119 protein-coding genes and 1 other annotated feature (2 of these 120 cut by a window edge) are annotated in these 115,343 nt (G+C 35.9%); of the genes, 2 read left to right on the forward strand and 117 right to left on the reverse strand.

Annotated features, from left to right (window positions below; genetic code table 11):
• The 69 genes from BLQ56_RS04080 to BLQ56_RS04420 all read right to left on the reverse strand — a co-directional run.
• Positions 1–220, reverse strand: the 5' end (the start) of a protein-coding gene (locus BLQ56_RS04080; protein ID WP_090850230.1) for a hypothetical protein. 371 nt of this gene lie to the left of the window's left edge; the window shows 220 of its 591 coding nt (coding positions 1–220); it begins with the start codon at positions 218–220; the stop codon falls past the left edge of the window.
• Positions 221–239: 19 nt separating this feature from the next.
• Entirely contained in the window at positions 240–512 is a 273-nt protein-coding gene (locus BLQ56_RS04085) for a hypothetical protein (protein ID WP_090850232.1), read from the reverse strand.
• Positions 513–609: 97 nt separating this feature from the next.
• Positions 610–1,374: a FliA/WhiG family RNA polymerase sigma factor gene (locus BLQ56_RS04090; RefSeq protein ID WP_090850234.1), complete on the reverse strand. Its 765-nt coding sequence runs from the start codon at positions 1,372–1,374 to the stop codon at positions 610–612.
• A gap of 75 nt (positions 1,375–1,449) precedes the next feature.
• Positions 1,450–1,947: a chemotaxis protein CheD gene (locus BLQ56_RS04095; RefSeq protein WP_090850236.1), complete on the reverse strand. Its 498-nt coding sequence runs from the start codon at positions 1,945–1,947 to the stop codon at positions 1,450–1,452.
• Complete coding sequence (locus tag BLQ56_RS04100; protein WP_090850238.1) at positions 1,934–2,575, reverse strand: chemotaxis protein CheC; 642 nt, start codon at positions 2,573–2,575, stop codon at positions 1,934–1,936. Before BLQ56_RS04100 ends, BLQ56_RS04095 begins: the two co-directional genes overlap by 14 nt.
• A 4-nt stretch (positions 2,576–2,579) precedes the next feature.
• Positions 2,580–3,044, reverse strand: coding sequence for a chemotaxis protein CheW (locus BLQ56_RS04105; RefSeq protein WP_090850240.1), 465 nt, complete (start codon positions 3,042–3,044; stop codon positions 2,580–2,582).
• Positions 3,045–3,093: 49 nt separating this feature from the next.
• Positions 3,094–5,139, reverse strand: coding sequence for a chemotaxis protein CheA (locus BLQ56_RS04110; protein ID WP_090850242.1), 2,046 nt, complete (start codon positions 5,137–5,139; stop codon positions 3,094–3,096).
• A 14-nt stretch (positions 5,140–5,153) separates the two neighbouring features.
• Positions 5,154–6,233 carry a protein-glutamate methylesterase/protein-glutamine glutaminase gene (locus BLQ56_RS04115; protein WP_090850244.1) on the reverse strand — a complete coding sequence of 360 codons (1,080 nt, stop codon included), beginning with the start codon at positions 6,231–6,233 and terminating at the stop codon, positions 5,154–5,156.
• Positions 6,234–6,249: 16 nt separating this feature from the next.
• Positions 6,250–7,113, reverse strand: coding sequence for a MinD/ParA family protein (locus tag BLQ56_RS04120; RefSeq protein ID WP_090850246.1), 864 nt, complete (start codon positions 7,111–7,113; stop codon positions 6,250–6,252).
• Positions 7,106–8,302, reverse strand: a complete 1,197-nt coding sequence (gene flhF, locus BLQ56_RS04125) for a flagellar biosynthesis GTPase FlhF (RefSeq protein ID WP_090850248.1) — start codon at positions 8,300–8,302, stop codon at positions 7,106–7,108. Before flhF ends, BLQ56_RS04120 begins: the two co-directional genes overlap by 8 nt.
• Entirely contained in the window at positions 8,299–10,335 is a 2,037-nt protein-coding gene (gene flhA, locus BLQ56_RS04130) for a flagellar biosynthesis protein FlhA (protein WP_090850250.1), read from the reverse strand. The genes flhF and flhA overlap by 4 nt, the downstream gene beginning before the upstream one ends.
• Positions 10,336–10,368: 33 nt before the next feature.
• On the reverse strand, positions 10,369–11,451 hold the full coding sequence (gene flhB / locus BLQ56_RS04135) for a flagellar biosynthesis protein FlhB (RefSeq protein WP_090850254.1): 1,083 nt from the start codon (positions 11,449–11,451) through the stop codon (positions 10,369–10,371).
• A 2-nt stretch (positions 11,452–11,453) separates the two neighbouring features.
• Positions 11,454–12,230, reverse strand: a complete 777-nt coding sequence (gene fliR, locus BLQ56_RS04140) for a flagellar biosynthetic protein FliR (RefSeq protein ID WP_090851270.1) — start codon at positions 12,228–12,230, stop codon at positions 11,454–11,456.
• A 3-nt stretch (positions 12,231–12,233) separates the two neighbouring features.
• Complete coding sequence (gene fliQ, locus BLQ56_RS04145; RefSeq protein WP_090850256.1) at positions 12,234–12,503, reverse strand: flagellar biosynthesis protein FliQ; 270 nt, start codon at positions 12,501–12,503, stop codon at positions 12,234–12,236.
• An 18-nt stretch (positions 12,504–12,521) separates the two neighbouring features.
• Positions 12,522–13,187, reverse strand: a complete 666-nt coding sequence (gene fliP / locus BLQ56_RS04150; RefSeq protein ID WP_090850258.1) for a flagellar type III secretion system pore protein FliP — start codon at positions 13,185–13,187, stop codon at positions 12,522–12,524.
• The gene (locus tag BLQ56_RS04155) at positions 13,184–13,855 is read right to left on the reverse strand and encodes a flagellar biosynthetic protein FliO (protein ID WP_090850261.1); all 672 of its coding nucleotides are present in this window, start codon (positions 13,853–13,855) and stop codon (positions 13,184–13,186) included. The genes fliP and BLQ56_RS04155 overlap by 4 nt, the downstream gene beginning before the upstream one ends.
• Before the next feature lie 49 nt (positions 13,856–13,904).
• Positions 13,905–14,267, reverse strand: coding sequence for a response regulator (locus BLQ56_RS04160; protein WP_090850263.1), 363 nt, complete (start codon positions 14,265–14,267; stop codon positions 13,905–13,907).
• Between the two features lie 19 nt (positions 14,268–14,286).
• On the reverse strand, positions 14,287–15,495 hold the full coding sequence (gene fliY / locus BLQ56_RS04165; RefSeq protein WP_175490186.1) for a flagellar motor switch phosphatase FliY: 1,209 nt from the start codon (positions 15,493–15,495) through the stop codon (positions 14,287–14,289).
• The gene (gene fliM / locus BLQ56_RS04170; protein ID WP_090850265.1) at positions 15,479–16,477 is read right to left on the reverse strand and encodes a flagellar motor switch protein FliM; all 999 of its coding nucleotides are present in this window, start codon (positions 16,475–16,477) and stop codon (positions 15,479–15,481) included. The genes fliY and fliM overlap by 17 nt, the downstream gene beginning before the upstream one ends.
• Before the next feature lie 46 nt (positions 16,478–16,523).
• Positions 16,524–16,949, reverse strand: a complete 426-nt coding sequence (fliL, locus tag BLQ56_RS04175; protein ID WP_090850267.1) for a flagellar basal body-associated protein FliL — start codon at positions 16,947–16,949, stop codon at positions 16,524–16,526.
• Positions 16,939–17,163: a flagellar FlbD family protein gene (locus BLQ56_RS04180; RefSeq protein WP_090850269.1), complete on the reverse strand. Its 225-nt coding sequence runs from the start codon at positions 17,161–17,163 to the stop codon at positions 16,939–16,941. The genes fliL and BLQ56_RS04180 overlap by 11 nt, the downstream gene beginning before the upstream one ends.
• A gap of 68 nt (positions 17,164–17,231) precedes the next feature.
• The gene (gene flgG, locus BLQ56_RS04185) at positions 17,232–18,194 is read right to left on the reverse strand and encodes a flagellar basal body rod protein FlgG (RefSeq protein WP_090850271.1); all 963 of its coding nucleotides are present in this window, start codon (positions 18,192–18,194) and stop codon (positions 17,232–17,234) included.
• 84 nt (positions 18,195–18,278) lie between these two features.
• A complete protein-coding gene (locus BLQ56_RS04190) occupies positions 18,279–18,665 on the reverse strand; it encodes a TIGR02530 family flagellar biosynthesis protein (protein WP_090850273.1) in 387 nt (128 codons plus the stop codon).
• 8 nt (positions 18,666–18,673) lie between these two features.
• Positions 18,674–19,105: a flagellar hook assembly protein FlgD gene (gene flgD, locus BLQ56_RS04195; protein WP_090850275.1), complete on the reverse strand. Its 432-nt coding sequence runs from the start codon at positions 19,103–19,105 to the stop codon at positions 18,674–18,676.
• A gap of 11 nt (positions 19,106–19,116) precedes the next feature.
• Positions 19,117–20,640, reverse strand: coding sequence for a flagellar hook-length control protein FliK (locus BLQ56_RS04200; protein ID WP_090850277.1), 1,524 nt, complete (start codon positions 20,638–20,640; stop codon positions 19,117–19,119).
• 38 nt (positions 20,641–20,678) lie between these two features.
• The gene (locus BLQ56_RS04205; RefSeq protein WP_090850279.1) at positions 20,679–21,260 is read right to left on the reverse strand and encodes a MotE family protein; all 582 of its coding nucleotides are present in this window, start codon (positions 21,258–21,260) and stop codon (positions 20,679–20,681) included.
• Between the two features lie 9 nt (positions 21,261–21,269).
• Positions 21,270–21,713, reverse strand: a complete 444-nt coding sequence (gene fliJ / locus BLQ56_RS04210) for a flagellar export protein FliJ (protein WP_090851276.1) — start codon at positions 21,711–21,713, stop codon at positions 21,270–21,272.
• 5 nt (positions 21,714–21,718) lie between these two features.
• The gene (gene fliI / locus BLQ56_RS04215; RefSeq protein ID WP_090850282.1) at positions 21,719–23,035 is read right to left on the reverse strand and encodes a flagellar protein export ATPase FliI; all 1,317 of its coding nucleotides are present in this window, start codon (positions 23,033–23,035) and stop codon (positions 21,719–21,721) included.
• A 3-nt stretch (positions 23,036–23,038) separates the two neighbouring features.
• Positions 23,039–23,806: a flagellar assembly protein FliH gene (fliH, locus tag BLQ56_RS04220; RefSeq protein WP_175490187.1), complete on the reverse strand. Its 768-nt coding sequence runs from the start codon at positions 23,804–23,806 to the stop codon at positions 23,039–23,041.
• On the reverse strand, positions 23,799–24,815 hold the full coding sequence (gene fliG / locus BLQ56_RS04225) for a flagellar motor switch protein FliG (RefSeq protein WP_090850286.1): 1,017 nt from the start codon (positions 24,813–24,815) through the stop codon (positions 23,799–23,801). Before fliG ends, fliH begins: the two co-directional genes overlap by 8 nt.
• A gap of 11 nt (positions 24,816–24,826) precedes the next feature.
• On the reverse strand, positions 24,827–26,431 hold the full coding sequence (gene fliF / locus BLQ56_RS04230; protein WP_090850288.1) for a flagellar basal-body MS-ring/collar protein FliF: 1,605 nt from the start codon (positions 26,429–26,431) through the stop codon (positions 24,827–24,829).
• 63 nt (positions 26,432–26,494) lie between these two features.
• Positions 26,495–26,800 (reverse strand): flagellar hook-basal body complex protein FliE, encoded by a 306-nt coding sequence (gene fliE, locus BLQ56_RS04235; RefSeq protein ID WP_090850290.1) that lies wholly within the window; start codon positions 26,798–26,800, stop codon positions 26,495–26,497.
• Positions 26,801–26,810: 10 nt separating this feature from the next.
• Positions 26,811–27,257 (reverse strand): flagellar basal body rod protein FlgC, encoded by a 447-nt coding sequence (gene flgC / locus BLQ56_RS04240; RefSeq protein ID WP_090850291.1) that lies wholly within the window; start codon positions 27,255–27,257, stop codon positions 26,811–26,813.
• 2 nt (positions 27,258–27,259) lie between these two features.
• On the reverse strand, positions 27,260–27,643 hold the full coding sequence (gene flgB, locus BLQ56_RS04245) for a flagellar basal body rod protein FlgB (RefSeq protein WP_090850293.1): 384 nt from the start codon (positions 27,641–27,643) through the stop codon (positions 27,260–27,262).
• 263 nt (positions 27,644–27,906) lie between these two features.
• Complete coding sequence (gene codY, locus BLQ56_RS04250) at positions 27,907–28,686, reverse strand: GTP-sensing pleiotropic transcriptional regulator CodY (RefSeq protein ID WP_090850295.1); 780 nt, start codon at positions 28,684–28,686, stop codon at positions 27,907–27,909.
• Positions 28,687–28,719: 33 nt separating this feature from the next.
• On the reverse strand, positions 28,720–30,117 hold the full coding sequence (hslU, locus tag BLQ56_RS04255) for an HslU--HslV peptidase ATPase subunit (RefSeq protein WP_090850297.1): 1,398 nt from the start codon (positions 30,115–30,117) through the stop codon (positions 28,720–28,722).
• Positions 30,118–30,137: 20 nt separating this feature from the next.
• Entirely contained in the window at positions 30,138–30,680 is a 543-nt protein-coding gene (gene hslV / locus BLQ56_RS04260; RefSeq protein WP_090850299.1) for an ATP-dependent protease subunit HslV, read from the reverse strand.
• A 30-nt stretch (positions 30,681–30,710) separates the two neighbouring features.
• Entirely contained in the window at positions 30,711–31,613 is a 903-nt protein-coding gene (gene xerC, locus BLQ56_RS04265) for a tyrosine recombinase XerC (RefSeq protein ID WP_090850301.1), read from the reverse strand.
• A 61-nt stretch (positions 31,614–31,674) separates the two neighbouring features.
• Positions 31,675–32,982, reverse strand: coding sequence for an FADH(2)-oxidizing methylenetetrahydrofolate--tRNA-(uracil(54)-C(5))-methyltransferase TrmFO (gene trmFO / locus BLQ56_RS04270; RefSeq protein ID WP_090850305.1), 1,308 nt, complete (start codon positions 32,980–32,982; stop codon positions 31,675–31,677).
• Between the two features lie 109 nt (positions 32,983–33,091).
• Complete coding sequence (gene topA / locus BLQ56_RS04275; RefSeq protein WP_090850306.1) at positions 33,092–35,167, reverse strand: type I DNA topoisomerase; 2,076 nt, start codon at positions 35,165–35,167, stop codon at positions 33,092–33,094.
• Positions 35,168–35,277: 110 nt separating this feature from the next.
• Positions 35,278–36,156 (reverse strand): DNA-processing protein DprA, encoded by an 879-nt coding sequence (dprA, locus tag BLQ56_RS04280; protein WP_090850308.1) that lies wholly within the window; start codon positions 36,154–36,156, stop codon positions 35,278–35,280.
• A 115-nt stretch (positions 36,157–36,271) separates the two neighbouring features.
• On the reverse strand, positions 36,272–37,174 hold the full coding sequence (gene sucD, locus BLQ56_RS04285) for a succinate--CoA ligase subunit alpha (RefSeq protein ID WP_090850310.1): 903 nt from the start codon (positions 37,172–37,174) through the stop codon (positions 36,272–36,274).
• A gap of 17 nt (positions 37,175–37,191) precedes the next feature.
• Entirely contained in the window at positions 37,192–38,352 is a 1,161-nt protein-coding gene (gene sucC, locus BLQ56_RS04290) for an ADP-forming succinate--CoA ligase subunit beta (protein WP_090850312.1), read from the reverse strand.
• A gap of 342 nt (positions 38,353–38,694) precedes the next feature.
• Complete coding sequence (locus BLQ56_RS04295) at positions 38,695–38,973, reverse strand: EscU/YscU/HrcU family type III secretion system export apparatus switch protein (RefSeq protein WP_090850314.1); 279 nt, start codon at positions 38,971–38,973, stop codon at positions 38,695–38,697.
• Positions 38,970–40,256, reverse strand: coding sequence for a hypothetical protein (locus BLQ56_RS04300; protein ID WP_090850316.1), 1,287 nt, complete (start codon positions 40,254–40,256; stop codon positions 38,970–38,972). The genes BLQ56_RS04295 and BLQ56_RS04300 overlap by 4 nt, the downstream gene beginning before the upstream one ends.
• The gene (locus BLQ56_RS04305) at positions 40,243–41,034 is read right to left on the reverse strand and encodes a ribonuclease HII (protein WP_090850318.1); all 792 of its coding nucleotides are present in this window, start codon (positions 41,032–41,034) and stop codon (positions 40,243–40,245) included. The genes BLQ56_RS04300 and BLQ56_RS04305 overlap by 14 nt, the downstream gene beginning before the upstream one ends.
• A gap of 121 nt (positions 41,035–41,155) precedes the next feature.
• Entirely contained in the window at positions 41,156–42,037 is an 882-nt protein-coding gene (gene ylqF, locus BLQ56_RS04310) for a ribosome biogenesis GTPase YlqF (RefSeq protein ID WP_090850320.1), read from the reverse strand.
• Positions 42,038–42,074: 37 nt separating this feature from the next.
• On the reverse strand, positions 42,075–42,605 hold the full coding sequence (gene lepB, locus BLQ56_RS04315; RefSeq protein WP_090850322.1) for a signal peptidase I: 531 nt from the start codon (positions 42,603–42,605) through the stop codon (positions 42,075–42,077).
• A 290-nt stretch (positions 42,606–42,895) separates the two neighbouring features.
• Positions 42,896–43,240: a 50S ribosomal protein L19 gene (gene rplS, locus BLQ56_RS04320; protein ID WP_090850324.1), complete on the reverse strand. Its 345-nt coding sequence runs from the start codon at positions 43,238–43,240 to the stop codon at positions 42,896–42,898.
• 139 nt (positions 43,241–43,379) lie between these two features.
• Positions 43,380–44,114 carry a tRNA (guanosine(37)-N1)-methyltransferase TrmD gene (gene trmD, locus BLQ56_RS04325; protein ID WP_090850326.1) on the reverse strand — a complete coding sequence of 245 codons (735 nt, stop codon included), beginning with the start codon at positions 44,112–44,114 and terminating at the stop codon, positions 43,380–43,382.
• Positions 44,111–44,626, reverse strand: a complete 516-nt coding sequence (gene rimM / locus BLQ56_RS04330; RefSeq protein WP_090850328.1) for a ribosome maturation factor RimM — start codon at positions 44,624–44,626, stop codon at positions 44,111–44,113. Before rimM ends, trmD begins: the two co-directional genes overlap by 4 nt.
• 10 nt (positions 44,627–44,636) lie before the next feature.
• Complete coding sequence (locus BLQ56_RS04335) at positions 44,637–45,023, reverse strand: YlqD family protein (protein WP_090851279.1); 387 nt, start codon at positions 45,021–45,023, stop codon at positions 44,637–44,639.
• Between the two features lie 75 nt (positions 45,024–45,098).
• Entirely contained in the window at positions 45,099–45,329 is a 231-nt protein-coding gene (locus BLQ56_RS04340; protein ID WP_090850329.1) for a KH domain-containing protein, read from the reverse strand.
• Between the two features lie 14 nt (positions 45,330–45,343).
• A complete protein-coding gene (gene rpsP / locus BLQ56_RS04345; protein ID WP_090850331.1) occupies positions 45,344–45,616 on the reverse strand; it encodes a 30S ribosomal protein S16 in 273 nt (90 codons plus the stop codon).
• A gap of 97 nt (positions 45,617–45,713) precedes the next feature.
• Positions 45,714–47,054 (reverse strand): signal recognition particle protein, encoded by a 1,341-nt coding sequence (gene ffh / locus BLQ56_RS04350; RefSeq protein ID WP_090850333.1) that lies wholly within the window; start codon positions 47,052–47,054, stop codon positions 45,714–45,716.
• 13 nt (positions 47,055–47,067) lie between these two features.
• Positions 47,068–47,397 (reverse strand): putative DNA-binding protein, encoded by a 330-nt coding sequence (locus tag BLQ56_RS04355; protein ID WP_090850335.1) that lies wholly within the window; start codon positions 47,395–47,397, stop codon positions 47,068–47,070.
• Between the two features lie 89 nt (positions 47,398–47,486).
• A complete protein-coding gene (gene ftsY / locus BLQ56_RS04360; protein WP_090850337.1) occupies positions 47,487–48,488 on the reverse strand; it encodes a signal recognition particle-docking protein FtsY in 1,002 nt (333 codons plus the stop codon).
• 17 nt (positions 48,489–48,505) lie between these two features.
• Positions 48,506–52,066 carry a chromosome segregation protein SMC gene (gene smc, locus BLQ56_RS04365; RefSeq protein ID WP_090850339.1) on the reverse strand — a complete coding sequence of 1,187 codons (3,561 nt, stop codon included), beginning with the start codon at positions 52,064–52,066 and terminating at the stop codon, positions 48,506–48,508.
• Between the two features lie 409 nt (positions 52,067–52,475).
• Positions 52,476–53,207, reverse strand: coding sequence for a ribonuclease III (gene rnc / locus BLQ56_RS04370; RefSeq protein WP_090850342.1), 732 nt, complete (start codon positions 53,205–53,207; stop codon positions 52,476–52,478).
• Between the two features lie 95 nt (positions 53,208–53,302).
• On the reverse strand, positions 53,303–53,539 hold the full coding sequence (acpP, locus tag BLQ56_RS04375) for an acyl carrier protein (RefSeq protein WP_090850344.1): 237 nt from the start codon (positions 53,537–53,539) through the stop codon (positions 53,303–53,305).
• Between the two features lie 95 nt (positions 53,540–53,634).
• The gene (fabG, locus tag BLQ56_RS04380) at positions 53,635–54,375 is read right to left on the reverse strand and encodes a 3-oxoacyl-[acyl-carrier-protein] reductase (protein WP_090850346.1); all 741 of its coding nucleotides are present in this window, start codon (positions 54,373–54,375) and stop codon (positions 53,635–53,637) included.
• The gene (fabD, locus tag BLQ56_RS04385; RefSeq protein WP_090850348.1) at positions 54,376–55,320 is read right to left on the reverse strand and encodes an ACP S-malonyltransferase; all 945 of its coding nucleotides are present in this window, start codon (positions 55,318–55,320) and stop codon (positions 54,376–54,378) included.
• 23 nt (positions 55,321–55,343) lie between these two features.
• The gene (plsX, locus tag BLQ56_RS04390; protein WP_090850350.1) at positions 55,344–56,333 is read right to left on the reverse strand and encodes a phosphate acyltransferase PlsX; all 990 of its coding nucleotides are present in this window, start codon (positions 56,331–56,333) and stop codon (positions 55,344–55,346) included.
• Between the two features lie 4 nt (positions 56,334–56,337).
• Positions 56,338–56,916, reverse strand: a complete 579-nt coding sequence (gene fapR, locus BLQ56_RS04395) for a transcription factor FapR (RefSeq protein ID WP_090850352.1) — start codon at positions 56,914–56,916, stop codon at positions 56,338–56,340.
• Between the two features lie 109 nt (positions 56,917–57,025).
• A complete protein-coding gene (gene recG, locus BLQ56_RS04400) occupies positions 57,026–59,074 on the reverse strand; it encodes an ATP-dependent DNA helicase RecG (protein ID WP_090850354.1) in 2,049 nt (682 codons plus the stop codon).
• Position 59,075: 1 nt separating this feature from the next.
• Positions 59,076–59,957 (reverse strand): L-serine ammonia-lyase, iron-sulfur-dependent, subunit alpha, encoded by an 882-nt coding sequence (sdaAA, locus tag BLQ56_RS04405; RefSeq protein WP_090850356.1) that lies wholly within the window; start codon positions 59,955–59,957, stop codon positions 59,076–59,078.
• Positions 59,958–59,989: 32 nt separating this feature from the next.
• Entirely contained in the window at positions 59,990–60,652 is a 663-nt protein-coding gene (sdaAB, locus tag BLQ56_RS04410) for an L-serine ammonia-lyase, iron-sulfur-dependent subunit beta (protein WP_090850358.1), read from the reverse strand.
• A gap of 79 nt (positions 60,653–60,731) precedes the next feature.
• Complete coding sequence (locus BLQ56_RS04415) at positions 60,732–62,414, reverse strand: DAK2 domain-containing protein (protein ID WP_090850360.1); 1,683 nt, start codon at positions 62,412–62,414, stop codon at positions 60,732–60,734.
• A 17-nt stretch (positions 62,415–62,431) separates the two neighbouring features.
• Positions 62,432–62,794, reverse strand: a complete 363-nt coding sequence (locus tag BLQ56_RS04420) for an Asp23/Gls24 family envelope stress response protein (protein ID WP_090850362.1) — start codon at positions 62,792–62,794, stop codon at positions 62,432–62,434.
• 336 nt (positions 62,795–63,130) lie between these two features.
• On the opposite strand from BLQ56_RS04420, the gene rpmB reads away from it, so the two are divergent.
• Positions 63,131–63,319, forward strand: coding sequence for a 50S ribosomal protein L28 (gene rpmB / locus BLQ56_RS04425; protein WP_078547210.1), 189 nt, complete (start codon positions 63,131–63,133; stop codon positions 63,317–63,319).
• 116 nt (positions 63,320–63,435) lie between these two features.
• On the opposite strand, the gene spoVM is transcribed toward rpmB, so the two are convergent.
• The 16 genes from spoVM to BLQ56_RS04505 form a co-directional block, all read right to left on the reverse strand.
• Positions 63,436–63,516, reverse strand: a complete 81-nt coding sequence (gene spoVM / locus BLQ56_RS04430) for a stage V sporulation protein SpoVM (protein ID WP_057996873.1) — start codon at positions 63,514–63,516, stop codon at positions 63,436–63,438.
• Between the two features lie 283 nt (positions 63,517–63,799).
• Positions 63,800–64,447 carry a ribulose-phosphate 3-epimerase gene (rpe, locus tag BLQ56_RS04435; protein ID WP_090850364.1) on the reverse strand — a complete coding sequence of 216 codons (648 nt, stop codon included), beginning with the start codon at positions 64,445–64,447 and terminating at the stop codon, positions 63,800–63,802.
• 6 nt (positions 64,448–64,453) lie between these two features.
• Positions 64,454–65,338: a ribosome small subunit-dependent GTPase A gene (gene rsgA, locus BLQ56_RS04440; protein ID WP_090850365.1), complete on the reverse strand. Its 885-nt coding sequence runs from the start codon at positions 65,336–65,338 to the stop codon at positions 64,454–64,456.
• A 17-nt stretch (positions 65,339–65,355) separates the two neighbouring features.
• The gene (gene pknB, locus BLQ56_RS04445; protein ID WP_090851282.1) at positions 65,356–67,305 is read right to left on the reverse strand and encodes a Stk1 family PASTA domain-containing Ser/Thr kinase; all 1,950 of its coding nucleotides are present in this window, start codon (positions 67,303–67,305) and stop codon (positions 65,356–65,358) included.
• A gap of 5 nt (positions 67,306–67,310) precedes the next feature.
• A complete protein-coding gene (locus tag BLQ56_RS04450; RefSeq protein ID WP_090850367.1) occupies positions 67,311–68,060 on the reverse strand; it encodes a Stp1/IreP family PP2C-type Ser/Thr phosphatase in 750 nt (249 codons plus the stop codon).
• 4 nt (positions 68,061–68,064) lie between these two features.
• The gene (rlmN, locus tag BLQ56_RS04455; RefSeq protein ID WP_090850369.1) at positions 68,065–69,156 is read right to left on the reverse strand and encodes a dual-specificity RNA methyltransferase RlmN; all 1,092 of its coding nucleotides are present in this window, start codon (positions 69,154–69,156) and stop codon (positions 68,065–68,067) included.
• A gap of 5 nt (positions 69,157–69,161) precedes the next feature.
• Complete coding sequence (rsmB, locus tag BLQ56_RS04460) at positions 69,162–70,505, reverse strand: 16S rRNA (cytosine(967)-C(5))-methyltransferase RsmB (RefSeq protein ID WP_090850371.1); 1,344 nt, start codon at positions 70,503–70,505, stop codon at positions 69,162–69,164.
• A gap of 4 nt (positions 70,506–70,509) precedes the next feature.
• Positions 70,510–71,451: a methionyl-tRNA formyltransferase gene (fmt, locus tag BLQ56_RS04465; RefSeq protein ID WP_090850373.1), complete on the reverse strand. Its 942-nt coding sequence runs from the start codon at positions 71,449–71,451 to the stop codon at positions 70,510–70,512.
• Between the two features lie 8 nt (positions 71,452–71,459).
• Positions 71,460–71,933 (reverse strand): peptide deformylase, encoded by a 474-nt coding sequence (gene def / locus BLQ56_RS04470; RefSeq protein ID WP_090850375.1) that lies wholly within the window; start codon positions 71,931–71,933, stop codon positions 71,460–71,462.
• 80 nt (positions 71,934–72,013) lie between these two features.
• Complete coding sequence (gene priA, locus BLQ56_RS04475; RefSeq protein WP_090850376.1) at positions 72,014–74,428, reverse strand: primosomal protein N'; 2,415 nt, start codon at positions 74,426–74,428, stop codon at positions 72,014–72,016.
• The gene (gene coaBC / locus BLQ56_RS04480) at positions 74,425–75,633 is read right to left on the reverse strand and encodes a bifunctional phosphopantothenoylcysteine decarboxylase/phosphopantothenate--cysteine ligase CoaBC (protein ID WP_090850378.1); all 1,209 of its coding nucleotides are present in this window, start codon (positions 75,631–75,633) and stop codon (positions 74,425–74,427) included. Before coaBC ends, priA begins: the two co-directional genes overlap by 4 nt.
• 121 nt (positions 75,634–75,754) lie before the next feature.
• Positions 75,755–75,994 (reverse strand): DNA-directed RNA polymerase subunit omega, encoded by a 240-nt coding sequence (rpoZ, locus tag BLQ56_RS04485; protein WP_090850380.1) that lies wholly within the window; start codon positions 75,992–75,994, stop codon positions 75,755–75,757.
• Between the two features lies 1 nt (position 75,995).
• A complete protein-coding gene (gene gmk / locus BLQ56_RS04490) occupies positions 75,996–76,613 on the reverse strand; it encodes a guanylate kinase (RefSeq protein WP_090850382.1) in 618 nt (205 codons plus the stop codon).
• A 15-nt stretch (positions 76,614–76,628) separates the two neighbouring features.
• Entirely contained in the window at positions 76,629–76,892 is a 264-nt protein-coding gene (gene remA, locus BLQ56_RS04495) for an extracellular matrix/biofilm regulator RemA (RefSeq protein WP_090850384.1), read from the reverse strand.
• A 74-nt stretch (positions 76,893–76,966) separates the two neighbouring features.
• Positions 76,967–77,842 carry a YicC/YloC family endoribonuclease gene (locus BLQ56_RS04500; RefSeq protein ID WP_090850386.1) on the reverse strand — a complete coding sequence of 292 codons (876 nt, stop codon included), beginning with the start codon at positions 77,840–77,842 and terminating at the stop codon, positions 76,967–76,969.
• A gap of 126 nt (positions 77,843–77,968) precedes the next feature.
• On the reverse strand, positions 77,969–80,644 hold the full coding sequence (locus BLQ56_RS04505; protein ID WP_090850388.1) for a calcium-translocating P-type ATPase, SERCA-type: 2,676 nt from the start codon (positions 80,642–80,644) through the stop codon (positions 77,969–77,971).
• A gap of 400 nt (positions 80,645–81,044) precedes the next feature.
• Between BLQ56_RS04505 and BLQ56_RS04510 the strand changes: the two genes are divergently transcribed.
• Positions 81,045–82,754: an Rqc2 family fibronectin-binding protein gene (locus tag BLQ56_RS04510; protein ID WP_090850390.1), complete on the forward strand. Its 1,710-nt coding sequence runs from the start codon at positions 81,045–81,047 to the stop codon at positions 82,752–82,754.
• Between the two features lie 46 nt (positions 82,755–82,800).
• Here BLQ56_RS04510 and pyrE read toward each other — a convergent pair whose 3' ends face one another.
• The 32 genes from pyrE to spoVE all read right to left on the reverse strand — a co-directional run.
• Entirely contained in the window at positions 82,801–83,430 is a 630-nt protein-coding gene (gene pyrE / locus BLQ56_RS04515; protein ID WP_090850391.1) for an orotate phosphoribosyltransferase, read from the reverse strand.
• Complete coding sequence (gene pyrF, locus BLQ56_RS04520; RefSeq protein ID WP_090850393.1) at positions 83,427–84,143, reverse strand: orotidine-5'-phosphate decarboxylase; 717 nt, start codon at positions 84,141–84,143, stop codon at positions 83,427–83,429. The genes pyrE and pyrF overlap by 4 nt, the downstream gene beginning before the upstream one ends.
• On the reverse strand, positions 84,115–85,056 hold the full coding sequence (locus BLQ56_RS04525) for a dihydroorotate dehydrogenase (protein ID WP_090850395.1): 942 nt from the start codon (positions 85,054–85,056) through the stop codon (positions 84,115–84,117). Before BLQ56_RS04525 ends, pyrF begins: the two co-directional genes overlap by 29 nt.
• Complete coding sequence (locus BLQ56_RS04530) at positions 85,053–85,832, reverse strand: dihydroorotate dehydrogenase electron transfer subunit (protein WP_090850397.1); 780 nt, start codon at positions 85,830–85,832, stop codon at positions 85,053–85,055. The genes BLQ56_RS04525 and BLQ56_RS04530 overlap by 4 nt, the downstream gene beginning before the upstream one ends.
• A complete protein-coding gene (gene carB, locus BLQ56_RS04535; RefSeq protein ID WP_090850399.1) occupies positions 85,829–89,041 on the reverse strand; it encodes a carbamoyl-phosphate synthase large subunit in 3,213 nt (1,070 codons plus the stop codon). Before carB ends, BLQ56_RS04530 begins: the two co-directional genes overlap by 4 nt.
• Positions 89,026–90,129: a carbamoyl phosphate synthase small subunit gene (locus tag BLQ56_RS04540; protein ID WP_090850401.1), complete on the reverse strand. Its 1,104-nt coding sequence runs from the start codon at positions 90,127–90,129 to the stop codon at positions 89,026–89,028. Before BLQ56_RS04540 ends, carB begins: the two co-directional genes overlap by 16 nt.
• Positions 90,126–91,412, reverse strand: coding sequence for a dihydroorotase (locus tag BLQ56_RS04545; protein WP_090850403.1), 1,287 nt, complete (start codon positions 91,410–91,412; stop codon positions 90,126–90,128). The genes BLQ56_RS04540 and BLQ56_RS04545 overlap by 4 nt, the downstream gene beginning before the upstream one ends.
• Complete coding sequence (locus tag BLQ56_RS04550) at positions 91,406–92,311, reverse strand: aspartate carbamoyltransferase catalytic subunit (RefSeq protein WP_090850405.1); 906 nt, start codon at positions 92,309–92,311, stop codon at positions 91,406–91,408. Before BLQ56_RS04550 ends, BLQ56_RS04545 begins: the two co-directional genes overlap by 7 nt.
• A gap of 258 nt (positions 92,312–92,569) precedes the next feature.
• Entirely contained in the window at positions 92,570–93,112 is a 543-nt protein-coding gene (pyrR, locus tag BLQ56_RS04555) for a bifunctional pyr operon transcriptional regulator/uracil phosphoribosyltransferase PyrR (protein ID WP_090850407.1), read from the reverse strand.
• 201 nt (positions 93,113–93,313) lie between these two features.
• Positions 93,314–94,225, reverse strand: a complete 912-nt coding sequence (locus BLQ56_RS04560) for an RluA family pseudouridine synthase (RefSeq protein WP_090850409.1) — start codon at positions 94,223–94,225, stop codon at positions 93,314–93,316.
• Entirely contained in the window at positions 94,222–94,689 is a 468-nt protein-coding gene (lspA, locus tag BLQ56_RS04565; RefSeq protein WP_090850411.1) for a signal peptidase II, read from the reverse strand. Before lspA ends, BLQ56_RS04560 begins: the two co-directional genes overlap by 4 nt.
• 124 nt (positions 94,690–94,813) lie before the next feature.
• Entirely contained in the window at positions 94,814–95,188 is a 375-nt protein-coding gene (locus BLQ56_RS04570; RefSeq protein WP_090850413.1) for a TraR/DksA C4-type zinc finger protein, read from the reverse strand.
• 228 nt (positions 95,189–95,416) lie between these two features.
• Positions 95,417–98,185 carry an isoleucine--tRNA ligase gene (gene ileS, locus BLQ56_RS04575; RefSeq protein ID WP_090850415.1) on the reverse strand — a complete coding sequence of 923 codons (2,769 nt, stop codon included), beginning with the start codon at positions 98,183–98,185 and terminating at the stop codon, positions 95,417–95,419.
• 311 nt (positions 98,186–98,496) lie between these two features.
• Positions 98,497–98,719 (reverse strand) — a binding site (T-box leader).
• A 270-nt stretch (positions 98,720–98,989) separates the two neighbouring features.
• The gene (locus tag BLQ56_RS04585; RefSeq protein ID WP_090850419.1) at positions 98,990–99,490 is read right to left on the reverse strand and encodes a DivIVA domain-containing protein; all 501 of its coding nucleotides are present in this window, start codon (positions 99,488–99,490) and stop codon (positions 98,990–98,992) included.
• Between the two features lie 127 nt (positions 99,491–99,617).
• Entirely contained in the window at positions 99,618–100,394 is a 777-nt protein-coding gene (locus BLQ56_RS04590; protein WP_090850422.1) for a YlmH family RNA-binding protein, read from the reverse strand.
• Between the two features lie 67 nt (positions 100,395–100,461).
• Positions 100,462–100,725, reverse strand: coding sequence for a YggT family protein (locus BLQ56_RS04595; protein ID WP_090850424.1), 264 nt, complete (start codon positions 100,723–100,725; stop codon positions 100,462–100,464).
• 5 nt (positions 100,726–100,730) lie between these two features.
• Positions 100,731–101,174 carry a cell division protein SepF gene (locus tag BLQ56_RS04600; RefSeq protein ID WP_090850426.1) on the reverse strand — a complete coding sequence of 148 codons (444 nt, stop codon included), beginning with the start codon at positions 101,172–101,174 and terminating at the stop codon, positions 100,731–100,733.
• Positions 101,175–101,190: 16 nt separating this feature from the next.
• Complete coding sequence (locus BLQ56_RS04605) at positions 101,191–101,865, reverse strand: YggS family pyridoxal phosphate-dependent enzyme (protein ID WP_090850428.1); 675 nt, start codon at positions 101,863–101,865, stop codon at positions 101,191–101,193.
• Between the two features lie 7 nt (positions 101,866–101,872).
• A complete protein-coding gene (pgeF, locus tag BLQ56_RS04610) occupies positions 101,873–102,706 on the reverse strand; it encodes a peptidoglycan editing factor PgeF (RefSeq protein WP_090850430.1) in 834 nt (277 codons plus the stop codon).
• A gap of 158 nt (positions 102,707–102,864) precedes the next feature.
• Positions 102,865–103,113 carry a YlmC/YmxH family sporulation protein gene (locus BLQ56_RS04615; RefSeq protein WP_090850432.1) on the reverse strand — a complete coding sequence of 83 codons (249 nt, stop codon included), beginning with the start codon at positions 103,111–103,113 and terminating at the stop codon, positions 102,865–102,867.
• A gap of 143 nt (positions 103,114–103,256) precedes the next feature.
• Positions 103,257–104,078 (reverse strand): RNA polymerase sporulation sigma factor SigG, encoded by an 822-nt coding sequence (gene sigG / locus BLQ56_RS04620; RefSeq protein WP_204381070.1) that lies wholly within the window; start codon positions 104,076–104,078, stop codon positions 103,257–103,259.
• A 118-nt stretch (positions 104,079–104,196) separates the two neighbouring features.
• The gene (gene sigE, locus BLQ56_RS04625) at positions 104,197–104,916 is read right to left on the reverse strand and encodes an RNA polymerase sporulation sigma factor SigE (RefSeq protein ID WP_090850434.1); all 720 of its coding nucleotides are present in this window, start codon (positions 104,914–104,916) and stop codon (positions 104,197–104,199) included.
• 359 nt (positions 104,917–105,275) lie between these two features.
• The gene (spoIIGA, locus tag BLQ56_RS04630) at positions 105,276–106,202 is read right to left on the reverse strand and encodes a sigma-E processing peptidase SpoIIGA (RefSeq protein WP_090850436.1); all 927 of its coding nucleotides are present in this window, start codon (positions 106,200–106,202) and stop codon (positions 105,276–105,278) included.
• A 434-nt stretch (positions 106,203–106,636) separates the two neighbouring features.
• A complete protein-coding gene (ftsZ, locus tag BLQ56_RS04635) occupies positions 106,637–107,791 on the reverse strand; it encodes a cell division protein FtsZ (RefSeq protein ID WP_090850438.1) in 1,155 nt (384 codons plus the stop codon).
• 45 nt (positions 107,792–107,836) lie between these two features.
• Positions 107,837–109,129: a cell division protein FtsA gene (ftsA, locus tag BLQ56_RS04640; RefSeq protein ID WP_090850440.1), complete on the reverse strand. Its 1,293-nt coding sequence runs from the start codon at positions 109,127–109,129 to the stop codon at positions 107,837–107,839.
• 125 nt (positions 109,130–109,254) lie between these two features.
• Positions 109,255–109,617 carry a small basic family protein gene (locus tag BLQ56_RS04645; RefSeq protein WP_090850442.1) on the reverse strand — a complete coding sequence of 121 codons (363 nt, stop codon included), beginning with the start codon at positions 109,615–109,617 and terminating at the stop codon, positions 109,255–109,257.
• A gap of 1 nt (position 109,618) precedes the next feature.
• Positions 109,619–110,356: a DUF881 domain-containing protein gene (locus BLQ56_RS04650; RefSeq protein WP_090850444.1), complete on the reverse strand. Its 738-nt coding sequence runs from the start codon at positions 110,354–110,356 to the stop codon at positions 109,619–109,621.
• Positions 110,357–110,381: 25 nt separating this feature from the next.
• Positions 110,382–111,089 carry a DUF881 domain-containing protein gene (locus BLQ56_RS04655; protein WP_090850446.1) on the reverse strand — a complete coding sequence of 236 codons (708 nt, stop codon included), beginning with the start codon at positions 111,087–111,089 and terminating at the stop codon, positions 110,382–110,384.
• Complete coding sequence (locus BLQ56_RS04660) at positions 111,086–111,853, reverse strand: cell division protein FtsQ/DivIB (protein ID WP_090850448.1); 768 nt, start codon at positions 111,851–111,853, stop codon at positions 111,086–111,088. Before BLQ56_RS04660 ends, BLQ56_RS04655 begins: the two co-directional genes overlap by 4 nt.
• A gap of 233 nt (positions 111,854–112,086) precedes the next feature.
• Entirely contained in the window at positions 112,087–112,995 is a 909-nt protein-coding gene (gene murB, locus BLQ56_RS04665) for a UDP-N-acetylmuramate dehydrogenase (RefSeq protein WP_090850450.1), read from the reverse strand.
• A 103-nt stretch (positions 112,996–113,098) separates the two neighbouring features.
• Positions 113,099–114,187, reverse strand: coding sequence for an undecaprenyldiphospho-muramoylpentapeptide beta-N-acetylglucosaminyltransferase (murG, locus tag BLQ56_RS04670; RefSeq protein ID WP_090850454.1), 1,089 nt, complete (start codon positions 114,185–114,187; stop codon positions 113,099–113,101).
• Between the two features lie 161 nt (positions 114,188–114,348).
• Positions 114,349–115,343, reverse strand: the 3' portion of a protein-coding gene (gene spoVE, locus BLQ56_RS04675) for a stage V sporulation protein E (RefSeq protein WP_090850456.1). Its footprint extends 106 nt past the window's final position; 995 of the gene's 1,101 nt are visible here — the last part of the coding sequence; the start codon falls outside the window, past its right edge; its stop codon occupies positions 114,349–114,351.

The following is a 115,343-nucleotide window of genomic DNA, read 5'->3' on the forward strand; positions in this document are numbered from 1 at the left end:
GCTCTTCTACCATTGAAGAATTAGCATGTTTAAAAAAATGTTCATTTTCTTCTTTAATTTGCATGATATAACCGGAGAATGTTTCTTCAATCTGATGCAAGATATCTTTTTGGGTGTGTTCTAACTCTTTTAATTGATTTAATTTCTGTGACATGATTATAAGGCAAAAAAAGAGAACACCTATTAAAGAAAAACTTAATAAAAATAGAAAGGTTATCATAGTATACCTCTTTTATAATTTAACCGATAATATCAATTATCTTCCCTTTTGTTGGATGTATTGAATAATCATCTGATTGATGATGCTCTTGATGCTCATTTTTTTGCAAACTGACATGTGAGCTATTTGACTTCTTAGTGACTTGCTTGAGATTTTTAACATCTTGTTTTTTTTGTGATTGAGCAACTTGATGTTGAAATATTTGCCCCCTCTGATTAAGCTGTTCAGTCATTTTTCCAAATTCCTGAGTCCTAGGAAGAGCTATTTGCAACTCGATAAGCTTCAAACTCACGGGAATCTCTCCTTCCCAATCATACTGTTATGTGTAATACAACAATAGGGAGAAAGATCTGAACGCCACTATTGGTGTTTTGTCTTCTCCCACAATTTTAATAAGCATTTTCGAGAAACTGTTTTAATTTGAATAGGGCCTTTGAATGAATTTGAGAGATTCTTGATGTAGACAGATTCATTACTTGACCAATCTCAGTCAAAGTTAACTCTTCTTGATAAAACAAACTTACAACCATTTGCTCGTTTTCATTTAATTGCTTGATTACATTGACAAGCTGAGAAAACTGCTCTTTTTTCAATAAATCATCTTCAGGAGTTAAGGTAGCTGTGTCCTTAATGGTAAATTCAAGCCCTTCTTTTCCTTCACCATCTGAATGCTGCTCATCCATTGATAACACATTAGCAAAGAATCCTTCATTTATAGTGTTCAGAACATCCTCTTCACTTAGTCCTAATTCATTTGCAATTTCTTTTGTCGTTATATTTCTCATCAATTTTTGCTCTAGTTGTTGTGAAGCTAATTCAATCTTTTTGGCCTTATCGCGTAAACTTCTAGGTAACCAGTCTTCTTTTCTTAAACCATCAAGAATAGCACCACGTACTCTAAAAGAAGCATAAGTATCAAATTTCAAATCTCTTGAGGGATCAAATTTTTCTAGGGCATCATATAAACCCATCATTCCAAAGCTCTTTAAATCATCTGATCTTACACTTTTAGGTAAACCTGCTGCTATACGTTGAACGTGGTAGGCTACAAGTGGCATGTACCTTCTTATAAGTACATCACCTGCATGAGAGTCACGTGAGTCAATCCACTGCTGCCAATATACTTGATCATCACTTGCTACCATTTGTGACATTATACTCCTCCTCATCATACCCTTTAACACTAGATCTATATCATCTGTTGTAAATTTAATTAGACAAATCCTTGGCTAAATCGATTTAATTCCTTGATTCACAGTGCGAATCATTAAGGAAGAAGTTAAGGGATCAAACTCAATTGTTCTCCCTTGATTTCCACCAACATCTGAGGAAAGGACAGATATCTTGAATTTCCTTAACTCATTCATCACTGCCTCAACGTTACGGGGGCCAATCCTCATCATGTCATTGCCTGATAAATTAGGAAACATTTGAGCCCCACCGGCCATTTTCGCCTTTAACGCATGACTTCTGCCGCCAGATTTTACAATCATTTTAATTAATTCTTGTATTGCTGTATCAGCATATTTAGCCAAATTTAGTGTACCAGTCTTGGCGAGAGTTGAGTCAGGTAACATCACATGTGCTAAACCTGCCACTTCTTGTCCGGGATCGTAGATAACAACACCAACACATGAACCTAAACCAGAGGTTCTAATGGTTTGCGGTGCCTTGATTACACTCATATCTGCTATACCCACTTTAATAATTTGTTCAACTTGTCCCATCATTATTTACCCCTAATGATTTAAAGAGCTTTTCAAACGAATCTGGATCAGGTAAAAGGAAAAAGTGGCCTTTTACACAATCTTCATCATCCAAATCATTTATTGCAGCATCTATAATAATGGCATAATCACTTACTTGTGATAACTCAAGTAGTCCATACCCAAGGATTGCACCAACCATATCAATCGATAGTGAAGGGACCGTTGGGTATAGATTTAAATTTGTAAAATCCGAAAGCGAAGATAGATAAGATCCGGATAGTATATTCCCTAATTCTTGTAAGGCTGAAAGTCCAAGTTCCGAAGAAATTAGTTCTTCATACGTATAATGGTTCTCACCTGTTAGGTATTGAATAAAGCGTGAAGCTTGATTTAATGTTAGAACAAAAAACATACTTCCTGGAGCGTCTCCTTCTATCCGAAGAAACACGCTCGCTACAATATGATCAGGCCCTCCTACTAAATCCATCATTTCATCAAATGAGACAATACGTACAACCGGGACTTTCATATCAATCTTCTTATTTAATAAGGTAGAAAGTGCTGTTGCAGAGTGCCCTGCACCTATATTGCCGATTTCCTTTAAAATATCTAGGTGGGTGTCTTTTATTTTATTAACAAATGACATAGGACTATCCAATCACCATTTCACGCATATGTTGAATTTGCAATACTTGCTCCAAATTTAACAGGATTAGTAAACGCTCTTCAACCATTGAAACGCCATCGATATAATCGACTTTTAATGATCCGACAACATCTGGTTGTGGTTCAATTGAGAATAGTGGTATATCCATTACATCATTTGCAGCATCCACAATTAATCCCACCTCATAATCTTCGTGAGCAATGATAATAATTCTAGTATGTTCAGAATACGGTCGCTCATCCATTTCAAAGAGTTTTCTTAAGTCAATGATTGGTGTTATTACCCCACGTAAATTGATTACACCTTGAACGAAATTTTTTGTGCGGGGGACACGTGTAATTTTCTGGTGCTTCTCAATCGAACGAACTTTTTCAACCGGTATAACATATTCCTCATTATCTAATTCAAAAACAATTACTTTAGAAGTAGCTTGCTCTTTATCAGTCATTATTATCTTCTCCTTTATTCACTTCTATCGTTCACACTTTTTGTAACACTTATTTTATCAATGCATTACAATCAACAATTAAAGCAACTTGTCCATCTCCTAAAATGGTTGCTCCTGAAATTGCAAAAACAGAAGATAGATAATTCCCTAATGATTTAAGAACAACCTCTTGCTGACCTATAAACGAATCGACAACAAATCCAGCTGCTTTTTCACCCTTTTTAACAATAACAACAGATACATATTCCGAATCATGTTCTTCTGAAGGAACTTCGAAAAAGTCTTCTAAGAATACTAAAGGAATAACCTTATTTCTGAAATCAATCACTTTTTGGTTATGAGCACTTAGTATTTCTTCTTTCTTAATGATCGCTGTTTCAATAATAGATGATAATGGAATTGCATATTTTTCATCGCCTAGCTCAACCAATAGTACAGAGATGATTGATAAAGTTAAAGGAAGCTGGATAAGGAACGTAGAACCCTTTCCTTCTATAGAATCAATCGAAATTGAACCACCTAGAGATTCAATCGTACTCTTAACAACATCTAATCCTACACCTCTACCAGAAACATCTGAAATTTTATCAGCAGTTGAAAAACCAGAAGATAAGATGAGATCAAAAACTTGCTTATCTGTTAAACTATCAATTTCAGATTCTGATATAATTCCTTGTTTTCTAGCCTTTTCAATGACTTTATCTCTATTTATTCCAGCCCCATTATCTTGTATTTCAATAAAGACATGATTTCCACTATGATAAGCTTTTAGAATTAGAGTTCCTTCTTCTGGTTTACCAGAAGCTTTACGAACTTCAGGTGTCTCGATCCCATGGTCCATTGCATTACGAATTAAATGAACAAGTGGATCGCCTATTTCATCAATAACAGTTCGATCTAGTTCGGTTTCAGCACCTACGATCTGAAGGTCTATTTTCTTATTAAGATCTCTTGCAAGTTGTCGAACCATTCTTGGAAATCTATTAAACACAGTATCTACTGGAACCATTCGCATATTTAAGATAATGCTTTGTAAATCGCCTGAAATTCTTGACATTCTCTCAACTGTTTCGGAAAGATCTGAATGTGTAAGTTCACGCGAGATTTGTTCTAATCGTCCACGATCGATTACTAACTCCTCAAATAAGTTCATCAAAATATCTAAACGCTCAATACTCACTCGAATCGTTTTGTTATTAACATTATTCTGTTTCGCAGGAGCTACTTTTTCAACATCTTTCTCTTTTTGAACAGGTTCTTTAGAAACCTCTTCCGTTTCTAGTTCTACAGTAGGTGCCACTTCTTCATTTATTACTTGATGAGCTAGTGATTCTAGTGAAATTGTCTCAATATCAACTGTTTCCACTTCAGAAACCTTCATGACTCTTCCTTTTAGTTCATCAGATGATTCCATCGATATGAATGAAACTTTGAATGAGTGATCAAAATTCTCCTCTTCAAGCATATCAACACTCGGGGTTGTTTTGATTACTTCTCCTACTTGTTCAAGTACTTCAAAAATCATAAATACACGTGCTGCTTTAAGAACACAATCTTGGCGAAGAGTTATAGAGATTTCATATATATTGAATCCTTGTTCTTTAGATTGATTCAAAACAGTTAATTCAAATTCGTCATAATCAGATTTGGTTTTTATAGGTGACACTTGTTTATTATCATCCTGTTTTGGAGAATCACTATTGATTTCTAGATTCTCTCCATCCTCGATTTTCTTTAAAAGTGTAACAACGTCAGAAACATCCTTTTTACCAGTCCCACCTTCAGCAATTGAAAAGATCATCTCTTCCAAATAATCAACCGCTTTAAAAACTATGTCTAAGATTTGTGATGTGACCTTTATTTTATTATTACGAATTCCATCAAGTACATTTTCCATCTGATGAGTTAGACTAGCAAGGTCTTCATATCCCATCGTAGCTGACATTCCTTTTAAGGTATGTGCAGATCGAAAAATCACATTAACAATTTCTAGATTATCTGGATTTTTCTCTAATTCCAATAATTGCTCGTTACACATTTGAAGATGCTCTTTACTTTCATCAATAAAAACTTCTAGGTATTGACTGATATCCAACTAACTCCACTCCCTTACATTCCGATATATTTTAAAATAACGTCTGCAATTTTATCCACATCAGCAACTTCATCAACTAAATTCGTTTCGGCTGCCACTTTTGGCATCCCATAAACTACCGATGTTTGTTCAGATTCAGTTATTGCTGTTGTGTTCCCTGATTTTTTTAACTCTACTAACCCTTTTGCACCATCAGATCCCATTCCTGTCATAATAACTGCAATCTTTCTAAAGCTAGATAAGTGACTAACCGATTCGAACATAACGTCAACAGAAGGGCGATGGCCATTTCGAATTTCAGATTCATCTATTTGAATAGCAACAGAAGTACCGATCTCTTTTAGTTTAAGATGGTATCCGCCAGGAGCTATATAGGCCACTCCATTTTTTAACAGTTCGCCATTTTCAGCTTCTTTTACTTCTATATGGCATATTGAATCTAAACGTTTTGCTAGTGACTTCGTGAAACCCGCTGGCATGTGTTGAACAATTAAAATTGGAGCTGGAAATTGATTTGGTAATCTAGTTAGAACATGTTGAAGTGCTCTTGGTCCTCCAGTAGATGTTCCTATACATACTAATGGCTTTTGTAAAACTTTAGAACGAGCATCTAGTTCGTTTTTACTATTAAACACTCTTCTATTATACGACATTTTTTGCGTTTGTAGTGGTTTTACTAAATTAGTAATATTAGCCTTGCTTGATTGTAGGACTTTAGTCACGATTTCATCCTTAACCTTGTGCAAATCTAACGAGATGGCACCAGAAGGTTTGGTTATGAAATCAACTGCTCCGTATTGCATTGCTAGAATGGTATTTGACGCACCCTCTTTTGTTGTACTAGATAGCATAATAACTGGAAGTTTATATAATGCCATTACTTCCTTTAACGCATCAAGTCCATTCATAACAGGCATCTCTACATCCATTGTAATAACATCTGGCTTTAGCGTTTTTAATTTAGTTAAGCAATCTTCGCCATTTCGAGCTGTGCCAATGACTTCAATATTTTCCTCGTTTGATAAAATATCGGTAATCAGTTTTCTCATAAAAGCAGAGTCATCTACGATCAGAACTTTAATCATTTTTTTCATTTAGTCCCAACCCCCTTTATCTTTTCGAAATAAGTTGCCGAAGTTTTGAAATGAAAGGAGTATGTTCTTTAACAATTGTGCCGGTTGGTGTTTGTGAAGTATATGTCCGAACAATTTCTTCAATCGACCTGCTTACACTTGATTTTGGTGAGTATATTAGAACAGGCACTTGGTGTTTTACCGCTTTAACAACATTTTTATCATCGGGTATGCTCCCGAGTTTAATTGTTTCTTTATACAAAAAATGTTTTACCGCATGATCAATTCTTTCGATTGTTGCAATTCCTTCTTTTTCATTTTGTGCTTTATTTACAATCAAAAAAAAGGGAATATCTTTTGTATATGAACAAATATGTTTCATGGCCGAATATGCGTCCGTTATTGATGTAGGTTCTGGCGTTGTAATAACAAAGATTTCGTCAACCGTTAATAAAAATTGTAAATTCTCTTCCGATATTCCTGCACCCATATCAAAAATAAGATAGTTGTATTCTGGCATAATATCGTGCATTTGATTAACGAAGTAATTGAACTTTTCTTTATCAAGATTAAATAAAGATGATAGACCAGTCCCACCAGATATATAAGATAATTGATCTGGAACGCTTTTTATAATATCTCTGATTGAAAGGTCTCTTTCAAATAAATCAATAAAGGAATATGGAGAAGAAACACCCATTAAGATATCAATATTCCCCATCCCTATATCCATATCAAATAAAAGAACTTTTTGTCCTGATTGTGATAGTGCTAATGAGAAGTTTAAAGAAAAATTAGATTTTCCTACTCCTCCCTTACCGCTTATGACTGCAATCGTTTTTGTTTTTTTCTTTTCAATGGATTTAAGTTGATTACGAAGATTTTGTGCCTGATCAGTCATTGAGATCTTCTCCAAATAAAGTTTCTACAACAAGTTCTGGTGTAGCGGTATGAATATCATCAGGTACATTCTGGCCAGTTGTTATATAAGCCGCCCCTATATTGTTCATTAACATAAAGTTGATCATTTGACCATAATGGGAAGTTTCATCAGCCTTTGTGAAAATTACTTTAATTATGTTCAATAGCGAAAACTGCTTGTATATAGTAATCATATCTGAATATTTAGAAGTCAAACCTAGTACAAGGTATGTCTCTAATTCTTCATTAAAATCAATAATTTGTTTTAAATCATCAACATATTGTTGATTTCTAAAATTTCTTCCAGCCGTATCAATGAGAACCAAATCATATTCTCTAAACTTTTCTTTAGCCTTCTTAAAGTCGTCAATATTGTAACTAACCTCAATAGGTACATTAAGTATTTTTGCGTAAGTCTTCAACTGATCAATTGCAGCAATTCGATAGGTATCCGTCGTAATGAAGGCAACCTTTTTTCCATCTTTAAGGATTGATTCTGCTGCAATTTTTGCTAATGTTGTCGTTTTCCCTACACCTGTTGGACCGGCAACACTGATATATTTTTTCTGATAAGTAATTGCACCAAATGAAAGATGCTTTAATTTGTCAATCAGAATCTCACGAAGATATTGCTTGAGATCATCACCATTTAATTCCTCTTTATTTTCATACCATTTAACCAATAGAGAACTAATTAATTCATTCCGAATTGAAGCGTTTAACTCTTCCTCAACTAAGAAGGAACTCAACTCTTGTATTGGCAATGGATAATGTTCCTGAACATGTAATGTATCTTTTTGCATACTAGTGATGATTGATTTTAACTCACTTATTTGATTCAATATATCGGCTGATGGTTTTGGAGAATTCATAGGAGCTTGTTCAACAAAGCCCAATGACCCTTGTTGAACATTATGATTTTTCAGTAGCTCCTGATTTTTTTGCTTTTGGTGTATATTGTGTTTTGTCAACGGTTCTTGCTTTTTTGTTTTTTGAATATCTGTATCAATGGCAGCAATTACCTCAATATTCTTCTTACGAAAAAAACCTAAAAAACCATTTTTGTGTACGATCTTTGAATTTAGGATTACAGCTTCATTACCAAGCTCCGCTCGAATCATTTTCATTGCTTCTGGCATAGATGCAGCTTCGTATTTCTTTACCTTCATTCGATATTCACCACCCCAATACTTTGAATCTCTACATTTGCTTCCAATTCATTATAAGAAAGTACTGGTACTTGAGGAAAATAACGATCAATTAGCTGTCTCAAGTACATTCTGACTGCAGGAGAACATAATAAAATCGGTGATTGTTGTTGTAAAGATAATTCCTCAAGTTGCCTTGCAATTGCCTCAATAATACTTTGTGACATATTAGGATCTAATGAAAGATAGTTCCCGTGTTCTGTCTGTTGAACACCATCAGCAATTACTTTTTCAATCTTTCCTGAAACAGTAACCACTTTCATCGTCTCTCCTTGATTCACAAAACTATTTGTAATCTGTCTAGCAAGTGCTTGTCTAACATACTCAGTGAGAAGGTCTGTATCTGTCGAAAGCTTACCAAAATCAGCTAATGTTTCAAATATAATTGGTAAGTTTCTAATTGACACTTTTTCTTTTAATAATTTTGCAAGTACGCTTTGAACGTCACCAATCGCTAATGGGCTAGGTGTCACTTCTTCCACTAAAATTGGATGTGACTCTTTTAAGTGATCAATTAGTTGCTTCGTCTCTTGTCTACCAATTAATTCATGTGCGTTTGATTTTATTACTTCTGTAATGTGTGTAGAAACAACTGATGGTGGATCTACAACTGTATATCCAAACATCTCCGCACGATCTTTCATTTCCTCTGATATCCATTTTGCAGGTAAGCCGAAAGATGGCTCAATTGTATCAATTCCTTCTATTGAATCTTCTTCAATGCCAGGGCTCATTGCTAAGTAATGATCTAACAACAACTCACCTCTTGCAAACTCATTACCTTTAATCTTTAGAATGTATTCATTGGGTTGAAGTTGAATATTGTCTCTAATTCGAACAACAGGGATGACTAAACCTAATTCAATCGCCAGTTGTCTTCTAATCATGACAATTCGATCCAACAAATCTCCACCTTGATTTGTGTCAGCTAGAGGAATTAATCCATAACCGAATTCAAATTCAATTGGATCAACGTTAAGGAGATTCACAACACTCTCTGGACTTTTCATTTCATCTATTTGTGATTCTTCCACATATTCCTCTGGTAAATGTTCTTCTCTCTCATTAGCTTTACTAATCTTATATCCACCAAAAGCCATCAATCCAGCAATGGGTGCTGTAAGCAGGATGCCGATTGGAGTAAATATGCCTAGTAACAAAATAGTACCTGCAGTCACATAAAGCATCTTTGGATATGCAAATAACTGAGAGGTTATGTCTGAACTTAGGTTTCCATTGGATGCGGCTCTTGTTACTACTATACCCGTAGCTGTGGAAATTAGTAGTGCTGGTATTTGACTTACGATTCCATCTCCTACAGTCAGCATAGTAAATTTCTGAATCGCTTCTGGAAAGCTAAGACCCATTTGTGTCATTCCAATGATAAATCCGAAAAGAAGATTGATTAGGACCATAATAATACCAGCAATCGCATCTCCTTTTACAAACTTACTAGCACCGTCCATCGCTCCGTAGAAATCTGCTTCTCTTGATACCTTTTCACGTCTTGACCTTGCATCTGTTTCAGAAATAAGGCCAGCATTTAAATCTGCATCAATTGCCATTTGCTTTCCAGGCATTGCGTCTAGTGTAAAACGAGCTGCTACTTCAGATACACGCTCCGATCCTTTTGTGATAACCACAAATTGAATCACAACTAGTATCAGAAAGACAACGAAACCAACTAGTACATTTCCACCAACAACAAACGTACCAAAGGTCTCAACGACTCCCCCAGCCTCACCCTTACTTAGGATGGATCTAGTAGTGGAAACATTCAGCCCTAATCGAAACAATGTTAATAGTAATAGTAAAGAAGGGAAAATTGAAAACTGTAGAGGTTCTTGCATGTTCATAGATGTAAGTAAAACTAATAAAGCAAGAGAAATATTAACAATAATAAATATACTTAACATCCAAGAAGGAAAGGGAATAATAAGCATCGCTACTATTAATATTACACTGAATAAAACTGAAAAATCTCTTGCTGACATGCGATTCTCTCCTTAGATTTCACTTATTTGAGGTTATATTTTTTGTTTCAGTCTGTAAACATAGGCTAGTATTTCAGCAATCGCCTTAAAAAATGTCTCTGGAACAATATCACCAATTTCTGTTTGACTATAAAGTCCACGAGCTAAAGGTACGTTTTCAACAGTGACAATATTATGTTCTTTTCCAATTTCTTTTATTTTTTGAGCGACAAAATCAACGCCCTTCGCTACAACATAAGGTGCATCTGCACGATTTTCATCATATTTAATAGCAACTGCATAGTGAGTAGGGTTTGTTATGATCACATCAGCTTTTGGCACATCTTGCATCATTCGTTGCATCGCCATCTCACGTTGCTTTTGCTTAATTTTCGATTTTATAAGAGGGTCACCCTCTGTTTTTTTGTATTCATCTTTAATATCTTGATGAGACATACGTATGTTTTTTTCAAAATCATATCGTTGGTAAACATAATCTAAAACAGATAGCATTAAAAGGGCAGCTGCTGAAAACAGACCCATTTGCACAGTGATTTTTGAAATAGTTATTAAAGATTCTTCAACACTTACATGTGACATTCTCATTATTTGTTCAAAGTTAACCCAAATGACTGCAAATGCTACCATTCCGATAAACCCTATTTTAAGGATTGATTTAAGCATCTCAACAATCGCTCGGACAGAATAAATTCGTTTAAAACCTTGTATTGGGTCCAGCTTATTCAATTTCATATGAATTGATTCTGGTGCATGTAGGAATCCAACTTGCAATAGATTTGCTGCAACTCCACCTATAAGTGCAATTCCCAATATCGGTCCAAGTATAATTGCCGATTCGATCGATACTTCCAAGAATATTTGTTCAATTGTCTTTTCTGTCAAATCTAAGTGCATATACTCTTGAAAAGAATGTTGTAATAAGAACAGCATTTTATCTCTCATAAATCCACCAATAAATAAGAGTAGTAAGAAAATAAAAAGAACTAAGATGGCTGTATTAACATCTGCACTTTTAGCAACCTGACCTTTTTTTCTTGAATCTTGTCGTTTCTTAGGTGTTGCTTTTTCTGTTTTTTCCCCAGCGAAATATTGTAAATCTAACCTAACAAGATACATGATTATCGTCCTCCTAGTAATCCCATCAAACTTCGCATTGTATAAATCATCGTTTCAAATAATTCCTGAACGACCATAAACATCGCTGACATCACTAGAATAAGAACAATGAAACTTACACCAATTTTAAGTGGAATTCCAACCACGAATACATTTAATTGTGGAACAGTTCTAGCCACGATTCCAAGTGCCACATCCACCAGAAACAAAGCGCTGACCACTGGAAAGGACATTTGAAATGCAATGATAAACACTTGGTTAAAAGTTTTCACTATAAAACCAATCACTTCTTCATCACCTAAAGGAAGGAATACTCGATCAATTGGGATAAATTGATAACTATAGAAAATCCCATCTAATAATAAGTGATGTCCATTAATTGCCAGTAGCAGTAATAATGCAAATGTATATAAATATTGCCCTACTAATGGAGACTGTGCGCCTGTTTGAGGATCAATTACATTTGCAATCGCAAATCCCATTTGAAAGTCTATAAATGCCCCTGCTATTTGAACAGCTGCCAAAATGATATACGCAACTAAGCCAATTAAGAGTCCTACCAATGCTTCTTTTATAATTAGCATATAATAGTCCCCATCGATACTCATTTGCGGCTGATCCATCGTAAAAAACATAATCCAAGTGAGAAAAAAGGCGACCCCGATTCTGTGAGAAACAGGTATGGTTTTGTATGAAAATAAGGGCAGTGTTGCAAAAAAACTTGAAACACGAACAAGCATTAATAAGAATGCTGGAAAGTTTGCATAAAGATCTATCATCATCTAACCTACAAATCGTGTAAGATTATTAAAGATGTCATGAGTATAAGACAACATACTTGATAGCATCCATGGACCAAAGAAAATCAAACCTAAAAGAACAGCCACAATTTTCGGGACAAATGCTAGAGTTTGTTCTTGTATTTGTGTTGTTGCCTGAAAAATACTAACTAAAAGACCAACTACTAAAGCAAGTAATAGTAGTGGACCACAAATGATAAGTATTGTATAAACTCCTTTTTCAGCTATCGAAATAACGAATTCTGAACCCACTTAATCTCCTCATTTCCTTTAAAAGCTCTGTAATAAAGATTTAACAATTAAATACCATCCATCCACTAACACAAATAGTAATATTTTAAATGGAAGTGAAATCATTACTGGAGGTAACATCATCATCCCCATTGACATAAGAACACTTGCCACAATCATATCAATGACAAGAAATGGAATAAAGATCATGAAACCAATTTGAAAGGCCGTTTTGATTTCACTTATTGCAAAGGCTGGGACCAGAGCTGTCATTGGTATTTCCTCAATCGAATTAGGTGTTTCACTTCCTGTATAATTTAAGAATAAAGCTAGATCCTTTTGCCTCGTATGCTTACTCATAAACTCTTTAAATGGAATGGCTGCACGATTATATGCCTCTTCCAATTCAATTTCGTCATTAAACAATGGTGTTAGTGCTTGTTCGTTTACCTCGGAAAGCACAGGGGTCATAATAAAAAATGTTAAGAAAAGAGCAAGTCCCACTAATACCTGATTAGGTGGCATCTGTTGAGTAGCTAAGGATGTTCTCACAAATGACAAGACAATAATAATCCTTGTAAAACTAGTCATCAGAATTAATATACTTGGTGCAATTGATAGGACCGTTAGCAATAGGAGCATTTTAACAGATGTCGCTACATTTTCAGGGGCGCTATTATTAAAGAACTCCATAAATTCGTTCATTCTTTGTTAGTCCCTTTCTTCTCAAACTGTTGCATTATTTTTTTTCTATGACTTGATAAATCTGAGAGCTGTTCTTTCAACAATAATGCAAACTTGTCATTTTCTATGTTTGAATCTTGGCCACTTCGTTTATCAGTTATTTTCTTTAGGAGATTCATTGGCTGTATGATTTGGTCCTGATTATTAAATTCTCTTACAATATCATCAACTTCATCTTCTTGGCTTATTTCCTTCAGTAAGGTAATACTTTCACCAACACCCACAACTAGAACCTGGTTACCAACCTTAATTAATTGCAATGATCGATTTGTACCAAGACTAGTCCCCCCAAGATTCTCCATGTACTTTTGCTTACTAAATAATTTATTACGTTTATTGACTAGTTTTAAGAAAAAGTAAAGTAAAGAGATAACGAACAACAAAGCAATAATCATTTTAAAGAAGTCCCAAGCTGTCACCTTAGGACCTTCTGTCAAAGGGTCAACCTCAGTTACATTATCTTCAGGAGTAGTTGGAGTTTTTGTGTCTTGATTGTTTTCACTTTGCTTCTCTTTGTCGTCAAACAGATCTGAAACGTTTTTGTTTAAATCTCCTTCTGCATGTCCTACTGTTGTAAAAACCAGAGTAAAAAACAGAAGAAATAAAACCACTTTGTTCAATAAGTACAAATGATTTCACTCCTCCATCTAATCTTAACTAGTCAACCTTAATCAGAAACTAGCTAAGTGTTTTATTAATCGCTTCTAAAACACGGTCAGCTTGGAATGGTTTAACGATGAAATCTTTTGCCCCTGCCTGAATTGCATCAATAACCATTGCTTGTTGACCCATTGCTGAACACATAATAACTTTTGCACTAGGATTTAGCTTTTTAATTTCCTTTAAAGCTGTAATTCCATCCATCTCAGGCATTGTAATGTCCATTGTAACTAAGTCTGGTTGATGTTCTTGATATTTCTCAACTGCTTGCGCACCATCAGCCGCTTCTGCAACAACATCAAAGCCGTTTTTCGATAGGATATCCTTAATCATCATTCTCATAAATGCTGCATCATCTACAATTAATATTTTATGTGCCATGTTTTTTCCCCCAAGTTTCTTATTTTAGATTTTTAATTCGTTCTCTCTGGCTAATAATGTCTGTTACTCTCACTCCAAAGTTCTCGTCAATAACAACAACTTCTCCCTTAGCAACAAGTTTATTGTTAACTAGTACATCAACAGGTTCACCAGCTAATTTATCAAGTTCTATAATAGATCCAGATGATAATTCTAGAATTTCTTTGATAGAACGCTTAGTTCTACCTAATTCTACAGTTACCTGTAATGAAATATCTAAAAGCATATCAAGATTATTTGCTTCTGCTTCTTGTAATTTTGTAGGCGCAAATGATGAAAAAGCAGCCGGCTGAATATTGGTTGGTTCTGAAAAGCCACCTCTATGACCACCTAAATGCTGTGGTGTATTTTGATGTACTTGATTGAACTCTTGATGTTGAGATTGAGACGGCATCTGGTAATGGTCAACTGTAGAAGGTGGAGTAGGAGTAGGTTTCTCCGCTACCACTGGTTCTTCATATAAAGTTGCAGATGCTTCTGCATGACCTCCACCTGGATTTAATAGTTCATTTACTAAATTCTTAGCAAAATCAATCGGAGTTAACTGCATGATACTCGAATCAATCAAATCTCCAATCTTTAGCCTAAAGGAGATCTTAGCTAGAATTTCTTCCCCAGGCAAGGTATCTGAACTCTTTGCATCATCGATATCAAGTAAATCAACCCCTGGAGGAGATATGTCTATTTTTTTACTAAAGACTGTTGACATTGAAGTTGCAGCAGATCCCATCATTTGGTTCATTGCTTCTTGAACAGCACTTATTTGAATTTCATTTAGTAAATCAGCAGGATTTCTACCGTCTCCACCTAACATTAAGTCGGCAATAATCGCTGCATCACTTTGTTTAATGACAAGCAAATTTGCACCTGAAAATCCTTCTGTATAACTTACACTAATAGCGACGTACGGATGTGGAAATTCCTCCGAGAGCTCACTCTTTTCCAATACACTAACTGTAGGTGTTGTGATTTCAACCTTTTGGTTTAATAAAGTAGAGAGTGCTGTTGCAGAACTTCCAAAAGAAATATTCCCAATTTCCCCTAAAGCATCCTGTTCTATTGACGTTAAATAAGTATCAACAGAGGGGGAGGAATTCCCTGCTTTTGGTTCATTGTTGTCTTCGGAATTCGTTCCATTTAATAAAGCATCGATTTCATCTTGTGATAGCATATTAGTCATTAATTTCATCCCCCCTCTTGTACTGATCCAGTATCTGCACCGCAAGCTTTCTGTTCATTTTACCTGCTTGTCCATAAAACTTCGGTTCATTTTCAACCTTAATGATTAACGGAGACTCAATTAATTGATCTAGTTGAATAACATCCCCTATTGAAAGTTGCATAAATTCACTAATGGTAATGTTAGATTCTCCCAGTTCTGCCGTAATCATTAAATCAGCATGTTTTATCTTTTTCTCAATTTCAACGATTTCTTTTATATTCTTTTCCTTTGTTTTCGACTGCATCCAGTAATGAGCAGAAAGCTTAGGGATAATTGGTTCTAGTACGATATGTGGAATACAGATATTAATCATTCCACTCGTTTCACCTATTTGAGTATTCAACGAAATTACTACTACAGTTTCATTTGGAGACACCATTTGTAAAAACTGTGGATTTACTTCAAAGTCCGATAAAATAGGATCGATATCAACCACATTACTCCATGCTTCTCTCAAACTTTCAAATGCTTTCTCAAACATATTAGACATTAACTTAGTTTCAATTTCAGTTAAAGAATCGACCTTATTTGAGCCACCGCCTCGTCCACCTAACATACGATCCATCATGGAATAAGCGATGTTTGGGTTTACCTCGACTAAAATCCGCCCGTCTAATGGTGGTAATTCAAACACATTTAAAATGGTCATTTTAGGAATAGAACGAATAAACTCCTCGTAAGGAATTTGATCGGCGGACGCAACAGTTATTTGCGTAAGTGTCCTTAATTGTGCTGAAAAATAAGTAGTTAATAATCGAGCAAAGTTTTCATGAATTCTTGTTAAGCTTCTAACCTGATCCTTAGAAAATCTTAAAGCTCGTTTAAAATCATAAACTTTTACTTTCTTTTCTGTTTCTTCTTTCTTTAATTCATCTGCATCCATTTCTCCAGTAGATAATGCCGACAATAGTGCATCTATTTCATTTTGTGATAAAACCTCTCCGGACATATGATGTCACCTCCCATTCACCTTATAATGTTCTTTTTGTTAGATATTATTGAGGAAGAAAGGAGGTTGCATACACTTTTACAACTTTACCTTCTTGCATTAGTTCATTAATACGTACTTCTAATTTAGATTCGAGAGACGCAATTCCCTCTTCACCTTTGAATTCTTCGGACTTCATATCGGAAAGTTCTTTTATAATTAGATTTTTTACTTGAAATTGTCTCTTTTCTAATTCTTCCTTAGCTTTTTCATTATCTGTTTGTATGTTGAAAGAAATTCTTAAATAATCATTGCTTAATAATTTAGTTGTGATCTCTGGTACTTCTACTGTTGAAGCTATTACTTCATCGATTGTTGGTTCCTTAGGTTTCTCATCACCTGTAAACTTTGTAAATACAATAAACGCAGTTGCACCAATGAGTGTGATAGCACCTATAATTATAAACATAATTGTAATTAACTTACTCTTCAAAGTAATCTTCCTCCAAGTGTTTATGAGGTCCAAGAATTTGAATGCTGCGATAGAAATTTACAACACTGAGCATAACATCTCTTTCAGACTCTCGCACTACGAATTTCTTTCCATTTGTTAAAGTAATGGTTGTATCCGGAAAAGATTCAATTTGTTCAATATATAAAGCATTAAGAATAAAGTTTTTTCCGTTTAAACGAGTTAGAGTAACCATTTTTTTCTGGGACTATTCAAGAACAGACATATACCTTTATTAATGAACAGTCCCACCTCCCTTACTATTTATCGTTTAAGATTAACAAGTTCCTGAAGTATTTCATCAGATGTTGTAATGATTTTTGTATTAGATTGAAACCCACGTTGAGATACAATCATTTCTGTGAATTCTTCAGATAAGTCAACATTTGACATTTCCAATGCACCAGAAACAATTGAACCTGTACCATTTGTTCCCGCTACTTGTAATTCGTTAATTTGAATCCCTTGTACACCATCTCTATCTAGAGTTCCTGAGTTACCAGTTGATCTATATAGGTTAGCACCAAGCTTTTCTAGCCCACCTACATTTGCAAAATTCGCCAACTTAATTTGGCCAGCCATTTTCAATTCTCCACCTTCATTTACAAATGATACCTTACCATCTGGGCTGATACTAAAACTCTTAGCAGTCATGGGAATTTGGATAAGACCCGCATCAGCACTGATGTTTTCTGTCCATGTTGAAGGTGTAGCCCCAGCAGGTGTCTTTTCACCTGTTTGTCCAATTAAATAAAGACCTTCAGCAGTTACTAAATATCCATCTTGATCCATGTAGAAGTTTCCTGCACGTGTGTAATTTAATTCAATTGCATCATCAATATTTCCTGTTATCTTGTTATCTCCTGCTCCAGCATTTGTATCGTTATTAACCAAAGCCGGATCTTTAATGGAACCTACTGCGAAGAACCCATCACCCGCCACTGTTAAATCAAGCATCCTTGAAGTTGTTTGTGTTGATCCGCCTGTATGAATCGTATCAATTGCTGAAATTGATGAACCTAGTCCAATTTGTTTCGCATTAATACCACCTCTTGTTTCAGTTGCCTGTGTTGCTCCTGCTACTTGCTGGCTCATTAGGTCTTGAAACGTTACTCTACTTTTCTTGAATCCAAAAGTATTTACATTAGCAATATTGTTTCCAATTACATCTAATTTTGATTGAAAATTTTTCATTCCACTTATTCCTGAATATAACGAACGTAACATGTAAACTCTCCTCTTTATTTGTAGTTTAGCTGTATCTATCAATCAACAACTATTGTCGGCCCCCACTGTGGTCCAGCCGTATTTCTAATCTAAAATGATCGTGCCGTTAATATTAGTAAAGATTTGCGCTTTTGCTTCTGATCGATCCATCGCAGTAATAACCGTATTATTTTTTGCATTAATAATTAGCGCAGCACCATTGGTTAGGACCAAACTATCGTTTATTCCCTTCGCTCTTGCATCATTCATTAATTCACTGATTCTATTCCATTCACTTGATTTAAGGGATATATTTCTTTCATCAAGTCTTTTTTGAGCATGTTTACTCACCTTTAGTGATGGTACACTTGCATTTTTTAAAATATCTTGAAATCGCTCAGCACTTGTTATATTTTCTTTTACATTGCTTTTTGAATTTTTTTGGACCATTGATAAAGGGTGTGTTTTATATACATTTATTCGATTATTCATCGAGAAACCTAAACTGTTTCGGACTGTTGGCTTACCTTTGTAATTACATTGGATGAAATTGTCTTTCCATCCTGTAATTCTAAGATAAACTCTTGACCATTTTGTGAAACTGACTTCACAATCCCTTTGTTAACTGTCCCGTTTTCAGTGTTCCATTCAACCTGTTTTCCTATTAGTTCACTATATTTAACTAATGAATCGTACGGATTTTTAGATAAATATTTCTCTAACAAAGATGACATATTTGTCATTTGCTCTAATGATGAAAAATTCGCCATTTGTGAGATAAACTCTTTGTCCTCCATCGGTTTCATCGGATCTTGATTCTGTAATTGAACCATCAGGATCTTTAAGAATTCATCTTTTCCAAGAGTCTTTGCACCTGTTGTGGTTGCTCGTTTTTCCGATAAATATAGGGATGAATCTATAGTGTTAGTCATATAAATTTCTCCTAAACTTGCAAATTGACTATCTCCTCCAGCAAGCCACTAAAAGTATCCTCTTCTTCAATTGAATCAGATTCATTCTTTCTTGCTGTGTCATTTTGCTGATCTTTATTTGATTGTTCTGCGTCCTTCATTAAATCGCTGTATTGTTCTTGTGAGTACATTTCTAGTTTGTCAACACTTATATTTTGAGCAGACAAGAGCGCTCTAAGTTGTGTAATATTTGATTCAAGTAATTCTCTTGCTGAATTTGAAGCAGTTATTATTTTAGCTGTAAACTCGCCATTTATTTGAGATAATTTAACAATCACTGATCCTAAATGGTCTGGCTTAAACTTTATAACCATTTGCGAATGACCATTTCCTCCTGCTCGAAACTTCCCTGCACTTACGATTTCATAAAACTGTTGAATAAATTCAGATCTTGCCTGTGACTGATTTAAACTCTGACCTTGTCCAACATGAATGACGAATTGCTCTAGTTTTGACATTGTTGTACTTTCAATGCCTGTTATAGGCTTTAAAACATCTAAATCATTTATCTTAATATTCAGAGTCTCAGTTGCATCAGATAACATTAACAGAAGTGCTTTCTGATCTATTGACTTATTTAATTCCGGTTTAATACCTGAAACTGGTAATTGTTGAGCAAGAAAATTCTCAAGTTCAGCTAATTCTATGCTTGTTGAATTAGTCTGTGTAGAATCGGTTATGATTTTTCGAATCATTTGATTAAGGTAGTGATTTGCCGTTCCTTTATCAAGATTTGTATGTGATATTTCTTCAGCTACGTTTGCAACTAATTGTTTTAACTTAGAAATATGACTCTCAAATTGTTGTTGCTTTAGTTCATTCTGTAGGAGTTGCTGCTCTTCAAGAGTAACCATTTGATATATTTTCATATTGCTAATGTTATTCAACTTAGATGTTTCCTTTGATTCTGCATTTCTGGTAATCTTTGGAAACTGTTTGTTAATATCACTTAACAAAGTAGAAAACTTATCATGTGTAACATCAAATTTAACCCCAAATGTGTCTGAAATAATCTGTTGTAATTCGATAAAGGCATTTTCACTAAGTTCTATCTTATCTCCATTTGTTTCACTCTGAACAAATGAAGCAATCATGGCTAATAAATCTTCAGAGTTTAATAAAGAATCGTTGTCTGCAATATCTCCAAATTCTCCATTTAGCACCATTTCAATTTTACTTGCTAGATCATCAGACAATTGGCTTAGAAGTTCTGTGATTTCTGGATTTTGACTATTTTCTTCAGTCTTAACCTCTGTAATACCGTATAAGAAATTCTTATATTGATCTTTTACCTCTTTAGGTACTAGGACTTCTATTGAACTAGAGTTCAATGGCTTTTCACTTTTAGATAAATTTTTTGGTGAGGCATCTAGTCTATTATTCTCAAAACCATTCCTTAACATTTCAGTAAAACCACTTTTAGCTTTATTACTTTGAGTCGGCTTTAAGGACTGACCTGTATTACTAGTAGATATTCCATTTTTAAATGAAATCAAACCGTTCAGCTCCTTCACCTCCCTTCAAAATCTGTAGACTACTCGGCTAGTAGTTTTGTTATTCTAGCTGCATCCTCAGGAGTCATTTTTTCAAGGATAGCTGCCAATTTATCTGTTTTTATAGAAGAAAGAATTTTCTTTGCTTCAATATCATCTAAATTGGGTATGATTAATGCGGCTTTTTTTGCCGTCATCATCTCATAGAGCTTTGTCATTTCTTCATCAGTTTTACTTTGACTTAACTGCTCTTGTTTTGTTTCTGCAAGATCAAATTTTAGCTTCTTTAATTCTTGATTTAATGTTGTGAGTTCACTATCTTTCGTTGCGATTATTCCCTCTAGCTCTAAAATAGCTTCTTCTTTTTCTTCAAGCTTTGAATTCAAGTTATCAATATTTTTATTTAATCGTTCTTCAATTATTTGTTGCTCTTTCTCACTTTCATCTGTTATTAGTGATGAAATTCCAGGTATTCTTTGACCTATTTCTGTCGCATGACTTAGTACATTAATCCCAGCAACTTGCATTAATACAAGTGATAAGATTACTGTAAAAAGGATTGGAATAAGAATAAGAAAGAAGAACGATTGTATTTTGCTATATCCTTTATCTACCGCTTCCATAACATCACCCTAATTACCACGATTTATATACTGCTGAATGGATATTTCGTCCAGGAATTTAGTCTCAAATACTTGAATTGAATCTAGGAATGCTTTGTGTCTCTTCTCTTGTATCGTTTCATACTTTTTGACTTCTATGTTTTTTTCCAATAGCTTTTCTTGCACATACTGCATTTTATTACGTGCTTTCATTACAAGCTTTTGATAGTAAGAAATTGTATGATCAAGATTTGTTATAAAGCTCTGTTGATGGCGCATTTCATAAATTGATAAACCCAGTGACAATTTCTGCTGTTGTTCAAACTCTAAGTCTTCTTTTTTCTTCATAAATGTATATAATTGTTCAGCAACTGTTTCAAAATCTGATACAGAACTTTGATACTCTGCTAAAATCTGATTTTTTTCACTCTCTTTAATCTTAATAAGTTTTTGAAAATTACTTTGACCATTCATCCCCATTATTCACCCTTCTCAACTAAACGAAATAAGGTATTTACACTATCTTCTCGGGTTATTTTTTCAGAAGTAGCTTGCTTTAAGAACGATATAATGTTTGGATAATACCTTATCGCCTCATCGATTTCACGTGAAGATCCCCGCTTATATGCACCAATATTAATTAAATCTTCGGCATTCATATAAGTTGATAATATCCCGCGAAGCTTTTCTGCATAGATTCGATGCTCATCAGAGACTATTCCGTTCATTACTCGACTTACACTCTTCAGAACATTAATTGCAGGATATTGACCTTTATTTGCTAAATTTCGCTCAAGGACATAATGCCCATCTAAAATCCCACGAACCGTATCTGCTATTGGCTCATTCATATCATCACCATCAACCAATACCGTATAAAAGGCTGTAATTGATCCTACTTGATTTGTCCCAGTTCTTTCTAAAAGTCGAGGTAAGATGGCAAACACACTAGGTGTATAACCCTTTGTAGTCGGTGGTTCACCAATTGCAAGTCCAATTTCCCTTTGAGCCATTGCAATTCTCGTGACTGAATCCATCATAAACATGACGTTCAGCCCTTTATCACGAAAATATTCTGCAATAGCAGTGGCAGTATAGGCAGCTTTAATTCTCATTAGGGCAGGTTGATCTGATGTTGCAACAACAACAATTGAGTTTTTTAGACCTTCTTCACCCAAATCATTTTCGATAAATTCACGTACTTCTCTCCCACGTTCTCCTACCAAAGCTATTACATTTATATCAGCGGTTGTATTTCTTGCAATCATACCCATCAATGTACTTTTCCCCACACCACTACCTGCAAAAATACCTACGCGCTGGCCTTTACCTACTGTTAATAGGCTATCTATCATCCTTACACCAATTTCAATTGGTTCCTCTATAGGAGGTCTTAGCATTGGGTTGGGAGGATCTTGTTCAGTCGGTGCATTTGTTAACCCTTTTGGTAACGAGCTCCCATCAAGTGGTAGCCCTAATGAATCAAGGACACTCCCTATTAAACCTGGACCCACTTTAATTTCGAGAGGCTTACCTGTAGCTTCAACAATACTACCTGGCGAAATATCTTTTATATTAGTAAAAGGCATTAAAAGAACAGTTTCTTCTTTAAATCCAACAACCTCTGCATGGATTTTTCTTTTCTTGTTTGGTCCAATGAAAATGTAGCATAAGTCTCCTATGGAGCATTCAGGACCTATGGACTCAATCATTAACCCTACAACTTTGCTGACTTTACCGTATCTTTTAAATGGATCAATAAATGTTATTTCATCCAGAAGTGACTGTACCTTCAATTTTTATTCCTCCATTAAAAGTGATAATAGCTTTTCTTTTATTTCTCCTAGTTGGCTATCAACACTGGCATCTACTCTTCCAAACGAGGACTCAATAATGCAACCATTCTTTTCAATTTCGTGATTCGCGTAAATATAGATATCACTAGATTTGTTCATAATTGTCATTAGTTCTTCCTTATTGTTTAGTAGTAGTTGAAAGTACTCCGGGTTTACAGAAATTGATATTTGAGAATGTTCTTTTACCTCTTTAATTCCATTTTTCACTAGTGAAATAAATGAACTTTGATCATTCTCTAGGTGTTGTCCGATAATTTTTTCTGAAATTTTCAAACTTAATGCTAATATGAGCTCCTCTGCAGTATCTATATGTGAGAGCGAGTCGGCTTTAGCTTGATTAACAATTTCATTACCAAGAAAAATCGCCCTTTGATATTCTTCAAACCCTGCTTGTTGACCTTGAATATAGCCTGCCTCGAAGCCTTCTTTTTTCGCTTCTTCAATTAACCTTTTCTTTTCTTCAACCCATAAAGACTTCTCATTTTGAAGGTGCTCTTTATGTTGTTGGTACTCTTCTTCTGCTCGCGCTAAGATCGTATCCGCTTGAGCTTTTGCTTTATTCACAATACTAGAAGCAATTTCATTAACAGCTTGTTGCTCTTGTTCATTTAGTTCAGGACTAGTAATTGGGCTAATTAAAGTTTTTAACGTTATGATCCGATTTGGTTGATCATTCTTTACTGAAGAATATGATTTAATGACATTAGACAATAATATCGTCTCCTCCACCACGAGCAATGACAATTTCTCCGGCATCTTCTAATCTTCTTATGACTGCAACAATTCGTGATTGAGCTTCCTCCACATCTTTTAATCGAACTGGACCCATATACTCCATTTCATCCTTGAAGGTCTCAACCATTCTAGCTGACATATTTTTGAATACAATATCCTTAACTTCTTCACTCGCAACCTTAAGTCCAAGTAACAGGTCTTCATTTTCAACATCTCGAATAACTCTCTGTATTGAACGATTATCAAGTGTAACAATGTCTTCAAACACAAACATACGCTTTTTAATTTCCTCTGCAAGATCTGGATCTTGTATTTCAAGAGCATCTAGTATCGTTCTTTCAGTACTTCTATCAACACCATTAAGCACTTCTACAACTGCTTCCACACCACCAGTTTGGGTATAATCCTGTGTAACCGTTGCTGATAACTTGCGTTCTAGAATCTGTTCTACCTCACTTATAATTTCTGGTGACGTACTATCCATTAGAGCAATCCTTCGAGCAATATCAGCTTGCATTTCTGGAGGTAACTCAGATAGAATTTGACCAGCTTGAGCTGGGTCGAGATATGACAGGATTAACGAAATCGTTTGCGGATGCTCACCCTGTATAAAGTTCAAAATTTGCCCTGGGTCAGCCTTTCTAGCAAAATCAAAAGGTCTTACTTGAAGAGAGGACGTTAAGCGATTGATGATCGATGCAGCTTGGTCCTCACCAAGTGCCTTTTCTAAAACTGTCTTTGCATAGCTAATTCCGCCTTGGGAAATAAAGTCCTGTGCTAATGCTATCTGATGAAACTCTTCAAGAATTTCATCCTTCGCTTTTGTATCTACTGTCCGAACACTTGAAATTTGAAGCGTTAATTTTTCAATATCTTCCTCAGATAAGTGTTTATAAACAGAAGATGCAACATCAGGACCTAATGAAATAAGGAGGATTGCAGCTTTTTGTTTACCAGTTAATTCTTCATTCGTTTTTCTTGCCATTTATAATCCCCCTATTCCTCAGATAGCCAAGTTTTTAATAGCTTTGCAAAGTCTTCCGGTTTTTCTTTTGCCATTTTTTCCAGTTGCTTTCTTCGTGCAGATGCTTCTGTTTCATTTTCGATTGTTAAATCAGGTACTTCCACTGCAATCGGTCTTTGAAGATTCATTTCTTCTTCCATATCTTCTTCGTTTTCTTTCTTTCTCTTGCGAAGAATAATAATGACTAGAACTATGATTAGAAGAAGTAAACCTCCTCCTACTATATAAATCCACATAGGAATTTGATTATTTACTACTGCTCCATCTTCAAACTGAGCCTTACCATTAAATTGTTGAACAGATACAACAACCTTATCCTGAATCGCTTCTTCTGGAAGCTCGACTGCAGCATTATCCTTGTGCATACTCGTACGAACAATTGTAGAAAGAATTCTCGTAATATCTTCTACACTTTCTGCAGGTAATGAATCCAGATTCTGTGGATCTGGCGGCTCAACCATTACTTGAATGCCAAGATCACGAATTTTGTATGGAGCTTCAACAATCTCTTTACGAATTCGATTAACATCCTTGTTGATACGTTCTTCAATTCGCTCATAATCACCGTTACCGTTAGCATCAGCTCCAGGGAAATTAACAACATCCTCTTCCCCTACACCTGCTACACCAGCAGCATCTGCACCATTTCCAGTGTAAGTTTCTGTAATTCTTTCAACGCTTATATCTAAGCCTTCCATATTTTCCTCATCAGCAGGAACAACAAGATTTTCTTCTCTATTTTCCTGTGTGAAATCTAGGTCAGCTGTTACAGACACGATAACTTTATCTTGTCCAATCATCGTTCCAAGCATTTGTTGGACTTGTCTTTGAATATCTCTTTCAATTTCACGTTTCAAATCAAGCTGTGTAGCAATATCTCCAAGTGATGAAGAATTTTGGTTATTTTCTAAATCAAAATACTCAAAGTTTTGATTAGTAATGACGATATTCTCAGTAGGGAGATTAGGAACACTTTTTGAAACTAAGTGATATAAGGCATTAATTTGTTGTTGGTCAAAATTATAGCCTGCACGTGTATTAAGAACGATAGATGCAGATGCACTATTTTGTACCTCGTTTAAAAATACACTTGTTTCCGGCACGGTAATCATCACTTTAGCGTCATTAATTCCGTCAATCCCTTTTATTAGCGATGCAATTTCAGTTTGCATCGCTTCTAATTTCAAAACATTAAACTCATTATCTGTCATCCCAAAGCCTGCATTTTGTCCAAAGAACCCATAATCAATTGACCCACTATTTGGAACTCCCTCTGCTGCCAATTCAACTTTCAAGGTATCTACCATTTGTTCTGGAACTTTTATAGTAGAACCATTCTCAGCAATCTCAGATGTAATCCCTCGTGCATCAAGTGTCGCTTTTATTTGACCAGTTTCTTGCGGTGACAAGTTACTATATAAGGGCACAAGACTTTGACGTGTTGCCATCAAAGTCGAAATGATAATAACTAGGATCAGTAAAAGAACCGATCCTACAATTAATAGTTTTTGAGTTTTGGAACGATTTGTCCAAGAACTCTTTAATTTAGTCGTGTATAAATTCAATTGTTCGTTCAAAATATCATTCCCCCGGCTATTCGCATAATTCTAGAAGGTTCATAAATAACCGAAACTTATAAATTAAACTTGCATTCTCATAACTTCTTGGTATGCTTCTACAACTTTATTGCGGATCTCTATCGTAGTTAATAGAGTAACACCCGATTTTTCTGCAGAAATCATAACCTCATGCAAGTCTACTTTTTCCCCTTTTATAAGCTTTCCGGTCATTGCGTCTGATTCATTTGATGCACGATTTACTTCATTAATTGCATCCTTCAAAAAAGTAGAAAATGCTTGAGTAGATTGTGAAGCTGTTGGTTTATTTATAGGATTGGTCTGATTTGTAATTTTAAATTGATTAGCAACATTTATACGGTCAATCATATCTATTCACCTATTTCCCTATTTCTAATGATTTCATCAATAACCCTTTTGAGGCGTTAAAAACTGTTACGTTTGCTTCATATGATCTAGTGGCACTTATTAAATCCACCATTTCCTTTAACGGGTCAACATTAGGCATTTCAACATAACCATCTTCGTTTGCATCAGGATGTTCTGGATTGAATACTAATTTGGTTGGCGTATTATCCTCTTCAATCTTTGTTACCTTGACTCCATTACCAACGTTATTATTCATTGCTTTGCTCAAGAAGTTCGTAAATTGACCTTCATTCGCTTGAGTAACTACCATTTTCCGCTTATAAGGCTCCCATTTACCATCAACATATTCTCCACGTGTTGTATCAACATTAGCCATGTTAGAAGAAATAACGTCCATCCGTAAACGTTGTGTTGTTAATGCTGAAGCACTATTATTCAGTCCATGAAATATGGTCATATTTACTTACCTCCCTTAACTACTGTTTTTAATGAATTAAATTTACTTGAGATACGATCTGCTACCGCATTGAAGTAAATTTGATTCTTGGCTAGGCTCGCCATTTCCTTATCTATGTCAACATTATTGCCATTATGGTTAAACATTGTCCCAGTTTTTGTCGTTATGTTGATTCCACCAGTTCTACCACCAGTAAATTCGACATGTTTCTCACTTGTTTTCAATGCTCGCATTGAGTTAGTTAAATCAGTCTTGAATGTAACATCTTTTGCTTTGTAATTTGGTGTATCAACATTTGCTATATTATGAGATATTGCTTTTTGTTTTGTAGATGCGTACTTTAGTGCTTGTTCCAGAGAATTAATCGTACCAGAAAATATTTTCACTGTTTATCCCCCACAAAAATATTACAAATTTCGAACTTATATGTCGAATCGTGCTAACTTCATCTTATTCTAATGAATAAAACGAAATCTGTCTATGTAACATCTAGGAAAAAACGTCTTAATTCGACAAAATAGTCCTTTTTTCACACCTTTCTTCAAAAAATGAACATAATTCACTATGTAATAGGATGAATTTTCTATTTATATAATCAGAGAAAGGCATAAACAAAAAAAGATGAGCTAGGCTCATCTTTTTTTGTTTATTAATTTGATTTTAATTTTGCTAGCTCTAACAGGAACTTGTCATTTAAGACTTTAATATATGTTCCTTTCATTCCTAATGATCTAGATTCAATTACTCCTGCACTCTCAAGTTTCCTTAGCGCGTTAACTATTACGGATCTAGTAATGCCTACACGGTCTGCTATTTTACTTGCTACTAACAAACCTTCATTTCCATTTAATTCTTCAAAGATATGTTCAATAGCCTCTAATTCACTATAAGATAACGAGCTTATCGCCATTTGTACAACTGCTTTACTTCGAGCTTCGTCTTCAATTTCTTCAGATTTTTCTCGAAGTATTTCCATACCTACAACAGTCGCACCATATTCTGCAAGAATTAAATCATCACTTTCAAAGTTTCGTTGAAGTCGTGATAAAACAAGTGTACCCAAACGCTCACCACCGCCAATAATAGGAACAATGGTTGTTAATCCTTGTTGGAATAATTCTCTGTTTTCCACTGGGAACGCTGTATATTCACTATTAATATCGATATTAGAAGATGTTTCTGTAATATTAAATAAACTGTTCGTATAATCTTCTGGAAATTGACGATCCTCTAACATCTTTTTCATTCTTTCATTTTCGATTTGCTGGTTTATCGCAAATCCTAAAAGCTTACCACGTCGACTTACTACAAATATACTTGCTTCAATTACGTCTCTTAAGGTTTCAGACATTTCTTTAAAGTTTACCGGTTTTCCAGCAGATTTCTGTAATAAAGCGTTAATCTTTCTTGTTTTTTCTAATAATAGCATTGTTGTTCCTCCTGTTACTTTCACAAAAAGTAATTATAATATAAATCTGCTTAAATCTTTATCAGTTGCAATTTTTTCTAATTTCTCTTCTACATATTGAGGAGTAATCTTAATATATTCCATTGATATATCTGGAGCCTCGAAGGACAAATCTTCTAATAGTCTTTCTAAAATGGTATGTAGCCTTCTTGCACCAATATTATCAGTATCTTGGTTAACTTGATAAGCAATTTCAGCTATCTTACGAATAGCATCGTCAGAAAATTCAAGTTGTATACCTTCTGTTTCTAATAATGCAGAATATTGTTTTAATAATGCATTATCAGGCTCTATTAAAATGCTTACAAAATCATCCACAGTTAACTTTGTTAATTCTACACGGATCGGAAAACGACCTTGTAATTCAGGTATTAGATCAGATGGCTTAGCCATATGAAAAGCTCCTGCAGCAATGAATAGAACATGATCTGTTTTTACAGGTCCGTACTTTGTCACAATTGTAGATCCCTCTACGATTGGTAAGATATCTCGCTGTACACCTTCTCTAGAAACATCTGCAGAAGATGATTGACTATTCTTTCCTGCAATTTTATCTATTTCATCAATGAATATAATCCCTGATTGTTCTGCTCGCTCAATAGCATCCTGGGTTACTTCATCCATATCAATTAGTTTTGCAGCCTCTTCATTCGTTAATACTTTTCGCGCTTCTTTTACAGTTAGTTTTCTTTTCTTTCTCTTTTTAGGCATTAAATTACTAAATGCATCCTGCATGTTCATCCCCATTTGTTCCATTCCAGAGCCCTGAAGCATGTCAAACATAGATGGTTGTTGTTCATCAACCTCAACTGTAACATAATGATCTTCAAGTTCCCCTAGAGCAAGCTTATGGGCTGTTTGTTTACGTTTATCCTTAATTGTCGCTTCTTCAGTCTGAGGCTCTTGTTCTACTTCTACTTGATTTCCACCAAAGAGCATTTCTAAAGGATTTTTATATGATGACTGTTTTTTTTGAGATGGCACTAATAAATCAACAATCCTACGATTTGCATTTTGTTCAGCTTGATCTTTCACTTCAATCACTTTTTCTTCTTTTACCAAGCGAACAGAAGTTTCAACGAGGTCTCTTACCATTGATTCAACATCACGGCCAACATAACCAACTTCAGTAAACTTCGTCGCTTCTATCTTAATAAAAGGTGCACCAACTAGCTTTGCTAATCGACGAGCAATTTCAGTTTTTCCTACCCCAGTAGGTCCGATCATTAATATGTTTTTAGGTACAATTTCATCCCTAAGCTTTTCATTTAACAAACTACGACGGTACCGATTTCTTAAAGCAACAGAGACAGCCTTTTTCGCATCCCTTTGACCGATAATAAATTGATCTAGTTTTTCTACAATTTGTCTTGGAGTTAGATTTGCATTCAATTTGTCTTCCTCCTATCAGATTAAAGTTCCTCAACAATAATATGTTCATTTGTATAAACACATATCTCACTAGCTGTTTCTAATGCAGCTTTCGCAATATCTTTGGCTGTTAGTTGGTCACCTGCATATTTTTTAAGCGCACGACCTGCTGATAGCGCATAGTTACCACCTGATCCAATTGCTAACACACCATCATCCGGTTCAATTACTTCACCTGTACCTGATACTAACAAAATGTTTGATTGATCCATGACAATTAGCATTGCTTCAAGTTTCCTAAGGACTCTGTCACTTCTCCATTCCTTTGCTAGTTCAACAGCAGCACGTTGTAAATTACCATTGAATTCTTCTAACTTACCTTCAAATAGTTCAAACAAGGTAAATGCATCAGCTACAGAGCCAGCAAAGCCTGCTAGTACTTTCCCATTGAATATCTTTCGGACTTTTCTAGCTGTATGCTTCATCACAACAGCATTTCCGAAAGTTACTTGTCCATCGCCCGACATTGCACATTGATTGTTATGATGTACTGCAAAAATAGTCGTTGCATGAAAATTAGACATAACTTTTTAACCTCCTTATGTTCCCAAAGCTTACGCTCTTGGGTGGGAAGACATGTATATCTTTTTCAAGTGCTCTTTGGTTACATGTGTATAGATTTGAGTTGAAGAAAGATGAGCATGGCCTAATAGCTCTTGTACCGACCTCATATCTGCACCTTCATTCAATAAATGAGTAGCAAAGGTGTGCCTTAAAACATGTGGACTAATATGTATTGTTGAAGAAGTTTGATCAACTAGCTTGCTTAGTATTAATCGCACACCTCTTGTTGTTAGGTTGCCTCCTCGGAAATTTAAAAATAGAAAATTTGAAGTTGATCTTGATTTTTCAAGTAACGCCAATCTTCCCTTAGAGATGTAGTCCAATAAAGCTTTGCTTGCATACTCTCCAAAAGGAACATATCGTTGTTTACTTCCTTTCCCATTTACGAGGACTGTACCAAGTGAGAAATCAATATCACTCATTTGTATTTGGCAACACTCACTTACTCGAATTCCTGTAGCGTATAATACTTCTAATAGCGCTTGGTTTCTCTGTCCTAGAGGTGTTGTCAGATCACTTACCTTAAATAAATGCTCAATTTCCTCTTGGTATAAAAAACTAGGAATTTTATGATCTTTTTTAGGTAGCGATACAAGTGTAAAAGGGTTCTCAATACATAGTTCTTCCCTCACCAGAAATTTATAAAAACTTCGCATACTCGAAATTTTTCGTGCGACAGATCTTCGTGAATATTGTTTTACATATAGTTTAGTTAAAAAAAGACGCACATCAGAATATGTAACCTCAATAAAAGAAGATATTCCTTCCTGATTCATAAATGTTATAAAATCGAGAATATCTTTTTCGTAACCATGCACGGTGTTCTTTGCATAGTTTTTTTCTATTTGTAAATACTCAATAAACAAGCTTAAAGAAAGGCTATTCTTTGCCAAAAATCCCACCTCACAAGGGCTACTAAATAGTATCATAATTTAATAGCCCTTGCAAATGATTTCATATTATCTTTTTAAAATTCTGAATTGTTTCAAGCGCTCTATTAGCGTACTGTTCGTTACGTTCTTGTTTGTTTTTTATTTTCACTTCTAATTCCTTGAATAGACCAAAGTTGGCATTCATGGGCTGAAAATTCTTGGCATTAGTTGTCGTTATATATCTTGCCATACTGCCAATTGCTGTTTCATGTGGGAAAACAATTGGATCTTTACCTACCATCAATAGTGCCGCATTTAGTCCTGCAACCAGTCCTGAAGCAGCTGATTCCACATATCCTTCAACACCTGTCATCTGTCCTGCAAAGAATAAATCTTGACGACCTTTATATTGATATGTCGGTAAAAGGAGATTTGGTGAATTTATAAAAGTGTTTCTATGCATGACACCATATCTTACAATTTCAGCATTTTCTAATCCAGGAATTAGTTGAATAACCTCTTTTTGCGGTCCCCATTTTAAATGCGTTTGAAACCCAACAATATTATATAATGTGCCTGCTGCATCATCTTGTCGCAATTGTACAACAGCATAAGGTCTTTTACCTGTTTTAGGATCTTCTAATCCTACAGGCTTCAGTGGACCAAACAGCATTGTTTTTCGACCACGCGCGGCCATTACTTCTACTGGCATACAACCTTCAAAGAAAATCTCCTTCTCAAATTCCTTCAAAGGTACGGTCTCAGCAGACACTAATGCATCATAAAAAGTATTAAACTCTTCCTCTGTCATTGGACAATTTAAATAGGCAGCTTCACCTTTATCATACCGTGATTTAAGATATACTTTATTCATGTCAATACTGTCTTTTTCGAGAATAGGAGCGGCAGCATCGTAAAAATATAAATATTCCTCACCAGTAAGTCCTCTTAATTGTTCTGATAATGCTTTTGAGGTTAATGGACCAGTCGCAATAATGGTTGGTCCCTCTGGAATTTCTTGAATTTCCTCATTGTATACTGTCACGTTTGGATGGTTCTTTACACTCTCAGTCACTTTAGCAGCAAATTCGTGTCGATCAACTGCTAATGCACCACCAGCAGGAACGGAGCACTCGTCAGCAGATTTGATAATAATTGAATCTAACATTCTCATTTCTTCTTTTAAAACACCTACAGCATTTGATAAATTATTTGCTCTTAATGAATTACTACAAACTAACTCGGCAAACTTATCAGTATGATGAGCTGGCGTTTTAACTACTGGACGCATTTCATATAAATGAACTTTAATTCCTCTTTTCGCTAATTGCCATGCAGCCTCACTGCCTGCCAGCCCTGCCCCTATAACATTAACCGTCTGTTCACTCATTATTTTTCCTCCAAATCATTTCTTCTATTTTAATGTTCCATCTCGGGTTAATTAAATACCTTTACTGATAAAAACATAAAAGAGGTGAGCAATAGAAGCTCACCACTTTTTATTTCTGAGTTTCTTCTTTATAATCGCATTCCACACATTGAACTTGTAGGCCTTTTTTCAATTTCTTCTCTACTAGCATTTTTTCACACTTTGGACATTTCCTTGCAATAGGCTTATCCCAAGAGAGAAAATCGCATCCTGGAAATTGATCACAACCATAAAAAATTCGACGTTTTTTACTTTTTCGTTCAATTATATTTCCTTTTTCACATTTAGGACATTGAACACCAATATCCTTAACAATAGCTTTTGTATTTCGACATTCTGGGAAATTTGAACAGGCCATAAATTTACCATATCGACCCATCTTAAAGACCATAGGATTATTGCATGCTTCACAATCTTCTCCAGCAGGCTCGTCCTTAATTTCAACCTCTTTCATTTCGTTCTCCGCGATTTCAAGACGTTTCTCAAAGTCACGATAAAACTCATCTAAAATCTTAACCCATTCAACATTACCTTCTTCAATCTCATCAAGACTATTTTCCATTTTAGCAGTGAATTCTACATCTAAAATTTCCGGGAAGAATTCCAAGATTAACTCCAGAACAATCCCACCTAACTCTGTAGGTATAAATCTCTTGTTATCCAGGGAAACATAGCCTCGTTTTTGAATTGTATCAAGGGTTGGAGCATAAGTAGAAGGTCGACCAATGCCAAGTTCCTCTAACGTTTTAACAAGCCTTGCCTCTGTATACCTAGGTGGAGGTTGGGTGAAATGTTGTTTAGGTTCAATATCTTTAGATATAATCTTATCGCCCTCTTGAAGATCAGGAAGCATTTTATCCTTTTCTTCTTCATTATCATCATTACCCTCAACATAGACTTTCATAAAGCCTGGAAATTTCACTTTTGAACCAGTTGCTCTAAAGATAATTCCTTCATTTACTAAGTCAACACTCATCGTGTCCATTACTGCATAAGCCATGTGGCTAGCAACAAATCGTTCCCATATCAATTTGTATAATCGTAGTTGATCTCTAGATAAATATGCCTTTAATGAACTAGGTTCTCTTAATGTTGAAGTTGGTCGAATAGCTTCATGGGCATCTTGAGTATTTGAATTCTTTTTGTCTTTGCGTTTAATTTCACTTACGAAGTCTTTTCCATAAGTCTGATTGATATAATCAGATACTTCGTTTTGGGCAGTTTCTGAAATTCTGGTTGAATCTGTACGCATATATGTAATTAAACCAACTGTCCCATCCTTACCTAAATCAATTCCTTCATACAACTGCTGAGCAAGCATCATCGTCTTTTTAGCACGGAAGTTTAACTTTCTTGCAGCTTCTTGTTGCAATGAAGATGTAATAAAAGGCGGTGCTGGATTTCGTTTCCGTTCCTTCTTTGAAACAGATTGTACGGTGAAATTTTTACCTTTAATTTGATTCATAATGCTTTTTACTTCTATTTCATTTTTTAAATCAAGCTTTTTTTGATCTCTTCCATAAAATAGACCTGAGAATTGTTCATTCTTCTTTAAAAAATCTGCTGCGATTGTCCAGTATTCCTCTGGTTCAAATCGTTCAATTTCCTGTTCTCTTTCAATAATTAAGCGAACAGCAACTGATTGAACTCTACCAGCACTTAATCCTTTTTTTACTTTCTTCCATAGTAGAGGGCTTATATTGTACCCTACTAGTCTGTCAAGGATTCTTCTGGCTTGTTGTGAATCCACCAAATCCATATTTATTGCCCTTGGATGCTTAAAAGACTCTTTGATCGCTTCTTTTGTAATCTCATTGAATACAACTCGACATTCTGAAGAAACATCTAAATCGAGGCTATGAGCTAAATGCCACGCGATTGCTTCACCCTCACGATCCGGGTCAGCCGCGAGAAAAATCTTTTTAGCTTTTTTAGCTGCTGTTTTCAATTCTTTTAAGACTGGGCCTTTACCACGGATGGTTATATATTTAGGATCGAAGTGATTCTCTACATCGACACCCATTTGGCTTTTTGGCAAATCTCTAATGTGTCCCATAGATGCTTTTACTTTGTATTTTTTTCCTAAATAACGTTCAATTGTTTTTGCTTTTGCAGGTGATTCAACTATGACTAAGAAGTCAGACATGAAACATTTCCTCCTTAAGAGGTATTATAAAATCTTCACTATTATTAAATATACGATACAATTTGTCAAACTGTATGGTATAAACACTTCTTATGAAAATCCGAATAACTCTATAAATATATAATCTCTGACGATATATCTTCACTTGTAATAACTAACTTTGCTCCAGCTTGTATAAGGCGATTGCAACCATTACTTGTATTCATATTGATCGTTCCAGGTATTGCAAAAACTTCTCTTCCCTGCTGTAGGGCAAGATTGGCAGTTATCAGTGATCCACTTACTTCTTTTGCTTCAATGACAAGAGTACCCACTGACAAACCACTTATAATCCTGTTTCGCATCGGAAATTGCCATCTTTTAGGTTCAGTATGTGGTGGATATTCCGATATTAGTAAATGTTGCTCACTAATTTTCCTTGCTAGCTCTTTATTTGATTTCGGATAGATGTGATCAAAGCCACCAGCAATCACAGCAATTGTTCTACCTTTATGCCAGATAGCAAGTTCGTGTGCACGAGTATCTATTCCCATCGCTAATCCACTTACAATGGTCCAATCTTCTTGAATAAGTGGAACAATCACTTTTTTCATACAGTCATATCCATAGTTAGATGGATTCCTTGTTCCAACAACACTTAGCTTTTTGGGATCCTTTAATAGTGTTAAGTCACCCGATAAGTAGATAACCCATGGTGGATCAAAAATTTGTTTTAGGCTTTCTGGGTAAGCATCTTCAAAAACTGTAAGAATATGAATATTTTTCACTTTATAATGATTTAGCATACTTTGGTTTTTCAAAGATTGCAAATCATTTATAAATTTTCTTGCGTTATTTGTGTTGATTTGGAGAATTTCTTCGACTTCTTGAATTGTGAGGTTATAGATTGAGGTTAAGTTGGGATCAAACTTGAGTAGTCTTAAGACACTCTTCCATCCTAGATTACAGTGGTGAATTTGTAGTAATCGCTCTTTAAATAAAGATTCCATAAGTCCTCCTTGAGGGGTAATGTTCTATTTTTTTGTCGGGGATACTATTTGTAGAGCAGTATGGGGAAAAGGCAGACCCTTTGAACAGGGTCTGCTAAATATTTAACATTGAAGCTTAGTGTGTTTTACACTTTTCATACAAACCTTGCTCTTTTAATACTGTAATTAGAGTTTCACCCATTACAGAAGGGGTTTCAGCAACTTGTATGCCACACTCATTCATCGTTTTAATTTTTTCTGCAGCAGTTCCTTTACCACCTGAGATTATCGCACCAGCATGGCCCATACGCTTTCCTGGAGGTGCTGTTTGACCACCGATAAAGCCTACAACAGGTTTTGTCATATTAGCCTTTACCCATTCAGCCGCTTCTTCTTCAGCAGTTCCACCAATTTCACCAATCATAATAACAGCATATGTGTCTTCATCTTCATTAAATGCTTTTAACACGTCGATGAAGTTTGTTCCATTAACCGGGTCTCCACCAATACCAACCGCTGTTGTTTGGCCAACACCTGCCTGTGATAGCTGATGAACAGCTTCATATGTAAGAGTGCCTGAACGAGAAACAACTCCAACATGTCCTTTAGTATGAATATAGCCTGGCATAATCCCAATTTTACATTCACCAGGAGTAATTACACCTGGACAGTTTGGACCAACTAAGCGTGTATTTTTACCTTCCATATATCTTTTAACTTTGACCATATCTAATACAGGAATATGTTCAGTAATACAAATAACTAAATCAAGTTCTGCGTCTACGCCTTCCATAATCGCATCTGCCGCGAAAGGTGCAGGTACATAAATAACAGAAGCATTTGCACCAGTTTGAGCAACAGCTTCACTCACTGTGTTAAAAACTGGTACTCCCTCAACTTCAGTTCCACCCTTACCTGGTGAAGTTCCACCAACGATATTCGTTCCATATTCAAGCATTTGCTTCGTATGGAATAAAGCCGTTTTTCCAGTAATTCCTTGAACAATTACTTTTGTATCTTTATTTATGAAAACACTCATGTTTTTCCCCTGCCTTTCTATCCTACTAGAGATACAATCTTTTGTGCGCCATCTGCCATGGATTCCGCAGCAGTAATATTTAAACCAGATTCTTGTAGTATCTTTTTACCTAGGTCGACATTCGTTCCTTCAAGTCGAACAACTAATGGTATTTCTAAGCCCACTTGTTTTGTTGCTTCAACAACACCTTCTGCAATAACATCACATTTCATAATCCCACCAAAGATATTAACAAAAATCCCTTTAACAGCTTGGTCTGACAGGATAATCTTGAACGCTTCTGTCACCTTCTCTGCAGTTGCACCGCCCCCAACGTCAAGGAAGTTAGCCGGGTCTCCTCCATAATGCTTAATGATATCCATCGTTGCCATAGCAAGACCTGCACCATTTACCATACATCCGATATTTCCGTCTAATGAAATATAGCTTAGGTCATATTTTGATGCTTCAATTTCTTTTGCATCTTCTTCATCTAAATCACGATATTCTAAGATATCTTTATGTCTGTATAATGCATTTGCATCAAAATTAAGCTTTGCATCAAGAGCCATTACTTTTCCATCACCTGTAACAACTAATGGATTAATTTCAGCAATTGAGCAATCTTTTTCAACAAATGCCGTATAAAGAGCAGTCATAAACTTAACCGCTTGACCTACTAGCTCTTTTGGTATATTAATATTAAAAGCTATTCTACGTGCTTGGAAGCCTTGGAGCCCAACTACTGGATCAATGACTTCTTTAAAGATTTTTTCCGGTGTTTTCTCAGCAACCTCTTCAATCTCAGTTCCGCCTTCTTCTGAAGCCATCAAAACAACACGTGAAGTTGCACGATCTAGAACGAGACCAATATAATACTCTTTTTTAATATCGCAGCCCTCTTCAATTAATAAGCGCTTCACTTCTTTGCCTTCAGGACCTGTTTGGTGAGTAACTAGTGTTTTGCCTAAAATCTCACTAGCATATGTACGTACCTCGTCAAGGTCTTTTGCCACCTTAACACCACCAGCTTTTCCACGTCCACCAGCATGGATTTGGGCTTTTACAACATTAACCTTTGTTCCTAATTCCTTAGCTGCTTCGACAGCTTCCTCTACTGTGAAAGCAACTTTCCCGTTTGGAACAGCTACCCCATATTTTCTAAGGACTTCTTTACCTTGATACTCATGGATATTCATTTCCCATCCTCCTATCCTTATGTAGCAATATCTTCATTGGTAATCGTCTAGCGGCCGCTCATTTTCATTAATCAAAATGTTCAAGTGAAAAAAGTGGTCTTTAGGCTTTTACCTAAACTAAGTAAGTCATCTGTAATTATACAGATTATCCAACAAAGTTTCTATGAAAATCAGAATTTTATAGATTATTCTGATTAAAAAAATAGACTGCGCTTTCATTTTATACTTATGAACAAATATTGTCTACTATATGAACTTAATTAACTAACATTATACTAATTTTTTGTAATTTGTTATCTTTTAACTAAATAAAAAACCAAGCAAAATACACTTGGTTAACGTTTAAGTTTCCTTATATTTTTTATCAACTTGATAAATAAAAGCAAAAACCTCTGCAACAGCTTTATACAATTCCTCTGGAATTTTTTCATTAATGTTTAATTGAATAAGCAATTCGGATAGAGTTTTGTCTTCTTCAATCGGCACATTGTGCTTCATTCCTTTGTCAATAATGCGATCAGCCATTGCACCCTTACCCTTAGCAAGAATTTTGGGTGCATCATCCTTGTCAGGTTGGTAACCTAGAGCCACTGCTTGCTTTAACTTCGGTTCTTTTGTCATACCAAAAAGTCAACTCCTGAAAGATTTTTTAACGGATAATCTATGGTTGATATTAGCGCTTTTATTCCAACTTCCTCATGTTTTGGAACAGTTAGTTTTACATTTGAAAGTATATATCCTTGTTGGTCTAAATTCTTTTTCAACTTAGGTTTCAATTGATTTATAATTTCTGAGAGACTATCAGATTTATTGTATATCGTAAGGTTTAGTACTCGGTGTTGAATCTTCATATCAATTACTGTATTCCCTATTTCTTGAAGATCCAGATAAAACAAAATTTGACAATAATCCGGGTCAATTTTACCTTTGCTATTTTTCTGACTATTCAACTGAACCGTCATATCTGAAAGATAATCTCCTAACCTCATAGGTAATTGCAGAACAATCTGCTGACTGTGACCAATTTCTTGTGTAAATAGTTGCATCCCTGTTAACCTATTAGCTAATCGTTCCATTCGTTCGTAAAGTAAACTACCTTCTTTAATAGTTGTAAGCGATAAACGTAATAATGCCTTTAGCGAATCTTCTTGATTATGGTCTAGTGCCCCTATATCCGCAGTAGTTAACCCTAAGTTTCTAATCATTAAATTAAACATTTTAGAACCTTCAAGATTTTTAGATAATAATTGACTAATTGGGTCAAATTGTAAAATTTCATCAACTTTCATGAATAACTTATTAAGGACTTCTTGTTCTCTCAATGGATCCGACATTAAAAGTTTTTGGAGATTCAATAGTTGGTTACTAATTGGTTCTTCGTCAAGAATTGCAAAAACCCCTTCAAGGCTTCCTTGTAAAAACGGTATATTGTTCTTTATCATTGTTCGGATTGTTTCAAGTGCTCTTGGGATGTCCTCTACATCATTAATCCACTTAGTCATCAATTGCAATTCGCTCTCAGTGAAAGGAATTCCCTCATTTACGAGAGCATAGATAAGCTGTTGATTCTGTTTCGTATTAGGAAGATTAGTATGTTTTATAAGTGTTTCACTTATAACTGACATATCACTTCCAACGCTTTTTACTGAGTCGTTTTTAAGGATTTTTAATTGTATTTTCTGGTCTTTTTGAATGGCCTGAAATAAATATTTTTGATTAATTACTAACTGTGTTTCCGCCTCAGCCATAAACCTCATAGAATTAGCTTGGATAAGAGCCATATTATTAGGGAAAAATTTAACCACTTCACCTGTTAAGATTTGACCGGATCTTATTGGTTTCACATTTGTACTAGCTTTTATAGAGGTTGCCTGGAATATTGAATTAGCATTATGTATTTTCATTCTTTTCCCTTCCCTCTAATAGCTGTTGTACTGGTGAATAAGAGCGCCTATGATACTCTGTAACACCAAACGTGTTTAACGCATTAAAATGCATTCCAGTACCATAACCCATATGCTTTTCAAATCCATATTGCGGGTAATCAATGGCAACTCTTCTCATTAACCTATCTCTAGTCACTTTCGCAATAATTGATCCTGCCGCAATCGAGTAACTTTTACTATCACCTTTAATAATTGAAGTTTGTGGAATATCAACCTGTATTTCCATTGCATCTATTAGTAAATGTTCGGGTTTAATAGACAATTTTAGTATTGCCTGTTTCATCGCTAATTTTGTTGCTTGATAGATATTTACCTCATCTATCTTTTTAGCATCTATAATGCCTATCCCAAATGTAACAGCTTGGGAGGTAATTTGTTGGAACAGCTCTTCTCTTTTTTGTTCAGATATTTTCTTTGAATCATCGAGACCCGGCAGAAAAAAATTCTTTGGTAGTATGACAGCGGCAGCAACTACAGGTCCTGCAAGAGGACCGCGACCTACCTCGTCAATACCTGCTATATAACTGATCCCTTTATTATATAGATTTTGCTCGTATTGCGACATTTCTTGAAATCTAGTTCGCTCTCTTTGGATTTCCTGTTGTGCTTTTTCCCATTTAGCGATCAATTGTTGTACACCTTTTCTAGGATCTTTCTTATATTCATGGATTAAGCTATCATTTTCATCGTTCACCATTAATAATTCATCCGCAATTTGTTTGATTGTTTTATTCATAAAAAAACTCGCTTTCTACCCTACTATATTCTTTTATCGGTTGTTTTTTGTTAAATTAAATAGAATAGTCCTTTTGAAAATAAAAAAGATTAGTTCTTATTGAACTAACCTTACGTTACTACTATTTTTCAAGTTCAGTTTCTGTTTTCGATTCTATATCAACCGGTCTCTCAAATGTTAATCGACCTAGCTTTTCACCACGGAGTTCCCTAATAATGAGTTCTGCTGTTTTATCATAGTCAATATATCCCCCTGACATCTTGCAGCCTCTTCGCTTACCAATTTCATCGAATAATTCAACGATATCTTCGGGAATAAACTCAAGCTGATAACGCTCTTTAAGACGATTAGGGTAATTCTCTTTTAGGAAGTTTAACGCATATACTGCAATTTCCTGTAGGTTAAGTAATGTATCTTTAATAGCACCTGTTGTTGCCAACCTTAATCCTACTTGCTGATCTTCAAATTTCGGCCATAGGATTCCTGGAGTATCTAGAAGTTCTAGCTCCTTGCCAACCTTGATCCATTGTTGTGCTTTTGTTACACCTGGACGATCGCCTGTTTGTGCTATATTTTTCTTTGCTAAACGATTAATTAATGTTGATTTACCGACATTGGGAATTCCAACAATTAATGCTCTTATCGCTCTTGGCTTAATTCCCCTTGATGCCATTTTGTCAAACTTATCTTTTAAGATAAGCTTGGACTCTGCTACGATTTGCTTCATACCTGTTCCAGTTTGTGAATCAATTGCTAGTGCAGTAATTCCGCGATCTGAGTAATAGCTTATCCACTCTTTTGTAAGATTACTATCAGCTAAATCAGCTTTATTTAAAAGTAATAATCTTGGTTTGTTTGTAATGATTTCATCAATCATTGGATTTCTTGATGACGCAGGAATTCTAGCATCAACTAGTTCAATCACAATATCAATTAATTTTAATTTTTCAGTTACTTGGCGTCTTGCCTTTGCCATATGTCCAGGAAACCACTGTATCGTCAAATTTACCACCAACTTCTATATTCTTACGATTTTTTCGTTAATCAACCATTCGAATATCTGCGAATGGCCAATACACCATATTCGTTTTACCCATTACTTCATCAATTGAAACAGGGCCAATATGCCTACTATCTCTACTCTGTCTGCGATTATCTCCCATCACAAATAAGTGCCCATCAGGAACCTTAATTTCAAATGGCTCTGTTAAAGGAGCATCGAAAACCTCTTTTTTATACTCAACTAGATAAGGTTCATCATAGGATTGTCCATTTATGTACAAAATATCATCCTTATATTCAATATGGTCACCCGGCAGCCCAATTATTCGTTTTATATAATCTTTCTCTTCGGTAGCATGAAAAACGACAATATCAAAGCGGTTTGGGTTACCAATCAAGTAACCAATCTTATTCACTAACATGCGGTCTTTATCTTGTAGAGTTGGCATCATTGAATACCCATCCACAATAATTGGGGCAAATAAAAAATAACGAATCACAGCGGCTAGAATAACTGCTATGGCAAGGGCTTTAAGCCACTCAAAAAGCTCATTTTTTTGTCGGGTCATTTGCTCCTCCACCTAACTGTACGATTTACCTTTAAAAATTTATATTCTTTATATGTATTTATTAGTACATCTTTTATTTAGGCTGTTTTCATATAGATGTTACTTTTAAAGCCGCAGGAGTCTACGTGTATTCAGCCTGCTTATATAACGACCATTTCAAAGTTTATTGTCTAAAACAACAAACTTTGAGAATACAGCTTTATAAAAAAGAAAGATCCCTTATTTATTATAAGTTGTTTAAGTAGAAAATAAAAGGAGCTTGTATATTAGACAAGCTCCTAACTGGTGTATTATCGAATTTCTTTAATACGTGCTTTTTTACCACGAAGTTCGCGTAAGTAGTAAAGCTTCGCACGGCGTACTTTACCGCGACGAACAACTTCAAGTCTCGCGATTTTTGGTGTATGCACTGGGAATGTACGCTCAACACCCACTCCGTAAGATACCTTACGAACTGTAAATGTTTCACTAATTCCACCACCACGACGCTTAATCACAACACCCTCATAAACCTGAACACGTTCACGAGTACCCTCGATAACTTTCACGTGTACACGTACAGTGTCTCCAGGACGGAATTCAGGTAGATCAGATCTTAATTGTTCTTTTGTGATATCTTCAATTAATTGTTGCATCGTTCATTCATCTCCTTCCAACAGACGCTCATGACAAGGCTTTTTATATCATTGCAGCGGAACATCTTAATAGGACAAGGACTTTCAGAGCCCAAGTCACAAAGATAATCTTACCACTTAAAGGAGCTTGATGCAATAGTTATTTTTGTTCTTCAAACTCTTTTAACCACTTTTTTTGTTGTGATGTTAATGGATACGACTTCAACATATCTGGACGTCTTAAGAAGGTTCTTCTTAACGCTTCTTTTTCACGCCACTCTTCAATATGTTTATGATTACCCGACAGTAATACTTCTGGAACTTGGTACCCCCGAAATTCAGCTGGCCTTGTGTATTGTGGATGCTCTAGTAGTCCTGTACTATGTGAATCCTTTATTGGAGAATCCTCATTTCCTAGCACACCTGGCAATAGCCTTACTACACTATCAATAATGACCATCGCAGGAAGCTCACCACCAGTAAGGACATAATCTCCAATCGAGAATTCATCTGTTACTAAATGAGTACGAATTCTCTCGTCATATCCTTCATAATGACCACAAACAAAAATGAGATGATCCTCATTAACTAGCTCTTCAGCATGTTTTTGCGAAAATCTTTCTCCTTGTGGACAAAGCAGAATGACCCTTGGCTGATTAATCTCGTTTTTTGTCAACTCTTCAACAGCATCGAATAGTGGTTGTGGCTGAAGAACCATCCCTGCTCCTCCACCATATGGATAATCATCGACCTTATTGTGTTTATTTGTTGTGAATTCTCTAAAATTCACTACATTGTAGTCTACTTTACCCATCTCATTTGCTTTTTTTAAAATAGATTGTCCTAAGACACCTTCAAACATTTCAGGAAAAAGTGATAACACATCTATTTTCATAGTAAGCCTTCCATTACTTCAATTCTAATCCGCTTTTCATCGATATTAATTTCCTTTACGATATCCTCGATATACGGGATTAATATTTCTTTACCATTCTTACCCTTTACTACCCAGACATCATTTGCACCAGGTGTCAAAACCTCAGTAATTTTTCCAATTTCTTCACCTGATTCAGTTATGACTGTACACCCGATAATTTGATGGAAATAAAATTCCCCTTCATCCAATTCAGTAAGCTGTTCTTCTGGCACTTTAATAAGTGCATTTTTGAATACTTCAACTTGGTTCACATTGTCAAAGCCTTCAAATTCCAATAGGTCAAATTGTTTATGTGTTCTATGACTTTTAACAACAACATGTACTGGTTCCTGCTTTTCCGGAAAAAACAAATATAAGTCATTCCCTACACGGTAACGTTCATCTGCAAAATCTGTTCTGGAAACGACACGAACCTCACCCTTAATTCCGTGTGTATTTACAATTTTACCAACATTAAACCAATTATCCATTTCTTCACCTCTAACGTATTTCCTGAATAATTCCTTCTTTAACAATAATTGTTTTGGCTTGCATGATCTCATTCCAATTGTCGCCGGGACTAACTTCAACTAGAGCTTGTACTTCTTTTTCTTTTAATTCACTACCTAAAGGTAGCATATGTATTTGACTTATTTGAAAATCAAGAAGTTTCATTTTTTCTTCTCGGTTTGTCATTTCTTTATGATATTGATTATTTATGGTTACTTTATTTTGTTTTACACTTTTATCGAATTTTTTTAGTTCGAATTTAAGTTGTTCGAGTTCCTTCTTAAGTTGTTGTTGTTTTTGTTGAAAGGATTCTAACAATGATGATTTACTATTTTCGGTTAAAATTTGTTTCACAATCACCGTTTGAATGATTTTCATCAAACATTTCAACTCCTACAAAACACTTTTTTAGATAATTTAAAAAAAGGGGAGGTTAGCCCTCACCCTTTTTCCTTATTCGTTAATTTCTAGATGAATTCGTTTATTATGACTAGTCCCTGCTGCATATACAACAGTTCGAATCGCTTTAATGACCCTACCCTGCTTGCCAATAATCTTTCCAATATCTTCTCTGTTAACTGATAACAAATAAGTGATATTTCGCTCGTCAGTTGTTTCTATGATAGAAACTTCCTCAGGATGATCAACAAGTGGTTTTACGATCGTTTCAATTAACTCTTTCATCTTGTCCACATTCATTACTTGCCAAGTTTTACGTTATGGAATTTTTCCATAATCCCTTGTTGCGAGAACAAATTGCGAACTGTGTCAGATGGCTTTGCACCATTTTGTAACCATTTTAATGCTAACTCTTCATTAATCTTAACTTCTGCAGGTTGGTTTACAGGATTGTAAGTTCCTACAGTCTCAATGAAACGTCCATCACGTGGTGAACGAGAATCAGCTACAACAATACGATAGAAAGGAGATTTATTTGCTCCCATACGCTTTAAACGAATTTTAACTGCCATTTTAAATAGCACCTCCGAAAATATTTCAACAAGATATAATATTAGCAAGTTCACTAACGTTTGTAAAGTCTTTTTTCTTTACATATGATTAATTTCCTTACATGAAAGGAAATTTCATCCCTTTTTTCTTTCCTTTTGACATACTCGTCATTTGTTTCATCATCTTTTTCATGTCCTCAAATTGTTTCAATAGTCGATTAACCTCTTGAACAGTCCTACCGCTACCTTTTGCAATTCTTTTTTTGCGACTAGCATTAATCGTCTCGGGATGTATTTTTTCATCCTTTGTCATTGATTGAATGATCGCTTCGACATGACTAATCTGTTTATCATCGACTTGAACATTCTTCAAGCCTTTCATTTTGTTAGCCCCTGGAAGCATTCCTAGGATTTCATCCAATGGACCCATCTTACGCACTTGACCTAATTGGTCTAAAAAGTCATCAAATGTGAATGATGCTGAACGAAATTTTTGCTCTAGCTCTTTCGCCTTTTCTTCATCAACAGAACTTTGAGCCTTCTCAATTAATGTTAGTACATCTCCCATCCCTAAAATACGGGATGCCATTCTTTCAGGATGAAATGCCTCTATTGCATCTAGCTTTTCGCCAAGACCCACATATTTAATTGGTGTATTTGTAACTGCCTTAACTGACAGTGCTGCACCACCTCGTGTATCACCATCAAGCTTAGTCAGTACAACTCCAGTTAAACCTAATAAATCATTGAAACTACTTGCAACATTAACTGCATCCTGACCTGTCATCGCATCTACTACAAGGAAAATTTCGTCAGGCTTTGCTATCTCCTTAACTTGAACGAGTTCATCCATAAGCTCTTCATCTATATGAAGACGCCCAGCAGTATCAATTAAAACATAATCATGATGCTCTTCTTTCGCCCTTTCAATTGCTTGCTTTGCAATTTCAACAGGACTCACCTGATCACCAAGAGAGAATACAGGCATATTCAGTTGTTTCCCTAATGTTTCTAGCTGTTTAATTGCAGCTGGTCGATAAATATCTGCTGCAACTAGCATTGGCTTACGATTATGCTTTTTCCGAAGAAGATTCGCTAGTTTTCCTGTTGTTGTTGTTTTACCGGCCCCTTGTAATCCTACCATCATAATGACAGTTGGTGGTCGTTTTGCAACAGCAATCTTGCTTTGTTCTCCACCCATGAGTGCTGTTAACTCTTCTTGAACAACTTTTATTACTTGTTGTCCCGGAGTTAAACTTTTCATGACTTCTTGTCCAATCGCACGTTCACTAACCCGCTTCACAAAGTCTTTGACAACCTTGAAGTTTACGTCAGCTTCAAGAAGTGCAAGACGAACCTCACGCATCATTTCTTTTACATCCGCTTCGGTTACCTTACCCTTACCACGTATCTTTTGAATGGTATTCTGCAGTCGGTCGGCTAATCCTTCAAATGCCATTCATGCCGCCCCCCTATTCTAATTTCTCCAACGACTCTACAACTTCTTCAAGCTTTTTTGGCAATTCATTACTTTCAATCATCAATTTTAGCTGAACTAGTATCTTTTGTCGTTCTTGAAATTTATAAAATAGTAACAGTTTTTCTTCATATTCTTCCAGCATAGCCTCTGTTCTTTTAATGTTATCATAAACAGCTTGACGGCTAACATTATATTCATCTGCAATTTCACCAAGGGAGTAATCGTCAAGATAATATAGAGACATATAACTACTCTGCTTTGGAGTTAACAACGTTTGATAGAAATCAAATAAATAGTTGACTCTTGTTGTCTTTTCAAGCATTGTTATCACCCCTTGTTAAGTGAAATACCTTTACAAGTAAATAGTTTACAATTCATAGCAAAAGATGTCAAGTTTTTTTCTTTACACCTTTATTCTTTTTCTTCTGTTTCTGATACATCCAATAAATCAGCAAATAACCCATAAACATATTGCTCAGCATTGAATTCCATCAGATCATCAACTTTCTCACCTAATCCAACAAGTTTAACTGGAATTTTCAATTCATTCCGAATGGCTAGAACAATACCACCTTTTGCAGTTCCATCCAGTTTTGTTAATACGATCCCCGTTACCTCAGTAGCTTCTGAGAAAGTTTTTGCCTGTGTTAATGCATTTTGTCCTGTCGTTGCATCTAGGACTAACAATACTTCATGCGGAGCACCAGGAAATTCGCGCTCAATGACACGCTTAACTTTTTCTAGCTCTTTCATAAGGTTTACTTTATTTTGTAAACGCCCAGCAGTGTCACAAATAAGCACATCGACTTTTCTTGACTTAGCCGCTTGGACGGCATCAAACATAACAGCAGCAGGATCTGAACCCTCTGACTGTTTTATAACATCAACCCCAACTCTTTGACCCCATACCTCTAGTTGATCAATTGCTCCAGCACGAAAGGTGTCACCTGCAGCTAAAAGTACTGACTTACCTTCGTTTTTTAGTTTATTTGCAAGTTTTCCAATTGTGGTTGTTTTCCCAACTCCATTCACTCCTACCACTAGGATAATGGATAACCCTTCTCTTTCAATGTTTAATTGTGGTGAAGATTCGTCTCCCCCTTGATAAATCTCAATTAACTTCTCTGAGATCACCGCTTGAACCTCTTTTGTATCTTGAATATTTCGTCGTTTCACTTCCATCTGTAACTGATCGATGAGTTCCATTACCGTTGAAACACCAACATCAGCGGCAATTAATATTTCTTCAAGTTCCTCAAAAAATTCCTCATCAACTTTGCGGTACCTAGCCACTAGATCATTTACACGTTCTGAAAATGAATCCCTTGTTTTGGTTAAACCCTCTTTAAATTTTTCTGTAACCGTATCTGTTTGCTTTGAAATTTTTTCTTTAAGCTTTTTAAAAAAACTCATTAGATCCGACCTTTCTTTTATACAAATTCCTTAGAATCCTCAAGCTTTACTGACACTAATTTTGATACTCCTGATTCTTGCATTGTAACACCGTATAATACATCGGCTTCTTCCATTGTCCCTTTTCGATGTGTGATAACGATAAATTGCGTTTCTCTACTGAAGTTTCTTAAATATTGGGAGAATCGGAATACATTTGCCTCATCAAGTGCGGCTTCAACTTCATCGAGAATACAAAAAGGCACAGGTCGCACCTTTAATATTGAAAACAGTAATGCAATAGCAGTAAGTGCTCGTTCACCACCTGAGAGAAGACCGAGGTTTTGAAGCTTTTTACCAGGAGGTTGTGCAACAATTTCAACACCTGTATTTAGTAGATCATCCGGGTTTGTCAAACGCAAATCAGCCCTACCTCCACCAAATAAAGCCTGAAACACACCTTCAAAATGAGATTTTATGTTCAGAAAAGTTGTTTGAAACTTTTTCTTCATCTCTTCATCCATCTCATCAATCACCTTATAAAGGGTGTCTTTTGCAGTTTCTAGATCCTCTTTTTGCTCAGTTAGAAATGTAAATCTTTCTGAAATACGCTCATATTCATCAATCGCACCAAGGTTGACAGTCCCAAGCTCTTCGATAGCAAGTTTAATTAGCTTTACTTTCTTTCTCGCTTCAGCAAGGTCGATTCCTAGAGGGTACTTTTCCTTAGCTGCTTCATAACTTAGAAAATACTCTTCTCTTAAATTGGTTAAGCGATTCTCCAGTTCTACATCTAATCGGTTCACCTTAACCTCTTCATCTTTTAATACATCGACAATCTGTTTATGTTGTCGTTTTTCTTCTTTTAGTTCTCTTTCAATATCCTCTAGAGATGTATGAAGATTTAATCGTTTTTGTCTATGGCCACTAATCATATTGAGTGTTTCATTTTTATCGTTGAGTTTCTTTCGTGCTGCTTCTTCTAATTCTTGTTCTCCTGATGAGTTGGTAACCAAATCACTATTCAAGAAGTTCCAGTCTTCCTTCATTCGTTCTAATTTCTTAATAGATTCATCATTTTCGGTTTCAAGATTCATCAATTTTTCTTTTTGACTTTGAAACAGCTGATTCTTCTCTGCCAACACTACTTTAAGGTCAGTAATTTTAACCTGAATCGACTCTTTTGACGTTTGCTCATCATTTCTCTTAGAGGTTAAATCCTGAATCTCTTGATTTAGTTTACTGATTTCCAGTTCAGTTTCTTCAAGTAATCCATTAAGTTCATTACTTCTTTCAATCAATCTCATTTGGTCCTGCTGGGACAACAGCTTTTCATGATCATACAGTGAAAGGTGTTCATTCACATTACGCTCTTTGAGCTCAATTTCGCGGTATTGACCTTTTAAAGATTGCTCTTTTAACCTTAATGTTTCTCCGGATTCACGCAATCCCTCTAACCGTTCTTCTAGTTCAACAATTATTTTCTTTTCTGCCTTTACTTGATTTTCCAGAACAGTTGTTTTCTCTTCCATTTCTTCAAGTTTTTTTATAATACTTTCTAATTCTCTACCTCTACCTAACAATGAGTTTGACGTTTTCTTAACGGCACCACCTGTCATTGATCCACCTGGATTAACAACATCACCATCTAACGTGACCATTCGATAACGGTATTGAAGCTTTTTAGCAAGTTCATTCGCACCCTTTAAATCAGTTGTAACTAGTACATTCCCTAATAAACTTGAAATAACAGAACCATATTTTGAGTCATACTTTATTAATGAAGCTGCCGAACCAATAAATGATTCATGACCCTTTACTACCTCTAATTGGGCTTCATTCATTCTTCTTTCCTTTATAACATTTAAAGGCAGGAATGTTGCTCTACCGTAAGAGTGCTTTTTTAAATATTGAATGGCTGCTCTCGCATTTGTTTCATTGTCTACCACAATATGTTGTGTCGCTGCACCAAGTGCAATCTCGATTGCAGTTTCATAATCTTTTGGAACTGTAAGTAGTTCTGCAACTGCACCTTCAATTCCATTCAAACGGCCATCTCTTTCCTTTAATATTTCTTTTACCCCTTGAAAGAATCCAGAATAGTCATTCTGCATTTCTTCTAGCATCTCTTTACGTGACTTCGTTTGTTGAAGGTATTGGTAGGCTTGATATAATGTTTTTTCTTTTTTATCATATACTCCTTTTAATTTCTCAAGATTATCAACCACTTCACGATAACTCTTAATTTGATTAGCCAATTCCGTCTCAATCACTGAGAGCTTTGTTTGGAGATGCATTTTTTCTTGATTGATCTCTTGTCGTTCGATTATATATTTCTCATTACTATCTTCTAGACGCCTATTTTTTTGTTCTTGCTGAGTTGATTGTTGTTGAATATAACTGAGTTCATTTTTTGCAGATGCCTGTTTATTTAAAGATTCAACATACTCACTTTTAAGATGTTCAAGTTTTTCATCAATATTTTCGTCATAAACCGATAATAATGACTGATTTTCCTTAAGTGAGCCTCTCAGTTCTTCAATCATTTTTTCTAAACTCTTCAGTCGAATATTTTCATTGCTAATGGTTTCATTCGTTTGCTCTATCTTACTTTCGAGTTCAGTAATCATTTGCTCAAGCTGTACTTTGTTTTGATCACCATTTTTCTTTCGTTCTTTCAGTACTTCCTTTCGTCCCTCGAGCTTTTCTAATTCTTCACTTGTAACTAACAACACTTGTTGTAACTCTTGAATCATTGCATCTAGTCCATCAATTTGATCACGAATTTGTTCAACATGTGCCTCTTTTTTATTAATCATTGTCCCCATTGTTAATTCTTGTTCTGTATGTTTTTCTATTTGCTGTTTCAGATCTTCCCACTTTTGATGGAATGATTCTATTTCTACTACAGTAACCCCCACCTCGAAATGTTCAAGCTCCTCTTTTTTCTCTATATAATCTTTTGCAATGGAAGCTTGTATATTTAAAGGCTCAATTTGCCCTTCTAATTCATGAATAATATCATTTACTCTATTTAAATTTTCTTGCGTTTCAGCAAGCTTGTACTCTGCCTTTTTCTTCCTTGTCTTGTATTTTAATACACCAGCAGCTTCTTCGAAAATCGTTCTACGCTCTTCAGCTTTACTGCTAAGTATCTCTTCAACCTTCCCTTGACTGATGATTGAGAAAGCCTCTTTTCCAAGTCCTGAATCCATAAAAAGATCAACAATATCTTTTAATCTACAAGCTTGTTTATTAATTAGAAACTCACTTTCACCAGAACGAAATACTCTTCTTGTGATACTTACCTCATGATAATCAATTGGTAAGAATTGATCACTATTATCTAATGTTAATGTTACATCAGCGATATTTAAAGCCTTGCGACTGTCACTTCCTGCGAAAATAATATCTTCCATTTTCACACCACGAAGAGATTTTGCAGATTGCTCACCTAATACCCAGCGAATTGCATCAGTTATATTACTCTTACCACTACCATTCGGTCCTACAACTGCTGTTACACCTGGAACAAAGTCAACGGCAATTCTTTCTGCAAAAGATTTAAATCCAACTATATCTAAACGTTTGAGGAACATACGTTTCCCCCTTTAACCACATATTATTAATTTAGAAGGTAGGTAGTTTGTCTAAGAAAAGTCTATAAGACAGCTAGTCCTAAATACCTTTAACCTACATATTTTATCATACTTTAACATGTTCAACATTGCCAAATTAATCTCAACTAATTTTCTTTTAAAAAGGCTGTTTTTTGTAAATTGTTAAGCCGCAGGCTGAATACACTCCGCGTCCGGTGGGTATCCAGTGAGCCTCCTCGTCGCTTATGCTCCTGTGGGGTCTCACTTTGGCCACTGGTCCCACAGGAGTCTACGTGTATTCATCCTGCTTGTTTCTACTATTTCAAACTCTGTGTCTAACAACAAACTTTGCAAAAAGAGCCTTTAAAAAATATAAAAACCCCATTATATTGGGGTTCATTAAGCTTCTTTATTTCAGCCTTAATGCATCAAGGGCAATTTGGGCAGCTCTTTGTTCAGAATCTTTCTTTGATTTTCCAGAACCTATTCCTAGCTCCTCACCATTCAAAGAAACCTTTGATACAAATTCGCGATTATGGGCAGGACCCTTTTCTTGTAGGACCTTATATTCAATCATCCCTTTGCCATCACGCTGTATAAGCTCTTGTAACTGACTTTTATAATCCATCACATGAGAAAAAGCACCTTCGTTAATTTTCGGAAACACTGTTCGCTCCAGAAATTTATACACTGGGTCAATTCCTTGATCCAAGTATAATGCACCTATGAAGGCTTCAAAGACATCAGCAAGTAGTGCTGGCCTTGCTCTTCCACCTGTTAGTTCCTCTCCTTTTCCAAGAAGTACAAATTCCCCAAACGATAGGTCATTTGCAAACGAAACAAGAGAAGGTTCACATACAATGGCAGCACGCATCTTTGTTAACTGACCTTCGCTCATAATTGGAAATTTTTTGAACAAAAACTCAGATACAGTTAATTCTAGGACGGCGTCTCCCAAAAATTCTAATCTTTCATTATCCTCATATGGTTTCTTACGATGCTCATTCACATAGGATGAATGTGTAAAAGCCTGGATCAGCAGTTTTTCATTAGTAAATGAAATGCCCTGTTTGTCCTGGAACTCTTTAAATTTTTGTATAACTTTATTCTTTTTCTCGTTATAATTTTTACCCTTTACCATGTTAACCTCCACGAAAAAACAAACACAAGCAGTCTACGAGTGAAATAAAAATAGGATAAAGTCCCGTTTTTAAACGGGACTTTAAGTAAAGTGCTTTACTTTTGTAGTTTATTTATGTAGTTCACTGCGTCGCCTACTGTTGTAATATTTTCAGCCTCGTCGTCTGAGATTTCCATATCGAACTCATCTTCAAGTTCCATTACAAGTTCAACTACATCAAGAGAATCTGCACCTAAATCCTCTTTAAAAGAAGACTCAAGCTTTACTTCTGATTCGTCTACACCTAATCGATCTACGATTATTTTAGTTACTCTTTCTAATACCTCTGCCATTGTTCTTCACCTCCCCTCAAGTCATTATAGATTATTTTATTTATAAAAACTAGGTCTAGTAATAATTCTTGCTTCAAGCTTGACCTAAATTCTTATTACATCACCATTCCACCATCGACATTGATTGTTTGCCCTGTTATATATGAACTTTTTTCAGATGCTAGGAAGGTTACAATTGATGCTATATCCTCAGGATTACCAAGGCGAGCAAGAGGAATTTGCTTAAGCATCTCCCCAATAATTTCTTCAGATAATTTATCAGTCATATCGGTTGTAATAAATCCAGGAGCAACAGCATTTACCGTGATATTCCGGCTTGCAAGTTCTTTTGCTGTTGTTTTGGTTAAGCCAATAACCCCTGCCTTTGCCGCTACATAATTTGCTTGACCAGCATTTCCACTAACACCAACAATAGAAGCAATATTGATAATACGCCCTAGTCGTTGCTTCATCATTTGGCGAGTAACAGCTTTTGTACAGTTAAATACTCCCTTTAAATTGATATTAATTACATCATCCCACTCTTCTTCTTTCATTCTCATTAATAAGTTATCTCTTGTAATTCCTGCGTTATTGACAAGAATATCAAGTGAACCAAAAGTTGTAATAACTTCCTTCACCATGTTTGAAACAGAGTCTGAATCAGCGACATTTGCTTGAATAGCAATTGCTTCTTGCCCCATTTCTTTTATTTCATCAACAACTTCTTTTGCTTTTTCTTCACTACCGGAGTAATTAACAGCTACTTTTGCTCCTTGTGAAGCTAATTCCAAAGCGATTGCCCGCCCAATACCACGTGATGCTCCTGTTACTAATGCAACCTTTCCCACTAACATCTAATTATCCCCCTTAATACTTGCGATTGTTGCTTGTAATGATTCTTCATCATTTATCGAATATGTAGTTACTTTTCGATTTATTTTCTTAATTAGGCCTGATAACACTTTTCCCGGACCAATTTCGATGAATGTATCTACTCCTAGATCAATCATCGCTTCGACACTCTGTTGCCATAATACAGGAGAATATAATTGCTCAATTAACTTTCGTTTAATCTCCTCGCTGTCACTCATTTGTTTACCGGTCACATTAGCGATTACCGGTACAGCTGATTGCTTTATATCACATTGATCTAGGACTTCAGTTAATTGAAGAGCCGCAGGTTTCATTAATGAGGAATGAAATGGACCACTTACTTCAAGTGGAATAACACGTTTTGCACCACTTTCTTTCGCTTTCTGAGAGGCTACTGTAACCCCTTCGGTTGACCCAGAAATAACAATCTGCCCTGGACAATTGATGTTAGCCAATTGCACTGGATAGCCTGTTTGATCCACTTCATCTGTCACTTCTTTAAGGAGGATGTTATCCATCCCTAGTACTGCTGCCATGGTACCTTTACCCGCTGGTACAGCCTCTTCCATAAATTCGCCACGTTTTCTTACAAGATAGATCGCGTCCTCAAATGTCAAAGCTCCAGCAGCTACTAGGGCTGTATATTCGCCTAAACTATGACCTGCCATGTAATCCGCCTTAATATCAGCCTCTTTAAACTTTTGTAAAATTGCAATACTTGTTGTTAATAATGCAGGTTGAGCATTTATTGTTTTCGTTAATGTTTCTTGTGGACCATTAAATATCAATGTTGATAGTGATTCACCAAGTCGATCATCTGCCTGTTTGAAGACAGCAGCCACCTCATCAAAGTTCTCCGATAATTCTTTTCCCATTCCAACCGTTTGTGAACCCTGACCTGGAAAAACAAATGCAATCTTCCCCATAACTTACACTCCTTAATGACTCATTACTGGTTTAGTTGTTCTAACGTATGTTTTATTGTTCCTGAAACATCTTTTTCAACCATTTCCCTAGTTTGACGAATGGCACTAAAAATAGCTGTTGCGTCCGATGAACCATGTGCTTTAATGACAGGTGCACTTAATCCGAACAATCCAGCTCCACCATGTTCAGAATAGTCCATCTTATTTTTCAATTCTTTAAGCTTTGGCTTAAGAACTGCAGCAGCAAGTTTACTTTGTATATTGCTAGTCAATGCAGACTTTAACATTGAGAACACTGACATAGCTGTTCCTTCTAGAGTTTTTAATGCTATATTTCCAGTGAAGCCATCTGTGACTACTACATCGGCAGCTCCATCTAAAAGGTCTCGTGATTCTACATTACCGATAAATAATAAATCCGAAGAGCTTAGTAATTGGAATGCTTGTTTCGTTAATTCATTCCCTTTCCCTTCTTCAGTTCCTACATTTAATAAACCAATTTTCGGTTGCTTTATTCCTCTTACTTTTTCGGCATAGATGGAACCCATAATTGCATATTGGAGTAAATGCTCAGGTTTCGCATCAACATTGGCCCCAACATCTAACATTAAGAAGCCTTTACCATCAACTGTAGGTAGAGTTGGCGAAAGCGCAGGTCGATCAATCCCTTTAATACGTCCAATAACAAATAATCCTGCAGCCATTAAAGCACCTGTATTTCCTGCAGAAATACAGGCATCTGCTCTGCCTTCCTTGACTTCAGATGCCATCAAGACCATTGATGCATCCTTTTTTCGTCTGACTGCTTTTACAGGTTCGTCGTCACCTTCTATTTTCACTTCTGTATGTATAATCGATATTCTTTCATCATTCGATAAATATTGTCTAATTTTAGATTCATTTCCTACTAAGGTTATCTGAAGATCTTTAAAAGAATCTATCGCTTTCATTGCTCCCTCGACAATCACTTTTGGAGCATGATCTCCACCCATTGCATCAATCGCTATTCTCATTAAACTAATCCATCCTTTTCGTCTTATTCGAACGAAACATTTCAAATTCGCCTGAGAAAACTAATTCATTTCCCACATAACTATTCACTTCTACTAGTGTTCTCCCTTTTGCTGGTTCTAAACGGTGAACCTTTGCCTTTGCAACAACTCGTTCATTTTCCATTACCTGTCTTGTGAAATGAATGTTTGCTTTTGCAGTCAAAGCTAGCTCGTCATCAATGACGGCCACCGCTAATGAATTGGCTTGTGCAAATAAATGATGTCCTCTTGCGATTCCATTTCTTTTAAATACGTGTTCACCTGTTACATCAAAAATCGAGATGGCATTTTGATCTAAAACAAGATCAATTACTTCTCCAATGACCTCATCAATTGGTAAAGAGCGCACCTCATTATCTAAATTTATCTCAGCAACTGTCTTTATCCTCTCCCGCAGTTCAGGAATAGACAATTCTAAACGGTCTAATCGAATGGTTTGAACACTTACAGAGAATTTTTCAGCAAGTTCCTCGTCTGTGATAAAAGGTGTATGCTGAATGGTTTCTTTAAGTAATTCCTGCCGTGCTTTTTTATTTCGTTTCATAAAACTACACCACCGAACTATTATGACTAGGTACTAATAGTAGTATATAATTAAAAAAAGCAGATTGCAAGATGAAAGTCTATGTCATCCACAATCTACTTCCTTAGGATTAATCCAGCTTTTCCCCATCAATAATACCAGAGTTTGAGATATATGATCTTAAGAACTCATAGTCTGGATGCTCCCAAAATGCGGGAGAATTAATTAATTTATTGGCATCCTCTCTAGCAACTTCTAATGCTCGATAGTCATGGACCATATCTGCTACTTTAAATTCAGGCACACCACTTTGCTTCCTCCCAAAAAAGTCACCTGGACCCCTTAATTCTAAATCCTTTTCAGATAAAACAAACCCATCATTTGTTTCCGTCATAATTCTCATTCTTTCTTTTCCCACTTCTGATTTAGGATCTGATAGGAGGATACAATATGATTGTTCACTTCCACGTCCAACTCTTCCACGCAATTGGTGAAGCTGCGATAACCCAAACCTTTCAGCATCATAAATGACCATTAATGTAGCATTAGGAACATTAACACCAACCTCAACAACAGTTGTGGAAACCAATAATTGCACTACATTTTCACTAAAGCTTTTCATGACCTCTTCTTTTTCATCTGAAGATAAACGTCCATGCATTAATCCTATATTCCATTTCCCTTGAAAATGTAAGGACAGCATACTATGGACATCAATAGCATTTTGTACATCAAGCTTTTCAGATTCCTCGATAAGCGGACAAATTACATAGGCTTGTCTACCTTTAGCGAGTTCTTTTTCAATAAAATTAATGATTCGATCTAGCATACTTAACTTAGCCCAATACGTTTCAATCGATTTTCTTCCTGCAGGTAACTCATCTATAATCGATACATCCATTTCACCAAACACAGTAATAGCCAGTGTTCTTGGAATAGGAGTGGCAGTCATGAATAAAACGTCAGGGTTTTCACCCTTTTCCCTTAGTATTTTTCTCTGTCCTACACCAAATCGGTGTTGCTCATCTGTAATAACAAGGCCTAACTTTTTAAAAACCACTTCATCTTGAATGAGCGCATGTGTGCCAACTAATATATGAACACTCCCAGCCTCAAGCCTTGCTAATATATCTTTGCGTTTTTTCCCTTTAATAGAGCTCGTCAACAGTTCAACACAAACATCAGTTTTATTGAATAATTCTTTTAATGAATGTGCATGTTGCTCTGCAAGAATTTCAGTTGGCACCATTAAAGCACCTTGTGTTTTAGATAATACTGCTGCATATAAAGCAATTGCAGCTATAACTGTTTTACCTGAACCTACATCCCCTTGCAACAAACGATTCATTCGATAAGGTGATTTCAAATCATGAAGAATCTCCTTTTTAACTCGCTCTTGTGCGTTTGTCAATGGAAATGGAAGTCCACTAATGAAGGATGCCACTTTACTCTCTTGAAATTGTAACGGTGTGCCAGCACTAGCCTCTCTTTCAAATTTACGAAGTGCTTGCATCTTTAATTGAAATAACAGGAATTCCTCATATACAAAACGTCTCCGAGCCTGCTTTAACTCTTGATGATTTGAAGGAAAGTGCATGATTCGGATCGCTTCTTTTTTGGGGAGTAATTTATATTTTTGAAGTAAAGGCGTAGGTAAATTTTCTGTAATTTGTTCCCCATATTGTTTTAGCGCAATCGTAATGAACCTACGCATTCCTTTAACCGATAGATCTCCTTTAATGGAATAGACAGGTTCAATTGATTGTTGTTTTACATTTGGACCCACATGTAGTTCATTTACAGTAATCGTTTGCCTGTGTTGATCCCATTTACCAGTAATTGTTACCGTTTCATGAAGTGTGAGTTTATTTTTCATGTATGGCTGGTTAAAACAAATTGCATTAATTAAATACCGACCAACCAGCACACGGAAGGTGAGTCTAGATTTCTTCTTTGCGTAATAAGTTAGTAGCGGTTGACTATGAATCTGCCCTTCTACCGTTACTCTCTCATCATGTTTCACTTCTGCTAAATCTCTTAATTGATAGTCCTCATATCGATAAGGTAAATATTCGATTAAGTCACCAATTGTGAAGATATTCATTTCACCTAACTGAACCGAGGTTTCTTCCCCAATACCTTTTATGTCACTAACTGATCGATCAAATATATTATTCACTTTAGCTATTTAACGACATTCCAAATATCTTCGCTTCTAGTTCTCGAGCCGTTGGAGTTGCCGCTAAACCTCCTTGTGCAGTTTCTTTTAATGCTGTTGGCATTGTTTGCCCTATTCTAAACATCGCGTCAATTACCTCATCACACGGAATTCTACTTGTAATTCCTGCTAATGCCATGTCAGCCGCGACCATCGCATTAGCCGCTCCCATCGCATTTCGCTTTACACAAGGGACTTCCACTAGTCCTGCAACTGGGTCACAAACTAAACCTAACATATTTTTTAGAGTAATCGCCATTGCTTCAGCAGACTGTTGCGGTGTTCCACCAGCCATCTCAACAATTGCTGCCGCCGCCATTCCTGCTGCAGAACCTACCTCAGCTTGACAACCCCCTGCTGCTCCAGAAATACTTGCATTATTTGCAACCACAAAACCGAATGCTCCTGCAGTAAATAAAAACTCAATCATTTGATCTTTGGTTGGATTTAATTTATCTTTTAATGCAAAAAGAGTTCCAGGCACCACACCGGCTGAACCAGCTGTAGGGGTTGCGCAAATTGTTCCCATTGCCGCGTTTACTTCATTCGTTGCAACAGCTTTGCTAACAGCATCAAGCAAGGTTTCACCCGATAAAAAGTTTCCTTTTTGTATATATTTATGCATCAACACAGCATCTCCACCTGTTAATCCTGAATTGGATCTTACTCCAGCGAGACCTTTTTCGACAGCTTGCTCCATGATTGTTAAATTAAAATCCATTTGTTTAATAATTTGTTCTCTTGTTTTTCCTGTAACAACCATTTCTTGAGCGATCATAACTTCTGATATTTTTATATTTTGGTTTTCTGCAAGACTAACTAATTCCAATACATTACGAAACATAGCCGTCCCCCCTTTTTCAAATGTTGTAAAAGTTAATCAACAATCCTTGTAACTTGATTTATGTTTGGAAGGATGGAGAGCTCATTAATAACTTTTTGATCAATATTTTGATCTACCTCAATTGTCATTAATGCTAGTTTACCAACTTCTTTTCTGGAAACCTCCATATGCCCTATATTAATGGTGTGCTTTGCCAGAACATTAGCTACTGCAGCAATCGCCCCATATTTATCATTATGAACAATTAATAGTGCCGGATGATTTCCTGATAGCTTTAATAGAAACCCATTTAATTCGATAATTTCTATTTTACCACCACCAATTGAAATACCAACTAATTCAAGAACACCCTCATCATCACCAATATAAACTCTTGCTGTATTCGGGTGATCAGTGACAGCATCTTCTTCAATTATTTCTATTTCAATTCCTAAATCTGACGCAATCTTCAGAGACGTCTTAATTCTCTCATCAAAAGTATCGAAGTCCAACAAACCACCGACGATTGCAATATCAGTACCATGCCCTTTGTAAGTACTAGCGAAAGATCCATAAAAGGAGATCTTTGCCCATTTCGGTTCCCTAGCAAACAGACTTCTTGCCACACGTCCAATACGAGCAGCTCCTGCTGTATGTGAACTGGATGGACCAATCATAACTGGCCCAATGATATCGAATACACTTTTGTATTTCAATATGCGTCTCCTCCTCTACATGGACATCTTCTACAAACAGTAAAAATAGAAGGGATTAACCTTCTATTTTTTAGAAAAATTATTCAATTGAGAAGATGAAATTATATAACGGTTGGTTTCCGTTATGAACTTCAATTTCAATATCTTCATATTTTCCTTCAATAAACTCAACAAGTTGACTAACTTCCTCATCAGAAGTCTCCTGTCCAACAAGTAATGTTAAAATCTCGTCATCCTCATCAATCATTTCATCTAATAAGTTCTTAGCTACAGTGACTTTATCTTTATCAGTTGTAATAATCTTACCTTCTGCAATGCCCATAAAATCATCTTTTGTGATTTCAATACCATCAATATTTGTATCTCGAACTGCATAAGTGATTTGACCTGTCTTAACATGTCCTAATGCCTCACTCATTAATTCTTTATTCTGTGCAGAGTCGATTGAAGGATTGAAAGCAAGCATTGCTGCCATACCTTGAGGTACTGTTTTAGAAGGAACAACCACTACGTTTCCTTCAGCAACAGATGCGGCTTGCTCTGCAGCCATAATAATGTTCTTGTTATTTGGGAGGATGTAAACATTCTCCGCATGAATTTCTTCGATTGCTTTAAGAATATCCTCTGTACTTGGGTTCATTGTCTGACCACCTTCGATGACAGCATGTGCACCAAGACTTGTAAACATCTCTGCTATTCCAGACCCCATCGCTACTGTTACTATACCATAATTTTGTTTTTCTTTTTTCACATTTACCTTAGGTGCTTCTTCAATGTATTCGTCTTCTTCATATAGAAGATTACTATGTTGTTCTCTCATATTTTCAATTTTCATATTGATTAGGTTACCATATTTCTGTCCATACGAAAGAACCTCACCAGGATGTTCAGCATGTATATGCACTTTCACTAACTCTTCATCTGAAATGACTAATAAAGAGTCACCATGCTTACTGAGGTCTTGACGAAATACCTCTTCATCAAAAGCCTTTCCTTTTGGCTTAGTTTTGTCTATTTTCACCATAAACTCTGTGCAATATCCAAACTCAATATCTTCCGTATTCATATGACTTTGGACAGTACGGTGATGTTCCGCACTAACAAGTTCCTTTAAAGATGGTTTGGATTGACTATCTGGTAAATCTTCTCCTTTTAGCTCAGCTAAGAACCCTTCATATACAAATAGTAATCCTTGCCCACCGCTATCAACTACTCCTACCTCTTTTAGTACAGGTAACAAGTCTGGAGTACGATTAAGAGAAGCTTGTGCTTCTTTGACAACTTCAGTCATTAAATTGACTAAGTTGTTTTCCGTTTCAGAAACAGTCACTGCATGCCTTGCCGCATCCTTTGCAACAGTTAGAATCGTACCCTCTACAGGCTTCATAACAGCCTTATAGGCAGTCTGAACACCTGCTTCTAATGCTAATGCAAACTCGCGAGCACTGATGGTGTCTTTAGGTTCTATCGCCTTGGCAAAACCTCTGAACAACTGGGATAAAATAACACCCGAGTTCCCCCTTGCTCCCATTAGTAGCCCTTTGGCAAGAGCAGATCCAACTTTACCAACATGTGTTGAAACGTTGTTTTTTACCTCTTTTGCACCAGATGTCATTGATAAATTCATGTTAGTACCAGTATCACCATCTGGAACAGGGAAAACGTTTAAAGAATCAACCAATTTTGCATTGTTTGATAAATGAGCAGAACCTTTGATAATCATTTCTGCGAAACGTTTTCCATCTAAACTTGTAATAGACACAGACTTTTTCCTCCTCTTTACGGGTTCGTCACACGAACACCTTGCACAAAAATATTAACCGAATCTACAGCTAGTCCTACAGTTTGGCTTAATGTATATTTGACCTTTGTTTGAACATTGTGGGCAACCTCTGAAATTTTTGTACCGTAGCTAACTATAATATACATGTCAATATGTACTTCATCATTTTCCTGACGAACAATAATACCACGTTTAAAGTTTTCTTTCTTTAAAATTTCAGTAATTCCATCTTTAATTTGATTCTTAGAAGCCATTCCGATAATTCCGTAATTCTCAATTGCAGCTCCGCCAGCAATTATTGCAATTACATCTGTTGATATATCAATTTGTCCGTACTTCGTTTTTAATTCGATGGACATATTAGTTCCCCCCTTGGATTGTTCACCTTTGGCTATAGTCATTTTACTATAACCAGGCTCTTTTTGAAAGTTATTCCCTTTACATAAGTTCTTTTTAGACTTTATACAACCTATTTAATTTCTTTTCTATACGATGAATTGTAACAACCTATAAATGATTAGCTTTTTTACTCTCCCTTATTATACTGCATATAATAAAATATATGATATCAACTGTTTCAATAACCTTATAAGTATTGCATTATCATTTTAGGTGTGATAAATTAGATAAGTGATTTTCATAAAAGTATATATGGAAACTGTATGGTTAGTTTTTGCAAGTAAGGAGGGAAACATATGGCACGCAAATGTGTAATTACAGGTAAAAAAACTCGTTCAGGAAATGCTCGTTCACATGCTATGAATGCTAACAAACGTACTTGGGGTGCAAACCTTCAAAAAGTTCGTATTTTAGTAGATGGAAAACCTAAACGCGTATACGTATCAGCAAGAGCTCTTAAATCTGGTAAAGTTGAGCGAGTTTAATACTATATAAACAAAAAAAGAAGTCGCAAATGCGACTTTTCTTTATTTGTACATAAACTTACCCCAACTCTACATACTCCACAAAAGAAAAGCACCTTGTAAAAGGGTGCTTTTTCTTATCCTTTTTTGAAAGACCCTAACATTGCACGAACAATACCACCTAGGAACCTCGGTAATTTAATCGTATAAAATTTCATAATTTCCCTCCTCAACACAAGTTTCCACGATCTTTTTTCTAATAATGTAATCCAGCTTTATTCTTTATAGTATATTCAAAAAAGAAAAAAGAGTACCATGACACTTTATTGATGCTTCTGATATATCTAAGCTTCTTAACACCATTAATATGCCATCATGGAATGAAAAAGTACCTATTTTATATATAAGTTCAATACTAATACATAGTGGAACTACTACCATAATATGACGATAAAATAAAAAATAGACGAGAATTCTTAATAGAATTCTCGCCTTAAAAAATTAATTCCCTCTAATTTTAGCAATAGCCAACTTACGATCATCTGTATTATAAACAGCAGAACCTGCTACCAGTATAGTTGCTCCCGCTTCAACACAAAGTTTAGCTGTCTGTTCATTTACTCCGCCATCAACTTCGATTTCAACGTTAAGTCCTTTTTCTTTAATGATGGTAGATAGTTCCTTCATTTTCGGAAGGACTGATGCAATAAACGATTGACCACCAAACCCTGGATTAACAGTCATAAATAAAACCATATCAATTTCTTCAATGATGTGTTTAATGGATTCAATCGGTGTTGCCGGATTCAGAACAACACCTGCTTTTACACCAAATGATTTTATTAAGTTAATTGTTCGATGAAGGTGTCGACAAGCTTCTACATGGACAGTGATATAATCTGCCCCAGCTTTAGCAAAGTCAGGAATAAATTGATCAGGATTCTCTATCATTAAATGTACATCCAAAGGCAGATCTGTAACAGGTCTAATTGCATCAACTACTAAGGGACCAATCGTTATATTAGGAACGAAATGACCATCCATTACATCGACATGTATTAGATCTGCTCCTCCTCGCTCTACATCCTTGATCTCCTCACCCAATTTTGAAAAATCTGCAGATAGTATTGACGGTGCGATTTTCACCATAATCCTTTAATACCTCGGCTTTCTATCTTTAATTTCTTCGATAAATTGTACATAATGATCATACCTATATTGCTGAATTTCTCCTGTTTCTAGTTCATTTTTAACCGCACATTTCGGTTCAGAGGTATGTGTACAACCTCTGAATTTACAACCTTTACTGTGTTCCTCGATTTCTGGAAAACAGTAATTCAAATCTTCCACCTCTAAATCCGTAAATTCTAAAGAACTAAAGCCTGGGGTATCAGCAACTAACCCTGTCCCTACCTCAATCAATTCAACATGCCTTGTAGTATGTTTTCCTCTACCAAGGTGGGAAGAGATATTATCAGTTTTCAACCCAAGTTCAGGGCGAAGAACGTTAAGTAGAGATGATTTCCCTACACCTGATTGACCAGCAAACACTGAAATTTTCTCTTGAAGTAATGGGAGTAAAACTTGGACACCATCTTTATCAATAGTAGAGGTTAGAATTACCTCATAGCCAACCTTTTTATAGTCCTGTGCGAAATTAGAGATTTTCTCTTTTTTATCTTCTGGGACCAAATCAGTTTTACTGATACAAATGACTGGTTGGATGTTATTTGCTTCTATTAACACAAGGAACCTATCTAATAATAACGGGCTAAAATCAGGCTCAACTGCGGAGAAAACGAGAATTGCTTGGTCAACATTTGCAATAGGTGGCCTGATTAATTCGTTTTTACGATCATTTACTTCTAAGATATATCCCTCAGTCGAATTATCCGCTTGATAAACAACATGGTCTCCCACCAGAGGGTTCACCTTGTTTTTACGAAACACTCCCCGTCCACGGCATTGTATTATTTCATGATCATGATTTAATACATAATAAAAGCCACTTAAAGCCTTAATAATTTTGCCTTCTGGCATAATTTCACTCCTTGTAATTAACCATCTTCATATGGAATTTCCCTATTATCAACCGGGATTCCATCAATAATAAGTAAGTATCGAGCGTTTTTCCCATAGGGTACCAGAAAAGTAATGGTCCTTGTTTCCGGTTGTGTAATTTCAAAACTCTCATATACCTCTGATAGAGAATGTTCGGCATCCTCAATATTTAAGACAACTTGCTGTGGTGTCCCTTCCTCTGAAGGATTATAAGGGATTGAAATTTCAACTTTTTTTTCTTTCGGTTTTTTCTCTTCCATTCCTAGAGAATAGACCACTTCAATCGTATCTTTTCGATTTAATTCAGTACCCGGCTCTGGAGATTGTGAAATCACAGTTCCTTTAGCTACATCATCAGAATATTGTTCATCACTATTAACATTTAACTCATTTTTTGATGTGTATTCATCCACAGATTCTTTTGTCCAACCAATTAACCTGCTTAATTCGATCTTAGGTGGTCCTTCACTTACCTCAAATGTCACTTCTGTCTCACTAGGAACCACCATTTCACCCTCCTTAATGGATTGCGAAATAATCGTACCTGGATCACTTTCATGATGTATTCTCTCAATATTGATTGATATATACTCTTTCAAACGACCTTTGACCTCTTCAATATCTAACCCTTCATATTGACCAAACTCTTCCTTTTCTTTTCCCGTACTTTCGTATATGGTTACACTAGAACCTTCTCGAACAGTCGAGTTTGCCTTAGGGACCGTTTTAATGACAAATCCCTCTGCTATTTCTTCGTGAGATTGTTCAATAGGATCCTCTATTTTCAACTTCAACTCAACTAACTCATTTAAAGCTTCTTCGTATTCCATATTGGTTAGGTCTGGAATGACTACTTCCTTAGGTAACAGAAGATAAGGAATAATGGTTACCGAGGAAACTGCTGCAGCAGAAATAAGTAGAAAAACGGTTAAAAGAATCACAAAAAGTTTATTTTTCTTTTTACGTGGTTTTGGTTTGTTTTGATTTTTATTCGGTTCGTTCTTGTCTGCCATGTTCTTACGAACAACTGTCTCATTATGGTCAATAGGTTCATTTCTAATAATAGGAATTGCCTTTGTTACTTCATTATCCTCTGGAGTTGCGAAACGTTCTTCATTCATCCTACTAGGACTAAAAGCTGTTCTGATATCCTCTTCCATTTCCTCAACTGTCCCATAGCGGTGAAAGGGATCTTTTGCAGTCGCTTTTAAGATGATATTTTCCACACTTTGTGGAATAGAAGGATTCCATCTCTTAGGTGATGGTGTCTCTGATTGTAAATGCTTTAAGGCAATTGAAACAGCAGACTCTCCATCAAAAGGTACCCTTCCAGTCAACAATTCAAATAAAACAATGCCTAATGAATAAATATCTGATTTATTAGTTGCCATTCCTCCACGGGCTTGCTCAGGAGAGAGGTAATGAACAGAACCCAAAACCGAATTAGTTTGTGTAATGGTTGTTGAACTTAGTGCAACAGCAATTCCAAAATCGGTTACTTTGACGGTTCCATCATTATCGACTAAGATGTTCTGTGGTTTAATATCTCGGTGTACTATATGATTATTGTGTGCATGAGCAATTGCCGAAGTTAATTGCTGGATAATTTCTAAGGCTTCCTTTGAATCAAGTGGTGCATATTTTTGTATGTACTGTTTAAGAGTCTTGCCTGGTACATATTCCATGACAATGTAGTAGATATCATTTTCTTCACCTACATCAAAAATACTTACAACATTTGGGTGTGCCAAACTAGTGGCAGAATGAGCTTCTCGTCTAAAGCGCTTAATTAATTCTTCATCATTTGAAAAATCTAGGCGCAGGATTTTAATGGCAACATCTCTTTCAAGAATAACATCCCTTGCTAAATAGACATTTGCCATTCCACCGCCACCAATGACCTCAAGTATTTTATAGCGGCCACTTAATCGTCTTCCAATGAGCATTCCCATCACCCACTTTCACTCATAGACGGATACTGAACAATGACAAGTGTGATGTTATCTTCCCCACCGTTATCATTTGCCATTTGAACGAGCAATTGTGCTTTCTGTTCCAATTCTTCATTCGTATGTAGAATAGATTTTAGCTCTAATTCAGGTATTTTATTTGTTAATCCATCTGAACATAAAAGAAGCATATCTTCTTCTTCGAAAATAATGGTTTTCATATCAATTTCAACTGTTTGTTCCGTTCCTAACGCTCTGAGAATTACATTCTTTCTTGGATGATGTTCAGCATCTTCTTTGGAAATTTGACCAGATCTCACCAGTTCATTTACTAGTGTATGGTCATTTGTTAATTGATTAAAACCATTTGTATTTGATAGATAACAGCGACTATCGCCTATATGTGCAATTGTCGCAAATGTGTTAGAACAAATAACAGCATCTATGGTTGTCCCCATACCCAAGCATTCACTATTTTCCTGTGAATGCTTGTACAATTCAGAATTTAATCTTGAAATATTGGTTTGTAACCATTTTTCAGCATGTTCTGGGGTTTCAATGTCACTAGATTGTTCCCATCTTTCCTTTAGTAAAGAGGTTGCCATTGAACTAGCAACATCCCCAGCACGATGACCACCCATTCCATCAGCAACAACAGCTAATGTTAAACCATCATTATTCTTAAATACACCACAGCTATCTTCATTATGTGGTCTCACTTTTCCCCTGTCAGATAAACATACCGATTTCATTGCTTCACCTCGTCTCCTCTTTTCGCTCCTTTGCACGCAGTTGTCCACAAGCAGCATCTATATCGTGACCATGCTCTCGGCGAATCGTCACATTTACTTTATGTTTTTTTAATGTTTTCTCAAACTCAAAGATTTGATCCTTTGGTGTTCTTACGTAGTCTCTTTCAGGAACATAGTTTACAGGAATTAAATTCACATGACAATTAATACCTTTTATTAATTGTGCTAATTCTTCTGCATGTTCTACTTGATCATTAACTCCTCCAAATAAGCCATACTCAAAGCTAACACGTCTACCTGTTTTATCAACATAATAACGGATTGCTTTCATAAGGTCAGGTAGGTTATATGCACGATTTATTGGCATTAGCTTTCCACGAATATCATTATTTGGGGCATGTAGTGATAATGCAAAATTGATTTGTAGGTTTTCATCCGCAAATTGATAAATTTTAGGGATAATCCCACTTGTTGAAACAGTAATGTGTCTAGCTCCAATGTTCAATCCTTTATCATGGTTTATAATTTTTAAGAAGGATAACATTTCATCATAATTATCAAAAGGTTCACCGATTCCCATTATAACTACATGACTAACACGTTCATCCAGTTCGTCCAGTGCTTGTTGAACTTTTACAACCTGTGCAACAATTTCCCCTGCCTCAAGATTTCTTTTTAAACCACCTAAAGTAGAGGCACAGAATGTACAACCAATACGACAACCAACTTGGGTTGTTACACAAACAGAATTACCATAATTATGGCGCATTAAAACCGTTTCAATTGAATAGCCATCATGAAGTTCAAATAAGAATTTCATAGTTCCATCTTTTGATGTTTGCTGAATTAATGTCTTTAATGTAGTGAAATTAAAATGTGCTGCTAATTTTTGTCTTAATTCCTTTGATAGATTGCTCATCTCTTCAAAATTAGACACTCTTTTTTCATATAACCATTCAAAAATTTGAGTCGCTCTGAAGGGTTTTTCTCCATTTTCACTTAGCCAAGTTTTCATCTCTTCTAACTGAAGAGTGTAAATTGATGGCTTCTTATTATCTTTCTCTGTAGATGTCACTGTTGTTTTTACTTCTTCCATTAACTTTACACCTGCTTTCTAAAACTAGCAATAAAAAATCCATCCGTACCAAAATAATGAGGTAGTAGCTGTACTTTTCCATTTGAAACATATTCCTTCACTTTTTCAGGAAGTCTGTTTGAGAGTTCACTGTCCAATTGAAAACTCGGATTAAAATCTAGAAACTCTTTTACTACTTGTTCGTTTTCTTCTTCGTCAATAGTGCATGTACTATAGACGAGTGTTCCTCCATTTTTCACGAGAGGAGCTACTGCATCTAAAATTGATTTTTGAACCTTTTTCAATTGATGAATGTCCTGTTCGCTTTTTGCATATTTGATGTCAGGCTTTCTACGTATTACCCCAAAACCAGAACAAGGTGCATCCACTAATATTTTATCAAATGTTTCATTTTCAAAATGCTCTCCAACTGAACGACTGTCCATTGCTTTTGTATGAACATTAGTTAGTCCTAACCTGCTCACTTGTTCATCAATGAGTTTTATTTTATGGTTATGAAGATCAAGTGAGGTAACCGAACCACTATTTTCGAGTAACTCCGCAATATGTGTTGTCTTACCACCAGGAGCTGCACAACTATCCAGCACCACATCACCATTTTCGAGTCCAAGAGCGTGAGCAACTAGCATGGAACTCTCATCCTGTATTGTTATTAATCCAGCTTTAAACAAGTTGGAATGAGCGATATTTCCTTTATTTATTTTTATACTATTTGGTGAAAGGTCTCCCACACTTGCTTCAATACCCTCTGACTTTAGTGTTTCTAACACCTCATCAACTGTTGTTTTGGTCATATTCACTCTAGCGCTATGGATTGGTGGTACAAGATTGACTTCACACATCTTCTTAGCATTTTCATAGCCAAATGACTTAACCCAACGGGAAACTAGCCATGTAGGATGACTTGTTTCGATTGATAATTTCTCAATTGGGTCTGAGATATCCTCTGTACTTGGTAAGCCATTACGCTGAATCGTTCTTAATACGCCATTCACCATCGATGCAATTCCTTTATGCCCTCTTTTTTTAGCAATTTCAACTGCTTCAAAAAGGACTGCACGCTCTGGTATTCGATCTAAATAGACCATTTGGTATAATGATAAGCGCAATAAAACAATTACCCAATTTTCAACTTTCTTTTTATTATTAACAAAAGGAGATAAATAGAAGTCAAGTGTATCTCTTCTTTGGATTGTTCCATATACAATCTCTGTTAATAACCCAGTATCTTTACTTGATAATTCATGCTTTTGTATCATTTTATTTAATAATAAATTACTATAAGCTTGATTTTTCTCAATTGATAGTAAGATTTCAAGCACTACTTCTCTAACATTTTTATTTGCCATTTTTTTACCCTAACTTATCTCCGACTTTAATTGTTGACCCTCTTAAGAATTGTTCAGCAGTCATTCGTTTTTTACCAGCAGGTTGTAATTCTTTAATTCTTATGTAAGTAGCATCTCCAGTTGAAATGATTATGCCCCTATCCTCAATCTCTGTAATTACTCCAGCTTCAGCATTTGACGAACGATTCGTTGGAATTTTTTCTGCCCACCATAACTTAACAACCTCACCTTGGAATGTGGTATATGCTACTGGCCACGGATGTAAACCACGGATGTGGTTGTATATATCATTACCTTTTCTAGACCAATCTATTTTTTCTTGCTCTCTTTTAATATTTGAAGCAAATGTAGCTTTGGAATCGTCCTGTTTAATAGGAATAATCTTATCATCAAGAAGTAGGGGAATTGTTTCAGATAATAGCTTTGAACCTGCTGCACTCAATTTATCATGAAGAGAACCTACATGGTCATCTTCTAAAATTGGAACCTCCACTTGAGTAAGAATATCACCTGCATCAAGCTTCTTGACCATATACATAATTGTTACACCCGTTTTTTCCTTCCCTTCTATAATTGCATAATGTATTGGCGCTCCCCCTCTTAATTCAGGAAGTAGGGAAGCATGTACATTAATACAACCATATTTTGGTGCTTCTAAAATTTCTTGTGGAAGTATTTGTCCAAATGCTGCTGTAACAATGAGATCTGGTTTGAGCTCTAATACCTTGGTTAATTCACTTTCTTCCTTAATTTTCTCAGGCTGTAGCACTGGAATATTATGCTTTAAAGCTTCTACTTTCACAGGAGGTGGTGTTAACACTCTCTTCCTACCAACAGGACGATCTGGCTGTGTCACTACACCAACAATATGGTATCCATCTTCAATTAGTTGCCTAAGAACGGGTACTGAAAAATCGGGAGTACCCATAAATACTATTCTTTCCATTTACAATCCTACCCTTCTAATTCGCCTTCTTCGTAATATCTTAAGACCTTTGATGTAAATAAGATTCCATTCAAGTGATCAATCTCATGTTGAATCGCTCTTGCTAGAAACCCACTTGCCTCAAGTGTATATGTCTTGCCTCGACGGTTTTGAGCTCTAACATGAATTGTCTGGGAACGACTAACTTCTCCAAATAATCCTGGAAAACTTAAACACCCCTCAGGTCCTGTTTGTTCACCACTAAAAGAGATAATAGATGGATTAATAAGGTCAATACGCCCATGTTTATCACCAATATCAACGATTGCAATTTGCTTGGTTACACCAATTTGCGGTGCTGCTAAACCCACACCATCTGCCTCAAGCATTGTATCATACATGTTATTCAATAGCTTGGTTAAAGCTTGATCAAAGCTCGTTACCCTTTCACATTTTTTTTCTAGTATTTCTGATGGGTGCTCAACAATTTTTAATAAAGGCAAAACTGTTCCTCCAAATGCAAGTATTCTCGTGTAGTAATACTACTAATTATTACCATAGAGTAAGAAATTTATATTTATCGTTACATTAAAATGTATGGATTAAGATCAAAAGAGAGACCAAGCCCTTTGCCTGAGATTTCTCTTTGATATCTTGTTAAGATTTGTTTCAAAAGCTTCGTTAAGTTCGGTTCTTGCTTGTATTTTATCATGCATTGATACCGATATCTATTATTGATCCTTGGAATTGGTGAAGCAACAGGCCCTAAAATAATCGCTTGTTCTGACAAAGAATTACGTAAATGAGAAGTAATTTTCTCTGCCACCTCAACTACCTTTAATACCTCCGGATGCGAAATGGATAATAATGCCATAAAATAATAGGGTGGATATGCATGTTGTCTTCTTATCGACATTTCGTTTTGGTAGAAAGAATCATAGTCATGATGACTTGCTAATTGGATACTATAATGTTCTGGTGTATAAGTCTGTACAACGACTTCTCCAAGCAACTCATGTCTTCCGGCTCTTCCACTAACTTGAGTTAATAATTGAAACGTTTTTTCAGATGATCGGAAGTCGGGTAGATGCAACATCGTATCAGCAGCTAAAACACCGACCAATGTGACATAAGGAAAGTCTAGACCCTTAGCAATCATTTGAGTGCCAAGTAAGATATCAGCTTTCCTCTCACCAAAATCATTCAGAAGTCGCTCATGCGCACCTTTTCTACTAGTGGTATCTACATCCATCCGTATGACTCTTGCCTGGGGAAGTATCTTTGTTAATTCTTCCTCTACTTTTTGTGTTCCAGTTCCAAAAAAACGAATATGCTCACTATCACACTCAGGGCATGTCTTAAGCATCGGAATTTCATGTGCACAATAATGACATTTAAGCGACTGACTTGAACGATGATATGTTAAGGAAATATCACAATGTGGACAATTCATTACAAATCCACAGTCACGACACATTACAAATGAAGAATAGCCTCTTCGATTTAATAGGAGAACCGATTGCTCCTTCTTTTCTAATCGATCATTTAATTTTTCAAATAGAGATGTGGAGAACATAGACCGGTTACCGCCCTTTAATTCCTCACGCATATCAACAATCTCTACTGTTGGTAAGGGTCTATCATTCACCCTTTCCCTTAATGTTAGTAATTTATACACATCCTTGGAAGTTCTAGCAAAGGATTCTAGAGTTGGGGTTGCACTACCTAAAATTACAGGGCAATTATGGTATTGTCCTCGAAATATAGAAACATCCCTTGCATGGTACCGAGGATTGTCTTCTTGTTTATAGCTTGTCTCATGCTCTTCATCAATAATAATAATTCCAACATTTTCAAACGGCGCAAAAACAGCTGACCTTGCACCGACAACAACACTCACTTCTTTTCGGTGAATCTTTCTCCATTCATCATACTTCTCACCCGTACCTAATCCACTATGTAATACAGCCACCTTTGATCCGAATCGTCCTTTAAAACGTTTGACCATCTGTGGTGTTAAGGAAATTTCTGGGACAAGCACAATTGCTTCTTGTCCTTTTTTTAGCACAGTTTCGATTGACTGCAAATATACCTCAGTCTTTCCACTTCCCGTTACACCATATAATAAAAATACTTCATGTTGATCTTCTTCAATGGATTGTAGGATTGGTGTAATGACCTTTGTTTGTTCTTTCGTTAACGGTAGAGGAGTAGTTGGTTCAAAGTGATGATGTTCAAAAGGATCTCTATAGGATTCAACATTAACCTGTTTTAACACACCTTTTTTAATAAGCGTTTTGATCGAAGCCTCTGTACCATTTACTATATTCAATAAGTCTTTTATTTCAACTGAATCAGGTTTTTTTATAAAGTATTCAATCGTTTCCTTTTGTTTTATTGCTTGTGATGGAAGAGTTTTTAACAGCTCCATTAATTCCTCTTTTGATAAGACTGGTAAAACATGCCTTACTGTCTTTTTGGAGGCACGGTCTTTTACTTTGTAAACGACTTCTAATGAACCTGACTGTATTGCCTTTTGGAATAATGTAAGTTCATTGCTTTTCTCCACTTGCTCCCAAGGTACTACATGATTGATTTGAAACCATTTACTAATTACTGGGTCCAACTTCTCCAAAAATTCATTTGAAGTCAATCGAATTTCCTTTTCATATTTTGCTCTCATAGCAGCCGGTAACATGACTTGTAGTGCTGATATCTTAAAACTAAGTGTCTTCTCAGTTAACCAGTTACCTACATCTAATAGTTCCTTTGTTAAAACTGGAGTTAAATCTAAAATTGTATGGATTTCCTTTAATTTCTCGATTTCTGTTGTCTCACTAATCTCCATTACAAACCCTTGAACCTTTCTTGGACCAAATGGAACAATTACTCGCATTCCTGGTGCGATAAGATCGTTCCACTTTGGAGGAATCAAGTAGTCAAATAGACGATCAGTTTGCATGGCCGGAACATCAACTACTACACGTGCTGTCTTCATCGACTTTCATCCATTAATAGTTTAGAAGCCTCTTCTATAATACATTTAGCCACTTCTTTCTTTGATAATAGTGGTAACTTAGTAGATGTACCATCCTTTTTATACATCGTCACAATATTCGTCTCAGATGCAAAACCAGCACCTGCCTCTGTTAGATTATTCGCAACAACCATATCTAAGTTTTTGGAATTTAATTTCTTTCTGGCATACTCTTCTACATGTTCAGTTTCAGCGGCAAAACCAACTAAGAGCTGTCCTCTCTTCTGATCACCAAGGGTTTTTAGAATATCAATTGTTCTTTCCATCTCTATATTAATGTTGCCTGGTTGTTTTTTCACTTTATTATTCATCACTATCGTTGGACGATAATCTGCGACAGCAGCGGTTTTTATAACAAGATCGACATTTTCATAAACTGCCATAACTTGTTCAAACATCTCTTGTGCTGTCTCAATATGAATAATCTTTACATTTGTAGGCACTGGAAGGCTAGTTGGACCTGAAATTAAAAGCACTTCTGCTCCTGATTTTGCTGCCTCCTCTGCAATTGCATAACCCATCTTCCCTGTTGAATGGTTCGATACAAACCGAACAGGATCAATCATCTCTCTCGTTGGTCCTGCAGTCACTAGCACTCTCTTACCTTTCAAACGATCTGTTGAAGTATCGAAGAAGGAATTCAGAATCTCAAGAATTTTTTCAGGTTCTTCTAACCTTCCCTTTCCAACATATCCACACGCAAGATGCCCTTCTGAGGGCTCAATAAAACGATATCCATAGTTTGCAAGTGTAAGGATGTTTTTTTGTACAGCTGGATGATCATACATATGTACATTCATTGCAGGAGCGATCCAAACTGGAGCAGTTGTTGCTAATAGTGTTGTCGTTACCATATCATCTGCCAAACCATTTGCAAGTTTCCCGATGATATTAGCAGTTGCAGGAGCAACAATCACTAAATCTGCCCAATCTGCCAAATCTATATGTGCAATTACTCGCGAGTCCTTTTCATCAAATGTATCGTAAAATACATCGTTCCGTGATAGTGCCTGAAAAGTAAGTGGTGAGACAAACTCTTTGGCAGATTCTGTCATAACAACTTTTACGTTTGCACCTGCCTGTGTTAATTTACTTGTTAATGCTGCTGCCTTATAAACAGCAATCCCACCACTCACACAAAGCAAAATCTTCTTTTGATTAAGCATACGTATCCCCCATCTTCAAATTTCTCTTTAAAGCTTAAGGCGTCTTCAAATTCTCCTAAAATTAAAAAAAGACTGTCCCATGTGCAAAGTGCCAGGCACTTATTGGACAGCCCCTCATAAATTATTCTGCGTTAGTAGTCGTTGGAGTTGTATCAACATGGTCATTTTTTTCAGATGTGTAAGTTAATACTCCTGCATCTATTTCTTCTAATGCTTTCCCAACGAACTTGTGAGAACGAGGTTTTACCATTCTTTGATCTTTGTTTTGTTGCATTAAACGTGCTCTTTTTGCAGCCACAGTCACCAAAGTGTATTTAGAATCTAATTTATTCATTAACTTATCTATTGATGGATATAACATATTAAAATTCAGCCTCCATTATCTTTTTATAACGACGTGATACTCTTTCCCTTTTACAATGTTCCGCAGTAACAATTGACATAATACGATCACAAGCAAGCTCAACTTTGTCATTCTCTACCACATAATCGTATGCGTCCATCATTTCAATTTCTTCTCTTGCTACCTTCATTCGATTATTAATTAAGTCTTCAGACTCAGTACCTCTTGTAACAATTCGGTTTTTTAATTCACTAAGGCTAGGTGGCATTAAGAAAATAAACAGTCCTTCTGGGAAAGCTTTACGTACTTGTAATGCACCTTGAACTTCAATCTCTAAAAAGACATCTTTTCCTTTTTGCAAGGTTTCTTCAACATAATCAACCGGTGTTCCATAATAGTTCCCTACATATTCTGCCCATTCTAATAATTTATCAGCCTCAATTAGATTTTCAAATTCTTCTCTAGATTTAAAAAAATAATCGATCCCATCTAATTCACCATCACGGGGACTTCTTGTTGTCATTGAAATTGAATATTGTAGTTTAGTATCAGGCTGTGAAAACAGTTCCTTACGAACAGTTCCCTTTCCAACTCCTGACGGTCCGGAAAGGACAATTAGTAATCCTCTTTCAGTCATAATATTTAATGATACCTACCCTTCATCTTGTATGTCATCTTTATTTGTTAATCGTTGAGCTACTGTTTCTGGTTGTACAGCAGAGAGTATCACATGGTCACTGTCCATAATAATCACGGCACGGGTTCTTCTACCATATGTTGCATCAATTAACATACCTCGATCCCGAGCTTCTTGAATGGTCCTTTTGATAGGAGCAGATTCTGGACTTACAATTGAGATAATACGATTAGCAGAAACAATATTTCCAAATCCTATATTAATTAATTTAATGTTCATCCATGCTCCCCCAATACTTCCCTAAAATCTATTTTTACCGCTAGAAGTCTTTCATAATCAGGAAATGAAATTTTCTATTCAATATTCTGAACTTGCTCTTTTACTTTTTCTAACAAGCTCTTAATATCAACTACAAGTATTGAAATGCTTTCGTCATTCGCTTTCGCACCAATTGTATTAATTTCTCTATTCATTTCTTGTACAATGAAATCAAGCTTTCTTCCAACTGCACCACTATTTTGAAGAGTATCGATAAACTGACTTGCGTGACTTTTTAGTCTTGTTATCTCTTCATTAATGTCTGCTTTCTCAGCAAAGATTGCGACTTCAGTTATAAATTTACTTTCATCAATGGTATCAGAAACATATTCGCTCACTTTTTTAATCATTCTATCACGGTAATTTTGAATGACAGTAGGAGCTAAAAGTGAAATCTGTTCAACCAAGTTCATAATATGTAAGATTTGTTCTTTTATTATATTATAAAGCTGTTTACCTTCTACTTCTCTCATTTCTTTTAATTGGTCCATAGCTGAGTGGACTGCTTTAAGAATAAAGGATTGCAACTCTGGATAATCGGTTTCTTCTTCAACTATTGAAGTAACACCCTCTAGATTAATTAACCTTTCGATTGTCACATCTTCCTTTAATGAGTATCGACCCTTTACTTGGGTGAGGAGTTCATAGTAATTGTCCATTAAACCCCAGTCAATTTCTACTTTCCGCTTAACAATGCCCTCTCCATCAACTGTTAAAAAAAGCTCGATCCTACCACGATTTACGTATTCATGGACTGCCTTTTTAATTTTATCTTCAATAACCATCAGTTGTCTAGGCATTCTTAACTGAATTTCACAAAAACGATGGTTTACTGACTTCACTTCAACAGTAACACTCAATGCCGCTGTCGACTCTGTGGCTCTGCCAAAACCTGTCATACTTACAATCATAAATCATCACATCCAAAATACGCTAAAATTATATTTTATCATTGATTATATCATATTAATAGCCACTTCATAAAAAAAGGTAATAAGCACAACAGCTCATTACCTTTTGGATTATAACATATCTTATTATTTTTTTCTCGATAATAGTGACCCTGCAAGTAAAAAAGTAGGTAATGCAGCTAATCCGATGATTAATAACCAATCTCTTGGATCAATAAACTGTGTATGGAAAATTGGTTGTAATGGTGGATAATAAATAACAACTAACATTAACAACAAGGACGAAATGACTGCCCATACTAGATACATGTTCTGGAATGGGTTGCGATGAAACACTGAACGTTCACTTCGACAATCAAACACGTGAATTAATTGTGCTAATACAAGTGTTGAAAAAGCAATAGTTTGTGCATATCCTAAGTTATTTGGGTCACGGTGGTATACAATCATAAATGCAATAAGAGTTGCAATACCAATTAAGAAACCACGACTAATTACTTTCCATCCTAGCCCTCTAGCAAATACACCTTCTTTAGGACTTCGAGGATTTCGCTTCATTACATTATCTTCCGCCTGATCAAGTCCCAATGCCATTGCAGGCAAACCATCTGTCACTAAGTTCACCCATAGAATTTGAATAGGTACCAAGGGAAGTGGAAGACCTAATAACATCGCAAATAACATGACCAATATTTCACCAACGTTAGATGCTAATAAATAACGTATAAATTTTCGAATGTTTTCGTATATATTTCTTCCTTCTTTAATCGCTGACTTAATGGTCGCAAAATTATCATCAAGTAAAACTAAGGATGAAGCCTCTTTTGCAACATCTGTGCCTGTAATTCCCATAGCAATTCCAATATCAGCAGCTTTAATCGCAGGCGCATCGTTAACACCATCACCTGTCATCGCAACAATATGTCCATTTTTCTGGAATGCTTTTACTATTTTAAGTTTGTGTTCAGGTGAAACTCGAGCAAAGACATATACATCATCAACGATATCCTCTAATTCTTCTACTGTCATAGAAGATAGTGCATAACCGTCTAAAACTTTCCCTCCACGAGGTAAGATGCCTAACTGTGTGGCGATAGCCTTTGCAGTAATAACATGATCACCAGTAATCATGACCGTTTTAATCCCAGCATCCTTACATTCCTTGACTGCTAGTTTAACCTCAGGTCTTGGTGGATCAATCATCCCTTGTAATCCTATAAAAGTAAGATCCTTTTCCACCTCAAACTCAGAACCAATCTGTTTGTTTTCTGGTAGTGGTTTAAAAGCGACTGCAATGGTTCTAAGTGCACCGGAGGCTAGCTTCTCAATCGCCTCTTTGACATTAGATTTATATTTTTCAGTTAAGTATTGCTGCTTATTTTCCCATAAAATTGATTCACTGTTATTCAACAATACATCAGGTGCACCCTTTGTGATGACATATCTGTTGCCCACATTGTCTTTTACAATGACACTCATCATCTTCCTTGAGGAATCAAATGGAAATTCATGTTCAATCTTAAACTGAGATGCTAGCTGTTCTTTACTTAATCCTGCTTTTAGACTTGCAACTAATAGTGCGCCTTCTGTTGGATCTCCGTCAATGACATACTCTTTATCCTTTATTAATAGCTGTGCATTATTACAAAGAGATCCAAATGTTAACAATTGATGTAGTGACTTTATTTGCTTTGGGTCTACTTCATCTTCTTCCTTGTAAAAACCACCTTGAGGTTCATAACCGGTACCACCAACTTGCCAGGTTTCCCCCCCAGACCATAGATGAGTAACCGTCATTTTATTTTGAGTCATTGTACCTGTTTTATCTGAACAAATAACAGAAGCACATCCTAATGTTTCAACCGCTGGAAGCTTACGAACAATTGACTTTTTCTTAATCATTCGTTGGACGCCAAGTGATAAAGCAACCGTTACAATTGCCGGTAAACCTTCAGGAATTGCTGCTACCGCAAGTGAAACACCCGCTAAAAACATTTCATAAATTTCATGACCTTGTATAACTCCAACAACAACAACAAGTAAAGTTAGTAATAATGCTACTACTATTAATATTTTTCCAAGCTGTTCTAGTTTCCTCTGTAGCGGTGTAATCATCGTTTCTGCTGATTGTAGAAGATCTGCGATTTGACCCATTGCAGTATCCATTCCAGTACCTACAACAATCCCGATTCCACTTCCTCTTGTAACCATCGTACCCATAAATGCCATATTCTCTTGGTCTCCAAGAGAAATATTTTCACTATGTATTGGCTGTACCTTCTTGGAAACTGGTAAAGATTCACCTGTTAGAGCAGACTCTTCAATTTCAAGACTCTTTGTTTCTACGATTCTCAAATCCGCACCGATGCGGTCTCCACTAGCAAACTTAATTAAATCTCCAATCACTAGTTCCTTTGACGCGATTTTAACCCACTGATTGTTTCTTAACACATTTACTTGAGGAGCTGATAATTCCTTTAGTGCATGTAAGGATTTTTCTGCCTTTCTTTCTTGAAAGTATCCTAAGAAGCCATTAATTAAGACAATTGCAATAATCGCTATTGCATCGATATACTCTCCCAATAAACCAGAAATTAACGTAGCAGCAAGCAAAACAACTACCATAAAATCCTTAAACTGTTCTAGAAACACCAATAATGCTGAAGGTCGTTCAGCCTCCTTTAATTCATTAAAGCCGTATTGTTTTTGTCTTTCTCTCACAGCTTTATCTGATAAACCTGTTTGAATATCAGTATTCATTGTTTCTTCTACCTTATCAGTCTCCATCTGATACCAGTTCATCCGATCATCACACACTCCTCGCTCATAAATCTACATGGGAATTTCTTATTTAAATAAAGCAAAGTAAACAAAAAATAGATTGTTCATTGAAAGCTTATTCAGCCTCGTCCCAAAAAATGCTATACTTTTGAAAGGATGTCTTAACCAAAGGCGGTTTTGTATAAATTGTTGCTTTTAAACCCGCAGGCTGAATACACTCCGCGTCCGGCGGGTGACCAGTGAGCCTCCTCGTCGCAAATGCTCCTGTGGGGTCTCACTTTGGTCACTGGTCCCGCAGGAGTCTACGTGTATTGAGCCTGCTTAGAATTACCATTTCAATGTTTTAAGTCTAAAACAACAATAAACTTTAAGGAAAACCGCGTAACCAAATTACTAGAAAATAGAAAAGGGTGCTTAACTCATGGCCTTCGATGGCATTTTTACACACGCAGTCACAAACGAACTGAAAACAGCTTTAATTTCAGGGAGAATTTCAAAAATACATCAACCATATAAACAAGAATTAGTACTACAGATTCGCGCACAAGGAAAAAATCACAAATTATTTATTTCTGCACATTCAAGTTACGCGAGAATTCATTTAACAAATGAAAACTATGAAAACCCAAGTGAACCACCAATGTTTTGCATGTTATTAAGAAAGCATTTAGAAGGTGGGATGATTGAAAATATAGAACAAATGGAGCTTGATCGAATTATTGTTTTTACGATAAAAAGTCGCAATGAAATTGGTGATGAATCCTATAAACAGTTAATTGTTGAGATTATGGGAAGACATAGCAACATTATTCTCGTTGATAAGGATAAACAAGTAATTTTAGATAGTATTAAACATGTTTCACCAGCGGTTAATCGACACCGTACCATAATGCCTGGACAAGGGTATGTAGCACCACCTATCCAACAAAAAGTAAATCCATTAAGTATAGGTGAAGAAGACATTTTAAGGAAAATAAATTTTAATGCCGGAAAAGTCGATCAGCAAATCGTTGAACAATTTGCAGGGATCTCTCCACTATTTTCCAAAGAAGTAATTTTTAGAGCTGGGTTAGTTAACCGTACGACTTTACCGAGTGCCTTCCTATCACTCATAAACCTAATTAATCAAAAAGAATATACGCCATTAGTAATTGTAAGTCCGAAAAAGGAATATTATTATATGATAGATTTACAACATATTGATGGAGATAGGAAAGTATTTTCAACTTTGAGTGAAATGTTAGATCGTTTTTATTATGGGAAAGCTGAACGTGATCGAGTTAAACAGCAAGGAAATGATCTTGAACGATTTATTTCAAACGAGCGAAACAAGAATATAAAGAAAATTGTTAAGTTAAAGAAAACATTAGATGATGCAGGAAAAGCTGATCGATATAAATTGTTTGGAGAGTTAGTTACTGCAAATATGTATAGTATTGTTAGAGGTTCAAAGGAAATAGAGGTCGTTAATTATTATACAGAAGATCAAGAAACGATTCTCATTCCTTTAAATCCACAGAAATCCGCTTCTGATAATGCGCAACAGTTTTTTCAAAAATATCAAAAAGCAAAAAACTCAATTTCAATTGTAGAGGACCAAATTAAAAAAACAGAGGAAGAAATTTCCTATTTCGACACTCTTTATCAACAGATTGAATCTGCTTCGCCTAAAGATTTGCAGGAAATTAGAGAAGAATTAATTGAAGAAGGCTATTTAAGAAGTAGACAACAAAAAAACAAAAAACAACCAAAGCCTCAAAAGCCGGTACTTGAGAAATACACATCGAGTGATGGTACAGATATACTTGTTGGTAAAAATAATAAACAAAATGAATTTCTGACCAACAAACTAGCTGCTCGTGACGACATATGGCTACATACTAAAGATATACCAGGGTCACATGTCGTAATTAAAAGCAAAGAACCCTCAGATGAAACCATTCTAGAGGCTGCTAATTTAGCTGCTTATTTCAGTAAGGCCAAACATTCAGCTTCAGTGCCGGTTGATTACACACTAATTAGACACGTAAAAAAACCAAACGGCTCTAAACCTGGTTATGTGATTTATGACAACCAAAATACTGTCTATGTAACACCAAATGAAGACTTAGTATTAAAGTTAAGAAAATAAATGACAAAGAGGGTGACAACAACGTTACCCTCTTTGCATGTACATATTATTTTACAGTTAACCACTCTGAAGGGTTTGCTTTCCAGTTATTTAAGCTTTCGATATCATTACTTGATATCATCTTCTTTTCAACTGCTACTTCCACAAGTGTTGAGTAATCACTTAACGAAACAGCTTTCACTTCTGCCTCTGAGAGCTTCTTTGTTCCTGCTTCTAATTGATAAGAAAAAATAGCTACAACTCCAAGCACTTCACAGCCAGCGTCCCTTAGTGCTTTCACAGCCGTTATTGCACTTCCTCCTGTTGAGATTAAATCCTCAACCACGACAACCTTTTGGCCTTGTTCTACTTTTCCTTCTATTTGGTTACCTTTACCATGCTCCTTTGCTTTACTACGCACATAGCACATTGGTAAGTTTAATAGATCACTAACCCAAGCAGCATGAGGTATTCCCGCTGTCGCAGTACCTGCGATTAGTTGGGCATCTGAGAAATTCGTTTGAATTAATGAGGCTAATCCTTCTGCTATATCCTTTCTTACTTGGGGATATGACATTGTTAAGCGATTGTCACAATAGATAGGAGATTTAATCCCTGAAGACCATGTGAAAGGGTCATTAGGCTTTAGAAAGACTGCACCTATTTCTAATAGATGACTTGCTATTTTTTTACTCATACTGTTACCCCTTCCCAACTATTTTTAATTTTAAAGTAAGCCTCTAATGGCTTCTCTGCGTTTGTAATACTTCTTCCAACAACGATTCCTGTTGAACCAAGCTCCCTTGCTTTTCCAGGTGTAACAACTCTAGTTTGGTCACCTTTTTCATCTGTTGATAATCTTATACCTGGTGTAACAGTGACGAAGTCGTTTCCTAGCACATCACGAATGAGAGGTACTTCAAGTGAAGAACACACTACACCATCTAGGCCACTCTTCTTAGCTAACTGAGAATACTCGACTACTACATCATTTAAAGGGCGTTCAATTAGTAATTCTTCATTCATTGTTTTTTCCGAAGTACTCGTAAGTTGAGTTACCCCAATAATAGTAGGACGCTTTTGACCTACTGCGGTACCTTGTTCCAATCCTTCTAGAGCAGCTTCCATCATTATAGATCCGCCTGCACAATGGACATTAACAAGGTCGACGTTTAATCTGGCTAGTCCCTTCATCGCAGACTTCACTGTATTGGGGATATCATGTAGCTTTAAATCGAGGAAGATAGAATGACCATGCTCTTTTAAACGATGAATCATAGCTGGACCTTCTTGATAGAAAAGCTCCATCCCAACTTTTACATATAATTGTTCTGAATTAAATTGCGCCAAGAAACGCTCTGTTTCAATTAATCCTGGAAAATCAAGAGCTATAATTAATGGTCTTTGCATCTTTCCCCCAGCTCCTTCCAATACATTCAGAGATATGATCAATACCTAAGTCATCTAGTAGTTTCGGTAATTCCTCAATAATGGTCGGACAGACAAATGGATCGATAAAGTTTGCGGTTCCTACTGCAACTGCACTAGCACCCGCATAAAAATATTCAAGTACATCCTCTGCTGTTTCAACACCACCCATTCCGATTATAGGGATCGATACAGCTTGGCTCACTTCATAGATCATACGAATTGCCACTGGCTTAATAGCAGGTCCTGAAAGTCCACCCGTTCGATTAGAAAGTACAGGCTTCCCTGTTTTCAAATCAATTCTCATTCCAATGAGTGTATTAATCATTGTTAATCCATCAGCCCCTGCATGTTCAACTGCTTTTGCCATATCAACGATATTTGATACATTAGGCGATAGCTTGACATAGACAGGAACCTCAGAAACTTCTTTTACTCTCTTAGTTAAATCTGCAGCTACTTCAGGAATCGTTCCAAAGGCAATCCCACCTGTCTTAACATTAGGACATGAGATATTCAATTCCAACGCATGCACATTGGGAGCTTTCGAGATTTCTCTAGCTACATGAACATAATCGTCAACTTGGGATCCTGCTACATTCGCGAGTATTGGAACATCAAATTGATTTAACCATGGTAGTTCATTTTCTAATACCTTTTCAAGGCCAGGATTTTGAAGACCAATCGCATTAAGCATACCAGAGGTAGTCTCAGCCACTCTAGGTGTTGGGTTCCCAAATCTCGGTTCTGCTGTCGTCGCCTTTATCATAATTGCACCAAGCAGACTAAGATCATAAAACTGAGCATATTCCTTCCCAAATCCAAAGCATCCTGACGCAGGCATAATTGGGTTTTTTAACGTTAAGCCTGGTAAATCCATCTGTAATCTACTCAAAGTACGACCTCCCCAACTTTAAATACTGGTCCATCACTACAGACTTTTTTATAAGAAAACCCTGTTGGATCCTCAGCCGTGTGGCAAACACAAGCAAAACAAGCACCAATTCCACATCCCATACGTTCTTCCAGCGAAATATATGCGTTACGGTCATGATAGCTCGCTTCCAACGCTTTTAACATTGGTGTTGGTCCACAAGAGTATAAGGTATCAAAAATAATCCCTTGTTTTTTTATCACATCTGTAACAAACCCTTTTTCCCCACAGCTTCCATCAACAGTAGCTACATAGGTATCACCTAGCTTTTCAAACTTCTCTTGATAAAAGACAGCAGAGCTTGTTTGAAATCCAAGTACATGGATTACCTTGACTCCATTCGCAACCAATTGTTGTGATAATTCATATAGAGGGGGCACTCCGATTCCGCCTCCAACTAATAAGGCTGTTTCCCCACTCTCGGTTGCAGCAAGAGGGAACCCATTACCTAGTGGACCTAATACATCTACTAAATCGCCTGGTAGCTTAGAAGAAAGGACTCGAGTTCCGAGCCCTTCACTTCTATATATCATTGTAAATTGATTGTTTATTTTATCTACATTAGCAATGCTTATTGGTCTGCGTAGTAATGGATCTGTACTGCCGCTTACCTTTAAGTGAACAAATTGACCTGGCTCTTTTATTTCCTTAACCAATTCGCCCTCTAAGATAAGCTCGAAAATATTCTCAGCAATACCACGTTGACTAACGACTACCATATTTTCTTTTTTGATCAAGAGAATGTCACCTCACGAGCTTTCACAATTTTAGGCATTGCTTCACTAGAAAATGTCATAGATTCTAATACTCCTAGAATTGCTTTTGCTGTATCTAATGAAGTTAAACATGCTACACCATTCTCCACAGATTCACGACGAATTTTAAATCCATCTCTGAGTGGCTGCTTTCCTCTTGTTAACGTATTGATGACGAATTGAGCTTCACCTTGACGAATTACATCTATTAAGTTCTTTTCCTCTGAGCCAATTTTATTAACAACTGTTACTGGAATATTTGCTTGTTCAATCAAGCTTGCAGTTCCACTTGTAGCTAAGATCTTATACCCAATTGCATAAAATCTGTTTGCAATATCTAAGGCCTCTTCTTTATCCTTATCAGCGATTGTCATTAACACTGAGCCATGAGTCGAAATTTTTGTGCCCGCTGCAACAAGACCTTTGTATAAGGCTTTTTCAAGTGTAGAATCTTTCCCCATTACTTCACCAGTTGATTTCATTTCTGGTCCAAGAGAGATGTCCACTCTTCTAAGTTTTGCGAATGAGAACACTGGAACTTTTACATAAACGCCTTCGCTTTCAGGGTGTAATCCTGTCGTAAAACCTAGTGTTTTTAGAGAAGTACCTAGGATAACTTTAGTTGCAAGATTAGCCATTGGCACTCCCGTAATCTTACTTAAAAATGGTACTGTTCGACTTGAACGTGGATTTACCTCTAGTACATAAACAATTTCTTTGCTGATTACAAACTGGATATTGAGTAGACCTATAATTTTTAATCCCTTAGCAAGTGAGATTGTATGATTAATAATTTGCTCTTTCACTTCATTTGATAGACTTTGTGGTGGATATACAGCAATTGAATCACCTGAATGGACACCTGCACGTTCAATATGTTCCATAATCCCAGGGATAAACACTGTTTCACCGTCACAGATTGCATCAACTTCTATTTCTTTACCAGTAAGGTAACGGTCAATTAATACTGGGTGCTGAGGATTAACCTTTACAGCATTTTCCATGTAATGTAATAATTCTTCTGTTTTATAAACGATTTCCATCGCTCTACCACCAAGTACATAAGACGGACGCACTAAAACTGGATATCCAATCGCTTCGGCAATCAGCACTGCTTGTTCAACCGATGTAGCAGTTTTGCCCTTTGGTTGCGGTACACCAAGTTGATTAATCGTTTGTTCAAACTTATCACGATTTTCGGCACGATCCATATCCTCTAGGGATGTACCTAAGATTTTCACCCCTCTTGCCGAAAGACCTTCTGCAAGATTAATTGCTGTTTGACCACCAAATTGAACGATAACTCCTTCAGGCTTTTCCATTTCAACAATATGCATAACATCTTCAAGTGTTAATGGTTCAAAATAAAGCTTATCAGAGATACTAAAATCAGTTGATACTGTTTCAGGGTTGTTATTGATAATAATGGCTTCATAACCCGCCTCTTTAATCGCCCATACTGAGTGAACAGTAGCATAATCAAATTCAATACCTTGACCAATTCGAATTGGCCCAGAACCTAAAACAACAACACTTTTGCGGTCGGTAACAATTGATTCATTTTCATCCTCATAGGTTCCATAGAAATAAGCTGTTGATGACTCAAATTCTGCTGCACAAGTATCAACCATTTTGTAAACTGGAGTGATCTTTTCATCCATACGAATTTGATAAATTTCATCCTCTGTCATTCCCCATAATTTTGCAATTATATAATCAGAGAACCCAATTTTCTTAGCTTTTATTAGTGATTCACTATCACCTTTGTTCTCTTTTAACTCGGCTTCAAAGTTAATGATATTTTGAATTTTATGAAGGAAGAATAAATCGATTTGGCTCCATTCATGGATTCTTTCAATCGTTACTCCTCTTCTTACTGCCTCTGCAATATAGAATAGTCGTTCGTCACCAGCTTTACGAATTCTCTTTTCGATTATATCGTCTCCAAAAGTGGCTGCGTCCTTAAGTTCAAGGTGATAAACATCTGCTTCAAGTGAGCGAACTGCCTTCAATATTGATTCTTCAAAATTTCGCCCGATTGCCATGACTTCTCCTGTTGCCTTCATTTGCGTCCCTAATTTTCTGTTAGCAGATTCGAACTTATCAAAAGGCCATCTCGGGATTTTTGTGACTACATAATCAAGTGCCGGCTCAAAGCATGCATAGGTTTTTCCTGTAACAGGGTTGATCATTTCATCTAATGTAAGTCCAACTGCAATTTTTGCTGCTAGCTTAGCAATTGGGTATCCAGTTGCTTTTGAAGCAAGAGCAGATGAACGACTTACACGTGGATTCACTTCAATAATATAATAGTTAAAGCTATGTGGATCTAATGCTAACTGAACATTACAACCACCTTCAATTTGAAGAGCGCGAATGATTTTCAAGGATGTATTACGTAACATTTGATACTCACGGTCACTTAATGTTTGACTTGGCGCTGTTACAATCGAATCACCAGTATGAACTCCAACCGGATCAAAGTTTTCCATATTACATACAACTATTGCATTATCGGCTGAGTCACGCATCACTTCATATTCGATTTCCTTGAAGCCTGCAATACTCTTTTCCAACAAACACTGTGTTACTGGGCTATTTTTTAAACCGCTTGTCACGATTTCCTTTAAATCTTCATCATTATCACAAATTCCCCCACCAGTTCCTCCTAGTGTATATGCAGGTCGGACAATTACTGGATAGCCAATTCTTTCAACAAAGGTATATGCTTCTTCTAATGTATGGATAATGTCACTGTCAGGAACTGGTTCGTTCAATTCATTCATCAAATTACGGAATAAGTCACGATCTTCAGCTTTTTCAATTGCAGATAATTTTGTTCCTAGGATTTCTACACCACACTCATCCAACACACCAGAGTTTGCTAATTCTACCGCTAAGTTGAGACCCGTTTGACCACCAAGTGTTGGCAGGATTGCATCAGGACGTTCTTTACGAATAATTCGACTTACAAATTCAAGATTTAATGGTTCAATATAGACCTTGTCTGCAATTTCTGTATCCGTCATGATTGTTGCAGGGTTTGAGTTTACCAGGATTACCTTATAGCCTTCTTCCTTTAACGCGATACATGCTTGTGTACCTGCATAGTCAAATTCAGCTGCTTGCCCAATTACAATTGGACCTGATCCAATTACTAGAATACTATTAATATCTACGCGTTTTGGCATAATTTTTCCCCTGCTTTCTTCTTGTTAGTTTCAATCATCTGTAGAAACTCATTAAACAAACTGTTTGCATCTTCAGGTCCAGGTGAAGCCTCTGGATGATATTGAACCGTAAATGCTGGGAGTTCTTTGTGACGTAAACCTTCTACTGTTCCATCATTTAGTGCTATATGAGTTACTTCTAAATTTGTATTCTTTAAGGATTCCTCGTTCACTGTGTAACCGTGATTCTGTGAGGTAATCGCAACCTTTCCAGTTGATAAGTCTTTAACTGGGTGATTTGACCCGCGATGACCAAATTTTAACTTCTCTGTATCAGCACCATTTGCTAACGCGAACAACTGGTGTCCTAAACAAATTCCGAATAATGGAACTTTACCTAATACCCCGTTAATCATTTCAAGTGCTTGTGGCACACTCTTTGGGTCTCCAGGTCCATTACTTAACATGATTCCATCAGGACTTAACGAAAGAACCTCCTCGGCAGTGACATTATAAGGAACAACAATAACGTCACAATCTCTATTATTTAGCTCACGTAAAATCCCATGTTTCATTCCGTAGTCAACTAAGACCACTCGGTGTCCTCTACCTGGACTTGGGTATGCACTTTTGGTTGATACTTTTTCTACTTGATTTGTTAACAAGTTGTGTCCCTTTAAGCGTGAAATTACCTCTTCAATGTTTGCATCCATTCCACAAAAAGCACCTTTTAACGCGCCATGTTGACGAATAATTCTAGTTAATTTTCTTGTATCAATCCCCGCTAATCCAGGGATATTTTTTGATTTAAAATAATCATTTAAGGTGAATTGATTTCTAAAGTTTGAAGGATGATCACAAGCTTCTTTTACAATAAAACCACTAATAGCTGGATTAATTGATTCAAAATCATCACGGTTAATTCCATAGTTTCCGATTAAAGGGTAAGTCAATGTAACGATTTGACCACAGTAAGATGGATCTGAAAGGATTTCTTGATAACCTGTCATTCCTGTATTAAATACAACCTCACCAATTGTATTTTCTTCACTTCCAAAACCTTCACCAACAAATACTGTTCCATCTTCTAATACTAGTTGTCGTTTCATACTAAGACGCTCCCCTTCTCCCAAGCAATTTGCCCATTTACAAAAGTCATTACAGGCCATCCCTTACAGTTCCAGCCAGTAAATGGTGTGTTTCTTCCTTTTGATAAGAATGTATCTGGATTAATCGTTTGTTCTTCATTTAGATCTAAAATGGTGATATCGGCTATCTCTCCAACCTCTAAACGCCCTCGTTCAAGTCCGAAAGTTTCAGCAGGCTTAACTGTTAAGTATGCAATCAATTGTTGTAAAGTAATCTTTCCTGTTTCCACAAAATGTGTATATAGTAATGGAAAAGCTGTTTCAAGTCCTACAATTCCAAACGGTGCAAGAAGCATTCCTTCATTTTTTTCTTCAGCAGTGTGTGGTGCGTGATCTGTTGCAATAAAGTCAATTGTTCCATCAAGTAATCCTTCTATTAATGCATCGCGGTCAAGCTTACCACGTAAAGGGGGATTCATTTTATAATTTGGATCAAGTCCTGGAATGTCTTCATCACATAATAATAAATGGTGTGGTGTTACTTCCGCGGTTACCTTTATCCCTGCCCTCTTTGCATCTCTTACCACTCTTACAGATTCTTTCGTACTAATATGACATACATGGTAATGACATTCTGCCGCTTCTGCTAATAAGACATCTCTAGCGATATGAACTGATTCACAGACTGCTGGAATTCCATTAAGTCCATTTGCCTCAGAGAAGACTCCTTCATGAACACTACCTTTATTAATCAACGTGTTCTCTTCACAGTGAGCAACAATAGGCATATTGATTGATGCAGCCTTCTTCATTGCTTTAAGCATCATCGCAGCAGATTGAACACCCACTCCATCATCTGTAAATGCAAACGCTCCTGCGTTCTTTAGACCTTCCATATCAACAAGCTCTTCCCCTAATTCACGTATTGTAATTGACGCATATGGTAAGACATTAACATGTGCTGTTTCCTTAATTCTTGCTTGTAATTTGTTCATTTGATCTACACTATCTGGAACAGGCCTTGTATTAGGCATTGCTGCAATCGTTGTGAATCCTCCTTTTGCTCCTGAACGTGAGCCTGTTTCAATCGTTTCTTTATGCTCTCCACCAGGTTCACGTAAATGAACATGGACATCAATAAATCCTGCTGAAATAAGATTACCCTTTACATCAATGATTTCGCAGTTCGCTTGGTCTAAATTTTCACCTATTTCTATGATTCTATTATTCTCAATTTTCAAATCAACTTGCTCTAATTCACCTATTTTATTTAATACTCTTCCATTAACTAATAGCTTTAACATACAACCACTCCTTCTTTTGCTACTCGTAAAGCTCGTTTTAATACAGCCATTCTGACAAATACTCCATTTTCCATTTGCTTGAAGATTCTTGAGCGATCACATTCAACTAATACACTTGCAATTTCAACATCACGATTGAATGGTGCTGGATGCATAATGATACTTCCTAATTTCATTCTTTTTTCACGTTCAACTGTTAAACCAAACAAAGAATGATATTCTTCCTTCGTTAACCCCATAGCTTCATCATGGCGTTCATGTTGAATTCTAAGGAGCATAACAACATCAGATGTTTCGATTGCCTCATCAATGTGAACATATCGGCCATATGGATTTGTACTGTCTTGCCATTGGTTCGGAGCAGAAAATACCACTTCTGCCCCAAGTCTATTTAGTACTTCTGCATTAGAACGAGCAACACGACTATGTCTGATATCACCAATAATTGCAATTCTTAAGCCGCTGAATCTTCCAAACTGCTGCTTAATTGTTAGTAAATCTAACAACGATTGAGTTGGATGATGTCCACATCCGTCACCCGCATTAATAATCGGAATATTAACCTTCCCATTAAGTTCTCTGAAATACTCGTCTTGTGGATGTCTAACAACCACTGCTTTTGCTCCAATTGCCTCAAGTGTTCTAACTGTGTCATACAATGATTCACCTTTTTGAACACTTGATGTTGCAGCTTCAAAGTTCAAGACCTCAAAACCCATTTTTCGCTCAGCTACTTCAAAACTGAATTTCGTCCTAGTACTTGGTTCGAAGAAGAGATTCGCAATAAATGTTTGTTGCTCAACACCCCATTTTTTACCGTTCTTAAATTTTTCGGCATCTTCAAGAATTTCATTAATCTCAGTGATGGATAATTCATTCATTGTTAATAAATGATTCATTATTATACCTCCATTTTTGGAATCTCAAGTTTGGTAATATGCGCTACCGAGTGTGCTGATTCAATAAAGATTACTATAAAAAAACACCCTATCTTAATTAGCAGATAGGGTGTTTTTGTGTCTTGGTTAAAATTGGATAATAATATCCCTTTATGCCAAAACGACACCCTTATAAGTCTCACAGGACTTGTTTAAAAGGCTTTACTTTTTCAATTTTATGTTATTACCTCAACAGAGTCTCACAGGACCTATTGGGGTCTATTTTTCATGTATACTAACTTGATCTACATGATCTATTTCATCAAGTTCAACTACAATTTTTTCTGAGCTTGCAGTTGGGATGTTTTTACCAACAAAGTCAGCCCGTATAGGTAATTCGCGGTGACCTCTGTCTACTAAAACCGCTAACTGAATTTGTGCAGGTCTACCTATGTCAACCAAAGCATCCATAGCTGCACGGACCGTTCTCCCCGTAAATAAAACATCATCAACCAAAATTACTTTCTTGTTACTAATATCATATGGGATATCTGAACCTTTAACCTCAGGCTCAAGATTTGATGTTTTCTTCGTTAAGTCATCACGATACAGAGTAATATCTAATTCTCCAATAGGAATATGGCTGCCTTCAATTTGATGAATTTTTTCAGCAATTCGGTTAGCAAGATGGATTCCTCTCGTTTTTATCCCTACAAGGATACTATCTTCAATTCCCTTATTTCGTTCAATAATTTCATGGGCAATGCGAGTAAGTGCTCTTCTAATTGCCTGGTTATCTAAAACGATTGCTTTCTCTACCATGTTTTCACCTCATAAGTGTAACTTACCTACCATTTATCATGTAACACAAAACCCCTCTTACGAAGGGTAAGAGGGGTTTTGGAAATGAAGGCATAATTCTCCCATGCGTCCATTATTCCGTTCCCTTCTCAGCCTCACGGGACTGTTCTTTAAAGGTTCTTATTATAACTTCATTAAGCATAATTCATCATGCGAAATTTGTCAATTGCTTTTTAATTCTTCCAACAAAGCTTCAAACTCACTTGGCAGTGGGGCTTCAAATTCAAGATACTCCTTTGTTCTCGGGTGAATAAAGCCTAAAATTCCAGCATGTAACGCTTGTCCACCTATAGATAGGGTCTTTTTTGGTCCATACTTCGGATCCCCAGCAAGTGGATAGCCAATGTATTTCATGTGAACACGAATTTGATGCGTTCTTCCTGTTTCTAATTGACATTCAATATAGGTAAAATCCTTCAATCTTTCTAAAACATTAAAATGCGTGACCGCCTCTTTACTATTATCATCCGTCACAGTCATACTTTGTCGATCACGCTTATCTCTTCCAATTGGTGCATCAATCGTACCTTGATCATGGGGAATATTTCCATGTACAATCGCCTTATATTTTCTAGTTACTGTTTTATCCACGAGCTGTTGTACTAATGATTCATGTGCTAAATCGTTTTTAGCTACCATTAATAACCCAGATGTGTCTTTATCAATCCGATGAACAATACCTGGTCGTAAGACACCATTTATGCCCGATAAATCTTTACAGTGTGCCATTAATCCATTCACTAAAGTTCCACTATAGTGTCCTGGCGCAGGGTGAACAACCATGCCTTTAGGCTTATTGACGACAAGCACATCTGAATCTTCATAAAAGATCTCTAAATTCATTTCTTCTGGAATTACATCAAGCAATTCCGGTGAAGGAATAGTTATCTCAATTTTATCTCCAGGATTACTTTTATAATTAGATTTAATTTTTTGACCATTAACAGTTACGTTACCCTCTTTGATCCATTGCTGTACTTGACTTCTAGACCAATCACTATTTTGAGCAGTAATAACCTTATCAATTCGATCACTTAGTTCTTCATTTTCAACGATAATCATATTTTCATTCATTCAATTTTCTCCTTATCAAATTTCCCTTCAAACAAGGTTAATACAAAAATTAAGCAAACACCGACCACAAGAGCCGAATCGGCTATGTTAAAAATTGGGAAATCATATGAAAAGATCCATATATCTATAAAGTCTACTACTTCCTTACGAAAAATACGGTCAATAAAATTACCAATTGCTCCACCTAGCATTAATCCTAATGCTGAACCGAATATTTTTTGCTCAGGTTTAAGATTCCTTATGTAAATAACTAGAATAACTACCACGATGCTAGTAACGACATAAAAAAACCACATTTGACCTTGTAAGATTCCCCAGGCAGCACCCTTATTCCGGTGTGATGTTATGTATAAGAACTGATTAATGACCGGAATCTTATCTCCTATTTCCATATAATGGACAATTATCCATTTGGACAGTTGATCTGCCAATATGATTAATAATGCAATCAAGTAATAAATCACTTCTTATTTTCCCCTCTCAACTGAATCATGTACCCTCATGATTTTAGCATAATAAACGAAATCGGTACAATGCTATTCATATAACCACATAAAAATAAACAGAAGTGAGCTAAATCACTTCTGTTTAGTAGGGAGAAACTGGTGTGGAAATTGTTAGATGCAGTGATGAGGTAAATTGTCGCTTTTCAAATAAATCACTAAATGAAAAATCATAAATAGTTCGAGCAGTAGGAAGTATTTTTAACTTATCAAGTGGAATTTGTTGTCCAGTATCCTCACAAATACCAAATGAACCATATTCGAGTTTCCCTAAAGCACGCTCAACATCCTGCAAATCTTCCTTAATGTGGTGAATCAGCATTTTTTCTTTTTCATTTGATGAATCATCGAAAAGTAATTCATAACTTACTTCCATGTTTGTTGTGTTGGATAACCTTTTTATTAATTCTTTTTTTGTTAACTCTAACTCCGCTTTAATCTCTGCATACTGATCGTTCATTTGAACGCCTCCTTATCATGCTTGATTAATGCTTATTAGGTTCGTAGTGATAGTGTATCCGAAAAAAACAATTTAAAAAGCCTACAAGTTTTTCCTGTAAGTTACCATTCCTTATTCATACAATACGCCAACTGAAATTAATATGTGACGGCTGTACAAGCCTGAAACTTTTATACATATTAAACGTAAAAAAAGAAGGGATTTTAGCTCCCTTCTTTTTTACTGATATTATTCTGTGTAGCTTTCAGTCACCACATTCGCACAGCGAGTACATAATGTTGGATGATTTGAATCTTCCCCCACCGTTGTTGAAACAACCCAACAACGATCACATGTTTCGCCTTCTGCAGGACTAACAACAATTTTAACTTGTTCGAACTCTTTTGCTTCTTTAGGAGCAGTATTATAATCACCAGCAATTTTAAATCCAGATACAATAAACAATTGGCTCATGTTTTCTGTAACTGATTCTAATAGTTGCTTCGCTTTATCATTTGGATATAACTCAATTCTAGCTGATAAAGATTTACCAATTACCTTTTCATTACGAGCAATTTCAAGAGCTTTTAGTACATCATCTCTAAGCTCCATAAATGCATCCCACTTCTCTTCAAGAACTTCGGCATTATTTAATTGTTTCGCTTGAGGCATATCAACTAGCTGTACACTTTCTTCTTCTACTGAGCTAATATAATTCCAAACTTCATCTGAAGTATGAGGAAGAATTGGCGCAACCAGCTTAGTTAAACTAATTAATGACTCATATAAGACAGTTTGAATCGCTCTTCTTTCATGATTAGAAGAAGCCTCGATATAAAGGACATCTTTTGCAAAGTCTAAGTAGAACGAGCTTAATTCAATTGTACAGAAATTGTGTACGTTATGGTAAATAGCTGCAAATTCATAATGATTATATGAATGCTTTACTTTATCAATTAGTTTATTTAACTTAACAAGCATATATTGATCAACTTCACGAAGATCTTCATATTTAACCATATCTTTTGCAGGATCAAAGTCCGCTAAGTTTCCTAGTAAAAATCGGAAAGTATTTCTAATCTTTCGGTAAACTTCAGCAACTTGTTTTAAAATATTATCAGACACACGAACATCTGATTGGTAATCCACAGATGCAACCCATAGACGAAGGATATCTGCCCCAAGCTGATTCATAACTTTTGCAGGAATAACAACATTTCCAATTGACTTACTCATTTTTCGACCTTCTCCATCGAGTGCAAATCCATGACTCAAGACACCTTTATATGGAGCTTTTCCAGTAACTGCTACTGATGTCGATAATGAAGAATTAAACCATCCACGATATTGATCTGATCCTTCCAAATATAGGTCAGCAGGTCGTTGTAGGTCATCTCTTTCAAGCAGTACAGCCTGATGTGACGAACCAGAATCAAACCATACATCCATAATGTCAGTTTCTTTTGTAAATGTTCCATTTGGACTTGATTCGTGCTTAAATCCTACAGGTAATAAGTCAATTGCCTCTTTTTCGAACCAAATATTTGAACCATGTTCTCTGAATAGTGCTGATACATGTTCAATCGTTTCATCTGTGATAATAGGTTCTCCATTTTCTCCATAAAATACTGGAATTGGAACACCCCATGCACGTTGACGAGAGATACACCAATCTCCACGGTCTCTAACCATATTGAATAAACGTGTTTCTCCCCATGCAGGAACCCACTTTGTTTCTTTCACAGCCTCCATTAATTCATTACGGAAATCTTTAATTGAAGCAAACCATTGTGCTGTTGCTCTAAAAATAGTTGGCTTCTTTGTTCTCCAGTCATGTGGATAAGAATGCGTAATAAAAGATAGCTTTAATAAAGCTCCAGCTTCTTCAAGTTTTTCAGTAATCGGTTTATTCGCCTCATCATAGAATAAGCCTTCAAAACCAACAGCATCATTTGTCATATATCCTTTTTCATCAACAGGACATAAAACATCCAAACCGTATTTCTGTCCTACGATAAAGTCATCCTCACCGTGTCCTGGTGCTGTATGAACACAACCAGTACCTGCTTCAGTAGTTACATGTTCCCCATTCATCACAAGCGAATCACGCTTATATAAAGGATGTACAGCAATCACTTGATCTAACTGACTACCCTTTACTGTTTTAATAGTAGTTGGATCATTCCAACTAAGTTCTTTTGTTACAGATTCCAGTAGTTGTGTAGCAACTATATATTTTGTTCCCTCAACCGAAACGACGCTATAATCAAGATCAGGATGAAGACTGATTCCTAAATTGGCTGGAATTGTCCATGGTGTTGTTGTCCAGATAATGAACTTCTCATCTCCTTCAAGTACACCTTTCCCATCTTTCACATCAAAAGCTACATAGATTGAAGCAGAACGTTTGTCTTGGTATTCAATTTCAGCTTCAGCAAGTGCAGATTCACTAGAAGGTGACCAGTATACAGGTTTCTTACCTTTGTAGATATAACCCTTTTTAGCCATGTCACCAAACACTTTAATTTGTTGAGCTTCATATTCAGGTTTTAAAGTGATGTAAGGGTTCTCCCAATCACCTCTTACCCCTAAACGTTTAAATTGTTCACGTTGGTTATTTACTTGTTCATAAGCGTACTCTTCACATAGCTTACGAAACTCAGCAACACTCATCGTTTTACGATTCACCTTTTTGTTTTTCGTTAAAGCTGTTTCAATTGGTAAACCATGAGTATCCCAACCTGGTACATATGGTGCACAAAAGCCATCCATTGATTTATAACGGACGATGAAATCTTTTAAAATTTTATTTAGAGCATGACCCATATGAATATCACCATTTGCATATGGAGGACCATCATGTAGGATGAAAAGTGGTCTGCCCTTAGTTCGTTCTTGAACTTTTTGATAAATGTTCATTTCTTCCCATTGTTCTTGTACCTGTGGTTCACGATTTGGTAGATTTCCACGCATCGGAAAATCAGTTTTAGGCATTAATAACGTATCTTTGTAATCCATTTAAATCCTCCTCAGTTTTTAACAACATCATTACCATATAGCATAATGTATAAGCTGTTTTCCATAATCTTTTTGTTGTTAATTTAACATAGTTGTTAATTTCCACTCCAAGTGCGATCTTTCCGCGAGGCAGGCGATGAGCCTCCTCGGAGCAAAGCTCCTGCGGGGTCTCAGCAGTCCTGCACATCCCGCAGGAGTATCGCACCTTCTGTTCCAATTAACTAGCACATATACCCTGTGATTTTCTACTAAACATCTTTTCTTCAGTAAACCGTAAAGGCCTAAAAAAACACAAAAAACCCTCTCATCCCAAAAGGGACGAGAAGGTTTTCCCGCGGTACCACCCTATTAGACTTATTATATCAAGTCCACTTAGTCATTCGTAACGAGAATGTATTCGCCAATGCTTACTAAAGTTTTCAGCACGGAACTCAAGGGTGATCTTCATTTTTATCACTTATATCGAGCTCACACCAACCTCGAATCGCTAAAATAAGTATTGATAAAAATTACTGTCCCTATCAAAGTAGTTAATTATTTAAAATCTTTTATCGTTATAGAATTATATTTGACTTATACTAATTAGTCAAGGGGTGCTTCTTTTATTTTGGCTGTTTCCGTATAGATTGTTGCTTTAAAGCCGCAGGATGAATACACTCCGCGTCCGGCGGGTGACCAGTGAGCCTCCTCGTCGCAATGCTTCTGTGGGGTCTCACTTTGGCCACTGGTCCCGCAGGAGTCTACGTGTATATCCTGCTTGTACTTTTTTATATGTCTAAAACAACAAACTTTGAGAAACAGCGTTTATTTTTCTTCTGCTTCAGCAAAAACAGGTTCTACATTATATTCCATTAAATGATCCCAGTCATCAGTTTCTAGCATGTCCAATTGAGCTTCAATTAGCATCTTAAAACGATTTCTGAATACCTTAGACTGCTTTTTTAATTCTTCAATTTCCATTGCAATCTTTCTTGATTTCGCTAAAGTCTCATTAATAATACGATCCGCATTCTTTTCAGCCTCTTTAACAATTAATTTAGCTTCTTTTTGTGCGTTTCGCTTCACTTCTTCTGCAGTCTCTTGTGCAATAATGATTGATTTATGTAGCGTTTCTTCAATATTAGTGAAATGGCCTAGTCGATCATTTTGTTCCAAAAGCTTGTTTTCAAGCTCCTTTTTTTCACGGATAACCATTTCATAATCTTTAATCACTTGATCAAGGAATTCATTAACCTCATCCTCATCATATCCACGGAATCCTTTGTTAAACTCTTTATTATGAATGTCTAATGGCGTTAAAGGCACAAAAGCCACCTCCAGTAAGTATTTTGATTTGATAAATTTTTTCTTATTATTAATCTTATATCTTCTAATATGTTTGTTCTGTTATTAATTCGACAGAATTTACGGTATTCCTTCAAAATAACACAAATTATTTTTGTTTCCCTACTGTATATCTTAACTTATCTTTTTTTGATTTTCCTTCATTATTTAATAACTTTAATCTACCGTGACCACGAACTGAGATAATATCTCCTTCCTTACATTCAAAAGAAGCATTTTCCACAATTCTCCAGTTAACCTTTACTTGGCCATTTTGTATAATCGCTTGTGCTTTTTGTCTGGATAGTTGGAATGTTGAAGAAATAACAACATCTAACCGTAACGAAGAAAATGAAACAGACTGTTCAATCCACTCTTCTTTTTGCACTAAAATATCTTCTAATTTAAGTTTCTTTAATGTTACTGATGCTTTTCCTATTGATTGTAAATTCACTTCAATAAATCCGTCGACTTCTTTCGAAACAACGATTTGAATGATATTATCATCATCCAAAAGAATATCGCCATACTTTGATCGTTTTAATCCTATTGACATTAGCGATCCAAGTACTTGCGGATGCTCTATTTTTACAAACTTAGACGGATAATCAACTTGATAGAGTGATAGTTGAAAGTCCTCTTCAGTTGGAGATAAATATGAGGGGTAAATCAACACTCGTTTTCTTTCAGAAGTAGTACTACCACCGAAGGCCTTTACTTGAACATCAGAATGATCCCCGATGATTAGATTGATGATTTCCTGTTCTCTTGGATCGAGGAAATCGGTTAATTTCGGACTATATTGAAATTCCACTGCCGCCTTCCACTCAAGAACCTTATCAATAAATGCATGTTCTTCTTTCCGATAATGCTGATAGATATCCATTTAATCAATCCATTTCAAATCTTAATTAGTAAAAGGGAACCAAAAATTTGATTCCCTACTTTCAAGTTTATGTAAACATATTCGAAAGGAAGTTCAACCCCATAATCGCAAAATTTAGAACTAAAATACCTACGATAGGTGATATATCAATCATGCCTAATGGAGGAATAATTCGTCGAAATGGTTCTAAATAAGGCTCACATATTCTAGTCAGAAATTGTCCAATACCGGACTCTTTCGCATTAGGAAACCAGGACATTAAGATATATGCAATTAAAGCATATGAATAAAAGGTTATTAAGCTCTTTAACAATTCAAAAATCAAATCCATTTAATCTACCACCTCTTGTCAGTATACTCTTCTTCAGCAAATATCTCCGATATATTCCCCGAGACATCTATGTTATCTGGGGTACATAAGAAAATATTCGAGCCAATACGCTGTATATCTCCCCCAAGAGCATAAACAGTACCACTTAAGAAGTCTACAATTCTTTTTGCCTGATCGTGTTGAATTCTTTGTAAGTTTACAACAACTGCTCGACGACTTTTCAGATGATCCGCTATTTCTTGTGCTTCTGCATACACTCTTGGTTCAAATAACACCATTTTCGAAGACTTTTGAACACTTTGTAATGAGACAACATTTTGTTTGTGTTGCTTTGTTGATCTAGTTGTAGCAGGAGGATCAATATCATCAACCTCATACTCATTTTGATCTTCATATTCATAATCATCTTCTAATGCAAAGAAACTTTTAAATTTCGTTTTGATACTCAAGGAAATCTCCTCCTCTTCATTTGTTACCAACTAGTGACGTTCCTATACGGATAAATGTAGCTCCTTCTTCAACAGCAATATCATAATCATTTGACATGCCCATCGAAAGTTCGTGACATGGTGCAAATGGTAAATTCAAGGCTTGTACTTCTCCTTGCATGATCTTAAGTCTTTTAAAGCAATCACGAATGAGTTCTCTGTTATCAGTAAATGGCGCCATTGTCATTAATCCCACAATTTCAATTAAAGGAAATAATTCCATCTTACTTATAAATGAATGGAGTTCATTTGGAGAAATCCCATGCTTTGATTCCTCTTCAGAAACATTTACTTGAATAAAGCATTTTATCTTCCTAGTGGCTCTTTTTTGTATTTCTTCGGCAAGAGACAGTCGATCTATTGAATGGATATAATCTACCTTATCAATAATGTTCTTTACCTTTCTCGTTTGTAGAGATCCAATGAAATGCCATACAGGTTTATCGCTAAAATAACTCCATTTTTCGGCTAATCCTTCATCCCTGTTTTCTCCAATATGTATAACACCAGCATTTAATGCCTGTTCCGCGGTCTCTATACTAACATATTTTGTTACAGCGATAATTTTCACATCTTGTGGATTCCTGCCACTAATTTTACATGAATCAGAAATTTGTTGTTGGATGGTTACTAGATTTTGTGCTACATTCACGATCTATTTATACCTCCTTACGACCAATAAAACTTAACATTCTACCAGTAGTTCCTTTATCACGTCGATGAGAAAAAAAGATATCTCTATTACAACTTGTACAGTAAGAAGTTGAAGTAATATTTTCTTTTGGAACTCCAGCAGACAGCATAAGTCTTTCATTTAATTGTTTTAAGTCTAGTCCATATTGACCTGGACTAACTTCGAAAAAGACATGTTCATTTCCTAAATCTAAATCTCTTATGCGATTAATCACAAAGTCGTCGACAATATAACAGCATGGTCCTATAGAGGGACCAATGCTTACATGTATGTTTTGAGGATTTACATTTTCATTTATTTCCCAAGCTCTAATCATTTCTCCAGCAATATCTAGGACAGAACCCTTCCAACCTGCGTGTGCTATACCAATAAGCTTATAATTAGGCTCGTAGAAATATAATGGTACGCAATCTGCAAAACAAAGGGTGAGTAAAACGTCAGACTCTGTTGTATATATAGCATCAGTACCCTGGATTGAGTCTTTATAAGTTAATGACCCTTTGCCGCACATAGATCTCGTTACTTTAACAACTGAAGCTTTGTGTACTTGTTCACACCCTACCCAATTTTCTGGAGGGACATCTATGTGTTGTCCTAGTAGCTTTCTATTGGTACAAACTGCATCTGAATCGTCATTGACATGAAGGCCAAGATTAAAGGAAGAAAAATAACCCTTACTAACCCCACCATTCTTAGTAGTAAACCCAGCTAGTATGTGATCTTCATTACTTAAGGAATTAAAAGTATTCAAATGTAGTAATGACTTCTGAGGTGCATGTTGAAATGGTTCATTACACATATTAAACTCCCTTTTCTCCTAGATTAGTTTTGTACATTATGATTTAGTTTACCTAAATATCCTTAAAAAGGAACAATTTTCTCATTCTTATTTGATTATTTTATCATATTTTATCAAAGTAGAGGGGGAATTTTTGAAAAATGTCAAAATAAGTCCGACTACTCTGGAGATTGCTGTGGGTACTTTACCAAAATTACATCTGTACCTATCTTCATAATATTTCTCCAAGGAATGGATACCTCTTCTTCCTTACCAAAGAACCCCAATACTTTACCAGAACCAGAGATGATTATGGCTTCAATCTTACCATTAAATAAATTAATATCAATATCTCCAATATTCCCTAGCCTTTTCCCATCTGCTACATTCACAACGTCTTTTGCTTGTAAGTCAGAAATATACACCATTGAACTGTCTCCTCCCCCATCAATATTGTTTTATAATTATTATATGAATAGGAAGTATGGATTCATGAACAAAATCTATATATAATTTCTTAATTAAAGAAACTTTAGCAAATAACACACAAAAAAAAGAGACTTCAGTCTCTTTAATTTTGGATATTCTTATTCATCTGTTTAATTGCAGCTTTTTCTAATCGAGAAACCTGAGCTTGGGATATCCCGATTTCTTCTGCAACCTCCATTTGTGTTTTTCCCTGAAAGAATCGTTTCCTGAGGATCATCTTTTCTCTCTCATTTAACCTTCTCATTCCTTCTTGTAATGCAATTTCTTCTATCCAATTTATATCTCTATTTCTTTCATCACTTAACTGATCCATTACAAAAATAGGATCACCACCATCATTATAAATAGGTTCAAATAATGATACAGGATCTTGTATTGCATCAAGAGCGAATACGATTTCTTCATGTGGGACTTCAAGAACCTTGGAAATTTCTTCTGCTGTTGGTTCCCGGCTTGTCTCACTCATAAGGCGCTCCCTAACTTGCAGCGCTTTATAAGCGATGTCTCTTAATGAGCGTGAAACTCTAATCGGATTGTTATCACGAAGATAACGTCTTATTTCGCCAATAATCATCGGTACAGCATATGTTGAAAATTTTACGTTTTGGCCTAAATCAAAATTATCAATTGATTTCATTAATCCAATACATCCTACCTGAAATAGGTCATCAACATACTCTCCTCTGTTATTAAAACGCTGGATTACACTTAGAACAAGCCTTAAATTACCATTTACCAGTTTTTCCCTGGCATATAAATCACCGCTTTGCATTTCTCTAAAGAGTTTACGCATTTCTTCATTCTTAAGTACTGGAAGCTTTGATGTATCTACACCACAAATTTCTACTTTATTTCGAGTCAATTCTTTCCCTCCTAACAGGAGTTGCTGTACAAAGTTAAGTATCTCCTTAGGTGGGAAAAATATGCACGATTGTTCTTTCTTTTCATCTTCAGAATATGATAAATGTAGATATATCAGGTGATTTAAATGTAAAAAAAGTTTTTTGTCCAAGTAAAATTTCTTATACCATTTTATTAAATTCTTTTCTCAACCTTTTGATAATTCTTTTTTCTAAACGCGATATATAGGATTGTGATATACCAAGCATATCTGCCACATCTTTTTGGGTTTTCTCTTCTCCCCCAATTAATCCAAACCGTAACTCCATAATCTGTTTTTCACGATCATTTAATTGGTGAAGTGCTTTAATTAATAACTTGCGATCTACATTTGCCTCTAAATCTTTTGTAATTATATCATCATCTGTTCCTAAGACATCTGATAGTAATAATTCATTACCATCCCAATCAATGTTTAATGGTTCATCAAATGAAACCTCAGATCTTATTTTATTATTTCTTCTTAAGTACATAAGAATTTCATTTTCAATACATCTTGATGCATATGTAGCTAACTTAATCTTTTTCTCTGGATTAAAAGTATTAACAGCTTTAATTAGACCAATTGTTCCTATACTAATTAGGTCCTCAATATTAATTCCTGTGTTTTCGAATTTTCTAGCAATATAAACGACCAACCTAAGATTACGCTCAATTAGGATCGACCTTGCAGCTTTATCTCCACTAGGCAACTTTTCTAATAAATGTGCTTCTTCTTCCTTGGAAAGCGGTGGTGGGAGGGCCTCACTACCTCCGATATAATAAATTTCATCTGTTTTAATCCCCAATTTTATTAGGAATTTATACCATATATAGGTTAAACGAAGTTTTAGTTTTGTCACTGCATGTTCTCCCTTCTATTTTACAAATTTGTGAGTAAGATAGTAATATCGATTGTTCAATTCCTTGACTTTTTAGAAGGCGCTTTTCACAAACTATGTAGCTATTTAACTAGGTTAGGTTGATTTGCACTCCAGGTATGTGCTTTCCGCGGGGCAGGTGATGAGCCTCCTCGTTCCTGCGGGGTCTCATCCTGCCTGCACATCCCGCAGGAGTCACATACCTTCCGTTCCAATCAACGAGCTCTGCCAAATTAAATAAGTCTTCAAACTACAATCTTTTAGAAAAGAGCCTTTTAGAATAAAATATAACACTGTTAGTCATTTCAATATTCGTTAATTAGCGATCTTTGATAAAGTGATTACGATGCAGGTTGGATTGATGATGTTACCAACATCTTAGGATGAACAATACAGTTATACTCGTCCTCTGAAGATAGAGTTGTATGATTCAAAGCAACAAGTGCCCTTTTTACACTGACTATTTCATTATCATGATAAACCGTTATTTCATCAGGCTTCAGCGCTAGTAAAAACTGATGGTCTTGACCAACTCCACGATAGGGTATTAAGCGAATTCTACTTTCCCAATGATGTGGTTCATCTGAATTATCAATTCCAAATGAATCAAGGTTTTTAGATTGTTCAACAATACTTTCAGGTAGTAAATTAGCTATTTTAGTAGTATCAACAATCATTACAGGACTTTTACTGATAGGATCATAGAGTTGGTTCCCACTGTCGATTAATCCCTTTAGGGTAAAGGTTACTTCCTCAATCCTTACTTCTACCTTCACAATTTGATCATAATGGATTTTTTTCATTTCAATATGATCCATTTGTTGCTTCGAAAATAACCATGCTATAGGAAACCCTAGTAAAACAAATAGCCAACTTATTGGATGGCCAAATCCAGTTGTAGAAGTAGCCATTACATTATTCGTAATACTAACCTCATATTCGAAAAAATAGTGGACACCTATCATTCCACCTCCAATCATAAATGTCGTGAAATAAAAGGTGAGTAACCCTTGAAAGAAATAACGAAAACGTTTATAACCAAACGCAGTTAATATAATAATGCACGAGAATAAAAACTTGATAACCGGATGTGATGCGAGTGATTCTATCGGGGTAAACATCAGAAATACAATTGTGGACCCCAATAATGATGCAAGTAGAATTCTGAACTTCACTATTTTTCTCTTTAATATAATAGCTGTTAATAACAACAACATAAAATCAAATAAGAAGTTTAACAGCCAGATAATATCCAAATAGATATACAAACGTATACTCCTTTCAAACAGATATCCGAGTCAGCAAGGGTTATTTCGCGAATCGATTACATATCACTTTTTTCACTCAACATTTTTATAGGAATTAGGTTGTTAAAGACTGACCACCTTTTTTAATCACTAATAGTAAAGAAAACAGCCTTGTTAGAAATTAGTATATAGTACATCTTATAAGGAAGTCTGTCATTTCATGCCGATAATAGTGAAGAAATTTTAGGAGATAACTTCGTTTTTTGTCATCCATATGGGAATTTACTCATTATTATTGTTAAATTCATAGGTATAAGGAGAATTATATTAGAAGAGGACACTCAGATAATAAAACAAAAAAGTGCCTGTATTCAATAACAGAAAAAGAAGTAAAGATCACCTTTTCCTAGTTATTGGATTGACAGACACTTTTGAAATATAACTGTTTGTTTGTATTATCTTCGACGATTACGATTTCTTAAGAATGTTGGAATATCTAAAGCTTCTTCGCTTGATTGGTTACTACGTTGCCCACTTTGTTCCTGTTGTTGTTGTTGAGCTATAGGCTCTTCACGCTTTGTCTCTCTTTTTACACTTGTTGTCGGCTTTTGCGTTTGGAAAGAAGGGCGTGATGAAGGCTTCTGACTACTCACTTCAGCTTCATTAAAACCAGTTGCAATAACTGTTACAACGATCTCGTCCTTTAGGTTATCATTAATAACCGATCCGAAAATCATATTTACTTCTTGATCAGAAGCAGAGGCAACAATATCAGCAGCTTCTTGAACTTCATATAAACTAAGATTTGTGCCACCTGTAATATTCATTAGAACACCTTGTGCTCCATCAATTGACGTTTCTAATAATGGACTAGATATCGCTTTTTTAGCAGCTTCTGCTGCACGATTCTCACCGGTTGCGACACCAATTCCCATTAATGCAGACCCTTTATTTGACATAATTGTCTTAACATCAGCAAAATCAAGGTTTATAAGACCAGGTACAGCAATTAAATCCGAAATACCTTGAACACCCTGTCTAAGCACATTATCAGCTTCACGGAACGCCTCAAGCATTGGTGTATTTTTATCAACGATCTCTAATAAGCGATCATTTGGAATCACAATAAGTGTATCAACAGCTTCTTTCATTGCTGCTATTCCACCTGAAGCTTGTCCAGCGCGTTTTCTTCCTTCAAAGGTAAATGGTCTGGTAACTACCCCAACAGTCAATGCACCTAGGTCTCTAGCGATCTGAGCAATAACTGGTGCAGCACCTGTACCTGTGCCACCACCCATACCAGCAGTAACAAACACCATATCAGCTCCTCTAAGAGCTTCCTCGATTTGTTCTTTGCTTTCTTCAGCTGCTTTTTTACCTACTTCAGGATTAGCACCAGCACCCAATCCTCTTGTAAGCTTGCCTCCAATTTGCATCTTTGTTTCAGCTTTCGATAAGTTAAGCGCTTGTGCGTCAGTATTGACCGCTAAGAAATCAACGCCTTGTACTCCATGTTCGATCATTCTGTTAACAGCGTTATTTCCTCCGCCGCCAACACCAATTACTTTTATTGTTGCTAATTGATCAAGATTGGTATCAAACTCCAACATCTTAGGTCCTCCTAGTTTCTCAGGTAAATACTCTCTTATAACTTCTTATTCAAAGAAGTAACCAAAGAATTTCTTTACTTTTTTTCCTATTTTTTGATCAGGTTCAGTTTGTTTATTTTTAACTTGTTGTTGCTGTTGTTTAGGAACTCTTTTCTCAGTGCTTTCTACTGACACATCAGAACTTATATCACGGCCTTGAATTTTCGCATGCTCATATGCGAACTGAATAAGACCTACTCCTGTTGAGTATTGGGGTTCTCTTACACCAATATAGTCTGGCTTTGCAATCCGGATATTATTTTGTAAGACAGCTTGGGCTAATTCCAAAACACCAGGCATACTAACTACTCCACCAGTTAAAACATACCCACCTGGTAAATCATTGACTCCTAGTTTTCTAACCTCATTTTGAACAAGATCAAGAATTTCTTCTAGCCTTGCTTCTATAATATCTGAAATTTCCAATTGAGTAAATTGTTGATGTTGATCACTACCAATTATTGGTACACTGAACACTTCCTCCTCCGAAGCTAAATCATAGAAGGCATGTCCATGTTTAAGTTTAATTTTTTCTGCATCCTCAGTAGATGTCCTTAAACCAATCGATAAATCTTTTGTAATATGGTCTCCACCAATAGGTAAGACACTAGTCGACTTTAAGTGACCATCTACAAAAATAGCAATACTTGTAGATCCACCACCAATGTCAATTAGTCCTACACCTAAATTCTTTTCATCATCTGATAATGTAATTGATCCAGCTGCTAAAGGTTGTAGACAAATAGCTACTATATCTAAGCCTGCTTTTTCAACACATCGAAGCAAATTATGTAGGATTGTTCTTGAAGTAGTGATAATTGTTCCTTCAACTTCTAACCGAACACCAAGCATTCCCCTTGGATCATTAATCTCATCATAACCATCCACTATAAACTGCTTAGGAATAACGTCAATGATCTCTCTTTCTGGTGGAATTGAAACAAATTGAGCCGCTTCAATCACTCTTGTTACATCATCAATACTAATTTCGCGATTTTGACGATTTTCACTTGATACAGCTACTACTCCATGACAGTCTTGAAGTTGAACCTGATTAGCAGGAATACTCACAACAACTTGGTTAATTTGAATTCCTACCATTCTTTCAGCTTGTTCAACTGCTTTTTTTATAGAATGAACGGTTTCATCTATATCTACAATGGATCCTTTTTTTAAACCTTCTGATTTTACATTTCCCACCCCTATAATGTTTAAAGAATCATTGACCATTTCGCCAATGATAACTTTGACACTGGATGTACCGATGTCTAGGCTAACACAAATTTCATTGCTGTTCATTCTTTGGCACCTCCTTTTGCAATTAACAGGTCTTCGTTCTAGGATTGAAGAACAACAACTTTAACTATAAATTTATACATAAGAAAATTATTCAACAAATAGAGTGCTTTCCCCTTTTAATTAAATCAATTTTTTTCTATTTTATTTCGAGATAAGCTCCATTTTGATATTAAAATTCTTCTAATAACTGCTATATTCTGAAAAAGTCTTACTCCAAAAGCAAAAACAGCTACTAAATACAAGTCTACACCAAGATGAACACCTAGGAAAGCTAAACTTGCAGCTAATAGAATGTTAAAGAAAAATCCTGAAACAAAAACTGCTTGATCATAGATATTTTGAAGATGTGCACGTATACCACCAAATAAAGTATCAAGCGCAGCAAGTACAGCAATTGATAAATAGTTTGAGTATTCGTCTGGTATCGTAAACTGGGATGACAACCCCAGAATTATTCCTATTAATAGGCCAATCAAAGGGAGCCACATATTAATTTCCACCTTTTTCTGTTTTAACTGGTTCCATATGTTTGATCCTAATTGGATCGTCATATGCTGGGATCGTTACTTCGACTAATGGCTTAGATATCGTTAATTTTAAATTTTCAACGAAAAATTCATCCACAGCTTCTGACGCTTTCATTCGGTTATATAACTTCTCAGCATCTTGTGCCATCACTTTTATTTGAAAGGGTATGGTATGTATTGAGTAAGAATCAATTTTAGTGGTTCTTTGAATTTCACGAATAACCGTAGTATTGATGACTCGATGATTATCGATCGATATGGCTTCAGCCTGAAAAGAGTTCAAATCATTTAATAATCTCCGTAATATATCTGCAGAAACAGTTTCAGTTGGCATTCCTATTTCATTAAATGCACGATCAACTGTTAAAATAATACCTGGGCCCTTTACTTCAGTTAATCCAGCTGCTTCCTTTAACTCCTCAAGAGTTTCCTTTAAGACCTGTTCTTTCCCATCATTTCGTTCGCTATTATATTGTTCTATCTTCTCTTCATATTTATAGATCTCATTAATTAATTCTGAATGTAATTCTTGAGCTTTTTTCATGTCTTCCCTAAGCTCCCACATATCACGAGTATCTCGGACAACAGGTTCATTTACCGTTTGAAACTGAATAGCTAACATGAATCCAATCACTACAAGGATGACTGAAAAACTAATATTCATTTGTTTTCCCAAACTAACCACCTTTTCTTTATGCATAGGAGGGTAATCCCCTAAACTCATCTTAATCGTTTGATGTTTGAAGTAAGGGATCCATCGTAATTTCGGCTTTTTCAATTGTAACAACAATGTTATCTTGAACCAGCTGTTCATTTACTCCTCCATTAATATTTAGCGCTGGGATTAGAACATCTGGGTTGCCAATAGCAGATATAATGAAAGGTGCAGGGTATTGGTTACCATCCACAGTGACAACTGGTCCATTGCAGTATAAATAAGAATTATGAGTTAATCTCTTTCCATTCACAGAAACAGCTTGGGCACCTGATATAAATAATTCATTAATCACTTTAAACAAGTGGCTTTCATGAACTAGATAATTATTAACATCCTCACCAGAGGGTACATATGAAGCATCCTCCAGTGTAACACTAACTCCTGGACCTTTTACTTTAATTTCCCCTATGAACATACGATATTTTTCAACATCCTCAACAAGGTTAAAGTAAATTTGTTCTTTTTCTTTCATTGCTAATTCTTCTTCAATTTCTCTTACAATTTCCTGCTGAGAGGACAATTCTTCCTGAAGTTCTCTGTTTCTTTCCTTCTGTTCAATTAACAATGTACGAATTTCATTTTCTTTGCTCCATTGTCGATCAGTAAGTCTGCCATCAGGAGTCTCCTTTTTTGTGAATTGGTATGAAAATGAGATCATAAAGCCCAAAACAATACATACCAATGAGAGAATAACATGTCTCCCCTTAAGTCTCATTCACTCTCTCCCCCCTCATCTGATAATTTATATTCTCTGAAGAAGGGAACAACATCAAGATGAATAACTCCTTTTAGAGTAGGGTCTAGCTCTCTAATAACAGTCGGATATGCAAGCATTTTTTCAGCAAAACCTCTAAGTGTTACACTTACTTCATATCCATTATTCATAAATAATGTAATGTGTAACCGATCAGAATCGTCTGGAGTATGATGTATTTCAGAAATAGAGTTAGCAATTCCTAGTGGTAATTTCTTTAATTCTGTCGCTAATTCCACAATGTCACCGTCATTCCAATTCACTAAAAACGGTGCATCTACTGCTTGTCCAGTGTCATCTAGAGCCTTTAAGGTTTTACCATTTTCTAAAACAGGATACACCTGACCTTCATCACTGACATAAGCAACTCTTCGCAATTCTTCCACTTCAATCACAACATGGTTTGGCAATTTCCTTTTTGCTACAGCACTTCTAATCTCTTCATGTTGCACTAAATTAGCTACTACATCGTTTTTATTAATTTTCCAAAAGCTTGTCCGATCTGACAATCCACTTAGCTTAATAAGATTCTCATCAGATACATGTTGGTTTCCATTAATCGTTATTGAAGAAACTTTACTTAGTGGAGATTGTAAGTATACGACTGTTATAACCATAAAGAAAAAACAAATGATCGTAATTGTAATTCTCCGGTTAGCTTTTTGCTTTCTTTTTTGTTTTAATTTTGGAATTCTGTCTTCAATTGTTACAACCTTATCAACCAAATTTCTCACCCCACTTTAGGTGCAAGTCGGAACTCTTATACATAAAATCATATATTCAGGTGTGTTTTCAGAGGAACTTCACACCTTTGCCATTATAACAATAAACGGCATTTACATGCCGCTTTACGAATTGGACTATGTGGACAGTGAATTCTACCTTTTCATGCATTTTTGATCAACTTATGGAGAGTATTATATCACAATTTCCAATATATTGGTCTAAGAATTCTTTATTACTTCCTGCCAATAATCTCAACTTCAGTTTCCATTACAACTCCATATTTTTCAAGGATTGTATCTTTAATAAACTGAATTAAATCTAATACATTTTGAGCTGTTGCTTCTCCAGCATTTACGATGAAATTCCCATGCATTTCTGATACTTGTGCACCACCAATTGAGTATCCTTTTAGTCCAGCTTCCTCAATTAACTGTCCAGCATATTGTGGAAGTGGATTACGAAAAATACTTCCTGCACAAGGGTAGTTCCAAGGTTGAGTATCTCTGCGATAGTCTTTGTTTTTCTGCATGGTGAGCATAATTTCTTCTTTTTTCCCTTCCACAAGTTCAAATTCAGCTTCAAGAACGATTCCCGGACGCTTTTTTTGTAAGATAGAAGTTCGATATGAGAACTCAAGTTCATCCTTCGATAACCATTCTAATGAGCCATCCTCGAATAGGACATGAGCTTTAGTTAGTATTTTAGAAATATCTGATCCATGTGCTCCTGCATTCATGTACACCGCTCCTCCTACTGAACCAGGTATGCCACTTGCAAAAGCAAAACCATCTAAGCCCTCCTTACTAATTACCATCGAAAGTTTTACAATTGGATATCCACCCCCAACGGTAACTGTTGTTCCGGAAATCAAAAGATGATCTAGTCCACTACCTAATTTAATTACAGCACCCTCAATTCCTTTATCAGAAACCAACAGATTAGAGCCTCTTCCAATTACTGTCCAAGGCATTTTATATTTATTAATTAATTCAACTGTCTTTTTTATTCCTGCAATATCCTTAGGAATAATAAGCAAATCAGCAGGACCACCAATTTTAATGGTTGTATGATTGGATAAAGGTTCATTTATTAAAAGTTTTCCAAGTTCAGATTCTTGTAATTCATGTAACATCTCATTCATTTTATCTATACCTCCCTACAAAGTAGCAGTAGATCGTGTTAATTACCTAATATCTGTATAGGTCCATATTATGCAGTGTATCAACCTAAAGGAACCTATACATTTATGACAAATCTTTAATCACTTTATATAATCTTTCTGCAGCATCTCTTATCCCTATCTCTGAAGACGATTTTTTCATTTCTTTTAAAACAACATCGTCTAGAAGAATTGAATCAATGTCCCTTAATAATATTTCTCCAGAAAATTCATGCTCTAATCTTAAAATCGCAGCATTTTTATCACTTAATGACCTTGCATTTTTTTCTTGGTGATTGTTTGTAACATACGGACTAGGAATTAATATACTTGGAAGTCCAAGTGCTGTGATTTCAGCCAAAGTTGTTGCACCTGCACGAGCAACAATTAAATCTACACCCGAAAGAACCTCTGGCATATTGTGAAGAAAGGGTTTGATGATCACATTATCAGGATTACCAACCTCATTAACTTTCTCAATCACTTTTTCATAGTGAACTTCACCTGTAACATATAATACCTGATAATCTTTCTTGTCGACCTTATCTAACACTTCCAAGAATGCTTCATTAATCGGTTTTGCTCCCCTGCTTCCACCAACAATTAGAACCGACCTCATGTTAGGCTTTAAACCGACACTAAGCTTACCTGCTAACCCATCTTTTCCTAGCACTTCGGAAGCACGCGGATTACCAGTTAATACTACTTTTTCATTCGGGAAGAATTCTCTGGCGGCTTCAAAGCAAATTGCAACCTTATCCACATAACGGCTTAAAAATTTATTCGTTAATCCAGGTACACTATTTTGTTCATGGATGACTGTTTTAACTTTTAATTTTGATGCAGCATATACAACCGGTCCACACACATACCCTCCAGTCCCAATGACTACATCAGGCTTGAATTCCTTTATGTATCGTTTACTATTTGTGACACCTTTAAAGAACTTAGTGATAGTCTTAACATTATCAAGAGATAACTTCCTTTTAAAACCAGTAATATCTATTGTTTTAAAGGGAATACCGGCTCTTGTTACGATTTGACTCTCCAGCCCCTTTTCTGTGCCAATATATAAAAATTCCGCATTAGGATTTAACTTCTTAATTTCGTTAATTAATGCTAAAGCGGGATAAATATGTCCACCCGTTCCTCCACCACTTACTAGAATTTTCAAATCTAACTCCCCCAATATAAAAGAGTACCTAACCATTTCCTCTAATAATAGCTTATGCCTAACAGTACTCATTCATGTTTTCACAAAAGTTAAACCCTGTTCAATTAACAGGGTTTAATTCAAAGATATTATAACATGTTAAACCTTACATTTACATTTTTTTAGTAACGGGCATATCTACTTATATTAAGTAATACTCCTACGGCGGCGAGCATTAAGGTCAATGATGACCCACCATAGCTTAGAAATGGAAGGGTGATGCCTGTAACAGGCATTAAACCAGTTACAACTCCCACGTTAATAATAACCTGAATAGCGATCATACCAATTATTCCGATTGCTAGAAAACTTCCGAATAAATCAGGGGCACCTAATGCAATTCTTACCCCTCTCCATAAGAGGAGACTAAATAAAAGAAGAACAAAAGAGCCACCAATAAACCCTAACTCTTCGGCTAAAATTGCATAAATAAAATCAGTTTGCGGTTCAGGAAGGTAAAAGAATTTCTGTCTACTTTGACCGAGACCTAGACCGAAGAGACCTCCAGGACCAATTGCATATAATGATTGTATAATTTGGAATCCACTACCTAAAGGATCTTCCCAAGGATTTAGAAACGACGTTATGCGTTTAATTCTATAAGGTGCTGACAAAATGAGTCCAACAAAACCTGCCACCCCTAGCATTCCAAGCATAACAAAGTGGCTTAATCTAGCTCCTGCTACAAATATCATGACAATACAAGTACCTACCATAACTGTCCCAGTACCTAAATCAGGTTGAAGCATGATAATACCAAATGCTGTAAAAACCAATGACAATGAGGGAACGAGACCCTTTTTAAATGAAGTAATCATTTTCTGATTTTCAGATAGATACTTGGCCAGAAAAGCAATCATTGCTAGCTTCATGAATTCAGAAGGTTGTACTGAGAAAGCACCAACACCTATCCAGCTCCTAGATCCATTCCTAACCATACCGACCCCTGGAATTAAAACTAAGATGAGAAGGACAAAGCATACAATAATGATGACCTTAGCCCAAGTTCTCCATGTCCAATAATCGACATTCATAATGAAAAACATTGCTAACACGCCTACACCAGCAAATAAAAGTTGGCGCTTAGCAAAAAAGAAGGAATCATCAAACTTGTAGG

Origin of the sequence: Litchfieldia salsa (assembly GCF_900104555.1) — a bacterium.
GTDB lineage: Bacteria > Bacillota > Bacilli > Bacillales > Bacillaceae_L > Litchfieldia > Litchfieldia salsa.

Excerpts from the sequence above, each read along its gene's own strand:
- BLQ56_RS04090 (WP_090850234.1), bottom strand. The coding sequence starts at position 1,374 with ATGTCACAAATGGTAGCAAGTGATGATCAAGTATATTGGCAGCAGTGG.
- BLQ56_RS04095 (WP_090850236.1), bottom strand. The coding sequence starts at position 1,947 with ATGGGACAAGTTGAACAAATTATTAAAGTGGGTATAGCAGATATGAGT.
- BLQ56_RS04100 (WP_090850238.1), bottom strand. The coding sequence starts at position 2,575 with ATGTCATTTGTTAATAAAATAAAAGACACCCACCTAGATATTTTAAAG.
- BLQ56_RS04105 (WP_090850240.1), bottom strand. The coding sequence starts at position 3,044 with ATGACTGATAAAGAGCAAGCTACTTCTAAAGTAATTGTTTTTGAATTA.
- BLQ56_RS04115 (WP_090850244.1), bottom strand. The coding sequence starts at position 6,233 with ATGAAAAAAATGATTAAAGTTCTGATCGTAGATGACTCTGCTTTTATG.
- BLQ56_RS04120 (WP_090850246.1), bottom strand. The coding sequence starts at position 7,113 with ATGACTGATCAGGCACAAAATCTTCGTAATCAACTTAAATCCATTGAA.
- flhF (WP_090850248.1), bottom strand. The coding sequence starts at position 8,302 with ATGAAGGTAAAGAAATACGAAGCTGCATCTATGCCAGAAGCAATGAAA.
- flhA (WP_090850250.1), bottom strand. The coding sequence starts at position 10,335 with ATGTCAGCAAGAGATTTTTCAGTTTTATTCAGTGTAATATTAATAGTA.
- flhB (WP_090850254.1), bottom strand. The coding sequence starts at position 11,451 with ATGTATCTTGTTAGGTTAGATTTACAATATTTCGCTGGGGAAAAAACA.
- fliR (WP_090851270.1), bottom strand. The coding sequence starts at position 12,230 with ATGATAGATCTTTATGCAAACTTTCCAGCATTCTTATTAATGCTTGTT.
- fliP (WP_090850258.1), bottom strand. The coding sequence starts at position 13,187 with ATGAACGAATTTATGGAGTTCTTTAATAATAGCGCCCCTGAAAATGTA.
- BLQ56_RS04160 (WP_090850263.1), bottom strand. The coding sequence starts at position 14,267 with ATGGCACATAAAATATTAATTGTAGATGATGCAGCATTTATGAGAATG.
- fliY (WP_175490186.1), bottom strand. The coding sequence starts at position 15,495 with ATGAAATTAATGACTAATATGCTATCACAAGATGAAATCGATGCTTTA.
- fliM (WP_090850265.1), bottom strand. The coding sequence starts at position 16,477 with ATGTCCGGAGAGGTTTTATCACAAAATGAAATAGATGCACTATTGTCG.
- BLQ56_RS04180 (WP_090850269.1), bottom strand. The coding sequence starts at position 17,163 with ATGGTTACTCTAACTCGTTTAAACGGAAAAAACTTTATTCTTAATGCT.
- flgG (WP_090850271.1), bottom strand. The coding sequence starts at position 18,194 with ATGTTACGTTCGTTATATTCAGGAATAAGTGGAATGAAAAATTTTCAA.
- BLQ56_RS04190 (WP_090850273.1), bottom strand. The coding sequence starts at position 18,665 with ATGAATAATCGAATAAATGTATATAAAACACACCCTTTATCAATGGTC.
- flgD (WP_090850275.1), bottom strand. The coding sequence starts at position 19,105 with ATGACTAACACTATAGATTCATCCCTATATTTATCGGAAAAACGAGCA.
- BLQ56_RS04205 (WP_090850279.1), bottom strand. The coding sequence starts at position 21,260 with ATGGAAGCGGTAGATAAAGGATATAGCAAAATACAATCGTTCTTCTTT.
- fliJ (WP_090851276.1), bottom strand. The coding sequence starts at position 21,713 with ATGAATGGTCAAAGTAATTTTCAAAAACTTATTAAGATTAAAGAGAGT.
- fliG (WP_090850286.1), bottom strand. The coding sequence starts at position 24,815 with ATGGCAAGAAAAACGAATGAAGAATTAACTGGTAAACAAAAAGCTGCA.
- fliE (WP_090850290.1), bottom strand. The coding sequence starts at position 26,800 with ATGATTGACCGTATAAATGTTGCTAATCAATTTAAAATTACAAATCAG.
- flgC (WP_090850291.1), bottom strand. The coding sequence starts at position 27,257 with ATGACCATATTTCATGGACTGAATAATAGTGCTTCAGCATTAACAACA.
- codY (WP_090850295.1), bottom strand. The coding sequence starts at position 28,686 with ATGCTATTATTAGAAAAAACAAGAAAGATTAACGCTTTATTACAGAAA.
- hslV (WP_090850299.1), bottom strand. The coding sequence starts at position 30,680 with ATGTCTAATTTTCATGCAACGACTATTTTTGCAGTACATCATAACAAT.
- trmFO (WP_090850305.1), bottom strand. The coding sequence starts at position 32,982 with ATGAGTGAACAGACGGTTAATGTTATAGGGGCAGGGCTGGCAGGCAGT.
- topA (WP_090850306.1), bottom strand. The coding sequence starts at position 35,167 with ATGTCTGACTTCTTAGTCATAGTTGAATCACCTGCAAAAGCAAAAACA.
- dprA (WP_090850308.1), bottom strand. The coding sequence starts at position 36,156 with ATGGAATCTTTATTTAAAGAGCGATTACTACAAATTCACCACTGTAAT.
- sucD (WP_090850310.1), bottom strand. The coding sequence starts at position 37,174 with ATGAGTGTTTTCATAAATAAAGATACAAAAGTAATTGTTCAAGGAATT.
- sucC (WP_090850312.1), bottom strand. The coding sequence starts at position 38,352 with ATGAATATCCATGAGTATCAAGGTAAAGAAGTCCTTAGAAAATATGGG.
- BLQ56_RS04295 (WP_090850314.1), bottom strand. The coding sequence starts at position 38,973 with ATGACAAAAGAACCGAAGTTAAAGCAAGCAGTGGCTCTAGGTTACCAA.
- BLQ56_RS04300 (WP_090850316.1), bottom strand. The coding sequence starts at position 40,256 with ATGAAAATACATAATGCTAATTCAATATTCCAGGCAACCTCTATAAAA.
- BLQ56_RS04305 (WP_090850318.1), bottom strand. The coding sequence starts at position 41,034 with ATGAATAAAACAATCAAACAAATTGCGGATGAATTATTAATGGTGAAC.
- lepB (WP_090850322.1), bottom strand. The coding sequence starts at position 42,605 with ATGACCCGACAAAAAAATGAGCTTTTTGAGTGGCTTAAAGCCCTTGCC.
- rplS (WP_090850324.1), bottom strand. The coding sequence starts at position 43,240 with ATGCAACAATTAATTGAAGATATCACAAAAGAACAATTAAGATCTGAT.
- trmD (WP_090850326.1), bottom strand. The coding sequence starts at position 44,114 with ATGAAAATAGATGTGTTATCACTTTTTCCTGAAATGTTTGAAGGTGTC.
- rimM (WP_090850328.1), bottom strand. The coding sequence starts at position 44,626 with ATGGATAATTGGTTTAATGTTGGTAAAATTGTAAATACACACGGAATT.
- BLQ56_RS04335 (WP_090851279.1), bottom strand. The coding sequence starts at position 45,023 with ATGAAAATCATTCAAACGGTGATTGTGAAACAAATTTTAACCGAAAAT.
- BLQ56_RS04340 (WP_090850329.1), bottom strand. The coding sequence starts at position 45,329 with ATGAAAGAGTTAATTGAAACGATCGTAAAACCACTTGTTGATCATCCT.
- rpsP (WP_090850331.1), bottom strand. The coding sequence starts at position 45,616 with ATGGCAGTTAAAATTCGTTTAAAGCGTATGGGAGCAAATAAATCTCCT.
- ffh (WP_090850333.1), bottom strand. The coding sequence starts at position 47,054 with ATGGCATTTGAAGGATTAGCCGACCGACTGCAGAATACCATTCAAAAG.
- BLQ56_RS04355 (WP_090850335.1), bottom strand. The coding sequence starts at position 47,397 with ATGCTTGAAAAGACAACAAGAGTCAACTATTTATTTGATTTCTATCAA.
- ftsY (WP_090850337.1), bottom strand. The coding sequence starts at position 48,488 with ATGAGTTTTTTTAAAAAGCTTAAAGAAAAAATTTCAAAGCAAACAGAT.
- smc (WP_090850339.1), bottom strand. The coding sequence starts at position 52,066 with ATGTTCCTCAAACGTTTAGATATAGTTGGATTTAAATCTTTTGCAGAA.
- rnc (WP_090850342.1), bottom strand. The coding sequence starts at position 53,207 with ATGGTAAAGGGTAAAAATTATAACGAGAAAAAGAATAAAGTTATACAA.
- acpP (WP_090850344.1), bottom strand. The coding sequence starts at position 53,539 with ATGGCAGAGGTATTAGAAAGAGTAACTAAAATAATCGTAGATCGATTA.
- fabG (WP_090850346.1), bottom strand. The coding sequence starts at position 54,375 with ATGTTAGTGGGAAAGGTTGCATTAGTAACAGGAGCATCACGTGGTATT.
- fabD (WP_090850348.1), bottom strand. The coding sequence starts at position 55,320 with ATGGGGAAGATTGCATTTGTTTTTCCAGGTCAGGGTTCACAAACGGTT.
- plsX (WP_090850350.1), bottom strand. The coding sequence starts at position 56,333 with ATGAGAATAGCGATTGATGCAATGGGTGGAGATCATGCTCCAAAAGTG.
- fapR (WP_090850352.1), bottom strand. The coding sequence starts at position 56,916 with ATGAAACGAAATAAAAAAGCACGGCAGGAATTACTTAAAGAAACCATT.
- sdaAA (WP_090850356.1), bottom strand. The coding sequence starts at position 59,957 with ATGTTTCGTAATGTATTGGAATTAGTTAGTCTTGCAGAAAACCAAAAT.
- BLQ56_RS04420 (WP_090850362.1), bottom strand. The coding sequence starts at position 62,794 with ATGTCCATCGAATTAAAAACGAAGTACGGACAAATTGATATATCAACA.
- rpmB (WP_078547210.1), top strand. The coding sequence starts at position 63,131 with ATGGCACGCAAATGTGTAATTACAGGTAAAAAAACTCGTTCAGGAAAT.
- spoVM (WP_057996873.1), bottom strand. The coding sequence starts at position 63,516 with ATGAAATTTTATACGATTAAATTACCGAGGTTCCTAGGTGGTATTGTT.
- rpe (WP_090850364.1), bottom strand. The coding sequence starts at position 64,447 with ATGGTGAAAATCGCACCGTCAATACTATCTGCAGATTTTTCAAAATTG.
- rsgA (WP_090850365.1), bottom strand. The coding sequence starts at position 65,338 with ATGCCAGAAGGCAAAATTATTAAGGCTTTAAGTGGCTTTTATTATGTA.
- pknB (WP_090851282.1), bottom strand. The coding sequence starts at position 67,305 with ATGCTCATTGGAAGACGATTAAGTGGCCGCTATAAAATACTTGAGGTC.
- BLQ56_RS04450 (WP_090850367.1), bottom strand. The coding sequence starts at position 68,060 with ATGAAATCGGTATGTTTATCTGACAGGGGAAAAGTGAGACCACATAAT.
- rlmN (WP_090850369.1), bottom strand. The coding sequence starts at position 69,156 with ATGGAAGAAGTAAAAACAACAGTGACATCTACAGAGAAAGATAATAAG.
- rsmB (WP_090850371.1), bottom strand. The coding sequence starts at position 70,505 with ATGGCAAATAAAAATGTTAGAGAAGTAGTGCTTGAAATCTTACTATCA.
- fmt (WP_090850373.1), bottom strand. The coding sequence starts at position 71,451 with ATGGAAAGAATAGTATTTATGGGTACTCCCGATTTTTCAGTACCCGTT.
- priA (WP_090850376.1), bottom strand. The coding sequence starts at position 74,428 with ATGAAGACAGCACGTGTAGTAGTTGATGTTCCGGCCATGCAAACTGAT.
- coaBC (WP_090850378.1), bottom strand. The coding sequence starts at position 75,633 with ATGCTTAATCAAAAGAAGATTTTGCTTTGTGTGAGTGGTGGGATTGCT.
- rpoZ (WP_090850380.1), bottom strand. The coding sequence starts at position 75,994 with ATGTTATATCCATCAATAGATAAGTTAATGAATAAATTAGATTCTAAA.
- gmk (WP_090850382.1), bottom strand. The coding sequence starts at position 76,613 with ATGACTGAAAGAGGATTACTAATTGTCCTTTCCGGACCGTCAGGAGTT.
- remA (WP_090850384.1), bottom strand. The coding sequence starts at position 76,892 with ATGAACATTAAATTAATTAATATAGGATTTGGAAATATTGTTTCTGCT.
- BLQ56_RS04500 (WP_090850386.1), bottom strand. The coding sequence starts at position 77,842 with ATGATTGTAAGTATGACAGGTTTTGGCAGAGCCACAGAGTCGACAGCG.
- BLQ56_RS04505 (WP_090850388.1), bottom strand. The coding sequence starts at position 80,644 with ATGAACTGGTATCAGATGGAGACTGATAAGGTAGAAGAAACAATGAAT.
- BLQ56_RS04510 (WP_090850390.1), top strand. The coding sequence starts at position 81,045 with ATGGCCTTCGATGGCATTTTTACACACGCAGTCACAAACGAACTGAAA.
- pyrE (WP_090850391.1), bottom strand. The coding sequence starts at position 83,430 with ATGAGTAAAAAAATAGCAAGTCATCTATTAGAAATAGGTGCAGTCTTT.
- pyrF (WP_090850393.1), bottom strand. The coding sequence starts at position 84,143 with ATGCAAAGACCATTAATTATAGCTCTTGATTTTCCAGGATTAATTGAA.
- carB (WP_090850399.1), bottom strand. The coding sequence starts at position 89,041 with ATGCCAAAACGCGTAGATATTAATAGTATTCTAGTAATTGGATCAGGT.
- BLQ56_RS04540 (WP_090850401.1), bottom strand. The coding sequence starts at position 90,129 with ATGAAACGACAACTAGTATTAGAAGATGGAACAGTATTTGTTGGTGAA.
- BLQ56_RS04545 (WP_090850403.1), bottom strand. The coding sequence starts at position 91,412 with ATGTTAAAGCTATTAGTTAATGGAAGAGTATTAAATAAAATAGGTGAA.
- BLQ56_RS04550 (WP_090850405.1), bottom strand. The coding sequence starts at position 92,311 with ATGAATCATTTATTAACAATGAATGAATTATCCATCACTGAGATTAAT.
- pyrR (WP_090850407.1), bottom strand. The coding sequence starts at position 93,112 with ATGGTAGAGAAAGCAATCGTTTTAGATAACCAGGCAATTAGAAGAGCA.
- BLQ56_RS04560 (WP_090850409.1), bottom strand. The coding sequence starts at position 94,225 with ATGAATGAAAATATGATTATCGTTGAAAATGAAGAACTAAGTGATCGA.
- BLQ56_RS04570 (WP_090850413.1), bottom strand. The coding sequence starts at position 95,188 with ATGAACGATCAGTATGCAGAGATTAAAGCGGAGTTAGAGTTAACAAAA.
- ileS (WP_090850415.1), bottom strand. The coding sequence starts at position 98,185 with ATGGATTACAAAGATACGTTATTAATGCCTAAAACTGATTTTCCGATG.
- BLQ56_RS04590 (WP_090850422.1), bottom strand. The coding sequence starts at position 100,394 with ATGGATATCTATCAGCATTATCGGAAAGAAGAACATGCATTTATTGAT.
- BLQ56_RS04595 (WP_090850424.1), bottom strand. The coding sequence starts at position 100,725 with ATGGATTTGATTTTTGAATTGTTAAAGAGCTTAATAACCTTTTATTCA.
- pgeF (WP_090850430.1), bottom strand. The coding sequence starts at position 102,706 with ATGTGTAATGAACCATTTCAACATGCACCTCAGAAGTCATTACTACAT.
- BLQ56_RS04615 (WP_090850432.1), bottom strand. The coding sequence starts at position 103,113 with ATGGTGTATATTTCTGACTTACAAGCAAAAGACGTTGTGAATGTAGCA.
- ftsZ (WP_090850438.1), bottom strand. The coding sequence starts at position 107,791 with ATGTTGGAGTTTGATACCAATCTTGATCAATTAGCAACAATAAAAGTA.
- ftsA (WP_090850440.1), bottom strand. The coding sequence starts at position 109,129 with ATGAACAGCAATGAAATTTGTGTTAGCCTAGACATCGGTACATCCAGT.
- BLQ56_RS04645 (WP_090850442.1), bottom strand. The coding sequence starts at position 109,617 with ATGTGGCTCCCTTTGATTGGCCTATTAATAGGAATAATTCTGGGGTTG.
- BLQ56_RS04650 (WP_090850444.1), bottom strand. The coding sequence starts at position 110,356 with ATGCATAAAGAAAAGGTGGTTAGTTTGGGAAAACAAATGAATATTAGT.
- BLQ56_RS04655 (WP_090850446.1), bottom strand. The coding sequence starts at position 111,089 with ATGAGACTTAAGGGGAGACATGTTATTCTCTCATTGGTATGTATTGTT.
- murB (WP_090850450.1), bottom strand. The coding sequence starts at position 112,995 with ATGAATGAGATGTTACATGAATTACAAGAATCTGAACTTGGAAAACTT.